Annotated in this window: 85 protein-coding genes and 2 pseudogenes (2 of these 87 running past the window's edge); 48 read left to right on the top strand and 39 right to left on the bottom strand. The window is 74.7% G+C overall.

Features of this window, described 5'->3' with window-relative positions:
• A protein-coding gene (locus ACIQOW_RS17795; RefSeq protein ID WP_401085623.1) for a SchA/CurD-like domain-containing protein crosses the window boundary here: on the bottom strand, positions 1-414 show its 5' portion. It extends 762 nt beyond the left edge of the window; 414 of the gene's 1,176 nt are visible here — the first part of the coding sequence; its start codon is at positions 412-414; its stop codon lies off the left edge, out of view.
• Between the two features lie 205 nt (positions 415-619).
• Here ACIQOW_RS17795 and ACIQOW_RS17790 point away from each other — a divergent pair, with 205 nt between their 5' ends.
• On the top strand, positions 620-2,341 hold the full coding sequence (locus tag ACIQOW_RS17790) for an FAD-dependent oxidoreductase (RefSeq protein ID WP_401085620.1): 1,722 nt from the start codon (positions 620-622) through the stop codon (positions 2,339-2,341).
• A 67-nt stretch (positions 2,342-2,408) separates the two neighbouring features.
• Here ACIQOW_RS17790 and ACIQOW_RS17785 read toward each other — a convergent pair whose 3' ends face one another.
• Both ACIQOW_RS17785 and ACIQOW_RS17780 read right to left on the bottom strand, forming a co-directional pair.
• Complete coding sequence (locus ACIQOW_RS17785; RefSeq protein WP_401085617.1) at positions 2,409-4,070, bottom strand: APC family permease; 1,662 nt, start codon at positions 4,068-4,070, stop codon at positions 2,409-2,411.
• A gap of 268 nt (positions 4,071-4,338) precedes the next feature.
• Complete coding sequence (locus ACIQOW_RS17780; protein WP_401085614.1) at positions 4,339-5,259, bottom strand: threonine/serine dehydratase; 921 nt, start codon at positions 5,257-5,259, stop codon at positions 4,339-4,341.
• Positions 5,260-5,567: 308 nt separating this feature from the next.
• Between ACIQOW_RS17780 and ACIQOW_RS17775 the strand changes: the two genes are divergently transcribed.
• Positions 5,568-6,446, top strand: coding sequence for a DMT family transporter (locus ACIQOW_RS17775; RefSeq protein WP_401085611.1), 879 nt, complete (start codon positions 5,568-5,570; stop codon positions 6,444-6,446).
• A gap of 71 nt (positions 6,447-6,517) precedes the next feature.
• Positions 6,518-6,781 carry a hypothetical protein gene (locus ACIQOW_RS17770; RefSeq protein WP_401085608.1) on the top strand — a complete coding sequence of 88 codons (264 nt, stop codon included), beginning with the start codon at positions 6,518-6,520 and terminating at the stop codon, positions 6,779-6,781.
• A gap of 78 nt (positions 6,782-6,859) precedes the next feature.
• Here the strand turns inward: ACIQOW_RS17770 and ACIQOW_RS17765 are convergent, their stop codons facing one another.
• Both ACIQOW_RS17765 and ACIQOW_RS17760 read right to left on the bottom strand, forming a co-directional pair.
• Complete coding sequence (locus ACIQOW_RS17765) at positions 6,860-7,180, bottom strand: hypothetical protein (RefSeq protein ID WP_401085605.1); 321 nt, start codon at positions 7,178-7,180, stop codon at positions 6,860-6,862.
• Complete coding sequence (locus ACIQOW_RS17760) at positions 7,177-7,518, bottom strand: SAV_915 family protein (RefSeq protein WP_401085603.1); 342 nt, start codon at positions 7,516-7,518, stop codon at positions 7,177-7,179. The genes ACIQOW_RS17765 and ACIQOW_RS17760 overlap by 4 nt, the downstream gene beginning before the upstream one ends.
• A 377-nt stretch (positions 7,519-7,895) precedes the next feature.
• Between ACIQOW_RS17760 and ACIQOW_RS17755 the strand changes: the two genes are divergently transcribed.
• Positions 7,896-10,118, top strand: coding sequence for an NADP-dependent isocitrate dehydrogenase (locus tag ACIQOW_RS17755; protein ID WP_401085600.1), 2,223 nt, complete (start codon positions 7,896-7,898; stop codon positions 10,116-10,118).
• Positions 10,119-10,204: 86 nt separating this feature from the next.
• Here ACIQOW_RS17755 and ACIQOW_RS17750 read toward each other — a convergent pair whose 3' ends face one another.
• Together ACIQOW_RS17750 and ACIQOW_RS17745 are read right to left on the bottom strand one after the other, a co-directional pair.
• Entirely contained in the window at positions 10,205-10,825 is a 621-nt protein-coding gene (locus ACIQOW_RS17750) for a YdcF family protein (protein WP_401085597.1), read from the bottom strand.
• A 146-nt stretch (positions 10,826-10,971) separates the two neighbouring features.
• Positions 10,972-11,994, bottom strand: a complete 1,023-nt coding sequence (locus ACIQOW_RS17745) for a cytochrome c oxidase assembly protein (protein WP_401085594.1) — start codon at positions 11,992-11,994, stop codon at positions 10,972-10,974.
• Between the two features lie 221 nt (positions 11,995-12,215).
• Between ACIQOW_RS17745 and ACIQOW_RS17740 the strand changes: the two genes are divergently transcribed.
• Positions 12,216-13,181 carry an NAD-dependent epimerase/dehydratase family protein gene (locus tag ACIQOW_RS17740; RefSeq protein ID WP_401085591.1) on the top strand — a complete coding sequence of 322 codons (966 nt, stop codon included), beginning with the start codon at positions 12,216-12,218 and terminating at the stop codon, positions 13,179-13,181.
• Between the two features lie 303 nt (positions 13,182-13,484).
• Positions 13,485-14,207, top strand: a complete 723-nt coding sequence (locus ACIQOW_RS17735; protein ID WP_401085588.1) for a M24 family metallopeptidase — start codon at positions 13,485-13,487, stop codon at positions 14,205-14,207.
• A 183-nt stretch (positions 14,208-14,390) separates the two neighbouring features.
• Here the strand turns inward: ACIQOW_RS17735 and ACIQOW_RS17730 are convergent, their stop codons facing one another.
• The 5 genes from ACIQOW_RS17730 to ACIQOW_RS17710 all read right to left on the bottom strand — a co-directional run bounded on the left by ACIQOW_RS17730 (position 14,391) and on the right by ACIQOW_RS17710 (position 19,903).
• Positions 14,391-15,386, bottom strand: coding sequence for a 2-hydroxyacid dehydrogenase (locus tag ACIQOW_RS17730; protein ID WP_401085585.1), 996 nt, complete (start codon positions 15,384-15,386; stop codon positions 14,391-14,393).
• Positions 15,387-15,516: 130 nt separating this feature from the next.
• Positions 15,517-16,542, bottom strand: a complete 1,026-nt coding sequence (locus tag ACIQOW_RS17725; RefSeq protein WP_401085582.1) for a 6-phosphofructokinase — start codon at positions 16,540-16,542, stop codon at positions 15,517-15,519.
• A gap of 350 nt (positions 16,543-16,892) precedes the next feature.
• Positions 16,893-17,621, bottom strand: coding sequence for a type 1 glutamine amidotransferase (locus ACIQOW_RS17720; protein WP_188301102.1), 729 nt, complete (start codon positions 17,619-17,621; stop codon positions 16,893-16,895).
• A gap of 46 nt (positions 17,622-17,667) precedes the next feature.
• Positions 17,668-18,930, bottom strand: coding sequence for a MurT ligase domain-containing protein (locus ACIQOW_RS17715; protein ID WP_401085578.1), 1,263 nt, complete (start codon positions 18,928-18,930; stop codon positions 17,668-17,670).
• A gap of 274 nt (positions 18,931-19,204) precedes the next feature.
• Complete coding sequence (locus ACIQOW_RS17710; protein ID WP_401085576.1) at positions 19,205-19,903, bottom strand: GNAT family N-acetyltransferase; 699 nt, start codon at positions 19,901-19,903, stop codon at positions 19,205-19,207.
• Positions 19,904-20,198: 295 nt separating this feature from the next.
• On the opposite strand from ACIQOW_RS17710, the gene ACIQOW_RS17705 reads away from it, so the two are divergent.
• The 3 genes from ACIQOW_RS17705 to ACIQOW_RS17695 all read left to right on the top strand — a co-directional run bounded on the left by ACIQOW_RS17705 (position 20,199) and on the right by ACIQOW_RS17695 (position 25,379).
• Positions 20,199-24,206: an amino acid adenylation domain-containing protein gene (locus ACIQOW_RS17705; protein WP_401085573.1), complete on the top strand. Its 4,008-nt coding sequence runs from the start codon at positions 20,199-20,201 to the stop codon at positions 24,204-24,206.
• Between the two features lie 116 nt (positions 24,207-24,322).
• Positions 24,323-24,547, top strand: a complete 225-nt coding sequence (locus ACIQOW_RS17700) for a hypothetical protein (protein ID WP_401085571.1) — start codon at positions 24,323-24,325, stop codon at positions 24,545-24,547.
• Between the two features lie 127 nt (positions 24,548-24,674).
• Complete coding sequence (locus tag ACIQOW_RS17695; protein WP_401085568.1) at positions 24,675-25,379, top strand: hypothetical protein; 705 nt, start codon at positions 24,675-24,677, stop codon at positions 25,377-25,379.
• Positions 25,380-25,430: 51 nt separating this feature from the next.
• Here ACIQOW_RS17695 and ACIQOW_RS17690 read toward each other — a convergent pair whose 3' ends face one another.
• The 3 genes from ACIQOW_RS17690 to asnB all read right to left on the bottom strand — a co-directional run bounded on the left by ACIQOW_RS17690 (position 25,431) and on the right by asnB (position 30,272).
• Positions 25,431-26,870, bottom strand: a complete 1,440-nt coding sequence (locus ACIQOW_RS17690; RefSeq protein WP_401085565.1) for a pyridoxal phosphate-dependent decarboxylase family protein — start codon at positions 26,868-26,870, stop codon at positions 25,431-25,433.
• Between the two features lie 199 nt (positions 26,871-27,069).
• Positions 27,070-28,194, bottom strand: a complete 1,125-nt coding sequence (locus ACIQOW_RS17685; RefSeq protein ID WP_401085562.1) for a hypothetical protein — start codon at positions 28,192-28,194, stop codon at positions 27,070-27,072.
• A gap of 227 nt (positions 28,195-28,421) precedes the next feature.
• On the bottom strand, positions 28,422-30,272 hold the full coding sequence (gene asnB, locus ACIQOW_RS17680) for an asparagine synthase (glutamine-hydrolyzing) (protein WP_401085895.1): 1,851 nt from the start codon (positions 30,270-30,272) through the stop codon (positions 28,422-28,424).
• A 216-nt stretch (positions 30,273-30,488) separates the two neighbouring features.
• On the opposite strand from asnB, the gene ACIQOW_RS17675 reads away from it, so the two are divergent.
• Together ACIQOW_RS17675 and glmS are read left to right on the top strand one after the other, a co-directional pair.
• Complete coding sequence (locus ACIQOW_RS17675; protein ID WP_401085559.1) at positions 30,489-30,764, top strand: hypothetical protein; 276 nt, start codon at positions 30,489-30,491, stop codon at positions 30,762-30,764.
• A 46-nt stretch (positions 30,765-30,810) separates the two neighbouring features.
• Positions 30,811-32,637 carry a glutamine--fructose-6-phosphate transaminase (isomerizing) gene (glmS, locus tag ACIQOW_RS17670; protein WP_401085556.1) on the top strand — a complete coding sequence of 609 codons (1,827 nt, stop codon included), beginning with the start codon at positions 30,811-30,813 and terminating at the stop codon, positions 32,635-32,637.
• A gap of 107 nt (positions 32,638-32,744) precedes the next feature.
• Here the strand turns inward: glmS and ACIQOW_RS17665 are convergent, their stop codons facing one another.
• Positions 32,745-33,656 carry a glutaminase gene (locus ACIQOW_RS17665; protein WP_401085893.1) on the bottom strand — a complete coding sequence of 304 codons (912 nt, stop codon included), beginning with the start codon at positions 33,654-33,656 and terminating at the stop codon, positions 32,745-32,747.
• Between the two features lie 219 nt (positions 33,657-33,875).
• On the bottom strand, positions 33,876-34,592 hold the full coding sequence (locus ACIQOW_RS17660) for a DUF3152 domain-containing protein (RefSeq protein ID WP_401085553.1): 717 nt from the start codon (positions 34,590-34,592) through the stop codon (positions 33,876-33,878).
• 332 nt (positions 34,593-34,924) lie between these two features.
• Here ACIQOW_RS17660 and ACIQOW_RS17655 point away from each other — a divergent pair, with 332 nt between their 5' ends.
• Positions 34,925-35,140 carry a heavy-metal-associated domain-containing protein gene (locus tag ACIQOW_RS17655; protein WP_188297407.1) on the top strand — a complete coding sequence of 72 codons (216 nt, stop codon included), beginning with the start codon at positions 34,925-34,927 and terminating at the stop codon, positions 35,138-35,140.
• Positions 35,141-35,199: 59 nt separating this feature from the next.
• Here ACIQOW_RS17655 and ACIQOW_RS17650 read toward each other — a convergent pair whose 3' ends face one another.
• Positions 35,200-35,781: a DinB family protein gene (locus ACIQOW_RS17650; RefSeq protein ID WP_401085549.1), complete on the bottom strand. Its 582-nt coding sequence runs from the start codon at positions 35,779-35,781 to the stop codon at positions 35,200-35,202.
• Between the two features lie 100 nt (positions 35,782-35,881).
• Between ACIQOW_RS17650 and ACIQOW_RS17645 the strand changes: the two genes are divergently transcribed.
• Positions 35,882-36,856 carry a helix-turn-helix transcriptional regulator gene (locus ACIQOW_RS17645; RefSeq protein WP_401085546.1) on the top strand — a complete coding sequence of 325 codons (975 nt, stop codon included), beginning with the start codon at positions 35,882-35,884 and terminating at the stop codon, positions 36,854-36,856.
• Positions 36,857-37,006: 150 nt separating this feature from the next.
• Here the strand turns inward: ACIQOW_RS17645 and ACIQOW_RS17640 are convergent, their stop codons facing one another.
• Positions 37,007-37,543, bottom strand: coding sequence for an aminotransferase class I/II-fold pyridoxal phosphate-dependent enzyme (locus ACIQOW_RS17640; protein ID WP_401085890.1), 537 nt, complete (start codon positions 37,541-37,543; stop codon positions 37,007-37,009).
• A gap of 112 nt (positions 37,544-37,655) precedes the next feature.
• Positions 37,656-38,261: pseudogene (locus ACIQOW_RS17635) on the bottom strand (aminotransferase class I/II-fold pyridoxal phosphate-dependent enzyme); the annotation flags it as partial.
• Here ACIQOW_RS17635 and ACIQOW_RS17630 point away from each other — a divergent pair.
• Both ACIQOW_RS17630 and ACIQOW_RS17625 read left to right on the top strand, forming a co-directional pair.
• Positions 38,250-39,131: an enoyl-CoA hydratase-related protein gene (locus tag ACIQOW_RS17630; RefSeq protein ID WP_401085887.1), complete on the top strand. Its 882-nt coding sequence runs from the start codon at positions 38,250-38,252 to the stop codon at positions 39,129-39,131. The pseudogene ACIQOW_RS17635 and the gene ACIQOW_RS17630 overlap by 12 nt on opposite strands.
• Positions 39,132-39,141: 10 nt before the next feature.
• Positions 39,142-39,912, top strand: a complete 771-nt coding sequence (locus ACIQOW_RS17625) for a GNAT family N-acetyltransferase (protein ID WP_401085543.1) — start codon at positions 39,142-39,144, stop codon at positions 39,910-39,912.
• A gap of 35 nt (positions 39,913-39,947) precedes the next feature.
• Here ACIQOW_RS17625 and ACIQOW_RS17620 read toward each other — a convergent pair whose 3' ends face one another.
• Entirely contained in the window at positions 39,948-40,868 is a 921-nt protein-coding gene (locus ACIQOW_RS17620) for a LysR family transcriptional regulator (protein WP_401085540.1), read from the bottom strand.
• A 217-nt stretch (positions 40,869-41,085) separates the two neighbouring features.
• Between ACIQOW_RS17620 and ACIQOW_RS17615 the strand changes: the two genes are divergently transcribed.
• Positions 41,086-41,652 carry an SRPBCC family protein gene (locus ACIQOW_RS17615; protein ID WP_401085538.1) on the top strand — a complete coding sequence of 189 codons (567 nt, stop codon included), beginning with the start codon at positions 41,086-41,088 and terminating at the stop codon, positions 41,650-41,652.
• Between the two features lie 110 nt (positions 41,653-41,762).
• A complete protein-coding gene (locus ACIQOW_RS17610; protein WP_401085535.1) occupies positions 41,763-42,110 on the top strand; it encodes a hypothetical protein in 348 nt (115 codons plus the stop codon).
• Between the two features lie 31 nt (positions 42,111-42,141).
• Here the strand turns inward: ACIQOW_RS17610 and ACIQOW_RS17605 are convergent, their stop codons facing one another.
• Together ACIQOW_RS17605 and ACIQOW_RS17600 are read right to left on the bottom strand one after the other, a co-directional pair.
• On the bottom strand, positions 42,142-44,622 hold the full coding sequence (locus ACIQOW_RS17605; RefSeq protein WP_401085532.1) for an FtsX-like permease family protein: 2,481 nt from the start codon (positions 44,620-44,622) through the stop codon (positions 42,142-42,144).
• Positions 44,616-45,362 carry an ABC transporter ATP-binding protein gene (locus tag ACIQOW_RS17600; RefSeq protein ID WP_401085529.1) on the bottom strand — a complete coding sequence of 249 codons (747 nt, stop codon included), beginning with the start codon at positions 45,360-45,362 and terminating at the stop codon, positions 44,616-44,618. Before ACIQOW_RS17600 ends, ACIQOW_RS17605 begins: the two co-directional genes overlap by 7 nt.
• A 110-nt stretch (positions 45,363-45,472) precedes the next feature.
• Here ACIQOW_RS17600 and ACIQOW_RS17595 point away from each other — a divergent pair, with 110 nt between their 5' ends.
• Both ACIQOW_RS17595 and ACIQOW_RS17590 read left to right on the top strand, forming a co-directional pair.
• Positions 45,473-46,723 carry a histidine kinase gene (locus tag ACIQOW_RS17595; protein WP_401085526.1) on the top strand — a complete coding sequence of 417 codons (1,251 nt, stop codon included), beginning with the start codon at positions 45,473-45,475 and terminating at the stop codon, positions 46,721-46,723.
• Positions 46,705-47,403: a response regulator gene (locus tag ACIQOW_RS17590; protein WP_401085523.1), complete on the top strand. Its 699-nt coding sequence runs from the start codon at positions 46,705-46,707 to the stop codon at positions 47,401-47,403. The genes ACIQOW_RS17595 and ACIQOW_RS17590 overlap by 19 nt, the downstream gene beginning before the upstream one ends.
• Positions 47,404-47,665: 262 nt before the next feature.
• Here the strand turns inward: ACIQOW_RS17590 and ACIQOW_RS17585 are convergent, their stop codons facing one another.
• Entirely contained in the window at positions 47,666-48,157 is a 492-nt protein-coding gene (locus ACIQOW_RS17585; RefSeq protein ID WP_401085520.1) for an HPP family protein, read from the bottom strand.
• Positions 48,158-48,299: 142 nt separating this feature from the next.
• On the opposite strand from ACIQOW_RS17585, the gene ACIQOW_RS17580 reads away from it, so the two are divergent.
• The 5 genes from ACIQOW_RS17580 (at position 48,300) to ACIQOW_RS17560 (ending at position 55,204) form a co-directional block, all read left to right on the top strand.
• Positions 48,300-49,541, top strand: a complete 1,242-nt coding sequence (locus tag ACIQOW_RS17580) for an amidohydrolase (protein ID WP_401085517.1) — start codon at positions 48,300-48,302, stop codon at positions 49,539-49,541.
• 570 nt (positions 49,542-50,111) lie between these two features.
• Positions 50,112-51,347, top strand: coding sequence for a glycosyltransferase (locus tag ACIQOW_RS17575; RefSeq protein ID WP_401085514.1), 1,236 nt, complete (start codon positions 50,112-50,114; stop codon positions 51,345-51,347).
• Between the two features lie 216 nt (positions 51,348-51,563).
• Positions 51,564-52,274: a DUF6461 domain-containing protein gene (locus ACIQOW_RS17570; protein ID WP_401085511.1), complete on the top strand. Its 711-nt coding sequence runs from the start codon at positions 51,564-51,566 to the stop codon at positions 52,272-52,274.
• Positions 52,275-52,807: 533 nt separating this feature from the next.
• Positions 52,808-54,406: an alpha/beta hydrolase gene (locus ACIQOW_RS17565; RefSeq protein ID WP_401085508.1), complete on the top strand. Its 1,599-nt coding sequence runs from the start codon at positions 52,808-52,810 to the stop codon at positions 54,404-54,406.
• 198 nt (positions 54,407-54,604) lie between these two features.
• Positions 54,605-55,204 (top strand): DsbA family protein, encoded by a 600-nt coding sequence (locus tag ACIQOW_RS17560; RefSeq protein ID WP_401085884.1) that lies wholly within the window; start codon positions 54,605-54,607, stop codon positions 55,202-55,204.
• 132 nt (positions 55,205-55,336) lie between these two features.
• Here the strand turns inward: ACIQOW_RS17560 and ACIQOW_RS17555 are convergent, their stop codons facing one another.
• Positions 55,337-55,930 carry a DUF1707 domain-containing protein gene (locus ACIQOW_RS17555; protein ID WP_401085505.1) on the bottom strand — a complete coding sequence of 198 codons (594 nt, stop codon included), beginning with the start codon at positions 55,928-55,930 and terminating at the stop codon, positions 55,337-55,339.
• 236 nt (positions 55,931-56,166) lie between these two features.
• Between ACIQOW_RS17555 and ftsH the strand changes: the two genes are divergently transcribed.
• The 3 genes and pseudogenes from ftsH to ACIQOW_RS17540 all read left to right on the top strand — a co-directional run.
• Positions 56,167-58,329: an ATP-dependent zinc metalloprotease FtsH gene (gene ftsH, locus ACIQOW_RS17550; protein WP_401085502.1), complete on the top strand. Its 2,163-nt coding sequence runs from the start codon at positions 56,167-56,169 to the stop codon at positions 58,327-58,329.
• A 66-nt stretch (positions 58,330-58,395) separates the two neighbouring features.
• A complete protein-coding gene (gene nadE, locus ACIQOW_RS17545) occupies positions 58,396-59,235 on the top strand; it encodes an ammonia-dependent NAD(+) synthetase (RefSeq protein ID WP_401085499.1) in 840 nt (279 codons plus the stop codon).
• Positions 59,232-59,690, top strand: a pseudogene (locus tag ACIQOW_RS17540) (ADP-ribosylglycohydrolase family protein); the annotation flags it as partial. The gene nadE and the pseudogene ACIQOW_RS17540, both read left to right, overlap by 4 nt.
• A 229-nt stretch (positions 59,691-59,919) precedes the next feature.
• On the opposite strand, the gene ACIQOW_RS17535 reads toward ACIQOW_RS17540, so the two are convergent.
• The 3 genes from ACIQOW_RS17535 to ACIQOW_RS17525 all read right to left on the bottom strand — a co-directional run bounded on the left by ACIQOW_RS17535 (position 59,920) and on the right by ACIQOW_RS17525 (position 63,352).
• Positions 59,920-61,593 carry a DUF885 domain-containing protein gene (locus ACIQOW_RS17535; protein WP_401085496.1) on the bottom strand — a complete coding sequence of 558 codons (1,674 nt, stop codon included), beginning with the start codon at positions 61,591-61,593 and terminating at the stop codon, positions 59,920-59,922.
• 247 nt (positions 61,594-61,840) lie between these two features.
• Complete coding sequence (locus tag ACIQOW_RS17530) at positions 61,841-62,755, bottom strand: SDR family oxidoreductase (protein ID WP_188301371.1); 915 nt, start codon at positions 62,753-62,755, stop codon at positions 61,841-61,843.
• A gap of 168 nt (positions 62,756-62,923) precedes the next feature.
• Entirely contained in the window at positions 62,924-63,352 is a 429-nt protein-coding gene (locus ACIQOW_RS17525) for a DUF5997 family protein (protein WP_401085493.1), read from the bottom strand.
• A gap of 58 nt (positions 63,353-63,410) precedes the next feature.
• On the opposite strand from ACIQOW_RS17525, the gene ACIQOW_RS17520 reads away from it, so the two are divergent.
• Together ACIQOW_RS17520 and ACIQOW_RS17515 are read left to right on the top strand one after the other, a co-directional pair.
• Positions 63,411-64,220 (top strand): LysR family substrate-binding domain-containing protein, encoded by an 810-nt coding sequence (locus ACIQOW_RS17520; RefSeq protein ID WP_401085491.1) that lies wholly within the window; start codon positions 63,411-63,413, stop codon positions 64,218-64,220.
• A 54-nt stretch (positions 64,221-64,274) separates the two neighbouring features.
• Entirely contained in the window at positions 64,275-64,856 is a 582-nt protein-coding gene (locus ACIQOW_RS17515; protein ID WP_401085488.1) for a DUF421 domain-containing protein, read from the top strand.
• A gap of 68 nt (positions 64,857-64,924) precedes the next feature.
• Here the strand turns inward: ACIQOW_RS17515 and ACIQOW_RS17510 are convergent, their stop codons facing one another.
• Entirely contained in the window at positions 64,925-65,653 is a 729-nt protein-coding gene (locus tag ACIQOW_RS17510) for a rhomboid-like protein (RefSeq protein WP_401085485.1), read from the bottom strand.
• A 92-nt stretch (positions 65,654-65,745) separates the two neighbouring features.
• Complete coding sequence (locus tag ACIQOW_RS17505) at positions 65,746-67,095, bottom strand: cytochrome P450 (protein WP_401085482.1); 1,350 nt, start codon at positions 67,093-67,095, stop codon at positions 65,746-65,748.
• Positions 67,096-67,409: 314 nt separating this feature from the next.
• Between ACIQOW_RS17505 and ACIQOW_RS17500 the strand changes: the two genes are divergently transcribed.
• The 6 genes from ACIQOW_RS17500 to ACIQOW_RS17475 all read left to right on the top strand — a co-directional run bounded on the left by ACIQOW_RS17500 (position 67,410) and on the right by ACIQOW_RS17475 (position 74,835).
• Positions 67,410-68,813 (top strand): amidase, encoded by a 1,404-nt coding sequence (locus ACIQOW_RS17500; RefSeq protein WP_401085478.1) that lies wholly within the window; start codon positions 67,410-67,412, stop codon positions 68,811-68,813.
• Between the two features lie 511 nt (positions 68,814-69,324).
• Complete coding sequence (locus ACIQOW_RS17495; RefSeq protein WP_401085475.1) at positions 69,325-70,434, top strand: phytanoyl-CoA dioxygenase family protein; 1,110 nt, start codon at positions 69,325-69,327, stop codon at positions 70,432-70,434.
• Positions 70,416-71,729: a DUF6271 family protein gene (locus ACIQOW_RS17490; RefSeq protein WP_401085472.1), complete on the top strand. Its 1,314-nt coding sequence runs from the start codon at positions 70,416-70,418 to the stop codon at positions 71,727-71,729. Before ACIQOW_RS17495 ends, ACIQOW_RS17490 begins: the two co-directional genes overlap by 19 nt.
• A 117-nt stretch (positions 71,730-71,846) precedes the next feature.
• A complete protein-coding gene (locus ACIQOW_RS17485; RefSeq protein ID WP_401085882.1) occupies positions 71,847-73,025 on the top strand; it encodes a type III PLP-dependent enzyme in 1,179 nt (392 codons plus the stop codon).
• Complete coding sequence (locus tag ACIQOW_RS17480) at positions 73,022-73,621, top strand: GNAT family N-acetyltransferase (RefSeq protein WP_401085469.1); 600 nt, start codon at positions 73,022-73,024, stop codon at positions 73,619-73,621. The genes ACIQOW_RS17485 and ACIQOW_RS17480 overlap by 4 nt, the downstream gene beginning before the upstream one ends.
• A 5-nt stretch (positions 73,622-73,626) precedes the next feature.
• Positions 73,627-74,835, top strand: a complete 1,209-nt coding sequence (locus tag ACIQOW_RS17475) for an MFS transporter (protein ID WP_401085466.1) — start codon at positions 73,627-73,629, stop codon at positions 74,833-74,835.
• A 76-nt stretch (positions 74,836-74,911) separates the two neighbouring features.
• Here the strand turns inward: ACIQOW_RS17475 and ACIQOW_RS17470 are convergent, their stop codons facing one another.
• On the bottom strand, positions 74,912-75,304 hold the full coding sequence (locus tag ACIQOW_RS17470) for a MerR family transcriptional regulator (protein WP_401085463.1): 393 nt from the start codon (positions 75,302-75,304) through the stop codon (positions 74,912-74,914).
• 34 nt (positions 75,305-75,338) lie between these two features.
• On the bottom strand, positions 75,339-76,358 hold the full coding sequence (locus ACIQOW_RS17465) for an MDR family NADP-dependent oxidoreductase (protein WP_401085462.1): 1,020 nt from the start codon (positions 76,356-76,358) through the stop codon (positions 75,339-75,341).
• A 226-nt stretch (positions 76,359-76,584) separates the two neighbouring features.
• Here ACIQOW_RS17465 and ACIQOW_RS17460 point away from each other — a divergent pair, with 226 nt between their 5' ends.
• Positions 76,585-77,325: a PIG-L deacetylase family protein gene (locus ACIQOW_RS17460; protein ID WP_401085459.1), complete on the top strand. Its 741-nt coding sequence runs from the start codon at positions 76,585-76,587 to the stop codon at positions 77,323-77,325.
• Here ACIQOW_RS17460 and ACIQOW_RS17455 read toward each other — a convergent pair.
• The 3 genes from ACIQOW_RS17455 to ACIQOW_RS17445 form a co-directional block, all read right to left on the bottom strand.
• A complete protein-coding gene (locus ACIQOW_RS17455) occupies positions 77,322-78,011 on the bottom strand; it encodes a DedA family protein (protein WP_401085456.1) in 690 nt (229 codons plus the stop codon). The two genes, ACIQOW_RS17460 and ACIQOW_RS17455, sit on opposite strands and share 4 nt — an antisense overlap.
• Before the next feature lie 44 nt (positions 78,012-78,055).
• Positions 78,056-78,250 carry a DUF1918 domain-containing protein gene (locus ACIQOW_RS17450; RefSeq protein ID WP_188301385.1) on the bottom strand — a complete coding sequence of 65 codons (195 nt, stop codon included), beginning with the start codon at positions 78,248-78,250 and terminating at the stop codon, positions 78,056-78,058.
• A 128-nt stretch (positions 78,251-78,378) separates the two neighbouring features.
• A complete protein-coding gene (locus ACIQOW_RS17445; RefSeq protein ID WP_401085453.1) occupies positions 78,379-79,041 on the bottom strand; it encodes a TetR family transcriptional regulator in 663 nt (220 codons plus the stop codon).
• Positions 79,042-79,305: 264 nt separating this feature from the next.
• Here ACIQOW_RS17445 and ACIQOW_RS17440 point away from each other — a divergent pair, with 264 nt between their 5' ends.
• From ACIQOW_RS17440 to ACIQOW_RS17425, 4 genes are all read left to right on the top strand, one after another.
• The gene (locus tag ACIQOW_RS17440) at positions 79,306-79,497 is read left to right on the top strand and encodes a hypothetical protein (RefSeq protein ID WP_401085450.1); all 192 of its coding nucleotides are present in this window, start codon (positions 79,306-79,308) and stop codon (positions 79,495-79,497) included.
• 11 nt (positions 79,498-79,508) lie between these two features.
• Complete coding sequence (locus ACIQOW_RS17435; protein WP_401085447.1) at positions 79,509-80,081, top strand: DUF6309 family protein; 573 nt, start codon at positions 79,509-79,511, stop codon at positions 80,079-80,081.
• Positions 80,082-80,183: 102 nt separating this feature from the next.
• Positions 80,184-81,038, top strand: coding sequence for a TauD/TfdA family dioxygenase (locus ACIQOW_RS17430; protein WP_401085444.1), 855 nt, complete (start codon positions 80,184-80,186; stop codon positions 81,036-81,038).
• Between the two features lie 274 nt (positions 81,039-81,312).
• The gene (locus ACIQOW_RS17425) at positions 81,313-82,536 is read left to right on the top strand and encodes a glycosyltransferase 87 family protein (RefSeq protein ID WP_401085441.1); all 1,224 of its coding nucleotides are present in this window, start codon (positions 81,313-81,315) and stop codon (positions 82,534-82,536) included.
• Positions 82,537-82,565: 29 nt separating this feature from the next.
• Here ACIQOW_RS17425 and ACIQOW_RS17420 read toward each other — a convergent pair whose 3' ends face one another.
• Both ACIQOW_RS17420 and ACIQOW_RS17415 read right to left on the bottom strand, forming a co-directional pair.
• A complete protein-coding gene (locus ACIQOW_RS17420; RefSeq protein WP_401085439.1) occupies positions 82,566-83,258 on the bottom strand; it encodes a Tat pathway signal sequence domain protein in 693 nt (230 codons plus the stop codon).
• Positions 83,259-83,449: 191 nt separating this feature from the next.
• Positions 83,450-84,010 carry a hypothetical protein gene (locus ACIQOW_RS17415; RefSeq protein WP_401085436.1) on the bottom strand — a complete coding sequence of 187 codons (561 nt, stop codon included), beginning with the start codon at positions 84,008-84,010 and terminating at the stop codon, positions 83,450-83,452.
• 232 nt (positions 84,011-84,242) lie between these two features.
• Between ACIQOW_RS17415 and ACIQOW_RS17410 the strand changes: the two genes are divergently transcribed.
• Both ACIQOW_RS17410 and ACIQOW_RS17405 read left to right on the top strand, forming a co-directional pair.
• The gene (locus tag ACIQOW_RS17410; RefSeq protein WP_401085433.1) at positions 84,243-84,911 is read left to right on the top strand and encodes an AAA family ATPase; all 669 of its coding nucleotides are present in this window, start codon (positions 84,243-84,245) and stop codon (positions 84,909-84,911) included.
• 10 nt (positions 84,912-84,921) lie between these two features.
• A complete protein-coding gene (locus ACIQOW_RS17405; protein ID WP_401085430.1) occupies positions 84,922-85,788 on the top strand; it encodes an NAD-dependent protein deacetylase in 867 nt (288 codons plus the stop codon).
• A 21-nt stretch (positions 85,789-85,809) separates the two neighbouring features.
• On the opposite strand, the gene ACIQOW_RS17400 is transcribed toward ACIQOW_RS17405, so the two are convergent.
• A complete protein-coding gene (locus ACIQOW_RS17400; RefSeq protein ID WP_401085427.1) occupies positions 85,810-86,466 on the bottom strand; it encodes a hypothetical protein in 657 nt (218 codons plus the stop codon).
• Between the two features lie 1,162 nt (positions 86,467-87,628).
• Between ACIQOW_RS17400 and ACIQOW_RS17395 the strand changes: the two genes are divergently transcribed.
• Both ACIQOW_RS17395 and ACIQOW_RS17390 read left to right on the top strand, forming a co-directional pair.
• Complete coding sequence (locus ACIQOW_RS17395; protein WP_401085424.1) at positions 87,629-88,903, top strand: MFS transporter; 1,275 nt, start codon at positions 87,629-87,631, stop codon at positions 88,901-88,903.
• A 98-nt stretch (positions 88,904-89,001) separates the two neighbouring features.
• On the top strand, positions 89,002-89,412 hold the full coding sequence (locus ACIQOW_RS17390; protein ID WP_401085421.1) for a PPOX class F420-dependent oxidoreductase: 411 nt from the start codon (positions 89,002-89,004) through the stop codon (positions 89,410-89,412).
• Positions 89,413-89,532: 120 nt separating this feature from the next.
• On the opposite strand, the gene ACIQOW_RS17385 is transcribed toward ACIQOW_RS17390, so the two are convergent.
• Positions 89,533-92,523, bottom strand: coding sequence for an AAA family ATPase (locus ACIQOW_RS17385; RefSeq protein WP_401085418.1), 2,991 nt, complete (start codon positions 92,521-92,523; stop codon positions 89,533-89,535).
• 300 nt (positions 92,524-92,823) lie between these two features.
• On the opposite strand from ACIQOW_RS17385, the gene ACIQOW_RS17380 reads away from it, so the two are divergent.
• The 4 genes from ACIQOW_RS17380 to ACIQOW_RS17365 form a co-directional block, all read left to right on the top strand.
• Complete coding sequence (locus ACIQOW_RS17380; RefSeq protein WP_401085415.1) at positions 92,824-93,906, top strand: IS4 family transposase; 1,083 nt, start codon at positions 92,824-92,826, stop codon at positions 93,904-93,906.
• Positions 93,907-94,648: 742 nt separating this feature from the next.
• Positions 94,649-95,389, top strand: coding sequence for a thioesterase II family protein (locus ACIQOW_RS17375; protein WP_401085412.1), 741 nt, complete (start codon positions 94,649-94,651; stop codon positions 95,387-95,389).
• A 122-nt stretch (positions 95,390-95,511) separates the two neighbouring features.
• Positions 95,512-96,765 (top strand): crotonyl-CoA carboxylase/reductase, encoded by a 1,254-nt coding sequence (gene ccrA / locus ACIQOW_RS17370; RefSeq protein WP_401085410.1) that lies wholly within the window; start codon positions 95,512-95,514, stop codon positions 96,763-96,765.
• Positions 96,766-97,050: 285 nt separating this feature from the next.
• Positions 97,051-115,343, top strand: the 5' portion of a protein-coding gene (locus ACIQOW_RS17365) for a type I polyketide synthase (protein WP_401085407.1). The gene runs 8,377 nt beyond the window's last position; only the first 18,293 of its 26,670 coding nucleotides appear in the window; its start codon is at positions 97,051-97,053; its stop codon lies off the right edge, out of view.

Raw genomic sequence — 115,343 nt, 5'->3', positions numbered from 1 at the left:
GGCGGGCGCGGTGCGCGGCAGGCCGGGCGGCACCTCCATCGGGGCCCGGGTGCCGGTCGAGCCCGCCGCCGAGGTCTCGCGCAGCACGGTGTAGCGCAGCGAGCGGAAGTTGTCGCTGACGCAGCCGTGCATCGGCTTGACCATCTCCCGGTGGGCCGGGCTGTCCACCCACTCCAGGAAGGTCTCCTGGTCCCGCCACTCGCTGGTGATCAGCCACTGGCGCGGGTCGTTGATCGACTGGCAGAGCTGGTCGCTGACGTGGCCGGGGACCGAGGCCACCTGGTGGCGCAGCTGCTCGTACACGTCGAGGAAGCGCTGCTGGGCGCCGTCCTGGATCTCCAGCATCAGCACCACCCGCAGCCGGCTGTCGGCCTCGTCCTGCTGCTTCGGCTGGGGTTCGGACAGAGTTGTCATGATCCACTTTCTGCTCTGGGCCGCACGCTGCGGGCCGTTCGGCCGTGCCCGGCGGGTGCTCCCCGGCCTGGGAGGCGGTGCGACGGCGGGTCGGCCGGGCGGTCGGCGCCAGGCCTGAGGTCGATCGTGGGCGGCGCGGCGGGCGCGGCGCGAGATTTGCGGGCCATCCGGGGGAAGGGGCGCCACGGTCCCCCTCGGGCGGGGGATGGAAGAGCGGGGCCCCCGGCTGGGCGGGCCCGTCGAGGGCGGCGCCGGGCCCAGTCGCCGGGCCGCGGAATCCCCTGACAGGGCGGAGCAATTGATGAATCCGAAGGTTGAGGACCGGGTGCCGGTCCTGATCGTGGGCGGCTCGCTGGTCGGGCTGTCGGCCTCGCTCTTCCTCGGTCGGCTCGGGGTCGGACACCTGCTGGTCGAGAAGCACGCCGACACGTCGCACCACCCGCGCGGGCGCGGCAACAACGTCCGCACCATGGAGCTGTACCGGGTGGCGGGGATCGAGCCGGCGATCCGCGAGGCGGCCTCGATCCTCGCCCCGAACCACGGCATCCTCCAGGCCCCCTCGCTGACCGGCGCCGAGCAGGAGTGGCTGTTCCGGGACATCGACCCGGGCGGCCGGCTGGCCCGCTTCAGCCCCAGCGCCTGGTGCCTGTGCAGCCAGAACGACCTGGAGCCGGTGCTGCGGCGCGCCGCCCGCGAACTCGACGCCGAGCTGCGGTTCGGCACCGAGCTGGTCTCCTTCGAGCAGGACGCGGACGGCGTCACCTCGGTGCTGCGCAGCCGGGAGACCGGCGAGCAGCGGGTGGTGCGCTCGGAGTTCCTGATCGCCGCGGACGGCCCGCGCAGCCCGGTCCGCGAGCACCTGGGCATCGGCCGGAGCGGCAGGGGCGAGCTGTTCCACAACGTCAGCATCACGTTCAGGGCGAAGCGGCTGGCCGAGGTGGTCGGCGACCGGCACTTCATCGCCTGCTACCTCACCAATCCGGAGGCGGACGGCGCGCTGCTGCCGGTGGACAACCAGGAGGAGTGGGTCTTCCACGCGCCCTGGCACCCCGAGCAGGGCGAGCCGCTGGAGGCCTTCACCGACGAGCGCTGCGAGCGGCACATCCGCACCGCCGTCGGCCTGCCGGAGCTGGACGTCGAGGTCACCGGCCGGGCCCCCTGGCACGCCGCCGAGCGGGTGGCCGAGCGGTACGGCGCCGGGCGGGTGTTCCTCGCCGGGGACTCCGCCCACGAGATGTCCCCGACCGGGGCGTTCGGTTCCAACACCGGCATCCAGGACGCCCACAACCTGGCCTGGAAGATCTCCGCGGTGCTGTGCGGCTGGGCCGGGCCCGGGCTGCTGGAGACGTACGGGCAGGAGCGCCGCCCGGTCGCCGAGGTGACCAGTGAGCGCGCCTCGGCCCGCTCCGCCGAGCACAGCCACCCGGGCTACACGGTGGTGCCCGGCGTCGGGCGGCAGACCGGGGTGCTGGCGGTGGCGCTCGGCTACCGCTACCCGGTGGGCGCGGTGATCGGGGCGGACCGGACCGCGCCGGTCGTCCCCGAGCGGTTCGAGTCGGCGGGCGAGCCGGGCAGCCGCGCCCCGCACCAGTGGCTGCTGCGTGCCGGCGTGCGGCTCTCCGCGCTGGACCTGTACGAGCAGGCGATGGTGCTGCTCACCGGTCCCGAGGGCGGTGCCTGGCAGGCGGGGGCCCGGCGCGCGGCCGACCGGCTGGCCGTCCCGCTGGACGGCTACCGGATCGGCGACGGGGCCGAGGACGACCTGGCTCCCGAGCCCGGCGCGGACTTCGCCGCGCTGCACGGCGTCGGCCCCGAGGGCGCCGTGCTGGTCCGCCCGGACGGCTTCGTCGCGTGGCGCTCGCCGGGCCCGCCGCAGGACGCGGAGGCCGAACTCACGACGGCGCTGCGGACGCTGCTGAGCCTGTAGCCCCGGGGAACGCGGAGGGGCCCGCCGGTCGCACGCCCGGCGGGCCCCTCCTGTCGGTCGTCGGTGCTCAGTGGCCGCCCTCGTCGACCACCTCGACGTCGGCGATCTCCTGCTCGATCGCCTCGGTCGGCAGCGCCACCCGGATCGCCCAGTAGTAGATGACCAGCGAGAACACCGCGACCAGAGCCATGTCGACCCACATCGGGATGTTGCCGGTGCCGTCGCCGAAGCTGCCCTGCCAGGAGATCAGGCCCAGTCCGACCAGGTAGGGCGGCAGCCACTGGGCGGACTTCCAGCTCAGCCGGGGCGCGTTCGGCAGCCCCTTCCTGATCGCGTACGCGGCGTAGCTGCCGAGCAGGAGGTAGCCGAGCACGATCGCGATGCCCAGCCGGGAGAGGGTGTGCCAGCCGGACCAGTAGATGATCAGGCTGGAGACCACGAACGCGGCCGGGGAGATCAGCTCGCCCAGCGGCAGCCGGTAGGGACGCTCGTGCCCGGGCAGCCGGCGGCGCATCGCGCCGAAGGCCAGCGGGGCACCGGCGTACATCAGCACGCTGGCGGAGGTGATGAAGCCGACCAGTTCCTGCCAGCTCGGGAAGGGCAGGAAGCAGATCACACCGGTGACGAAGGCGATGACCAGGCCGAACCACGGCACGCCGTTCTTGTCCAGCTCCTCGAACCGCTGCGGGGCGTAGCCGTTGCGGCTCAGGCCGTAGGAGATGCGCGAGGTCGAGGTGGTGTAGATCAGTCCGCTGCCGCCGGGAGAGATCACGGCGTCCATGTAGAGCACCCAGGCCAGCCAGCCGAGGCCGACCACGGTGGCGAGGCCGGCGAAGGGGCCGTCGATGCCGGGGAAGTCGAGCTTGTCCCAGCCGTTGGCGAAGGAGCTGACGGGCAGCGCGCCGATGAAGACGACCTGGAGCAGGGTGTAGATCAGGCTGCCGATGGCGACCGAACCGAGCACGGCCCGGGGGATGTCGCGCTTAGGGTTGCGGCTCTCACCGGCGAGCTGGATGGCCTGCTCGAAGCCGAGCAGGGCGAAGATGATGCCGCTGGTGCTGATCGCCGCGAGCACACCCTGGGCGCCGAACGGCGCGAAGCCGTGCGAGGTGAAGTTGGAGCCGTGGAAGTTGGTCAGGGCCAGCACGAAGATCGTGAGCAGTGGGACGAAGATCTTCAGCCAGGTGGCGATGTTGTTGGTGCGGGCCAGGACGCGCACCCCCAGGAAGTTCACCGCGACGAACACCGCCATGAGCACGGTGGAGACGGCGAAGCCGCTGGCGGTGAGGGTGTTGTTGTCGTTGAGCAGGCCGCCTGCCCAGGACCAGTGCCGGGCGTAGCCGATCATCGCCTCGACCTCGATCGGCGCGACGGTCGCCGCCTGGAGCCAGGAGAACCAGCCGAAGGACATGCCGGCCAGGCCGCCGAAGGCGTAGTGCGGGTACCGCGCGGTACCGCCCGAGACCGGGAACATGCTGCCGAGCTCGGCGTGCACGAGCGCGAGCAGCACGATCGCGACCGTGCCGATGCCCCAGGACACGACGGCGGCCGGGCCGGCCGCCATCACGCCCTCCTTCGCACCGAACAGCCAGCCGGAGCCGATGATCGAGCCGACCGAGGCCCACATGAGGCCGATGAGGCCGACGTGGCGGCGCAGTGAGCGGTGCGGGGTTCCGGATGAGGAGTCGGTGCCCTGGTCGGGCGGCGAGATCTGGTTGAGGGAAGCCATGAACGATCTCTCTGTGGGTGGGGGCTCCGGGGTGGGTGGAGCGATGAGAGTTGCCACACAGTAGGACTTTTCAGGTGCCCTTGCACAGATTTCATTACTGAATGTTTACATTCTTTTCCGGAGATCCTTGCAGGTAGGGGCCGTGATTGCCTCCGATCTCTTACGTATCCGATCGATCTGCCGCGAATTTCGACTGTGCCGCGCGGGGCGGCATGATAGACGGTCTATTCGATGATGGGAATAGTGGTCTCCGTATAGCGGCGCCGGACTAATCCACCAGATCGGACGGGTCGGTGTTCGCGCCGCAGAGCAGGACGGCGACGCGCTCGCCCGCGGCCTGGTCGAGTGCGGCGAGGGCGGTGGCGGCCGCGTACTCGACGGCGATCCGGCGGTCCTCCCACAGCTGCCGGCGGGCGCGCACGATGGCCTCGTCGTCGACCAGCACCGAGCGGACGCCCTCGTGCGCGGCCTCGGCCACGGCGAGGGCGGTGGCCCGGCGGGCACCGAGCGAGTCCTGGGCGACGGAGTCGACCGGGACGTCCACCGGGCGGCCCGCGGCCAGGGCGGCGTTCAGCGCGCGGCTGCCCGTCGGCTCCACGGCGAGCACCCGGACGCCGTGCTCGCGGGCCGCCACCGCGACCCCGGCGAACAGCCCGCCGCCGCCCACCGACAGCACCACGGTGTCCAGCCCCGGCACCCTGTCGCGGATCTCGGTCAGCACCGTCCCGGCGCCGGCCGCGATCAGCGGGTGGTCGTACGCGTGCGAGGACAGTGCTCCGCTGCCGGCCGCGAACTCCTCGCAGGCCAGCAGCGCCTCCGCGTACTGCCGGCCCGCCAGCCGCACCTCGGCCCCGTACGAGCGCAGCCGCGCCAGCTTCACCGGGGAGGCCGTCTCGGGCAGGAACACGGTGGCCCGGACGCCGAGTTCGCGGGCCGCCCAGGCGCAGGCCAGCCCGGCGTTGCCGCCCGAGGCGATGGTCACGCCGGCGTCCGGGAGGGTGCCCGCCTCGGCGTGCGCGAGCAGGAAGTTCTGCGCGCCGCGCGCCTTGAAGCTGCCGGTGTGCTGGAGGAACTCCAGGGCCAGCCAGGTCCGCCCCCCGTCGTCCCCCGGCGCCACCGTCACCGGGCGCACCCGTCCGGAGATCCGCTTCCCCGCGGCCTCGACCTCGTCGTACGTCAGCTGGTCCATCGTGTTCCGCTCCTTCGTCGAGTGGTGTGCTCCACCGGGGTCCGGCCGCCGGGGGTTCCGGCCGGTGGGAGCCCCGGTCAGGGCCGACGGTACGTCCCGTTCGTGGACGAGGGAAGATCGCGGACCCCGCGAGCGGGACGGGCGTACGCTGGCTCCGTGCGTTTCGTGATCCTCCCCCCGCCGGCCCGCTAGCGGGCGGCCCACTCCACCCACTCCGGCCCGACGGGAGCTGCCCGCGGCCGGGGCGATGACTGCCGCCCGCGCACCCAGCGGACCCGAACCGGCAACCCATCGTGGAGTACCGACGCATGACCTCGTACGCTGCCGTGCCCTTCCGGCACGGCCTCCTGTCCATTTCCGCCGCCGCCGTCGCCTGGGGCGTGGGCGGCGCCGTGTCCGCGCTGCTGATGCGCACCGGCGGGCTCGGCCCGGCGGGCGTCTCCTGCTGGCGCTTCGGCGTCGCCGCGCTCTGCCTGGCCCTGCTGCCGAACCGTGAACCCCGCGGTGGGCGGGCTGCCGCCCGGTGGCGGGCCGCCGTGCTGACCGGGCTCGGCCTGGCGGTCAGCCAGTGCGCCTACTTCGGCTCGGTGCGGTACGCGGGCCTCGGCCTCGGCACCCTGGTCACCATCGGCGCCGGGCCGGTGTTCACCAGCCTCGGCGCCCACCTGCTGCTCGGCGAGCGCCTCACCCGTCGCGCGGCCGCCGCCGTGGCACTGGCCCTGGGCGGCCTCGCCCTGCTGGTGGCCGCCCCGGCGGCGGGCCCGCGACCGGCCCTCGGCGTCGCGCTGGCCGTGCTCGCGGGCGCAGGCCAGAGCGGCCTCACCCTCTGGGCCAGGGGCGGCGGTTCGGCCAGGGCCGGTACCGGCGCCTTCACCACCGGGCTGCTCCTCCTGCTCCCGCTCGCGGCCGTCCAGGGCGTCCAGGGCCTGCTGCCGACGGCGGGGGATCCGGCGGTGACCGGGGTGGCGCTGCTCTTCCTGGGCACCGTGCCCACCCTGTTCGCCTACCGCTGGTACTTCACCGGCCTGACCGTCGTGCCGAGCACGACGGCCGCGGTGCTGGTCCTGCTGGAGCCCGCGACCGCGGCCGTGATCGGCGTGCTGTTCCTCGGCGAGCCGCTGACGGCGGGCCTGCTGGCGGGCTCGGCGCTGCTGCTCGCGGCCATCGCGGCGCTGGCGCGGGAGTAGCCGCTCCGGCGGCCACCCGGGCGGGCGTCGTACGGTCGCCCGGGGCCCGGCGGCGTGCTCTCGTGGTCCGCATGAACAGCTCACTCCCGGCCCGGGTGGCCGCCGCGACCGCCTCCGTCCTCCTGCTCACCACCGTCGCCGGGGCGGCGGTCGCCGCCGCCGGCCCGGCGACGGTGGTGAGCGGGCGCCGGGACGTCACCGCCGACCAGTGCCGGGGCGCGGGCGGGCACGTCGAGGGCAGCGGCTACTGCGTCGACGCGCTCGGGGACGACAGCTGGGGGCAGCCCGTCGACGGCCAGGCGGTCAACCCGGATCCGCGCCCCGGGGAGGAGTGAGCGGCCGGAAAGCCCGGTGCTCCGCCCCTCTCCCGGTTCGCCGAGGGGAGCGGGGTCCGCGGACCGTACCGGCGCCGGTCAGGGCACCGGCCGCAGGGTGACCGGGGCCGGGGTGAGGGCGCGCAGCACGAGGTCGATGCGCACCCTGGCGGCGCCCGCGCGGTGCAGGGCGGCGGAGACCGCCCGTAACTCCTCGGGTCCCGTGCAGGCCAGGCGCAGTTCGAGGTCGGCCTCGCCGGCCAGGGCCAGGCCGCTCTGGACGGCCGGGAACTCCGCCGCGAGGCGGTCGAAGTCGAGCGGGACCGGGCCGTGGCTGATCCGGGCGATCGCGTGCAGCGACCGGGCCGGCCGGGGCGCCGGGCCGGGACCGCCCGGGACGAGCCGGAGCGGGGCGCTCACCGGCGCTGGAGCTGGGTGGCCGGGGTCAGGGGCGGGACGGGCGGCGTCGCCTGGGCGGTGACGGACGGGGTGGTGGCGGGCGGGAGGGCGACGGACGGGGCGACCAGCCTCGGGTCCAGCACCAGGGTGTCGATCCCCAGCGGGGCGATGAGGCCGCGCAGGGCGGGCTCGCCGAGTTCGGTGTACGCCTGGTCGGGCCCGAGGAGGGCGGCGAGGCCCTCCGGGCTGGAGAATCCGACCGCGCAGCGGCGGCCGTCGCGCAGACGGAACAGGCGGAGTGCCGTGGTGCTTCCGGTGCCGGAGGTGGAGACCGGTACGTGCCAGACGTCGCGGGCCATGCGGATGCTCCCGGGTGGGGTGGTGGTGCCTGCCGGAACTACTGCCTCGACGCTAGGGCGGCCCGGCCCCGGCGTCGCCTGTCCTGACGCGGCATTGACCGAATGGGGCGGTGCGTTGACGCACTCCTGACGTCCGGCTCACCCGAGTGGACCAAACCACCGGCCGGGCGCTCCGCTTGCCCCGCCCCCCGACCCGGACGACCGTGGAGTCCGCCCCCTCGTCCGGCTCGGACGACGGTGGGAATCGCCCCCGTCCGGCCCGCCGGAGCGCCTCCGGAAGGGACCGGAGTGCGTTCGGAACCGGGGGGAGGTGGAGCTGGGGCCCCGGGACGAGATATCTTGACGTCAAGACGTTGGAGACGCGAAGCGGAGTACCGATGACTGACTCGACCATCATCTATACGCACACCGACGAGGCTCCGGCCCTGGCGACCTACTCGTTCCTGCCGGTGGTCCAGGCGTACGCCTCGACCGCGGGCGTGCGGGTGGAGACCCGTGACATCTCCCTGGCCGGGCGGATCATCGCGAGCTTCCCGGAGCGTCTCACCGAGGCGCAGCGGATCGGCGACGCCCTGGCCGAGCTGGGTGAGCTGGCCAAGACCCCGGGTGCCAACATCATCAAGCTGCCGAACGTCTCGGCCTCGGTGCCGCAGCTCAAGGCCGCGATCGCCGAGCTCCAGGCCCAGGGCTACGCCCTGCCGGACTACCCGGACGACCCGCGGACCGACGAGGACGAGGACGTCCGCGTCCGTTACGACAAGATCAAGGGCAGCGCCGTCAACCCGGTCCTGCGCGAGGGCAACTCGGACCGCCGGGCCCCGCAGTCGGTCAAGAACTACGCCAAGAACCACCCGCACCGCATGGGTGCCTGGACGGCGGACTCGAAGACCAACGTCGCCACCATGGGTGAGAACGACTTCAGGTCCACCGAGAAGTCCGCCGTGATCGCCGCCGCCGGTGCCCTGCGCATCGAGCTGCTCGGCGAGGACGGCACCACCACCGTGCTGCGCGAGAAGGTGCCGGTGCTGGCCGGCGAGGTCGTCGACGCCTCGGTGCTGCGCGTCGCCGCCCTGAACGAGTTCCTGGCCGCGCAGATCGCCCGCGCCAAGGCCGAGGGCGTGCTGTTCTCGGTGCACCTCAAGGCCACCATGATGAAGGTCTCCGACCCGATCGTCTTCGGCCACGTGGTCCGCGCCTTCTTCCCGAAGACCTTCGCGAAGTACGGCGAGGCGCTGGTCGCCGCCGGCCTGAACCCGAACAACGGCCTCGGCGGCATCCTGGCCGGCCTCGACGGCGTGCCGCACCTGGGCGCCGAGATCAAGGCCTCCTTCGAGGCCGAGCTGGCCGAGGGCCCGGCCCTGGCCATGGTCGACTCCGACAAGGGGATCACCAACCTGCACGTGCCGAGCGACGTCATCGTCGACGCCTCGATGCCGGCCATGATCCGCACCTCCGGCCACATGTGGGGCCCGGACGGCAAGGAGGCCGACACCCTGGCCGTGCTGCCGGACAGCAGCTACTCCGGCGTGTACCAGGCCGTCATCGACGACTGCCGCGCCCACGGCGCCCTGGACCCGGCGACCATCGGCTCCGTGCCGAACGTCGGCCTGATGGCCCAGAAGGCCGAGGAGTACGGCTCGCACGACAAGACCTTCGAGATCGCCGCCGCGGGCACCGTCCGCCTGGTCGACGCCGAGGGCACCGTGGTGCTGGAGCAGGCCGTCCAGCCGGGCGACATCTTCCGCGCCTGCCAGACCAAGGACCTGCCGATCCAGGACTGGGTCAAGCTGGCCGTCACCCGCGCCCGCGCCACCGGCGACCCGGCGGTGTTCTGGCTGGACGAGGACCGCGCCCACGACGCGGTGCTGATCGGGAAGGTCAAGCAGTACCTGCCGGAGCACGACACCACCGGCCTTCAGATCGAGATCAAGTCCCCGGTCGAGGCCACCAAGTTCTCGCTGGAGCGCATCCGCCGCGGCGAGAACACCATCTCGGTGACCGGCAACGTGCTGCGTGACTACCTGACCGACTTGTTCCCGATCCTGGAGCTGGGCACCAGCGCCAAGATGCTGTCGGTCGTCCCGCTGATGGCGGGCGGCGGTCTGTTCGAGACCGGCGCCGGCGGCTCCGCCCCGAAGCACGTCCAGCAGCTGGTCAAGGAGAACTACCTGCGCTGGGACAGCCTGGGCGAGTTCTTCGCGCTGGCCGCCAGCTTCGAGCACCTGGCGACCAGCGCCGGCAACGCCCGCGCCCAGGTGCTGGCCGACACCCTGGACCGTGCCACCGGCACCTTCCTCAACGAGGACAAGTCGCCGAGCCGCCGCCTCGGTGGCATCGACAACCGCGGCAGCCACTTCTACCTGGCGATGTACTGGGCCCAGGAGCTGGCCGGGCAGACCGTCGACGCGGAGCTGGCCCAGGCCTTCGCCGGCCTGGCCGCGACGCTGACCGAGCAGGAGTCGGCCATCGTGGACGAGCTGATCGCCGTCCAGGGCTCGCCGGTCGACCTCGGTGGCTACTACCAGCCGGACCCGGCCAAGGCCGCCGCGGTGATGCGTCCGTCCAAGACGTTCAACGAGGCGCTCGCCAACCTCGGCTGAAAGCCGGCCGAGTCGATCTGACACCAGGCCCCGGGTCCGCGAGTGCGGACCCGGGGCCTGGTGCTGCCCGCGCGCGGGCGGCGGGCTCAGGCCCGGCTCAGGGGCGACCCGGACGCGGCGCGGGGACGGTCGAACAGGGCGAGGGCGGTGCCGACGGCCTCGCGCAGCAGGAGGTACGGGCCGTGCGCCAGCGGGCCGTCCGCGCCGAGCACGGCGGCGGGGGCGCCGGCCCGGCGGGCGGCGAGGGCGGAGCGGACGGTGTGGAAGCCGTTGGTGACCACCGTGCAGCGGTAGCCGGGGCGCTCGGCGGCCATCAGGGCGGCGCTGAAGCGCAGGTTCTCGGCGGTGTTCACGGCCCGCTCCTCGCGCCGGATCCGTTCGGCCGGGATGCCCCGGGCGATCAGGTAGCGGGACATCGTGGCGGCCTCGGTGCACTCCTCGTGCGGCCCCTTCCCACCGGTCACCAGGACCAGGGGGGCGAATCCGGCGGCCTCCTCGACGGCGAATCGTTCCAGGGCGGCGTCCAGCCGGGCCGCCAGCGGCGGCGCCGGCTCACAGCCGTGCAACGCGGCGCCCAGGACCACCAGGAAGTCGGAGCCGGCCGGTGCGGACCGGCGGCGCTGGTGCAGCGCCAGACCGAGGAAGCCGAGCAGCCAGAGCAGGACGGACCCGCAGAGCAGGACGGCGACGAACAGCAGGACGTGCATGTCTGTTCGAACGCGTACGGCGGAGGCACCGTTCCGGCGGCCCCTGCGGAACGAGCGTTCCGGTGCGGGCCGGAAACGGCGGAACCCCCGTTCCGCAGGTGGAACGGGGGTTCCCGGGAACGGGGGTTCCGAGGCGGGCGCCGGACTCAGCCGACGTCGGCCGCCGGCGCGACGCCGGTGACCGGGGCGGCGGGGGCGGCCGTGACCGTCCCCGTGCCGCCACGCCGGTCGCGCTTGTGCAGCGAGGCCAGGTAGGCGTTGTACGCCTCCAGCTCGGCGTCGCCGGTGCGCTCCTCGGAGCGGTCGCTGCGGCGGGCCCGGCGCTGCTCGGAGCCCATCCACTGGTAGACCAGCGCGATCAGCACGATCGCGGTCGGGATCTCGCCGAACGCCCAGGTGATGCCGCCGGCCAGCTTCTGGTCCTCCAGCAGGTTCGTCCCGGGTGGCGCGCCCTCCAAGGTGAAGGTGGTGACCAGCGGGTGGCCGGCCATCATCACCGCCACGCCGAAGAAGGCGTGGAACGGCATCCCCATGAACAGCTCGATGATCCGCATCACGTGGCCTGGGCGGTGCGGACCGGGGTCCACGCCCATGATCGGCCAGAAGAAGACCAGACCGGTGAGCAGGAAGTGCACCATCATGAAGATGTGCCCGAGGCGGTACTGCATCAGGAAGTCGAACAGCGGGGTGAAGTAGACCCCGTACAGGCTCGCGATGAACATCGGGATGGTGAACGCCGGGTGCGAGATGATCCGGACGTACCGGCTGTGCAGCAGCGTCACCAGCAGCTCGCGCGGCCCGCGCGGACGGCCCTTGCCGGCCGGGCGCAGCGCCCGCAGCGCCAGCGTGATCGGGGCGCCGAGCAGCAGCAGGATCGGCGTCAGCATGGAGAGCACCATGTGCTGGATCATGTGCGCGCTGAACAGCGCCATGCCGTAGTCGTTCAGCCCGGTGCAGGTGACCAGCAGCATGCTGGCGACACCCGCCGCCCAGCCGACCATCCGGCCGACCGGCCAGCGGTCGCCGCGCCGGTACAGCCGCACCACGCCGGCCGCGTACAGCCCCAGGACGAGCAGACCGCCGAGCAGGAAGAACCAGTCCGGGGACCAGGTCCACAGGTTGGACAAGGTGAACGGGCCTAGCTGGGTCATCCCGCCGTGGTGGTGCATGCCTGACATTCCGTCGCCCATCGGCGGGTCCTGCTTTCCGTCCTCGTGGTCCCTGGTGCGGGTCCGGTTCGCCCGTTTTGCTTGACATACAGCCTAGGTGGGCCTTACCTCGGGCCGTGCCCCCACCCCCTCCATACGGGTGCCTCCCCAGCGGCGGCCCGCCTGGCTAGACTGACCGGCCGGGTGCCCCTCGGTCGTCCGGTCGGCAGGGAGAGTCGGAGATGGCAACGGAACACGGGCCCGCGGCACGGCTCGCGACAGGGCCCGCGGTCGCGCTCACCGGGGCGACCGGATTCATCGGCACCGGTGTGCTGGCGGCCCTCGCGGCGCGCGGCGTCCGGGTGCGGGCGCTGGCCCGCAGGCCGCCGGAGGACGCCTGGGCGGGCGCCGCCTGGGTGGCCGGCGACCTCGCCGACCCGGCGGCGCTCGCGGAGCTCTGCGCGGGCGCGGACGTGCTGGTGCACCTCGCCTCCCGGGTCGGCGGCGGCACCGGGGAGTGCGAGGCGGTGAACGACCGGGGCACCGCCGCGCTGATGGCGGCCGCGACCCGCGCCGGGGTACGGCGGATCGTCCACCTCTCCACCGCGGCGGTCTACGGCGAGGGCCCGCACTCCGGCATCGAGGTGGACGAGGTGCCGCCCGCCCCGGTGTCCGAGGCCAGCCGCACCCGGCTGCTCGGCGAGCGCCACGCGCTGGCGGCCGGCGGGCACGTGCTGCGCCCCGGACTGGTCCTCGGGACGGGTGACCGCTGGGTGGTGCCGGCGCTGGCCGAACTCGTCCGCCGGGTGCCGGTCCGCTGGGAGGGCGGCAACGCCCGGCTCTCGGTCGTGGACCGCACCGACCTGGCCCGGCTGATCACCGTGCTCGCCCTGGACGGGCACGCCGTCCCGCCGGGCGTGCACCACGCCTCGCACCCCGAGCCGGTCCGTGGCGGCGACCTGATCGCGGCCCTGGCCGCCCTCGGCCTGCTGCCCGCCCCGGACGGCCCGGCCGTTCCGTGGGAGGAGTGCCGCCGGCTGCTGGCCGCGGCACCCGGCCGGGTCTCCGAGCGCCAGTTCGGCCTGATCGCCCGCGACCACTGGTACCGCAGCGAGCGGATCTGGCGCCTCACCGCCTGCTCGCCCGGACCCGGCCCGCTGGCCCGCCTCCCGGAAGCCGCCGCCTGGTACCGCGAGGTGCTCGGCTAGGGCGCGGCTAGGGCCGTGGTGCCGCCGGGGAGGGCGCCGTCGGCGCCGGCGGTGTCCGGGACCTGTTTCGCGCGGTACTTCGAGAGTGGGCGCCCCGGCCGGCCGGGTACGGATGGTGCGGGCGTTGTTCGTCCGGGGGAGGGCCACCCGGCCGCAGCCGACCCCGCACCGAGGACGGGGAGACTTGCGTCTGCTCGCACATGCGATGCTGTTCGACGCATTCGCCTGGCAGGTGCGGCGGATTTGGAAGTGACGCCTCGTACGAGGTCGGGCCGAAGAATCGCACACGAGGGGATGGGGAGCATGATGGCGGAACAGGTGGAACAGGTGGACCGGGCGGGGCTGGAAGCGCGGCGCGCCGAGGGTCTGGTCCTGGCGCAGGAGAAGGCCCTGGCGCTGTTCGCCGAGGTGGAGGCGCGGGGCCTGGTGGCGCCGGGTGCGGGCGAGCGCGAGGTGAGCGACCGCATCAGGGACCTGGCGAACGAGATGTTCGGTACGACCAAGCACTGGCACAAGCGGATCATCCGCTCGGGCCCGAACACCCTCGCGCCGTACCAGGAGAATCCGCCGGATCGCGTCATCGGGCCGGACGACGTGGCCTTCGCGGACTTCGGCCCGATCTTCGAGGAGTACGAGGCGGACTTCGGCCGGACGTACGTGTTCGGCGACGATCCCCGCAAGCACCGGCTGCTGAGCGACCTGCCCCGGATCTTCGACGCGGGCCGGGCGTTCTTCGCCGGGCACCCGGAGGTCACCGGTCGTGAACTGCACGCCGAGGTCGAGCGGCTCGTCGCGGAAGCGGGCTGGGAGTTGGGCATCTGGCACGCGGGACACCTCGTCGGGGAGTTCCCGCACGAAGTCAACGACGGCGTGAAGACGGATTCGTACATCACTCCGGAGAACACCACCCCGTTGCGAGGGACCGACCGTCGAGGACAGGTGTGCCACTGGATCCTGGAACTGCACTTCGTCGACCGGGAGCGTGGGTTCGGCGGTTTCTACGAGCAGTTGCTCGACCTCGCCTGACGACGCGTGGCGGCCGGCCGGCACCGACGCCGGCCGGCCGGCCCCGCTCGCGCGCCGGTGGTGTCGGGTGCCGGCCCCTGCCGGTGTCGTTGAACTGGCGGTGCGTCACGCATGGCGCCGGGCAGGGCACGTAGCGATGGACCCCCACCGTGAACGTCGGTCGCGCGCCGACTCCTCGCGGGGTCAGCTCTTCGGGACGAGGGTGTTCTCGTTGGTGCGGCCGGCGGCGAAGTCGTCGATGTTGCGGGCGGTGGCCTCGATGATCTGGCCGACGGCGGTGTGGGTGAAGTAGGCCTGGTGGCTGGTGACGAGGACCTGGGGGAAGGTGACGAGGCGGGCGAGGGTGTCGTCGGTGATGCCCTGGATGGAGCGGTCGGTGAAGAAGACGCCGGTCTCCTCCTCGTAGACGTCGAGGCCGACGCCGGAGAGGCGCCCGGCGCGCAGGGTCTCGACGAGGGCGGCGCTGTCGACGAGGCCGCCGCGGCTGGAGTTGATGAGGATCGCGTCGTCCTTCATGCGGGCGAGGGCGACGCCGTTGATGAGGTGGTGGGTGGCGGGCAGCAGGGGTACGTGCAGGCTCACCAGGTCGGCGCGGGACAGGAGTTCGGGGAGTTCGGTGTAGTGCATGCCGAGGTCGAGGCAGGCCGGGTTGGGGGCGATGTCCCAGCCGAGGAGCTCGGTGCCGAAGCCGGCGGCGATCCGGGCGAAGCACTCGCCGATCTTGCCGGTGCCGATGACGCCGACGGTCATGCCGTGGATGTCCCGGCCGAGCAGGCCGTCGAGGCGGAAGTCGAACTCGCGCGAGCGGCTCGCGGCGCGGGTGAGGCGCCGGTTCACGGCCAAGGCCAGTGCCCACGCGTGTTCGGCGACCGAGTACGGGCTGTAGTGCGAGACCCGGGCGATGGTGAGGCCGAGCTTGGCGGCGGCGTCGAGGTCGATGTTGTTGAAGCCGGTGGAGCGCTGGGCGATGAGTTCGGTGCCGCCGGCGGCGAGGACCGCGAGGGTCTCGGCGTCGAGGACGGCGTTGACGCTGCTGCTGACGGCGGGGTAGCCGGCGGCGAGCGGGGCGGTGTCGCGGTCCAGGAACACGGCCAGGGTGCGGAGGGAGTGCCGGCCCGTGAAGGCCCGCTCCAGCAGCGGCTGTTCGTCGGCCTGCACCCCGTACGCGAGGATCTCCATGCCCGGTCCTTCCAGTCGGCTCCTGCGGCCACGCTAGCGGGCGGGGCAGCGGGGTGCCCACCGGAACCGGCGAAAGCGCAGGCCCCCGGCCGCGCGGGGCGGTCCGGGGGCCTGGGGGGGAAGGCGGCGGTCAGATGACCGTCTCGGCCTCCAGGTAGCGCTCCTGCGGGACGGTCTTCAGCTCGGCGACCGCCTCGGCCAGCGGCACCAGGTTGATGTTGGTGCCCTGGAGCGCGGTGATGTGGCCGAAGGCGCCCTTGTGGACGGCCTCGACGGCGTGCCAGCCGAAGCGGGTGGCGAGCACCCGGTCGTAGGCGGTCGGGGTGCCGCCGCGCTGGGTGTGGCCGAGGATCACCGGGCGGGCCTCCTTGCCGAGGCGGTGCTCCAGCTCGCGGGAGAGCTGGGTGGCGATGCCGGTGAACCGCTCGTGGCCGTAGATGTCCTTGGTGCCCTCCTCCCAGTGCATGGTGCCGGGCTCGGGCTTGGCGCCCTCGGCGCAGACCACGATCGCGAACTTCTTCTGGCGGTCGAAGCGCTCGCGGACGACCTGGGTGAGCTTGTCGATGTGGAACGGGCGCTCCGGGACGACGATGGCGTGCGCGCCCGCCGCCATGCCCGCGTTCAGCGCGATCCAGCCGGTGTGCCGGCCCATCACCTCGACGACCATGACCCGCTGGTGCGACTCGGCGGTGGTCTTCAGCCGGTCCAGCGCCTCGGTGGCCACCGAGACGGCGGTGTCGAAGCCGAAGGTCACGTCGGTGGCGGCGATGTCGTTGTCGATGGTCTTCGGCACGCCGACGATCGGCAGGCCCGCGTCGCTCATCAGCTTGGCGGCCTTGAGGGTGCCCTCGCCGCCGATCGGGATGACCGCGTCCAGGCCGAGGTCGGAGCAGTACTTCTTGGCCCGCTCGACGCCGTCCCGCAGGTGGCTGGGCTGGACCCGGGAGGAACCGAGGATGGTGCCGCCCTGGGCCAGGATGCCGCTCACCGAGTCCAGGGTCAGGGGGCGGTGTTGGCCCTCGAGGAACCCGCGCCACCCGTCCTCGAACCCGATGATCTCGTCGCCGTGGTCGACCACCCCCCGGTGGACCACGGAGCGGATCACCGCGTTCAGTCCGGGGCAGTCACCGCCGCTGGTCAGCACTCCGATACGCATTAGCTTTGCAACTCCCGAGCAGAACCGAGGAACGGCCGGACTACAGGCTGGGACGACGAGCCGTCACCGTAACGGGGCGCCCCCACGCCGGGATGGCGGGGAGGTGGCCGTGGGGTGAAGGACCGGCCGATCCGGACAGAGCATCCGAAAACGGCCGTGAAGTCGAGCATACGGCCCCTGGTCCGGCCGGGCAGGAGCCGACGCGGGAGCGGCGCCTTCGGCGCCCCCGCGTGGAAGTGCAGCCTGCTGCCGAGGAGGGTGTGCAGTAGGCAGCCCCATTGTGGTACGTCCGGGCCGTCCGCGGACCGGATGACCGCATGGCGGGCACCCGGCCGGGACGACCGGACGGACTACTGGGGGCGCGTCGCGGCCGCGATGCGCTCGGCGCGCAGCGCGTCGTACCAGGTGGTGTCGGCCGGCGGCAGGGCGTTCACGTCCAGCGCCAGCTTGATCAGCATGTCGGCCACGGCGGGGTTGCGCGCCAGCACCGGACCGTGCAGGTAGGTGCCGAAGACGGTGTCCCGCCAGGCGCCCTCGGTGCCGTCACCGGTGCCGTTGCCCCGGCCGACGGTGACGTTGGCGAAGGGCTGGACGCCCTGGCCGAGGTGGGTGACGCCCTGGTGGTTCTCGAAGCCCGTCAGCTGCGGCAGGCCGAGCCGGGGGTCGACGTCGGCGAGCACGTCGCCGACGCAGCGGGCGCCCTCGCCACGGGTGGTCCAGACGTCGAGCAGGCCCAGGCCGGGCTCGCGCTCGCCGAGGTCGTTGATGAACTCGTGGCCCATGATCTGGAAGCCCGCGCAGACACCGAAGATGATCGCGCCGTTCTGGGAGGCCCGCACCAGGCCGCTGTCGGCGCGCAGCCGTTCGGCGGCCAGGCGCTGCGGGCGGTCCTCGCCGCCGCCGATCAGGTAGATGTCACCGCTGGTGGGGATCGCCTGGTCGGAGCGGACGTCGATCCGGGTCACGTTGAGGTGGCGCTGGCGGGCCCGGCGCTCCACGACCAGGGCGTTGCCCCGGTCGCCGTAGGTGCTGAGCAGGTCCGGGTACACCCAGACCACGCGCAGGCTGCTCTCACTCATCCTCGAAGGCCTTCCGTCACGTAAAGACTGGTGTGCGGGCGCGGCATCAGCCGGCCACGACCTTCCGCAGCTGCTGGAAGGCGGTGTAGTTGGCGATGGCCTCGATCCGGCCGGGCGGGGCCATCCGGACGGCCTGCTCCAGGGTGTCCACCACGTGGAACTGGAGCCCGGCGACCTCCAGCCGGACGGCCAGGTCCAGCTTGCGCTGGCCCATCACGAAGACCGGGTGCCCGGCGAGGCGCTCGTAGTCGACGTCCCACAGCCAGGAGGTGTCGGTGCCGTCGGCGTCGAGGGCGTTGACGGAGAGGATCACCGGGGCGGGCGGGCCGTCGATCAGCGAGAAGGTCTCCAGCCAGCCGGCCGGGTTCTTGGCCAGCAGCAGGCGGATGTCCCGGCCCTGGTACTGGACCACGTCGTAGCGGCCGGCGACGGCGGTCACCGCGCGCATCCGGTCCAGCGCGACCTGCGGCGAGACGCCGAACACGGCGGCGACGGCTGCCGAGCTGGTGGCGTTGGCCAGGTTGGCACGGCCGGGCAGCTGGAGCTGGATCGGCCAGGCGCCGCGCTGCGGGTCGATGACGTGGGTGCCCTGGAGCGCCCAGTGCGGGTTGGGCCGGCGGAAGCCGCAGTCCTGGCAGAACCAGTCGTCGCCGGGGCGCTGCATCACGCCACCGCAGGCGGGGCAGGACCAGGCGTCCTCCTTCCAGGCCTGTCCGGCGGCCACCCAGACCACCTTCTTGCAGGAGGAGGCGGCCCAGGTCACCAGCGGGTCGTCGGCGTTCGCGATGACCACGGCCTCGGTGTTCTGGAGGCCCTCGCGCCACTTCTCGGCCATCATCCGGGTCTCGGCGGCGCGGTCGAGCTGGTCGCGGGAGAGGTTGAGCAGGGCGATGGCCTTGGGGCGGGTGTCGCGGGCGACCGTCGCCAGGTACTTCTCGTCGACCTCGATCACGCCGAAGCGGGCGTCAGAGCCGCCGGCCAGGGCGGAGGTGATGCCCGCCGGCATGTTGGCGCCCAGGGCGTTGGAGACCACCGGCCCGGCGGCGCGCAGCGCCTCGGCGATCAGGCGGGTGGTGGTGGTCTTGCCGTTGGTCGCGCTGACCAGGACGACGTCGAGGTGGTCGGCGAGGGTGGCGAGCAGGTCGGGGTCGAGCTTGAGGGCGACCTTGCCGCCGATCACCGAGCCGCTCCCGCGCCCGGCCTTGCGCGACACGGCGGCGGCGACCCGGCCGGCGGTGACCGCGATCTTGGCGCGGGCCGGCAGCGAGGCGTCGCGTGCGCCTGTGGGCTCCGATTCGGTGCCTGCCATGCTCAGTGGTTCCTCCTTGCTGCGGCACCGCCCAGGCCGGACAACGGGCCGTCGGGCGGCGGGGACGGGGATCAGCCTACCGACTCCGTAGCCCGACCGGACGATCCGGACCCCGCGCCGCCTGCTGCGACGTGCTCACCGGGGCGGCTGAGAGCCTGTCAGGGAGGGCGGTGTACGGAGCGACCCCAGGGGTCCGGCCCCTTCTCGCCTGACGACGTTCCGCAGGCACCGCCGGTTCCCCGGCAGCCCCGGTAAGGATGTGGTGAAGAAATGATCAGCGGCCCGGACGGTGGGCGCAGCCGGCCGGATCGCCGGTCGCGAGCGTGGCGGTGATCACCAGGGTGCCGTCCTCGGTGTGGAAGTCCAGCGGTGCGTCCAGCCGCCGCATCGCGGCGATCAGCCCGGTGTTGGTGCTGTGGGTCACCGCGTACACCGTCCGGACGCCGGCCGCCCCGGCCGTCGCGGACAGCCGCCGCAGCAGCGCCAGGCCCAGCCCGCGCCGCTGCCAGGCGTCCTCCACCAGGAGCGCCAGCTCGGCCTCCCCGTCGTCCCACATCAGGTGCCCGAGCGCGACGATCCGCCCGTCCGGGGCGGCCACCGCGAGGCTGTGGCCGTGCCGGGGGTCCAGCAGGTGGTCCAGGTAGCGGCCGGCGTCGCGGACCGGGCCGTGGTAGCGCAGCCGCAGCACGTCGGGGGAGCAGCGGCGGTGCATCGCCAGCGCCGCCGCCCGGTCGTCCGGCCCGGCCGGGCGCAGCAGCAGCTCGGTCCCGTCCGGCAGGGACAGCCGGGACGCGGCGTCCGGCGCCTGGCCGGCCGGACGGGCCGGGGACGGGTGCGGCCGGGCCGTCCGGTACGGACCGCCGGTGAGCGCGGGCAGTCGGCCGACCTGGCCCTCGGGCGCCGCGCACCTGCGGTCGGACCTGCGGAAGGGCCGGTGCCAGAGCCGTTCGGGGCGAGTGCGTGATGCCTTCATGCCGCCGACGCTACCGACGGTGCGCTTCCGTTCGGTTACGTGATCGTGAACGTGCGAATGCCCGCGGCGCGGCCGGGCGGCGAGGCGCGGGGCCGGGCCGCCGGGATGCCGGACCGGGACGGCGGGGGACCGGGCCCGGGACCGCGGGCCGGTCGGCCGGGACGGCCTCGGCGCAGGTCCCGACCGGTGCCTCATGCGGGTGGGACGGCGGGCGGCCGACGGTGGAGTCCGTTCCCGGTGCTCCTGGTGACGCAGGAGGCCAAGCCCGTACGTCCACGCAGCGAAGGCCGTTCCCATGCGCGACACCCCGCCCGTCCACACCGCCACCGCCACCGCCACCGCCGGCACTCCTGCCGTCCCGCACGCCCGCCGCGCCCCGGCCGGCACCGCGCTCACCGGTCTGCTCGACCGGCAGGCGCGCACCCGGCCCGGTGCCCCGGCCGTCCTCGGCGAGGCCGGCGGCCTCACCTTCCGGGAGCTGTCGGGAATCGCCCGCCGGCTGGCCGCGCGGCTGCGCGACCTGGGCGCCGGACCGGACGGCTGCGTCGGTCTCTACGCGGAGCCGTCCGTCGAGCTGGTCGTCGGGGCCTGGGGCGTCCTGTACGCCGGGGCCGGCTACCTGCCGCTGTCGCCCGAGTACCCCGAGGAGCGGCTCCGCTACATGATCGAGGACAGCGGTACCGGGATCGTGCTCGCCCAGGCGCACCTGCGCGAGCGGCTGGCCGGGCTGGTCCCGGCCGGGACCGTGATCGTCACCTTCGAGGACGTCCCGCCGGTCCGGTCCCTGCCTCGGGCCGTGTCCCGGGTCGTGCCTCGGGACGCCGCCGAGGAGCAGCCCGAGGAGGACGCGGCCGGGTCGGAGTCGCTGGCTTATGTGATCTACACCTCGGGCAGCACCGGCAGGCCCAAGGGCGTGCTGATCGAGCACCGCTCGGTGGTCTCCCAGCTGTGCTGGCTGCTCTCCGCCGGGCACCTCGACCCGGCGGTCACCGTGCTCCAGAAGACCCCGATGAGCTTCGACGCCGCGCAGTGGGAGATCCTCGCCCCGGCCGTCGGCGCCAGGGTGGTGGCCGGCACGCCGGGCCTCCACCGCGACCCGGAGGCGCTGGTCGCCGCCGTGCAGCGGCACCGGGTGACCGCGCTCCAGTGCGTGCCCACCCTGCTCCGGGCGCTGCTGGACACCGAGGGCTTCACCCGCTGCACCAGCCTGGCCCGGGTGTTCTCCGGCGGCGAGGCGCTGTCCCGGCGGCTCGCCCGTGACCTGGTCCTGGCCCTGCCGCGGGCGGAGCTGGTCAACCTGTACGGCCCGACCGAGTGCACCATCAACGCCACCTCGTACGTGGTGGACCCGGCCGATCCGGTCGACGGAGCCGGCTCGGTGCCGATCGGCCGGCCGGTGGCCGACACCCAGTGCCACGTCCTGGACGACGCACTGGTGCCGGTGGCCGCGGACGGCGTCGGCGAGCTGTACATCGGCGGTGTCCAGCTGGCCCGCGGCTACCTGAACCGGCCGGAGCTGACCGCCGAGCGGTTCGTCCGCTCCCCGTTCGTCCCCGGCGAGCGGCTCTACCGCACCGGCGACCTCGTGCAGCGGAACCCGGACGGCACGCTCCAGTTCGCCGGCCGGGTGGACAACCAGGTGAAGCTGAGCGGGTACCGGGTCGAGCTGGACGAGATCGCCCGCGCGATCGAGGAGCACACCTGGGTGCGCCGCTCGGCCGCGGTCGTCACCGGGGACGACCGCACCGGGCACCCGAACCTGGTCGCCTGCGTCGAGCTCAACCCGCGCGAGGCGGCGCTGATGGACCAGGGCGACCACGGCGGCCACCACCAGTCCAAGGCCAGCAAGCTCCAGGTCAGGGCCCAGCTGTCCGATCCCGGCCTGCGCGACCCGGCCCGGCTGGACGGCCGCGAGCGGGTCGGGCTGCCCGGCCGGAAGGAGACCGAGGCCCAGCGCCGGGAGGCCTTCGCCCGCAAGACCTACCGCTTCTACGACGGCGGCACGGTCACCGTGGAGGACCTCACCGCACTGCTCGCCCCACGCCGGGCCGGCACCTTCGGGCGCGGCCTGGAGCTGCTGAGCTTCCCCGAACTCGGCCGTGTACTACGGTGGTTCGGCCAGTTCCACAGCGAGGAGCGGCTGCTGCCGAAGTACGCCTACGCCTCGCCCGGCGCGCTCTACGCGACCCAGCTGTACCTGGAGACCGGCGGCCTGGACGGGCTCGCGGCGGGGCTGTACTACTACCACCCGGTCGAGCACGCCCTGGTCCGGATCGGGCCCGCCGAGGTCCGCGCCGAGGCCTACCTGACGCTGCACTTCTCCGGGAAGCACGGCGCCATCGAGCCCGTCTACAAGAACAACATCCGTGAGGTGCTGGAGTTCGAGACCGGCCACATGCTGGGCGTCCTGGAGGAGGTGCTGCCCGAGTACGGGCTGGACGTCCGCCCGCTCGGCCCCGGCCCGGCGGCGAAGGAACGGCTGGACGTCGCCGAGGAGGACCACTACCTGGGCGGCTTCACGGTCGTCCGGGCCGGCGGCCCGGCGCGGGCCGAGCGCGTCGAGCTGTACGTCCAGGCCCACGAGGGCCGGGTGGACGGCCTGCCGGGCGGCCTCTACCGGTACGCCGACGGCGAGTTGACGCGCGTCGCGGACGAGGTGGTGGAGTCCAGGCACGTGATCGCGATCAACCAGGCCGTCTACGCCAGGGCCGCGTTCGGCATCACGGCCGTCAGCCGCGCCGAGGAGGAGTGGCTGGAGTACATCGAGCTGGGCACGGTGCTGCACCGCCTCCAGCGCAACGGCCTGGCCCTGGGCTTCATGTCCTCCGGCTACAGCTCCAGGTCCGGCCGTCCGCTGCCGGCCGCGCGCCGCGTCGACGAGATCCTGGCCGGCCGCGGCATCGCCCCGGGCCCCTCGTACTTCTTCCTCGGCGGGAAGGTGAGCGAGGAGCAGATCCGCAGCGAGGGGATGCGCGAGGACACCGTCCACATGAAGGGCCCGGCCGAGATCATCAAGGACGAACTGGCCACCCTGCTGCCCGACTACATGCTGCCCAACCGGGTGCTGGTGCTGGACGCCCTGCCGCTCACCGCGAACGGCAAGGTGGACCTCGGGGCGCTGGCCGCCTCCGAGGCCGTCCGGACGGCCGGTGTGCGCGGCGAGTACGTCGCGCCCGGCACGGAGCGCGAGCGGTGGCTGGCCGGGGTCTGGGGGCGGGCGCTGACGTACGAGGACGTCTCGGTGACGGACGAGTTCTTCGCGGTCGGCGGGAACTCGCTGATCGCCGTCGCCCTGGTCAACCGGATCAACCGCGAGTTCGGCATCGCGCTGCCGCTCCAGGTGCTGTTCGAGTGCCCCCGGCTGGGGGACCTGGCCGCGCGCATCGAGCGGGCCCGCGGCGACGGTGCCGGACGTGATGCCGGACGTGATGCCGGGCGTGGCGGCCGGGCCCCGGTCTCGCGGCTGGTGCCGCTGCATCCGGGGGAGGCCGGCCGGGCCGTGTTCTGCTGGCCCGGGCTGGGCGGCTACCCGATGAACCTGCGGCTGCTCGGCCGGGAGGCGAGCGGGGGCCGGGCCTTCTACGGCGTCCAGGCGCACGGCATCAACGCGGGCGAGACGCCGTACCCGACCATCCGGGAGATGGCCGCCGCCGACGTCGCCGGGCTGCGCCGGGTGCAGCCGGAGGGGCCGTACACGCTGTGGGGCTTCTCCTTCGGCGCCCGGGTCGCCTTCGAGGCGGCCTGGCAGCTGGAGCGGGCCGGGCAGCGGGTGGAGCGGCTGCTGCTGATCTGCCCCGGCAACCCGAAGGTGCGCGGGGGCGACGGCGGGCGGCGGGGCCGCGAGGCCTCGTACGCCGATCCGGCGTACCTGACCATCCTGTTCGGGGTGTTCACCGGCCGGATCCGCGGGCCCGAGCTGGAGCGCTGCCTGGCCGAGACGGTGGACGAGTCCACCTTCGTCGCCGCCGTGCACCGGATGCTGCCGGAGCTGGACGAGGAGTTGATCCGCCGGATCACCGGGATCGTCGGCGAGACCTACGAGTTCGAGTACAGCTTCCGCGAACTCGCCGAGCGGCGGCTGGACGCCCGGGTGACGGTCTTCAAGGCCGCGGGCGACGACTACTCCTTCATCGAGGGAAGCAGCGGCTACTCCGCAGCCCCGCCCACCGTGGTCGACCTGTCCGGTGACCACTACGGGGTGCTGCGGGAGCACGGGGTCGCCGAACTCGCCGCCGCGATCCGGGAGGTGGAGCGGTCGGATCCGGCTCCCAGGCCGGGAGCGGGTGATCTCCCGGGCCGCTGATCGGATGATGTGGAAACGCTCACGGATGGCCCAGAATCCGTGAGCGGAGCGGCCCCTTCGGATAGGGATGGCTCGGCTTCACCGCCGATCCCGTCTCCCTCCGAAGGGGCTTTCCGATGTCCGTGAAGAACTCCGCACTGGCCACGGCCTGTTGCGCCCTGCTGCTCGCCCTGCCCTTCTCCCTCGCCCAGCCGGCCGCCGCCGCCGACGGCCCCACGACACCCGAGGAGGCCGCCACCTGCCGGCAGGTGATCGGCACCCTGTTCGGCGGCTTCGGCTCGATGCTGGCGAACTCGGCCTGCGTCGTCCGGCCCGCCGACCGGCCCGCCGGCCGGGGCTGATCGCGTCGGGTCCGGGGGCGGGGGCGGCACTCGGCCCCGCCCCCGCCGCCGGGAAAACAGGTGTGCGGTGTGTGGGTGCGGTCGTATCATCCGGTGACTTTTCCGTTCCCTTGTGTGAAGGAACCGAATGACCGACACCGTTGCCGAGCAGCCCGCCCCCGGGGAGCGCACCCCCGAGGGGCGTGCGGCCGAGGAGTCCGGCGGCCTCCGGGCGATCTGGGCGAACACCCTGGAACCGGTGGCTCCCTTGCCCTGGTATCGCAGGGCGTCCCCCAAGGCCCTGATCGCGGGGGCGGTGGTGGTCGGCCTGTTCACCGCGCTGATCGTGGCCGTGGTGACCGGCGCCGGCGACCTGCCCAGGCACCGGATCGTGCTGCCGGAGGAGATCGGCCACCAGTTCCGGCTGCCGGAGGACGAGTCCTTCAGGGCCGAGCGCCTCGACATGGAGAAGAACCTGACCCCGTTCCGCCCGTACCGGGAGCTGGCAATGGCCGCCTACGGGAGCGCCGGGTCGACCGAGCCCTCGCTGACGGTGATCGGGCTGACCGGGACCTTCGCGGACGCGCGGTACCAGCTGGACAGGTTCTTCGCCGTGGATCCGGTGACCGGCGACAAGGCCGTGGACCGCCTGGACTACCCGGCGGGTCCCCTCCAGGGCGCGCTCGACTGCGCGGTGGTGGGGTCCGGAGAGGACGCGGGGGCCGTCTGCGCGTGGGCGGACGGAACCACTCTCGGCATCGTCATCGACTGGACCGGCGAGCTCGCGCCGCAGGACCTGGCGCGGCGCACGCTGGAGATCCGCGCGGCGGTCGAGGTCGAGGCGAAGGACTGACCGCCGTCCTGACCGGCACCGGTCGACCCGGCCGGCGCGGGCCGGGGCCCGCTACCGCAGCAGCTCGGCGGCCGTCGCCTTGACCTCGGCGAGCAGGAGCCGGAGGTCGGCCTCCGTCGTGGTGGCGTTGAGGAGGCAGGCGCGGAGCATCTCGTCGGTGCCGAGCCGGGCGCCGGTCACGAACACCCGGCCGCGTTGCTGGACGGCGGCGGGGAGGTCGCGGTTGAGGGCGTCGCGGGCCCGCTCGTCCAGCCCCGGCGCGCGGTGGCGGAACGCCACGATCGAGGTCTGCACCTCGGCGAGCAGCTCCAACTCCTCGTCCGCCTCGATGAGTTCGCCGAGGCGGCGGGCCAGCGCGGTGCACCGGGCGATGTCCTGGGCGAGGCCGGCCCGGCCCTTGTGGGCGATGGTGGCCCAGACCTTGAGGGCGCGGAAGGGCCGGGTCTGCTCGGTGCCGTACTCGGAGAACCAGCCGAGCGCGCCGGCCGCCTCGTCGCGCAGGTAGGACGGGACGAGGCTGAAGGTGCCGCGCAGCTCCTCGGTGTCGCGGACCAGCGCGCAGCCGCAGTCGACCGGGACGCCGAGCCACTTGTGCGGGTCGAGGGCGAGCGAGTCGGCGCGCTCCAGGCCGGCGTAGCGGTGGGCGATGGCCGGGTCGAGCCGGCCGAAGGCGCCGTACGCGCCGTCCACGTGCAGCCAGAGCCGCTGCTCCTCGCACAGGTCGGCGATCGGGCCGAACTCGTCCACCGCGCCGGTGCCGACGGTGCCGGCCGAGGCGACGACCAGGAAGGGCAGCAGGCCGTCCGCACGGTCGCGCTCGACGGCCGAGCGCAGGTCGGCGATGTCCAGCCGGCCGTCGGGGCCGGTGTCCACGGTGCGCAGCTGCCTGCTGCCGAGGCCGAGGAGTTCGGCGGCCTTGCGGACGCAGGTGTGGGTCTCGCCGGTGACGTAGCCGACCAGCGGCGGCAGGCTCCCCAGGCCGTCCTCGCGGACGTTCCGGCCTGCCTGCCGGGCGGCCCGGTCGCGGGCGGCGGCGAGGCAGACGATGGTCGCCATCGAGGTGCCGGAGGTGAGCAGGCCGCCGCCGGCCGGGTGCGGGAAGCCGACCAGCTCGGCTATCCAGCGGACCACGGCGCGCTCCAGGTGGACGTCGGCGTGGTCGCCGCCGGCCGAGCTGGGGTTCATCGCGGAGGCGGCGAGGGTGGCGAGCACCCCGGCGGGTGCGGGGGCGGAGTTGACCCAGCCGAAGAAGCGCGGGTTGCCGTTGCCCATCGGGTACGGGAGGACGTCGCGCCCGATGGCGCCGATCAGCTCGTCGAGCGGGCGGCCCTCGGCGGGCAGCGGGGCGTCGAGCAGGGCCCGGCGGGCGGTCACGTCCATGGGCCGCCAGACCGGGCGGTCGGGCAGTTCGGCGAGGTAGTCGGCGACGAGGTCGGCGGTGGCGTGGGCGGCGCTGCGGAATTCGTCGCCGGGGAAGTCCTCGGTGGTCATGGGCGTGCTCCAGGGAGGCCGGGGGAGGGACTGGGGAGGCGCGGCTTCCTCGGCGCACCGTGGTCCGGTGATCTTACGGAGAGTCGATCGTACGAAAAAGGGCCCGCGCCGTGGCGCGGGCCCTCATGGTGAGACGGGAGTGCAGGTCAGCGGGGCCGGGGAAGGCCGGTCCGGGGGTCCTCCGGGGAGGCCGGGGGCGTCAGTCCAGCGTGCTGGACAGGCCGCTCGCCGAGCGGCAGTACCCCTGCATCTCCTTGTCGGTGATCTTGGCGCAGAGCCGTCCGGCCGCGCCGCCGTCGGTGTAGTTGACCGTGTAGTAGCTGACCAGGCCCTCGGCGCAGGCCTTGCGCTGCCAGCCGTCCGCCGCGGTGGCGCACTGCTGGGACGCCCAGTCCTCGCGGTCCAGGTTGTACTTCATGGTGCGCGAGCCGACCCCGCGGCTGCAGTCCACCGCCCCGCCGCCGGCCTTGCCGTTGAGGCACCACTTGAGGGCCTCGGCGTAGACCTCGGGGTGGTTCGGGTAGTCGTGCGAGGACAGGTAGAACGTCGGGGCGTAGAAGAAGCAGGCGGACTGGAACAGCGACGGCTGGTCCTTGCACGGGTAGAGCGGGTCCTGGGCGAGCTTGTCGGCGGGCAGGTTGGCCTTGGCCTGCTCGTCCTCCTCGTCCGGACCGAAGAGCTGCATGAACAGGCCCTCGGAGCAGCGGATCCGGTTCTGGTCGGAGGGGAACTTGTTGCACAGGTCCCGCGCCTTGGCCACGTCCTGCTTGACCACGAACATGGTGCCGTGGCCGACGCCGTGGATGCAGGGCCCGCTGTTCTTGGGTGCGCAGAGCTTGAGCAGGTCCGTCTCCGGCTGGGAGGAGGCGTTGAGCATCTCCTCGACCGCGCCGTGCAGGTAGCCGGCCGCGCAGGTCTCGTGCGGGAAGGAGATGACCTTCTGGAAGTCGGCGTTGAAGCGCTTGACCGCCGCGTGGCCGAGCTCGTGCGCGATCGGGTGGCAGAAGCGCACGGTGTACGGCTTCTCCTTGCTGATCTTGTCGAGGTCGGCCAGGGCGACACCGGGGTCGGTGGCGTCCATCTCGGCCATCAGCTTGTTGCGCAGCGTCGAGCGGGTCCACACCGCCGGGTCGCCGGTCGGGGTGGCGCTCGCGGGGCCGGCCGCGGCCGGCTGGGCGCCGGTTCCGGCGGCGGGGGCCCCGGAGGCCTTGGCGGCCTGGGTCGCGGTGGCCGCCGCGGGCGACCAGTCGGTGACGGCCACCGACCCCAGGCCCAGGACGCCCAGGAGCAGGGCGGTGAGAATCGCGAAGACTCGCGGCTGCATGACGGGATCCCCCGGCGGATCGAGGCGAACGTTTCGTTCCCATCCTGACGGCACATGAGCGGGTTATCCGCGAAATCGCCCGCCATTCGGGAGGTGTCGGCGACGCTACCGCACCGCGGGACCCCGGAGTCCGGCGGGATGGTTCCCCACAATCACCCGGACGGAGTATCCGGGCGCGGCCGGGGACCGCTGCGCCGTCCGGGTGGCGGTCCCCGGTGCCCGGGTGCTCAGAGTTCCAGCGTCACCTGGTACTCCGTCAGCCAGGCGTCGAAGTCCAGCGCGAGGTCCACGGCCAGCCGGACGGACTGCGGGTCGGTCTCCGGCGCGAGCGCGTCGGCGAGGCGCCGCCGGTCGAGCAGGTCCAGGGCCGGGGAGGTGCGCTCGGCGGCGAGCCGGGCGAGTTCGGCGCGCAGCTTCGCCGGGTAGTGCGGGTCGGTGGTGACCGGGTACGGGCTCTTCGCCCGCTCGGCGACGGCGGCCGGCAGCACGTCCCGGACGGCCGCGCGCAGCAGGCTCTTCTCCCGCCCGTCGAAGGACTTCATCGCCCACGGGGCGTTGAACACGTACTGGACCAGCCGGTGGTCGCAGAACGGCACCCGTACCTCCAGGCCGTTGGTCATGCTCATCCGGTCCTTGCGGTCGAGCAGGATGCAGACGAAGCGGGTCAGGTTGAGGTACGAGATCTCGCGCATCCGCCGCTCCGTCGGATCGGCCGCCGGCAGGTGCGGGACCTCCGCGATCGCCTCGCGGTAGCGGGCCCTGCGGTAGCCGTCCAGATCGAGCTTGCGGAGCAGTTCGGCGTCGAGGAGGTGCTCGCGCGGGGTGGCGCCGCCGCCGGCGATGTCGGTGAGCCCGAGCGCCCAGGGGAAGTCCTCGACGGCGATCGTCTTCGGGTCGTGGAACCAGCGGTAGCCGCCGAAGAGCTCGTCCGCGGACTCGCCGGACAGGGCGACGGTGGAGTGCCGGCGCACGCCCCGGAAGAGCAGCATCAGCGAGGTGTCCATGTCGCCGACGCCGTTCGGCAGGTCGCGGGCGCGCAGCACGACGGAGCGCCGGGACGGGTCGGAGAGGTCGGCGGCGTCCAGCTCGATGACGCTGTGGTCGGCGCCGACGTGGTCGGCGAGCAGCCGGGCGAACGGGCCGTCCTGGGTCTGCCGGACGTCGTCGGCGAGGAAGGTCTCGCTCTGGCCCGCGAAGCCGACGGCGAAGGAGCGCACCGGCCCTGCCCCGGCGGCGCCCAGCGTCCGGGCGGCGAGGGCGGTGACGGCGCTGGAGTCCAGGCCGCCGGAGAGCAGCGAGCAGAGCGGCACGTCCGATTCGAGCTGACGGTGCACGATGTCGTCCAGCAGGGCCCGGACGGTGGCGACGGTGGCCTCCAGGCTGTCCGCGTGCTCGCGTGCCTCCAGCGCCCAGTAGCGGCGGACCGAGAGGCCCTCGCGGCGCACCCGGACGACGTGCCCGGGCCGGACCTCGTGGATGTCCCGGTACGGGGTGAGGCCGGGCGTGCGGGTGTAGCCGAGCAGTTCGCGCAGCCCGTCCAGGTCCACCACGGGGCGTACCGCGGGGTGGGCGAGCAGGGCCTTGACCTCGGAGCCGAAGACCACGCCGTCCCGGGTGCGGTGGTAGTACAGGGGTTTGACGCCCATCCGGTCGCGGACCAGCAGCAGCTCCTCGCGCCGGATGTCCCACACCGCGAAGGCGAACATCCCGTTGAGCCGCTCGGCCAGGTGTTCGCCCCACTCCAGGTAGGCGCGCAGCACGACCTCGGTGTCGCTGCGGGTGCGGAAGCGGTGCCCGGCCGCCTCCAGTTCCGCGCGCAGCTCGCGGTGGTTGTAGACCTCGCCGCTGTAGGTGAGGACGGCCAGTGGCCGGCCGTCGTGCTCGGCCGTCATCGGCTGGACGCCGCCCGCGATGTCGATCACCGCGAGCCGGCGGTGGCCGAGCGCGGCGTGCGGCTCCAGGTGGACGCCGCCGGCGTCCGGGCCGCGGCGGAGCTGGGTGGCCGTCATCGCGTCGAGGACACCCCGCTCGGCGGTGAGGTCGCGCTCGTAGGCGACCCATCCGGTGATCCCGCACATCCGCAAGCCTCCGGTCTTCCGCTTCGTGTTCAAGGGGTCACGCTACGTGCGGAGTCGGCGCCGCTTCAAGGGGCTTTCGAGAACCGGGGCGAACGGGTGGCCGGTCGGGGTCTGAATGTGAAGAAGCGATGGAGCTAGGCTGAAAGTCGTAATGTCTGCCCGATTTCGGGCAGGAACTTTGGATCCGACGGTCCGTCCGACCTAGGCTCCTCACTCGTGCCGAGCTCACCCCACCCTCACGAAGACCTCCTCGCCCACCTCACCAGGACCAGCCCGCTCGGGCCCAGGGAGGCGGCGCGGGTCGTGGCGGAGGTGCTGGCGTACTTCTCCGAGAACACCGAGGAGTACGTGCGCCGCCGCCACACCGAGCTCCAGGCACGCGGTCTGACCAACGAGCGGATCTTCGCCAGGCTCGCCGAGGAACTGCCGCGGCGCCGGGTCGCGGCGCCGGAGCTCTCGGCCCGCCAGCTGCGGCGGATCGTCTACGGCTGAGCCGCCGCTCCCGACCTTCTGAAGACCTCCGGAGAGGAGACCACGCATGTGCGGAATCGTGGCCTACATCGGCCCCAAGGACGCGACCCCCTTCCTGCTGGAGGGGCTGGCACGGCTGGAGTACCGCGGCTACGACTCGGCCGGCGTCGCCGTCACCGGGCGCGGCGGCGGGATCAGGCTCCGCAAGGTGAAGGGCCGGGTGGCCGACCTGGCCGCCGCCGTGCCGGCCCGGTTCAAGGGCACCACCGGCATCGGCCACACCCGCTGGGCCACCCACGGCGTCCCCAGCGACGCCAACGCCCACCCCCACCTGGATGGCGCCGAGCGCATCGCCGTCGTCCACAACGGCATCGTCGAGAACGCCGACGAGCTGCGCGCCAAGCTCACCGCCGACGGCGCGGTGTTCCGCTCCGAGACCGACACCGAGGTGCTCGCCCACCTGATCGCCGCGAACGTCGCCGAGGGCGTCGAGCTGGAGGACGCCGTCCGCGCCGCGCTCGGCCGGGTGGTCGGCACCTACGGCATCGCGGTGCTCGACGCCGAGCAGCCGGACCGGATCGTGGTCGCCCGCAACGGCAGCCCGATCGTGCTGGGCATCGGCGAGAAGGAGATGTTCGTCGCCTCGGACGTCTCCGCGCTGGTCCGCTACACCCGCCAGGTCGTCCACCTGGAGGACGGCGAGCTGGCCACCGTCCGGGCCGACGGCTTCCGCACCTTCACCGAGGACGCCCGCACCACGCACCGCCAGCCGTCCACCGTGGACTGGGAGGTCGACTCCTACGACACCGGCGGCTACGAGCACTTCCTGCTCAAGGAGATCCACGAGCAGCCCGGCTCGGTCGAGCGCACCCTGAGCGGCCGGCTCGACGAGCGCTTCGCCACCGCGCACCTCGGCGGCCTCAACCTGGACGCCAGGGAGCTGCGGGAGATCCGCCGGGTGAAGATCCTCGGCTGCGGATCGGCCTACTACGCGGGCGAGATGGGCGCGCAGCTGATCGAGGAGCTGGCCCGGATCCCCGCGCACAGCGAGCCGGCCTCGGAGTTCCGCTACCGGAACCCGGTGATCGAGGCGGACACCCTGTACGTCGCGGTCAGCCAGTCCGGCGAGACCTACGACACGCTGGCCGCCGTCCAGGAGGTCAAGCGCAAGGGCGGCCGGGTGCTCGGCGTCGTCAACACCGTGGGCAGTGCTATCGCCCGAGAGTGTGACGGCGGTATCTACCTGCACGCCGGTCCCGAGGTCTCGGTCGCCTCCACCAAGGCGTTCACCTCCACCGTGGTCGCCTTCGCGCTGCTCGCCCTGCACTTCGGGCGCATCCACGACCTGTCGCCCGCCGACGGGCGCCGGATCGTCTCGGCGCTCAAGGCGCTGCCGGACCAGATCCGCGAGGTGCTGGAGCAGGGCGAGGCCATCGCCGGACTCGCCGCCGAGTACGCCGACTCGACGGGCATGATGTTCATCGGCCGGGTGCGCGGCTACCCGGTGGCCCGCGAAGGCGCGCAGAAGCTCAAGGAGATCTCCTACGTGCACGCCGAGGCCTACCCGGCGAGCGAGCTCAAGCACGGCCCGCTGGCGCTGATCAGCCCCGAACTGCCCACCGTGGCACTGGTACCGGACGACGAGCTGCTGGACAAGAACCTGACCACGCTGGGCGAGATCAAGGCCCGCTCGGGGCGGGTCATCGCGATCGCCCACCGGCGGCCGGAGGAGAAGCTCGCGGACCACTGCATCCTGGTGCCCAGGAGCGAGCCCGAGCTGGACCCGCTGCTGCTCAACATCCCGCTCCAGCTGCTCGCGTACCACGCGGCGGTCGCCCTCGGCCGGGACGTGGACAAGCCGCGCAACCTGGCGAAGAGCGTGACGGTGGAGTAGCCGTCACCCCGGACGGCCGTCCGGCCGGGCAGCCGGGCGGCCGTCGCCGCTGGAACCACCGGGCCCGGGTCGCCGTGCGGACGGCCGGGGCCCGGTCGCCCGCTTCGTCAGAAGACCGAGCACCCCGAGAGGGTGGTCAGGGTGTCCAGGGCGGTGACCGCGGCGACGGAGTTGCCGGCCTGGTCGAGGCGCGGGCCCCAGGCGCAGACCGCGGCGCGGCCGGGGAGTATGGCGAGGACGCCGCCGCCGACGCCGCTCTTGCCGGGCAGGCCCACCCGGAAGGCGAACTCGCCGGCGGCGTCGTAGGTGCCGCAGGTGAGCAGGACGGCGTTGAGCCGCTTCGCCTCGCTGCGGGACACCAGCCGGGTGCCGTCGGTGCGCACGCCGTAGCGGGCGAGGAAGGAGCCGGCCAGCACCAGGTCGCGGCAGCTCGCGGCGACGGCGCAGTGGGCGTAGTAGTGCTCCAGGACGGTCTCGACCGGGTTCTCCAGGTTGCCGTGGCTGGCGATGAAGTGGGCCAGCGCGGCGTTGCGGTGGCCGTGTTCGGCCTCCGAGGCGGTGACCACCGGGTCGGTGTCGAGCAGCGGGTTCCCGGACTCGCGGCGCAGGAACTCCCGTACCGCGCCGGAGGCGTCGCCGGTCATGGTCTGGAGGCGGTCGGTGACCACCAGGGCCCCGGCGTTGATGAACGGGTTGCGCGGGATGCCGTGCTCGGTCTCCAGCTGCACCAGGGAGTTGAACGGGTTGCCGGACGGCTCGCGGCCGACGCCCCGCCAGAGCGTGTCGCCGCCGTAGGCCACCGCGAGGGCGAGCGAGAACAGCTTCGACACGCTCTGGACGGAGAACGGCCGCTCCCAGTCCCCGACGCCGTACAGCTCTCCGTCGACGGTGGCGACGGCCATGCCGAAGGCCTCCGGGTCGGCGGTGGCGAGGGCCGGGATGTAGTCGGCGACCCGGCCCCGGCCCGTGGTCGCCCGGGCGGCCGCCTCCGCGGCCTCCAGCAGCACCGGCCAGTCCAGGCTCTCCCCGGTGGTCACACCGTTCAACGCTTCTCCTCCATGCTCTTCCCCGCTTCACCGGCACCGACGGCGGACACGACCGGGACCGGGCGCGCGGTGCGGGTGCGTCCGGTCCGACCAGGATTATCCGTGTTTCGGGCGGACGGTTCGGGAGGGGGTGGGGGTCGGTGTCGTTCAGGGCCGGGCCGTGCCGTGCGGTTCGGCGATTCGGCGGGTCGGCTACGGCGCGTTGGTGGGGGCCTGGACGGGCGGGCCGGTGAGCAGGACGCCGGCATCCCCGTACGGGCGGCCGTTGGGGACGCAGCCGTGCAGGCCCTTGATCTGCTGCATCATCACCGGCGCCGGGGCACCCGGGCCGGGGCAGTCGACGTGGCCGTTGCCGAGGATGTGGCCGACCTCGTGGTTGACGGCGAGCGCGTGGTACTGCTCGGGCTGCCCCCGGTAGAACTCGGACAGCTCGGTCCAGCGCTTGAGGTTGATGACCACCTGGTGGGTGACGCCGCAGTTCACCCAGCCGCCGGTGTCCAGCCCGTACTGGCCGCAGATCCGGTCGGTGGACTTCGGGGTGGCCAGGTAGACGGTGAAGTCCACCGGGTCGGCGGGCATCCGCTGGAACGAGGCCGCGCCGCCGGCCGCCCAGCCGTGTGTGACGTCGCCGAGGACCGCGTCCACCTCGGCGGCGAACTGTTCCGGGCTCTCCGCGATCCCGTCCTCCACCCGCACCTTGTAGCGGTACAGGTGCTCGCCGGTGCCGAAGCGGGCGGACCCGCCGGGCGCGGTGGTGAACGCCAGCCGGCCCGGGTCCTCGTCGCTCCACGGCTGCCACCAGAGCAGGCCGGAGGCCAGGGCCGCGACCAGCGCGAGGACGAGGGCGCCGTGCCAGGGCTTCCAGCGGCGGAGCCGTATGAGGGGGCGGGGCGGGGCCGGGGTGGACATGGCGGAAGCGCTCCAGGACGGATCGGCGGGCCGGGCGGCCGGTCGGCGGCCTGGCGGTCCGCGGTGGTACCCGGGTGGTGCCCGGTGCTGCGAAGGGACGTACCTGGAGGAACGCGACGGGGTGGGGCGGCGGTTCGGGAAGCCGGGCAAGTGTGGCGTGCGCCACGGTGCGGGCCCTGTCGGACGGGAGGCCCGGGTGGTTCCCGGAACCGCTCGATGGTGTCACCCGTACGGCGTGTCCCTGTGCGGCGCCGTCGGATTCGGGTGTCGTGGTGCCGGTCGGTCCGTCCGGGTCGATCCCTCCCGTCCGCAATGCCATCGGAGGCACCGCCATGTCCACCACCGCTGTTTTCACCGTCGACGGGATGAGCTGCGGCCACTGCGAGCGGACGGTCAGTGCCGGGCTCGCCATGCTGCCCGGCGTCACCGACGTCAGCGCCGACGCGCCGAGCGGGCGGGTCACCGTGGCCTCCGCGCAGCCGCTGGACGAGGCGGTGGTGCGCGGCGCGGTCGACGGGGCCGGATTCACCTTCGTCGGGCGGGCCTGAGGGCGGCTCCGGGGCCCGTCGGCCGATGCCGGCGGGCCCCGACGGCGGCCGGCCCGGGCTCAGCCCATGCTCTTCGCGCCGTCCAGGGACTCCCGGATGATGTCGGCGTGGCCGGCGTGCTGGGCGGTCTCGTTGGCGACGTGCAGCAGCACCCGGCGGGCCGACCACGCGATGTCCGCGTCGAACCACGGAGCCTTCGGCAGCGGCTGGGTGGCGTCCAGGTCGGGCAGGTCGGCGACCAGCTGGTCGGTGCGACGGGCCACCTTGGCGTAGGCGGCGAGCACGCCGGCCAGCGTCTCGCCAGGCAGCATCCGGAACTCGTCCGCGCGGCGGGCGAGGTCCTCCTCGGTCCAGTTGGTGAAGTCGGGCATCGCGGACGGGCCCCGGACGATGAACTCCGCCCAGGTCCGCTCGACGCTGGTCACGTGCTTGATCAGGCCGCCCAGGCACAGCTCGCTCGCACAGGTCCGCAGGCCGGCCTGCTCGTCGGTGAGGTCGCGGGTGGTGAAGCGGAGGAAGTGCCGCTGCTTCTCCAGGGCCTCCAGGAGGTCGGCGCGCTCGCCGGTGAGCTTGCCGGCGGCGGGGGTGGTCGCGCCGGTGGTGGTGGTCGCGTCGGTGGTGGTGGCGTCGGTGGTGGTCATGGTGTCGGCCCTTCGTTCGGTTCCTGCTCCCTCGGACAAGAACAACGTTACGGACCATTGCGGTCACTTCCTGTCCTGAATCCCGGGGAGAATCGATGGCATGGCGAACACCAGCACCCGGACGCTGCGACTGCTCTCCCTGCTCCAGACCCACCGGTACTGGCCGGGCGGGGACCTGGCCGACCGCCTCGGCGTCTCCGTCCGCACCCTGCGCCGCGACGTCGACCGGCTGCGCGAACTCGGCTACCCCGTGGAGGCGCAGCGCGGCGTCGACGGCGGCTACCAGCTGGCGGCGGGTGCGGCGCTGCCGCCGCTGGTGATCGACGACGAGGAGGCGGTGGCCCTCGCGGTGGGCCTGCAGGCGGCGGCGGAGAGCCCGGTCGAGGGGGTCGCCGAGGCCTCCGTGCGGGTGCTGGCGAAGGTGGTCCAGGTGATGCCGGCCCGCCTGCGCCGCCGGGTGGAGGCGCTGCGCGCGGTGACCGTCCCGGTGGACTGGGGCAGCCGGCCGGGCGCCGGCGTCGATCCGGACGTCCTGACGGTGGTGGCGCTCGTCTGCCGGGACGGCGAACGGGTGCGGTTCTCCTACACGGCCGCGGACGGGCGCGGCACGGAACGGCACGTCGAACCGCACCGGCTGGTCTGCCTGAACCGGCGCTGGTACCTGGTCGCGTACGACCTCGACCGGGCCGACTGGCGCAGCTTCCGCCTCGACCGCCTCACCGCGCCGTCCGGCAGCGGGGCCCGCTTCGCCCCGCGCGCCCTCCCGGCGGCCGACGCGGCCGAGTTCGTCCGGGCCGGCCTCCAGGGCATGCCCCGGCCGCACCTGGTGGAAGCCCTGGTGGAGGCACCCGCCGACCGGGTCCGGGCCCGCGTCGGCCGCTGGGCCACTGTCGAACCCGTCGCCGCCGGCCGCTGCCGGCTCCGGATGACCGCGGACTCGCTCGACTGGCCCGCCATGGCCCTGGGCTCCCTCGGCGCCGAGTTCCAGGTCGTCGGCCCGGATGCCCTCAGGACCCTCCTCGCGGACTGGAGCACCCGCTTCGCCCGCGCGGCGGAGCGGGAAGCGGCGGAGTAGGAAGTCGGGCCGGCCGACTTCTGGTGCGAGTTGCTGGTGGTCGGAGTGGGAAGTCGGGCCGGTCGACTTCTGGTGCGGGCGTGGCAGTTGAGATGTGGGGTGGGGCGGCGGAGTGGGACGTCAGGCCGGTCGGCTTCTGGTGCGGGGGCGTCAGGGGGCGATGGCTTCGAGGGTGGTGCGGAGGCGGGCGAGGACGGCGGGGAGGGCGGGGAGCGGGGGCGTGGCGAGGGCCAGGCGGAGGGCGTTGGGGTGGTGGGGAGTGGTGGCGAAGGCGTCAGCGGTGGAGATCAGGATGCCCTCGGCGGCGAGGGCGGCGGCCGCGTGGTCGGGGCGCTGGTGGGGTTCGAGGGTGAGCCAGAGGATGTACGAGGCGGGGTGGGCCGTGGTGGTCAGGCCGGCCAGGGCGGTGCGGGCGATGGTCTGACGGGCGGCGGCGTCCGTGCGGCGGTCCCGTTCCAGACGCGCGACCGTGCCGTCGGCGAGCCAGCCGGTGGCGAGGGCGGTGATCAGGCCGGGGGCGCCCCAGGCCGTCGCGCGCAGGCTGGTGGTGGCGGCCCGGAGCAGGTGGTCGGGCAGGACGGCGTAGCCGAACCGCAGGCCCGGCGCCACGCTCTTGGAGAGGCCGGCCACGTAGCAGGTGCGTTCCGGGGCGAGGGCGTGCAGCGGCGGGGGCGGCGCGGCCTCCAGGAAGGCGTAGGTGCCGTCCTCGATCAGCGTGCAGCCGTGCTCGGCGGCGAACCCGGACGAGGCGTTCGCGCTGTGCCCGGTCGAGCACCCAGCCGAGCGGGTTGTGGACGGTCGGCTGGGTGTACACCGCCCGGACCGGACGGGTGCGGCAGAGCCGGTCGAGGGCGTCGAGGTCCGGTCCGGTGGCGGTGACCGGCACGGGCGCCAGGTCCAGCCCGTGGGCGGCCGCGAGCAGTCTGACGCCCGGGTAGCCGAGTGCGTCCACGGCGAGGACGTCCCCGGGGCGGGTGAGCGTGCGCAGGACGCAGTCCAGGGCCTGCTGCGTCCCGCTGGTCAGCAGGACGTTCTCGGGCGCGGTGTCGATGCCGCGGTCGAGCAGGTGGGTGGCCACGGCGGCCCGGTCGTGCCGGTGGCCGCCGGGCGGGTGCTGGCGCAGCAGGGCCTCGGCGTCGCCGGAGGAGGCGAGTGCGCGCAGGGCCGGCCGCAGCAGGTCGCCCTGGCCGGGGGCGAGCGGCTGGTTGAAGGAGAGGTCGGCCACCCGGGGCACCGGGAGCGCGCGCGAGGGCTCGATGCCGTCGTAGCCGGCGCGCAGCCGGACGAAGGTGCCGCGGCCCTGTTCGCCCACCACCAGCCCGGCGGCGGCCAGTTCGGCGTAGACCCGGGTGGCGGTGGCCAGGGCGATCCGGCGCTCCCTGGCGAGGGCGCGGTGGGTCGGCAGCCGGGTGCCGGCGGGGAGCGCGCCGGAGCGGATGGCGGCCGCGTACTCGTCGACGCCCTCGACTACCCGACCATCGACGCGCTGCTCGCCGAACTCGACCGGATCGACACCGACGACACCGTCCGTGCCGTGATCCTCACCGGGGCCGGCGGGCGGGCGTTCAGCGCGGGCGCCGACATCCCGTCGCTGGCGGCCAGCGTCGCGGGCGGGCCCGAACGGGCGCTGCGCGAGTTCGTCCGGCGCGGGCACGCCCTCACCCGGCGGATCGAGGAGCTCCCCAAGCCGGTCATCGTGGCCGTCAACGGCCTGGCGTACGGCGGTGGTTGCGAGATCACCGAGGCCGCCCCGCTGGCCGTCGCGGCCGAGCACGCGACCTTCGCCAAGCCCGAGATCTCGCTCGGCTTCCCGCCGCCCTTCGGCGGCTCGCAGCGGTTGCCGCGGCACGTCGGCCGCAAGCGCGGCCTGGAGCTGATCCTGACCGGCGACCCGATCCCGGCCGCCCGTGCCGCCGCGATCGGCCTGGTCAACTCCGTCGTCCCGGCGGACGAACTGCTCGATGCGGCACGGGACCTGGCCGAACGGATCGTCCGGCACGCGCCGACCGCCGTGGCCGCCTGCCTGCGGGCGGTGACCCGGGGCGTCAACCTGCCGATCGACGAGGGACTCGCGGTGGAGGCGGCGGCCTTCGCGGACCGTACCGACGGACGGCGTGCGGGACGGGATCCGGCCCTTCCTGGAGCGTTCGTCCTCCTCCGGTTCGCCGTCCTCTGCTCGGCCCTCCTTCGGTTCGTCGTCCTTCGGTTCGTCCTGCTGAGGCCGTACGGGGGCGGCCGCGCGGAAGCTGTTGCCGCGCGGCGGCCGGGGCGGTGACCATGGCGGGATGTCGGATCTGCTCGCGCGTGTGACCGCCTTCCGGGCCGCCTTTGCCCGCCGTCAGGCGGCGGAGGTTCTCGAACGTCCGGAGTTCCCCGGAGTGTTCGCCGTTCGGAACGCGGAGTTCGTCCGCTCCGAGGAGCACAACCGGCTGATCGTCGAGGGCCCGGGCACCGACCCGACGGCGCTGCTCGGACTGGCCGCCCGGTGGCTGGGGCCGCGCCGCCGGTACTCCATCACCGTGCTGGACCCGGAGGCGGGCGAGCGGGCCGGCCCCGTGCTGGCGGCGGCGGGGTGCGAGCGGGAGGACGTGGTCGTCCTGGCGCGGCCGACGGAGGGCTGCGTGCGGCCGCAACCGGCCGCGCTCCCGGTGGAGTTGGACGAGATCCGGGAGGCGGTGCTGCGCCAGCAGCGGGAGTGGAGCGAGGACGAGGAGGTCGCCCGGCAGCTCACCGACCGCCGCGCCGCCCGGTTGCGCGGCGCCGAGCGGGTGCACTTCCTGGCCGCCAGGACGCCGGTCGGCGAGGTCGCGGCCTGGAGCGACCTCTACCTCGAACCAGCCCTCGGGCTGGCACAGTTGGAGGACGGAGTGACCGGACCGCGGCACCGTGGCGCGGGGTACGGCGACACCCTGCTCGCCACCGGCCCGGCGCTCGCGGCCGAGGCCGGCGTCCCTCGGCTGTTCCTGCTCGCGGACGCGGCGGACTGGCCGCGCGAGTGGTACGGCCACCGGGGCTTCACCGAGATCGGACGCAGCCACTCCTTCTACAGCCGGTGACGGCCGGCGGCGGTCGGGGCGGACGGCGGGTGGGCTCAGGACGCCTCCGGGCCGGCGGCCGGCGGAGTGTCGCGCCCGCAGTGGGCGGCGACGGTGTCGGCGAAGGCGCGGGCGAGCGGGCCGAGGTTCTCCCAGTCCCGGACGGCCCAGCCGGCGGTGAGGGCGGGCAGGTCGGGCAGCGGGAGCAGCCGCAGGCCCGGGTGGCCGGGGCCCTGCCACTGGGGGAGGGCGGGGACGACGGCGTGGCCGAGACCGAGTTCGGCGAGCAGGATCGCGGTGTCCCAGTCCGCGACGCTGGTGTCGAAGACCGGGCGGATGCCCGACTTCCCCAGCCAGGCTTCGAGTTGGGAGCGGGCGACGGAGTTCTGCGGCAGCCCGATCAGCCGGGCTTCCTGGAGGTCGGCGGGTTCGATCCGGGCCCGGGCGGCGAGCGGGTCGCCCGCCGCGACCGCGAGCACCCAGGGCAGGTCGGTCACCGGCCGCTGGTCGATGCCCCGGGCCGGGACGCCGAGGGTGATCCAGGCGAGGTCGGCCCGGCCGGCGTTGAGCGACTCCAGGCAGCTGCGGCTGGAGACCTCGGTCTGGAACTCCAGGCTGACCTGGGGGTGGCGTCGCCGGAAGTCCACCACGGCCGCGGACATGAAGTGCCGGATGCTGGTGGCTCCGGTGGTGATCCGTACGGATCCGCCCTCGCCGCGCGCGAGTTCGGCGATCCGGTGCAGCGCGTGGTCGATGCCGCCGAGGCCGGCGGCGACCGCCGTGCGCAGCAGGCTCCCCGCCGTGGTGGGCACGACCCCGCGCGGATGGCGCTCGATCAGGGCGAGGCCGACCTCCCGTTCGAGCCGCTTCACGTGCTGGCTGACGGCGGACTGGGTGCAGTGCAGGTCGCGGGCGACGGCGCTGAGCGAGCCGGCCCGGCAGACCGCGGCGAAGACGCGGAGGTCGTCAATGGTCACGATCACCCAAGGTATCGCTTGGAGGTACCCCAGCAAATCGGCGGATTGACTTGGATATCCGGGGGATCGATCATCGATCCAGGGCCCAGGGCGGCAACCCGCCCGCTGTCCCCGCGGCGTTCCGGACGCAGTGGCGGGGAGAGCGGGCGGGTGTCGACCCGCATCGATGTGCGCGAGCGACGAGCAAGAGCGGTGACGTACGACAGGGGGAGCGGGCATGCGGTACGCCGATGGTCCGGGGACGCGGTGCGAGGTGTTCGTCGCGGCGCCGGTGGCGCGGGTGTGGCAACTCGTGACGGACATCGGCCTGCCCGCCCGGCTCAGCCCGGAACTCCGGCGGGTCGCCTGGCTGGACGGCGCGGACGGCCCCGCGGTGGGCGCCCGCTTCGAGGGGCACAACAGCCGTGCGGACATGCCCGACTGGCGGACGGTCTCCGAGATCACGGAGATCACCGAGATCACCGAGGCGGCCGGCCGGTACGTCCTCGCCTGGGGCGTGATGGACGCGGACGGCCGCTACGGCGAGCCGGTGCGCGACCTGGCCGGCTCGCTGGCCCGGTGGCGCTTCGAGCTGACCCCCGAGGAAGACGGCACCCGGCTGCGCCAGTCGGTGGTGATCGGCCCCGGCCGCAGTGGCGCCAGCCTGGTCATCGACGCGAAACCGGAGCTGGAGGAGAAGATCGTCGACTTCCGGCTGAACGAGCTGCGCACCGGCATGACGGCCACCCTCGAAGGCATCAGGTCGCTGGCCGAGCGGGCCGGCTGGGCTGTGCCCGGGCACTGATCCAGGGCTCCTGGGGGCGAACGGGCCGGACGGGCCCGACGCACCGGACGGGCCCGGGCGAACACCGGCACGTCCACCGGGCGTGCCGACCGTACGGAAGGAGTGGTGGGGTGGCGCGTGTGTGCCGGGCCGGCTCCGAGGTCGTCTGGGCGGGCCGGCTCGGCCGGCTGCTCGCCGTGGTCCGGGAGGCGGACGGCGAACGGACCCTGTACCTCGACGACTGGTCCACGGTGGTCGACGAGCGGACCGGGATTCACCACGAGGAGCTGGGCCCGCTGCGCCGTCGCCTCACCGTTCGCCGGCCGGACCGGCAGCCGGTGGTGTTCCGCTACCGGCTGCCGTGGTCGGTTCTGGTGCCGCGGTTCCTGGACGTCGCCCATGACCGGTGGGCGGCCGAGGCGGACGATCCGGGACTGCTGCTGGTCGAACTGCTGGGTGGCACGGACGACTGGAAGTAGCAGCCGGCGCACGCAGGAGCGGGAGGAGCCGTCAGCCGGCCGCCCGGGCGCCTGGGCGGCGCAGCGCCGACCAGGCCGGCAGCACGCCGGCGAGCAGGGCGAGGAGCAGGCAGACGCCGGTGGTCAGCGCCATGGTCGACCAGGGCAGGGCGAGGTCGACCCGGGTGCCGAGCCGGGCGGACAGGCCCGATCGGATGCCTGCCAGGGTGACGACCGCGATCAGCAGGCCGAGCGCGGCACCGATGCCGACCACCAGCGTCGACTCGGCGGCGACCATCCGCAGCACCTGACGGCGGGTCGCGCCGGACAGCCGCAGCACCGCGAAGTCCGGGGCCCGCTGGGCGGTGGCCATCAGCAGGGTGTTGGCGACGGCCAGGCAGGTGTAGCCGAGGGACATGCCGATCAGGATGACCAGGAAGATCCGGACCAGGGCGTCGTCCTCGGAGTCGGTGCGGGAGGCGTACTCGGCGCTACTCAACGCCTGGGCGCCGAGCGGGGCGAGGGCGGCGGGCGAGGTGGTGCCGGCCGTGTAGACGGCCGAGGTGAGCGCCGAGGGGTCGTGGGCCCGGACGGTGCCGGCGGTCAGCAGCACGCTGGCCGTGGCGGAGCCCTCGGTGATCTCGGCGATGACCGTGACGTCCACGGTACTGCCGTCCTCGAAGGTGACCGGGACACGGCGGCCGGTGGTCCAGCCCAGCCAGGCGGCCGTGCCGGCCTTGACGACCATGGCGGGCTCGCCCGTCTGCGGGTTCGGCGAAGGCCCGTTCGGTGAGAGCCCGTCCGCCGTGAGCCCGTCCAGCGAGCCGGAGGTGACGGTCATCCGGGTACGGGCCTTGCGGAACGCGGCCTCGCTCATCCCCACCGCGCCGACGTGGTCGGTGCCGCCGACGTAGAGCCGGGTGGGCAGCAGGGAGGCACCGCCCGGCACGGCGGCCACGGCGGCGTCGGAGAGCCCGGGCACGCCCTGCGGGGTGACCACCGAGGCGGCCTCCTGCCGGACGGTCTCCTCCAGCGCGTAGCCGGTGGCCCGCAGCTGGAAGAGTCCGGCGATCAGCACCGCGAAGCCCACGGTGACGAGCACCGGAGCGGCGGTGGAGGCGGTCCGCCGGACGGCGGTCAGCGCGCTCTCCCCGGCCACCGCGGCGGTGGCGCCGCGCAGTCCGGACAGCGGCCGGAAGACCGTGCGGACGATCGGCGGGATGACGGCGGGGGCGAACAGGGTGAGGCCGACGATCAGGGCCATGGCCGCGTACAGGGCGTTGTTGATCATGCTGTCGGACTCGCTGTCGGCCGCGACCACCACCAGCCCGAGCCCGAGCACGGTGCACACCCCGCCGGCGATCCACCGGCCGCGGGTCATCGGGCGGTGCTCGACGGCGGCCTCGCGCAGCGCCTCCAGCGGGGCGGTCCGGGCCGCCCGGCGGGAGGCCGACCAGACCCCGAGCAGGGCGACCACCAGGCCCAGCGCGAACGAGCCGACCAGCGGCAGCGCCTGGAACCGTACGGCGAAGCCCTCCGGCTCCAGGCCGCCCTCGACCATCAGCGCGCCCAGCGCGGGCGACAACAGCGCGCCGAGCAGCACGCCCGTGCCGCCGGCCACCACGCCGACCGCGAGCGACTCGGCGTACACCGTGCGCGCGATCTGGCGCGGGGTGGCACCGATGGTCCGCAGCAGCCCGAACTCGCGCCGCCGCTGGACGATCGCGAAGGCGAAGGTGGAGGCGACCACGAAGACGGAGACGAAGGCGGTCAGCCCGGCCATCGCGACCAGGATCTGCAAGCCGATCCAGCGGGTCTTCTCGGCGCGCCCGGTCTCCAGCGCGGTGAGCGCGGCGCCGTGCAGCACCTCGCCGTCGCCGCCCACGACGGAGGCCGCGGCGGCGGCGACGGCTTGGACGTCGGCGCCCGGCGCGGTGACCAGGCCGATCACCCTGACCCCGGGGGCGAGCGCCTCGGCGGCGGGGTCGGACAGGTAGTAGGAGGGCGAGCCGACGGTGCCGGACACGGTGTAGCGGGCCGGTCCGGCGGCGGTGAGCAGGGTGACCGGGTCACCGGGGGCCAGGCCCAGCGAGGCGTCCAGGACGACCTGGTGTCCGTCGGCCGGGGCGCTGCCCGCGGTGAGCGGCTCGGGGCCGAACGCGGCGCCGGACCAGTTGTGGCCGCGCGGTTCCGGGCCCGGGTCGGCGACCGGCCTGCCCTCGATCACGGCCTGGGCGTAGAAGGCGCGGTCCGGTACGGCCCGCGCGACGCCGGGAACGGCGGCCAGGGCCCGCAGCAGTTCGTCCGTGCGCTGCCGGGACCAGGGCCGGCCCGGGGTGAAGGTGCCGTCGGACCGGTCGACGGCGGGGCTCTGCACCACGACCTGGGTGGCGGCGTAGCGCCGGGGCACCTCGGGCCCGGCGGAGGCGAGCACCAGGGCGGTCATGGCCAGGATCGTCACGCCGAGGCCGAGCGCGACGAAGGTGCCGAGGAAGGACGCCCATCGGGTGCGGACGGTGGCGAGGCTCAGCATGCCGGCGCCTCCAGCGCGGCCATCCGGCCGGCGATGACGGCGGCCTCGCTGCGGCCGTGCAACTGCTCCACGATCCGTCCGTCGGCGAGCAGCAGCACGCGGTCGGCGTAGCAGGCGGCGGCGGGGTCGTGGGTCACCATGATCACGGTCTGCCGGTGGCGGTCGACGACGCCGCGCAGCAGCGCGAGTACCTCGCGCGAGGTGCGGGTGTCCAGGGCGCCGGTCGGCTCGTCGGCGAACAGCACGGCGGGCCGGGTGATCAGGGCCCGGGCGATCGCGACGCGCTGCTGCTCGCCGCCGGACAGCTCGCTCGGCCGGTGCCCGCCGCGCCGGCCGAGTCCGACCTCGGTGAGCGCGGCGGTGAGGCCGGCCCGGTCCGGGCGGCGCCCGGCCAGCCGCAGCGGGAGCGCCACGTTCTGTTCGGCGGTCAGCGCGGAGACCAGGTTGAAGGACTGGAAGACGAAGCCGAGCCGCTCGCGGCGCAGCAGGGTCAGCCGGGTCTCGTCCAGGGCGCCGAGTTCGGTGCCGTCGATCACCACCGTGCCGTCCGTGACCCGGTCCAGTCCGGCCGCGCAGTGCAGCAGCGTCGACTTTCCGGAGCCGGAGGGGCCCATCACCGCGGTGAAGCTGCCTCGCGGGAAGGCGACGGTCACGTCGTCAAGTGCGGTCACGGCCCGGGCCCCGGTGCCGTACCGCTTGGTCACGGCCCTGAGGAGGACCGTGTCGGTCGAGTTCGTCATGGTTCCAGGCAACCCGTCAGGGGCAGGCGTGCGCAGGGGTGTTGGGTCGAGAGCGGAGGTAGTGCCAGCACCCCTGCGGCGGGCGGTCGGCGGAGGCTAGGGTCGGCAGGATGATCGCTGCTCGCAACACCCTGGAGGCGCTGGCCCAGCGGCCCTTGGCGTTCCTCGGCTCCCCGTGGCCATGGCGCTCGCTGGGCTTCCTGCTCTCCGGGGCGGCGGTGGGGGCGGCGGCCGTCGGGCTGGCGGCGCTGCCGGTGCTGCTGTGGGGGCGGCTGGGGCCGGGGGCGGTGGGGGTCGTGCTGCCGCCGGTGGCCCTGGCGGGGTGGGCGGCGGCCCGGTACGAGCGGTGGCGGCTGCGGCTGGTTCTGCCGGGGCGGGCAGCGGAGGGACGAGTGGTGGCCGGGAGGGCAGCGGCGGGACGGGCGGTGCCGGGGAGGCGCGGACGCGTCCGTGAACTGCTGGCCGGGCCTGAGGCGTGGCGCGACCTCGGCTACGGGCTGGTGTCGCTGCTGCTGCTCTGGTGGATCGACCTCGGGCTGACGGCGGTGGGCCTCGGCACCCCGCTGTTCCTGCTGGCCGCGCCGTTCCAGCCCACCGCGAACCCCGCCGCCTCCTGGCTCGGGCCGCTCGCCGGACTGGTGCTGCTCCCCGTGGCGGCCTACCCGCTGGCGGCCTGGGCGGGGGTACGGGCGGTGACGGCCCGGGCCGTGCTGGAACCCGCCGACGACGAGCTGACCCGGGCGGTGGCCTCGCGGGCCCGGCTGGTGGACGCGTACGAGGTGGAGCGGCGCCGGATCGAGCGGGACCTGCACGACGGCGCGCAGCAGCGGCTGGTCTCGCTCTCCGTCAGGCTCGGGCTGGCCGGCCTGGACCTGCCCGAGGGCGCGCCCGGCGCCCGGCAGGTGCGGGAGGCCCAGGAGGAGGTGCAGGTGGCGTTGCGGGAGCTGCGTGAGCTGATCCACGGGATCCACCCGCAGATCCTCACCGACCGGGGTCTGGAGCCGGCGGTGCGGGACGTCGCGGGCCGCTCGGCGGTGCCGGTGGACGTCGACATCGCGCTTCCGGGCAGGCCGCCGGGCCCGGTCGAGACCGCCGCCTACTTCGTGGTCTGCGAGGCGCTGGCCAACGTGGTGCGGCACAGTGGCGCCCGGCGTGCTTCGGTGCACGGCCGCGCGGCGCCGGACGGGCTGGTGCTGGAGATCAGGGACGACGGGGCCGGCGGCGCCGACCCGGCCGCCGGGACCGGCCTGCTCGGCATCTCCGACCGGCTCGCCGTCATCGACGGCACCCTGTCCCTGCGTTCCCCGGCCGGTGGGCCGACCGTCCTGCGAGTGGAGATCCCGTGCCGGTACTCCGGCTAGTCGTCGCGGAGGACTCGGTGCTCCTGCGGGAGGGCCTGGTCTCCCTGCTGGAGCGGTTCGGGCACACCGTGGCGGCTGCCGTCGGCGACGCGCCGGCACTGATCGAGGCGGTCAGGGAACACCGGCCGGACGCTGTGGTCGTCGATGTCCGGATGCCCCCGGACAACACCGACGACGGCCTGCGCGCCGCCCGGCGGCTGCGCGAGGACGATCCGGGGCTGCCGGTGCTGGTGCTCAGCCAGTACGTCTCGCAGGGGTACGCCGCGGAGCTGATCGCCGCGGGTGCCGGAGGTGTGGGCGGCTGGGGTGCGGGTGGCCGGAGCACGGACGGCCCGGGTGCGGGCACCGGCTACCTGCTCAAGGACCGGATCGGTGAGGTGCGCGAGTTCGTCTCCGCCCTGACCAGGGTGGCGGAGGGCGGGACGGTGGTCGACCCGGAGGTGGTCCGCCAGCTGCTCGCCCGCCGGCCCGACCCGCTGCGACGTCTGAGCCCCAAGGAGCACGAAGTGCTGGCGCTGATCGCGGAGGGCCGATCCAACGCTGCCATCGCCCGTCGGCTGGTGGTCACCGAGGCCACGGTGTCCAAGCGGATCGCGAGCATCTTCACCAAGCTCGACCTGCCCCAGGCGCCGGACGACCACCGCAGGGTGCTGGCGGTGCTGACGTACCTGGGGTCCTGAGGGTGGCCCGCCGCGCGGGCAGTGCCTCGGCGACGGTGTGGGAGCCACGGCGCCCGGCGTGGGCCCGGGCGGTGAAGCCGACGGCGTCGGCGGGGCGGTCGTCCTTGCCCGGTGGAACGGAGGACGGCCGGGTCATCCGATCGGATGACCCGGCCGTCGGGGTTCGGCAGGAGAGTGGTCGGTGGGGGAGTGCGCGGCGGGGGAGCGGCGAGCCGGTCACCGGGTGCGGGTGTCCGCCACCGTGCGGCAGGTCACCAGGTCGTCACCAGGTCACCGGGTAGCGGACCGGATGCCCGCCGATCCGGCAGGGCAGCAGGCCGATGAGGACCAGCAGTCCGGCGGCCAGGACGAGCAGCGGGAGGAAGGGCACCGGGTGCGGCGCTTGCAGGACCACGATCACGGCGGTGGCCACGGCCGGGGAGTGCGAGAGGTGGGTGAGCATCATGGCGCCCAGTGAGAGCCCGGCGGCGACGGCCGCGCCCCAGGCGGTGCTGCCGGTGACGGCCAGGGTGGCGAAGCCGATCAGGGCCGACAGCAGCTGCCCGCCGATCAGGTTGCGCGGCTGCGAGATCGGCAGTCCGGGAGCGCCGTGCACCAGTGCGGCGCTGGCGGCCAACGGCGGGATCAGCAGCGGTTGGTGGAGCAGTACGCCCACGCCGACCAGGAGGAGCAGGGCGCCGATGGCGAAGACGGTGGCCCGCAGGGCGTGCAGCGGGTGCGGTCCGGGCGTGGCGGCGGGCGGTGGTGTGGGCATGCGTGAGCGACTCCGGGAGGGGGACGGGAACCTAGAGATGATAAACAGATTGTTGAATGGACGGCGGGACGTGTTGTCTGTCGGACACATTCCGTCCACGGCGGCGGATCACCCGGGGAACCAGAGCGAGAGCGAGCAGCCCATGACCACGCCTTCCGGCGCCGCGCCCTACGCCGCGCCCGTCACGGTCTTCCGGGGCGTCCGCCCGTACGGCGCCGACCGGGCCGTGGACCTGGTCGCCGTGGACGGCCTGCTGGCCGAGCGGGTGCCGGACGGGGCGGTGCCCGAGGTGGTCGAGGGCGGCGGGCGGATCGCGCTGCCCACCCTGGTGGACGCGCACATCCACCCCGACAAGACCGCCTGGGGCGAGCCCTGGTACAGCCGCCGCCCGGCCGGCTCGCTGCCGGAGTACGTGCGGGGCGACGTCGACCTCCACCGGCAGCAGCGCACCCCGCTCGCCGACCGCGCCCACCGGCTGCTGAGCCACGCCGTGACGCGTGGCACCCGCGCGGTGCGGGCCCATGTGGACGTGGCACCCGCGTACGGGCTGGCCGGTGTGGCCGGGCTCGCCGAGGTGCGCGAGCGGCTGGCCGGGGTGCTGGACATCCAGCTGGTGGCCTTCCCCCAGCACGGGGTCCGGCGGATGCCCGGTGCGGGGGCGCTGCTCGCGGAGGCGGCGGCCGGCGGGCTGATCGACGCCGTCGGCGGGATCGACCCGGCGGGCTTCGACGGCGTCCCGGCCGAGGGCCCGGACGGCGAGGGGCCGGCCCAGCTGGAGCTGCTGTTCGGTCTGGCCGAGCAGCACGGACTGCGCCTCGACATCCACCTGCACGACCGGGGCGAGCGCGGCCTCGGCCCGCTGCGCGACATCGCCGCGCGGACCAGGGCGGCCGGACTGGCCGGGCGGGTGGTCGTCAGCCACGCCTTCTGCGTCCCGGAGCTGACCGGCGCCCCGCTCGCCGAACTCGCCGCCGAACTGGCCGAGTCCGGCGTCGGGCTGACCACCGTGGCGCCCTCGGCCCACCAGGTGCTGCCGTTCCGCGAACTGTGGGCGCACGGGGTGCGGGTCGGGCTCGGCTCGGACGGCGTGCGCGACTCGTGGAGCCCGTACGGCAACGCGGACATGCTGCACCGTGCCCACCTGCTCGGCTGGACCACCGACGCCCGCACCGACGAGCAGCTGGCCGACTGCTTCGCCCTGGCGGCGGACGGCGGCGCCGAACTGCTGGACCTGCCGGCCGCCACCCTGCGGCCGGGCTCGCCCGCAGACTTCATGCTGGTGACGGGCGAGTGCCTGCCGCAGGTGGTGATCGACCTGCCGAGGCCCGAACTGGTGGTCCGGGCGGGCCGGGTGGTGGCGCGGGACGGGCGCCTCACCGGCTGACGGGCGGTTCACCGGTCGACGGGCGGTCCGGCGCGAGCCGGTCAGCCCGCGTCGGTCAGGTCGTGCCGGTCAGCGTCGGTGGGAGGGAGCCGGAGGATAGGCCCAGCTTCCAGAAGGCCGCCGAACCGGCCGATGGGGGGCAAGCCCCGGGCGGCCGGGCGGCGGGACCGCCGTTCGGATGTCGGAGCCGCGCGGTTCAGGACGAGTGGACGAACTGCCGGTAGCAGGCGACGTTGTACTGGGACGGTGCGCCGGCGGCGCCGTACGCCTGGCCGCCCTTGCCGCCGTTCGGCTGGCTGCCGAAGCCGGGTTCGTCGAAGGGGGAGCCGGGGGAGGAAGCGGTGTGGCCCGGGGTGTGTCGGTCCGGGGCGGGGCCGAGCGGGGGGAGTCGGCCGGGGTGGACGGGTCGGGGGGACCCATGCGGACCGGGTGGCCAAGAGAGACGGCAAGGAGAGTGAATCTCCCTGCCACTCTCAAGCTATAGCGTGCCCCGGGGCTTGCGGCAAGGCCCCCGTCGTGCCGCACAATCACCGCCGTAAGGCCATGACCTGCGGAAACGGGAGTCGTGACATGCGTGTGTTGATGACGGCGTGGGGATCGCGGGGGGACGTCGAACCGCTGGCCGGGCTGGCGGCGGCGCTGCGGGGGCTCGGCGCCGAGGTGCGGGTGTGCGCGCCACCGGACGAGGAGTTCGTGGCGCTGCTGGAGCGGGCCGGCGTGCAGCTGGTGCCGCTCGGGCCGTCGGTGCGCTCGGTGGTGTCCGGCCCGAAGCCGCCGACGGCGGAGGACGCGTTCCGGCTCGCCCGTGAGCTGGTCGACGCGCGGTTCGAGGCGCTGACCGCCGCGGCCGAGGGCTGCGACGTGCTGCTGGCGACCGGGCTGATGCCGGCCGGGGCGCGGGACGTCGCCGAGAAGCTGGGCCTCCACTACGTGCTGGCCTGCTTCCACATCTTCGGGCTGCCCTCGCGGCACTTCCGGCCGGGGCGGCGGCCGGGCACACCGTCCCCGGAGGACGAGACCGACCACCGGAAGCTGTGGGAGCAGGACGCCCAGCGGGTGAACGCGCTGTACGGGGACGCGCTCAACAGCGGGCGGGCGGCGATCGGCCTGCCGCCCGTGGAGAACGTCCGCGACCACGTGTTCACCGACCGGCCGTGGCTGGCGGCGGACCCGCTGCTGTGCCCGTCGGAGGGCATGACGGAACTCGACGTGGTGCCGACCGGGGCCTGGATCCTGCCCGACGACCGCCCGCTCCCGCCCGACCTGGAGGCGTTCCTGGACGCCGGGGAGCCGCCGGTGTACGTCGGCTTCGGCAGCATGGCCGCGTACGCGCCGGATGGCATCGCCGGGGTGGCCGTCGAGGCCGGCCGCGCGAATGGCCGCCGTGTGCTCCTCGCCCGTGGCTGGGCCGGACTCGCCCCGGTCGACGACCGCGAGGACTGCCACGTCGTCGGCGAGGTGAACCAGCAGGCCCTGTTCCGCCGGGTGGCCGCCGTCGTCCACCACGGCGGCGCGGGCACCACCACGACCGCGACCGTGGCGGGCGCGCCCCAGGTGGTCGTCCCCCGGATCGCGGACCAGCCGTACTGGGCCGGCCGGGTGGCCGAGTTGGGCATCGGTGTGGCCCACCTCGACCCGACGCCGACCGTCGAATCGCTCTCCGCCGCGCTCGGCGCGGCCCTGGCGCCCGGGACCCGCGTGCGGGCGGAGGCCGTGGCGGGCGAAGTGCGCACCGACGGGGCGACGGTGGCCGCAAAGCTGCTGTTCGAAGCGGTGGGCCAGGCGGTGCCGGGCGTGGCCGGGTGAGCCGTGCGGTACCGGTGCCGGGTGAACGGCCGTGTGGGCCTGGCGATTTCGACTCCTGATCGGCCTCCTGTCGATCGGCGAGGGGGAGGTGGCGGGCCCCGCGCGGGGCTGGTTCCGGCATCGATCCGGTGACCGGCCTCCGGCTGTCGGCCGGGTCGGTTAGGGTGCCCACCGGCGCGCCCGGTCACCGCAGGCCCGGCGCGAGGGGAGGGCGGCATGACCGAACGGACAGGCGAGGGAGCGGGGCAGGACGGCGACGGCATCCAGTGGCTCGCGGAGATCGGCGGGCCGGGCGCCGGCCGACCGCCGACGGGCGACCCCGGCACGGACGGTGCGGTCGGAGGGGTGCTGTTCGCCCGGGGGATCACGCCCGAGGAACTCGCCCGCCGGATGGGCGCCGACCCGGCCACCGCGACCGAGCCGATCAGCGACACCGAGATCCGGGATCTGGACATCGAGGTCTACCGCCCCAGCGGCGACGGCGACGGTGTGATCCGGGTCGGCATGTGCGCCGGCTGGTCGTTCGCGATCGAGTACGGCGACTCCACCGGTGGTGAACTGCTCACCGAGATAGCGCGCGACGGCGTGGAGGTGGTGCACTTCCGCCCGATGCCCGAGCAGCAGCCGGACCTGCTCGACTACGCCAGGGACGGCGCCGTGCTGTGCGGCTTCGGCCTCGGCGAGGAGCGCTGGCGCTGGGGCCAGGAACCGGACCTGCTGGTGCCGGACCTGGTCGCCGCCGAGGTCCTGGAGGCCGACGGCGTGACGGCCCGCGAACCCGGGCGGGGACTCGACGGGGCCGCTCGCCGCCGCACCCTGGGCGCCGTCGAGCGGCGCTTCGGGCTGAGCCTGCCGCGGGCCGCCCTCGGCGGGCTGCGCCTGCCGGCGTACGCGGTGCGGGGAACCCCGGACATGGCACTGCGCTGAGGCACGGCGCCGCCCCGTGGGGGACGGGCCCGCGATGCCCGGGGTGTTGGCGCCCGGGGTGTTGACGCGGACGCAGGCACCGACGCGGACACAGCGACAGGCGCAGACACAGAGGCAGGCGCCGCAGGCAGCGCACAGGACGAGCGACAGGAACAGGACGGTCACGGCAGGGCTCCTCTCCGGGCCCCGCCCACCGGGGCCCCGATGTCCGTCATCCTGGCGCGTCGTCGAGCCGCAGCACATGTGCCGATCGGGAGGTTCCCGAGGAGTGCCTCGGCGGTTCTCCCTGCCGATCGGCAGGGAGAACCGCCGACCGGAGCGATCGGTGCCACCTGGGAGCACCGGGAGTACCGGGAGCACGGGGAGCGCCGAGAACTCCCGTCACTCGACAGGCCGATGGCAGCCGGTTCGGCGCACGCCCCCCGTCCGGAGGTTCCGGGAGGGCGTCGGCCGACCCCGGCCCCTAGGGTCTGGGGTACGTCGACCGAACCGGGCGCCGGGGTGCCCGGCCGACCCGAGAGGTGACCCACCCGATGCACACCGTGGTCCGCGGCGCCGGAGCGTTCGGCCTGACCGTCCTGCTGCTCACCACAGCCACCGGCTGCCAGGGCGACGGCTCCTCCGTCGCCGAGCCCGCGCCGGCCTCCCCGACCACCGGATCCGGCACCGGCACCGACACCGGAACCGCGAGCCCCACCGGCCTCGCCGCCCAGCAGCTGGACTGGCACTCCTGCACCGCCCCCAGCACCGCGCAGGGAGGCGGCACCGCGCCCGCCGCCGACTGGCAGTGCGCCACCCTCAACGCCCCGCTGGACCACGGCAGGCCGGACGGCACGACGATCGGCCTCGCACTGATCCGCAGCCGGGCCAAGGACGAGCAGCACCGGATCGGCTCGCTGCTGTTCAACTTCGGCGGGCCCGGAGCCTCCGGCGTGGCCACCCTGCCCGCCCTCGCCCCGACCTACGCCTCCCTCAACTCCCGCTACGACCTGGTGAGTTTCGATCCGCGCGGGGTCGGTGCCAGCTCCGGGGTGACCTGCCTGGACGACCAGGCGACGGACACCGCCGCAGCCGTCGACAGCACCCCCGAGACCCCCGCCGCGGTGAAGGCCCTGGACGACAGCAACGCCCGGTTCGTCGCCGCCTGCGAGCACAACTCCGCCGCGGTGCTGCCGTACGTGGACACCGAGAGCGCCGCGCGGGACATGGACCTGATGCGGCAGGTGCTGGGCGACGGGAAGCTGTCCTACTTCGGCATCAGCTACGGCACCCAGCTCGGCGGCGTCTACGCGCACCTGTTCCCCCAGCAGGTCGGCCGGCTGGTGCTGGACTCGGTGGTCGACCCGACCAAGGACCCGCAGCAGTCCGCGCTCGGCCAGGCCCAGGGCTTCCAACTCGCCCTCGGCGACTTCATGAAGGCCTGCGCCACCCAGGCCGGGGCCGCCTGCGCGACCGGCGCGGGCGGCGACGAGGGCACCGCGAAGATCGCCGCGCTGGTGCAGCGGCTGGAGCAGTCGCCGCTGCCCGCCAAGGGCGGGCGGCAGCTCACCGGGAGTCTGGCGGTCACCGGCATCGCGGGCGCCCTGTACAGCCAGGAGACCTGGCCCCTGCTGGCCACCGGGCTCACCGAGGCGATGGACCAGGGCACCGGCGACACGCTGCTCCTGCTCGCCGACGGGCTGAACGGGCGTGACGCGCAGGGGCACTACTCCAACCTGAACGCCGCGAACCGGGCGATCAGTTGCGTGGACGCCAGTCAGCGCTACTCCGACCAGGACGTGGAGCAGCAGCTGCCGCGGTTCCGCGCGGCCTCCCCGGTGTTCGGGACGTTCACCGCCTGGGGCCTGACCGGTTGCACCGGCTGGCCCGTGCCCGGCAAGGCGGCGCACCCGGAGGTCGCGGCGGCGGGCGCGGCCCCGATCCTGGTGGTCGGCACCACCGGCGACCCGGCCACGCCGGTGGAGGGCGCCCGCGCGATGGCGCAGCAGCTCGGCGCGGGCGTCGGCGTCACCGTCACCCTGGAGGGCGAGGGACACGGCGGCTACAACACCGGCAACGCCTGCCTGATGCGGACCGTGGACGCCTACCTGCTGGACGGCACGGCGCCGGCGGACGGGACGACGTGCAGCTGAGCGGCGCCGGCCGGAGGGAAGTGGCCCACCAGGGCGGCCACCGATTGGCCCTGGAGAGTGGGCCACTCGGCCGCTAGCCTCTCCGGTGTGACGAACTCCGCGACGAACACCGTGACGAACAGCGCCCCCGACATCCGGAACGACGGGCTCAGGAACGATGAATCCCGGAACCACGACCGCCGGCCCGACGGCGACACCGTGAAGGTCGACTTCTACTTCGACCCCGTCTGCCCGTTCGCCTGGATCACCTCCCGGTGGATCCTGGAGGTCGAGCGGCAGCGCGACCTCGACCTGACCTTCCGGGTGATGAGCCTCTCCGTCCTCAACGAGGGCCGCACCGACCTGCCCGAGCGCTACCAGCGCCTGATGACCACCGGCTGGGGGCCGGTGCGGGTCTGCATCGCCGCCGCCGAGCAGCACGGCCCGCAGGTGCTGCGCGCCCTCTACACCGAACTCGGCACCCGCCTGCACGACCAGGACCGGCCCGCCGACGACGCGGTCATCCGGGAGGCCCTGGCGGCGGCGGGCCTGCCGGAGGAGCTGGCCGGGGCGGCGAACGACGCCGCGTACGACGAGGCCCTGCGCAAGAGCCACCACGAGGGCATGGACCCGGTCGGCGAGGAGGTCGGCACGCCGACCATCCACGTGGACGGCGTCGCCTTCTTCGGCCCGGTGCTGAGCGCGATCCCGCGCGGGGAGGACGCCGTACGGGTCTTCGACGGGGTGCGGCTGCTGGCCGGGTACCCGAACTTCTTCGAGCTCAAGCGGACCCGGACGGGCGGGCTCGACTTCTCCTGACGCCTGACCCCTGACGCCCGACCCCTGACGCCACACCCCTGGCCTCTGACGCCACACCCCTGGCGCCCGGATCGGCCGGCAGCCGTCGCGCGGCCTCCGCCCCCCGCACGGCCGGCCCGGGCGCCGGGCCGGTCAGCCCCGGCGGCGCTGCTTGATCCTGATCGGCCCCGAGCGGGGGTGGGCGATCACGGTCAGGGTCGGGGAGCCGGGCTCCGCCACCTCGTCGGCCTTGTTGCTGATGTTCCCCGTGTTGGTGCTCGACGGGTCGATCCGCACGCCCCAGCCGCGCGGGACGACCAGCTTGATCTGGCCCACGCCCGTCGACGCCTCGACCGTGATCTCCATGTGGGTGCACACGGCATCGGTGAAGTCGACCGTGAGCAGCGAGATCTTGGACTCGGCGACGATCCGGCGGGGCACCGTCCACCGGCCGCGCTGCACGATGTTGCCGAGCCGGGTCCGGAGCACGAGGACGTCCTGCGCCGCGGACTTGTCCCCGCCCCGCTCCCGGCCGCCCAGGTCCGCCACCAGGGCGTCGAGTTCGCGGTGGGTCCGCGCCGCGTAGGCCCGGTCGAGCCGCTCCTCCAACTCCCCGAGGTCGATGCGGCCGTCCCCGGCGGCGATCCGCAACTGCTCGGCCACCGCCTCCCGGTCGCTGTCCCCGGCCCGCGATTCCACCGCGGCCTCGGGCGTCTTTCGTACGGCTGGCAGTTCCTCGTTGACCATGTGGCTACTCTAGGTCACGCATGCTCCGGTCCGGCAGATCGAAGGCCAACTCCCGCCGCTCCGGTGCTCCTTGAAGGCGGCCTGGAGGGCCCGGCCGGCCGCACCCCCACCCGGGTGGGGCGGGCCGTTTCGCCCGGGTGGACCGACATCCCGCCGCTCGGCCTCCCATCCTGGCCCGGAGCGTCCGACCATGGAGGGACGGAGGCTGCCAGGCCCCCGGGAGGCGGTGAGCGTGGATGATCGTACGAATCCGGTTGCGCGCTGCCCGTCAACCAGCGACCCCGCCCGGCCCGGGCCCCGGTGCCGGCCCGGGCCCCGGTGCCGGCCCGGGCCCCGGTGCCGGCCCGGGCCCCGGCCAGGGGCGCGGTCCCGGCTGGGCCCCCGGGGGCCGCCCCGGCCCGGGCGGCCCGCCCAAGCCCCCGCAGCCTCCGCCGCCCTCGTGGCGCCGCTGGCTGCTCCCCGTCGCCGTGCTGGTGACGCTGCTCCTGCTGCTGCTCTTCTCCAGATCCGGCACGCCCGGCACCCGCTACGGCTACACGGACTTCGTGCACCGGGTCGACGCCGGCCAGGTGCAGACCGTGGACGTCAGCGACACCGGCGCGGTGAGCGGCACGCTCAAGGACGGCACCCACTTCACCAGCCAGATCCCCACCGCCCTGGACACCTCCCAGCTCAGCAGCGCGCTCTCCGCGCACGACGTCACCGTCACCGGCAGCCGCTCCAGCGGCAGCGGCTCGCTCTGGTCCACCCTGCTGCTGTTCCTGCCGCTGCTGATCTTCGGCGCGCTCTTCCTCTGGTCGGGCCGGATGGCCGCCCGGTCGCTGGGCGGCGGGCTGAGCACCATCGGACGGTCCCGGGCCAAGATCATCGAGGCCGAGCGGCCGGACACCGGGTTCGCCGACGTGGCCGGGTACGAGGGGGTGAAGCAGGAGGTCAGCGAGGTGGTCGACTTCCTGCGCAGCCCGGAGCGGTACGCCGCCGCCGGGGCCAAGGGGCCGCGCGGGGTGATCATGGTCGGGCCGCCGGGCACCGGGAAGACCCTGCTCGCCCGGGCCGTCGCCGGGGAGGCCTCGGTGCCCTTCCTCTCGGTGACCGGCTCCGGCTTCGTGGAGATGTTCGTCGGCGTCGGCGCCTCCCGGGTCCGCGACCTCTTCGAGGAGGCCCGCAAGCGCGCGCCGTCGATCGTCTTCATCGACGAGATCGACGCGGTCGGCGGACGCCGCGCGGGCGGCACCCGGATCGGCGGCAACGACGAGCGCGAGCAGACCCTGAACCAGCTGCTCGCCGAGATGGACGGCTTCGACCAGAGCACCGGCATCGTCGTCATCGCCGCCACCAACCGGCCGGACGCCCTCGATCCGGCCCTGCTGCGCCCCGGCCGCTTCGACCGGCAGGTCACCGTCCCGCTGCCCAACCAGGCCGAGCGGGCCGCCATCCTCGCCGTGCACGCCAGGGGCAAGACCCTCGCCCCGGACACCGACCTCGGGCGGCTCGCCCGCGGCACCCCGGGCTTCTCCGGCGCCGACCTCGCCAACCTGGTCAACGAGGCCGCCATCAACGCCGTGCGCGCCGATCGGGCCACCATCACCGCCGCAGACCTCGACGACGCCCGTGACCGGGTGCTGCTCGGCCGCCGTGAGTCCTCCAACGCCCTGCTGCCCGACGAACGGCACGCCGTCGCCGTGCACGAGTCGGGCCACGCGCTGGTGGCCGCGCTGTGCGAGCACGCCGACCCGGTCGCCAAGGTGACGATCCTCCCGGCCGGCGTCTCCCTCGGCGCCACCGAGCAGCTGCCCGAGGCCGAACGGCACCTGTACAGCGAGGGGTACCTGACCGACCTGATCACCGTCCAGCTCGGTGGCCGGGCGGCGGAGCTGGTGGTCTTCGGCGAGGGCTCCACGGGTGCCGCCAACGACCTGGCCAACGCCACCTCGGTCGCCACCCGGATGGTCCGCGAGTTCGGGCTCTCCCCGGAGCTCGGCCCGGTCGGCTACTCCAGCGGCAGCCCGCACTACCTCGGCGACAGCCCCGAGGACCTGCTGCGCCGCCCGTACTCCGAGCAGACCCAGCGCGCCGTGGACGAGGCGGTGGCCCGCCTGCTGCGCGGGGCCGAGCGCCGGGCCCTGGACCTGCTCGCCGAGCACCGGCACCACCTGGACGAGCTGGCGGCGCTGCTGGTCGCCCAGGAGACGGTGGACGGCGCGGTGGTGCTCGCCATCCTGGCGCACCCGCGGCCGGGACCGGAACGCCCGGTCTCGCTGGAGAAGCCGGCGGGGACGGACGGGGCGGAGGGCCAGGCCGGGGCGGAGCGGACGGACAGGGCGGCCGGACCGCCGAGCACGGCGGAACCGCGCAGGCCGGAGGGCCTGGCGGACCAGGGGGAGGCCCCCCGCCCGTGACGGCGGCGTCGGCGGTGGTCGTATCCTCGTGACCGCGCCACGTACCCACCGTCCCGAGGAGTCGGAATGACCGAGCCCCTGCCTGCCGACGTCCAGCGGGAGATCGCCCGTGCCCTCGGAGTGGCACCCGTGCCGGACCCCGCGAAGGAGGCCGAGCGCAGGGTGGAGTTCCTGGCCGGCCAGGTGCGGGCCACCGGCGCGCGCAGCCTGGTGCTGGGCATCAGCGGCGGCGTCGACTCCACCACCGCGGGGCGGCTCTGCCAGCTCGCCGTCGAGCGGCTGCGGGCCGAGGGGCGCCAGGTGACCTTCACCGCGATGCGGCTGCCCTACGGCGTCCAGGCGGACGAGGCGGACGCCCAGCTCGCGCTCGGCTTCATCCGCGCGGACGAGGTGCTGACCGTCGACGTCAAGCCCGCCACCGACGGCGCGGTCGCCGCCCTGAAGGCCGCCGGCCTGACCTACACCGACCGCGCCCACGAGGACTTCGTCGGCGGCAACGTCAAGGCCCGCCAGCGGATGGTGGTCCAGTACGCGGCGGCCGGCGCCAAGGGCGGACTGGTCGTCGGCACCGACCACGCCGCCGAGGCCGCGGTCGGCTTCTTCACCAAGTTCGGCGACGGCGCGGCCGACGTGATGCCGCTGTCCGGTCTGACCAAGCGCCAGGTGCGGGCGATCGCCGAGGCGCTCGGCGCTCCGGCCGAGCTGGTCAAGAAGGTCCCGACCGCCGACCTGGAGGACCTCGACCCCGGCCGTCCCGACGAGGACGCCCTCGGCGTCAGCTACGACGCCCTGGACGACTTCCTGGAGGGCCTGCCGGTCAGCGAGGAGGTCCACCGGACCGTCCTCGGCCACTACCGCCGCACCGAGCACAAGCGCAACCTGCCGGTCGTCCCGCACCAGGCATGACCGGCCCGGTCGAGCGCGCCGCCGGCGCCGTCCTCGGCGCCGCCGTGGGCGACGCCCTCGGCGCCCCGTACGAGTTCGGCCCGGCCGGCGCCTTCTCCGCCCGCTTCCCGGACGCCCCCGGTGACCTGGTCGCCGGGGGCGGCTGGGCCCGGGGTGAAGCCACCGACGACACCCAGATGGCCGTCCTGGTCGCCGAGTCCCTGATCGAGCGAGGCGGCCTGGACCTCCCGGACCTGTTCGACCGGTTCCGCCGCTGGGCCGACGCCAGGCCCAGCGACATCGGCATCCAGACCGAAGCCGTCCTCGGCAGCGGCCTGCCCTGGGACCGCGCCGCCGCCGCCCACTTCGAGACCACCCTGCACGCGGCCGGCAACGGAGCTCTGATGCGGGCCTCGACCTCCGCCGTGGCCTTCGCCAGCGCCGGGCGGCAGGCCGGAGTCGGGACGGGCTACCGGAGGGTGTGGACGCCCGACAGCATGACCAGGAGGTGGACGACCAGGACCGCCGGCACCAGCAGCCGGCCGACGAGCGAGGTGACCATCGCGAAGCGCCACCGGCGCTGCGGGGTCGGGCCGTGGGCGAACGGCGCGCGGTCGGTGGATCGTCCGAGGGGGAGCGAAGTGACGGTGGACCGGCTCGCGGTGGTGTCCGGAGCCGGCGCCGGGCAGGATCCGGGGACGGGCGCTACCGCTCCGCGATCCAGTCCGTCACCAGCTCGTCCAGCACGCCCAGCGGCAGGCTGCCGTGCCCGATCAGCTGGTGGTGGAACTCCCGCACGTCGAACCGGGCGCCGAGCGCCGCCTCGGCCCGCTCGCGGTGCCGGACGATCTCCCGGCGGCCGATCAGGTAGGCGGTGGCCTGGCCGGGCCAGGCGATGTAGCGGTCGATCTCGTTGCGGACGTTGGCGTCGGGGGTGGCGGTGTTGGACCGCATGAAGGCCGTCGCCCGCCCCCGGGACCAGCCGTAGTGGTGCATCCCGGTGTCCACCACCAGCCGGACCGCCCGCATCGCGTCCAACGAGAGCATGCCGAGCCGGGACAGCTCCGAGCCGTACAGCCCCATCTCGTCCGCGAGCCGCTCGGTGTACAGGCCCCAGCCCTCGACGTGGGCGGTCAGCTGGCCGCTCGGGTTCCGCCGGAACCGGGGCAGGTGGTGCAGGGTCTGCGCGACGGCGAGCTGGAGGTGGTGGCCTGGCACGCTCTCGTGGAAGGCGAGCGCCTCGTACTCGTAGCTGAACCGGGTCTCCGGGCGCAGCGTGTTGACCCAGTGGGTGCCGGGCAGCCCGCCAGGGCCCGGCGGCTGGTAGTAGGCCAGCGGCGCGGTCTCCGCCTCGATCGGGTCGATCTCCCTGGTCACGCAGTCGGCGATCGGGTACGGGCGGAACCAGTCCGCCGAGGCGCGGCGGGCCCGGTCCAGCGCGCCGTCCACCGTCGCGACGATCTCGGCCGCGCTGCCGAAGCGCAGTGCGGGGTCCTCGCGCAGCGCGGTCAGCACGGCCGCGGGGTCGGTGATGCCCAGGACCTTGCCGCCCAGCTCGGCGAACTCCTCGCGCAGCGCCGCGACGGCCTCCAGCCCGACCCGGTGGACCTCCTCCGGGGCGAGCCCCGGCCGGGTGAAGCGGGCGACGGCGTCCGCGTAGCCCTCGGTGCCGCCCGGCACGTGGCAGACCCCGGCCTTGTCGTCCGGCCGGGCGCCCGGCGCCAGCCGGTGGGCCAGCCCGTCCCGGTAGCGGGCCACCGCGGGGCGGACGGCGTCGCGCACGATGGTCAGGGCGCGCTCGAACTCCGGGCGGCCGGCCAGCGGGCGGAGCAGCTTGTCCTCGGCCGGGGCGGTGGCCAGGTGGGAGTCCAGCTGGGCGACGGCGGCGTCCACCCCGCTGCGTAGCGGGTGGCGGCCTTCGGCGGCGGCTTCCAGGGCCGTGCCCAGGGCGGCGTCGAAGTACCCGGGCAAGGAGGCCAGACGTGCCAGGTAGGAGTCCGCGCCCTCCTGGTCGACCGGGGTCATGGCGAGCCCGGAGAAGGCCTCGTTCTGCGCGGCGACGATGGTCGCCGAGACGCTGAACTCGGCCAGCCCGTGGGTGAGCCGGCCGATGCCGTTGTCGAGCAGCCGGGCGAGCACCCGGTGGGTGGTCCGGTCCTCGCCGGCCAGCCCGTCGACCGGGATCGCGGCCAGCCGGGCGGCGAAGCCGCGCAGCGCGTCGCGGTGCCGGTGCCCGGCCGCGCGGGACGGGTCGGGCACCAGGTGGGCGTAGCCCTCGACTCCGCTGAGGGTCGCCTCGAACGGGTTGTGGGTGTTCTCGGCGGCGAAGAACTCGTCCGCGAGCGCGGCGAGTCCGGCGTGCTGTGGCTGCTCGATCACTGGTCGCTTCCCCCGATGCGGTGAACTGCGGTGTACTTCGGCGAACTTCGGTGCGGTACCGCGGCGCGGTGCTGTGACGCGGTGCTCCGGCGCGGTGCGGTCACGACGGCACGGCCCCGGGGCGCCCCGGTCCCGCCGATTATTCGGAGCGACCGGCGGCCCGGTCAACACGAGGTGGCGGCGGGGGAGTTCCGCTCCCTGCCGCCACCTCCACCGCCACCCCCGCCGTCACCGGCCGGCCCCGAGGTCAGCGGTAGGCCTCCGGCGCGGCCGGCTTGCCCGGCTCCTGCACCTCGACCAGGTAGCGCCAGCAGTCCGGACGGCTGCCGTCCCGGTCGGTGAAGCCGTACTCCAGGGCCAGCTGCCCGCTGGAGGCCGAGCGGCCGTTCCACCGGGCGACCCCGGCGTCGGCGGCCAGCGCGACCACCGCCCGGCCGACGTAGTACGGGGACTCGGAGATGCCGAAGTGCGGCTCCTGGACCAGGGCTTCGCGCCAGTTCTGCTCGGTGACGCCGAAGTGCTCCAGCATGATCTCGGAGCGCATCCAGCCGGGGGTGAGGGCGAGGGCGGTGGCGCCGCGCGAGCCCAGCTCGTGGCCGAGCGAGAAGGCCATCCGCAGCACCGAGGCCTTGGCGAGGTCGTAGAAGAAGGAGTTGCGGTAGGTGTCGCGGTTGTACTCCGCGGTGCCGTCCGTCATCTCCACCACCAGGCCGCCGGGGTGCTTCAGCAGCAGCGGCAGGGCGTGGTGGCTGGTGACGGCGTGCGTCTCCACCGCCAGGCGCAGCAGCCGCAGGCCGTCGTCCAGGTCGTGCTCCCAGACGGGGACGTCCCAGCCGAACAGCTTCTCGCCGCCCCAGATGTCGTTGACCAGGACGTCCAGCCGGCCCTGCTCGGCGTCGATCCGCTCCACCAGGGCGGCCACCTCGGACGGCACCAGGTGGTCGGTGGGCACCGCGATGCCCAGGCCGCCGGCGGCGGTGACCAGGTCGGCGGTGTCCTCGATCGTCTCCGGGCGGTCGTACTCCGAGCGCCGCTGCCGGGTGCTGCGCCCGGTCACGTACACCGTCGCGCCGGCCGCGCCGAGCTCCACGGCGATGCCCCGCCCGGCGCCCCGCGTCGCGCCCGCGACCAGGGCGATCCTGCCGTCCAGTGCTCCTGCCATCCTTCGGCCTCCTCGCTGTCGGACCCGCGCACGAGCCGCTGCGCGCATCCGCACACGACTGTGCCGACGCCCGTGGGGACGGACGTCGGCACCATCGTTGCGCAGGGGTCCGACAACCGGTGCCGGAGCGCCGCCGTGCCGGGCGGTGGGGCTGGTCAGCGGGCCGGGTCAGCGGGCCTTGGCGGCCTTCGCCTCCTCGGCGGCCTTGGCGGCGGCCTCCTTCTCGTGCTTCTCCTTGATCCGGGCGGTCTCCTTGCGGAGGTCCACCTGGTTGGCGCGCTCGTGCTGGAGCCAGAGCGGGTTCTCGGCCTTGACCGCCTCGATCTGCTCGGTGGTGAGCGCCTCGGTCACGCCGCCGCGGGCCAGGCCGGAGATCGAGATGCCGAGCCTGGCGGCGATCACCGGGCGCGGGTGCGGGCCGTTCTTGCGCAGGTCCTGGAGCCACTGCGGCGGCTCGGCCTGCAGCGCGTACAGCTCCTCGCGGGAGACCACGCCCTCCTGGAAGTCGGCCGGCGCGGCTGCGAGGTAGATCTCCAGCTTCTTGGCCGCCGTGGCCGGCTTCATGGTCTGGCTGGTCTTCTGCTTGAGCGATGTCATGGAGACAAGGGTAAGGGAGTGCGCGGGCGCTCCCGGTCACGGTCGGTAGCCTTGACCTGTGACAGACATGCAGGTGAACCCGTCCTTCCGGCTCGTGTACGTCCCGGGCGTGATCCCCGGCAAATGGGTCCGGGTCTGGAGCGAGCGACTCCCGGACGTTCCGCTGGAGCTCCTCGCGGTCGAGTCCGGCGACGGCGAACGGACCCTGCGCGAGGGCGGCGCGGACGCCGGGCTGGTCCGGCTGCCGGTCGACAAGGACGTGCTGAGCGCGATCCCGCTCTACACCGAGACCACCGTCGTGGTCTTCCCCAAGGACCACTGGCTCGCCGCCGCCGAGGAGGTCGCGCCGGCCGACCTCGCCGAGGAGGTGGTCTTCCACCCGCTCGACGACACCCTCGGCCTCACCGCCGACACCCTGCCGGGGCGCCCCGCCCTCGCGCGCCCGGACAGCACGGCGGACGCGATCGAGCTGGTCGCGGCGAACGTCGGCGTGCTCCTGGTACCGCAGTCCCTGGCCCGGCTGCACCACCGCAAGGACCTCACCTACCGGCCGGTGGCGGAGGCGCCGCAGTCCCAGGTGGCGCTGTCCTGGCCGCAGGAGCGGACGACGGACCTGGTGGAGGAGTTCATCGGCATCGTGCGGGGCCGTACGGTCAACAGCTCGCGCGGGCGCGGGGCCGGGCAGGCGACGCCCGAGGCGCAGCCGAAGAAGGCGGCGGCCGGGCGGGGCAAGCCGCAGCAGAAGGCCGGCGGGCAGCGGAGCGGTGCGCAGAAGGCCGGCGGGCAGAAGCCGGGCGGGGCGAAGGCAGGGGGAGCCAAGGCCGGCGGGCGGGGCGCGTCGGCCCGGCGCGGCAGGCCGAAGCGGTGACCGTGGCGTAGCGTCTGCCCCGTTCCCAGCAGTCGAGGCGGGAGGAGCGGGGCAGTGTGGCACGACCTGATGGCCGTCCAGATTCCGATCGTGGAGAAGGTCCTCCGGACGGTCGCCGTCTACGCGCTGATCGTGGTCCTGTTCCGGATCGCCGGGAAGCGCGGGCTGGCGGGGCTGAACACCTTCGACATGGTGGTCGTCTTCCTGCTCTCCAACGTGGTGCAGAACGCCGTCATCGGCAACGACGACAGCCTGCTCGGCGGCGTGATCGGAGCGGTCACCCTGATCGCGGTGAACGCCGCCGTGACCCGCTGGCTCGCCCGCGACCCGAGGGCCGCCCGCCTCCTGGAGGGCACCGCCACCACCGTGGTGGAGGACGGCAGGCTGGTGCCGGGCGCGCTGCGCGGCCTGGCGCTGCGCCCGTCCGAGCTGGAGCACGCGATCCGGATCCAGAACGGCGACAGCGTCCGCGGGGTGGCCCGGGCCCGGCTGGAGCCGGACGGGCAGCTGCTGGTGAAGCTCAAGGCGCACGAGCAGAGCGCCACCCGCGGGGACGTCGAGGACCTGCGGCACCGGCTGGCGGAGATCGAGCGGCTGCTCACCGTCATCGCCGCCGACCGCCGCCCGCCCCGCTGAGGCGCGCTCGGTCGTCCGGCAGACGGGCACCGGGGCTCACGCCGGCAGGGGCAGGGGCAGGGGCAGGGTCACCGGTCCGCCGGGACCGGGGCGGACGCCTCGGCCCGGCGGCGACGGGCGGTGGAGACCGCCACGGCGGCGGCCAGGGCGAAGCCGAGGGCGGCGGCCGCCAGGTGCCCGACGGTGGTGAAGTCCGGGAGGGGGCCCGGCCATTCGCCGTCGCCGGAGAGCGGCCAGCCGACCACGAGCGCGGCCCAGGGCAGCCGGGCCCGGCGGGGTACGGCGAGGGTGGCGAGGGCGAGGACGGTCTGGGCGCCGTAGCTGATGCCGTAGTCCGAGGCCGCGCGCACGCTCTCCGGGTACCAGCCGTACCGCAGGGCGAGCAGGATCACCAGGGCGGTGAGCAGGGTGGCGAGGACGTGCCCGCCGAGGAAGACGGCGGCGGCGCGCAGGCTGCCGAAGCGGCGCTCGGTCCAGGCGAGGCAGCAGCAGACGCCGAGGCCCAGGGTGATCAGGGTGCCGCCGAAGCCGGGGGTGAGGATCTCGGTGAGGGTGCCGTCGTAGAGCAGCGCGCTGCCGACCAGGGCGGTGACCGGATGGTCGGCGAGGTTGTCGAGGTTGGTGCTGAGGTGCTCCCTGAGGGCGTCCGCCCGGTCTGCGGCGAGCAGGTTCCCGACCCAGACGTGCCCGGTCAGGAGCAGGACGACGTAGCCCAGGGTCAGTGGCGAGCGGCGCGGATACGTCCGGACGGCGCGGAGCAGCCCGGTCAGGAGCCCCCGTGGGGTTCGAGCGTTCATGTCTGGTGGTGTCCCGGTCGAGCGGCCTGGTCCCGGCCGGCGTCCGTACGGCCGGCCACGCCGGGACAGTACCGAAGCCGGCCGGAGTCCGGTCAGCGGGCCCGGCGGGTCAGCGTCGCGGTGAACGGCCGGGGCGCGAGGGAGGCGCTGCGGGCGGGGCGGACGGGCCGGCCGGGGGCGGGGGTGACGGTCCAGCGGGCGGCGATGGTGGCGATGGCGAGGACGGCCTCGGTGGTGCCGAAGGCGTCGCCGATGCAGCGGCGGGCGCCGAGGCCGAACGGCGTGTAGGTGCCGGGGGCGGGGCTGGCGGTGGTGAGCCAGCGGTCGGGGTCGAAGCGGTCGGGGCGGGGGAACAGGTCGGCCCTGCGGTGCAGCAGGTACGGGCTGAACAGCAGGGTCGAGCCGGCCGGCAGGTGGTGGCCGCCGAGTTCGGTGTCGGCGGTGGCGGTGCGGCTGAGGATCCACGGCGGCGGGTAGAGCCGCAGGGTCTCGCTGACGATCCGGGCGGTGAGCGGCAGGGCGGGCAGGTCCTCGTGGCGGGCGGGGCGTCCGTCCAGGACGGTGTCGAGTTCGGCGTGCAGGCGCTCGCGGACGGCCGGGTTGGCGGCGAGCAGGGTCCAGGCCCAGGAGAGGGTGGCGGCGGTGGCCTCGGTGCCGGCCAGCAGGAAGGTGACCACCTGTTCGTGGATCTCGGCCGCGGACAGGCCCCGCCCGTCCTCGTCCGTCGCGGCGAGCAGCACGGAGAGCAGGTCGTGGTGGTCGGTGCCGGTGGCGCGGTGGTCGGCGACCAGCCGCCGGGTGATCTCCCGGAGGTCCCGCCGGGCGCGCCGGAAGCGGCGGTTGCCGGGGGTGGGGAGGCGGTCGGCGCCGGGCAGCGGCAGCAGCACCCGGCGGCCGACGGCGCGGGTGACGGCGTCCGTGCTCGCGTGCACGGGCAGCCGGCCGGCCCGCTCGTGCGCGGCGAACAGGCAGCGGGCGGCGACGGCGGTGGTGAGCCGGTGCATCGTGGCGGGCACGTCGATCACGTCGCCGTCCCGCCAGGGGGCGGTGGTGCCGGCGATCTCCTCGGCCATCCCGGCGGCGTAGCCGGGCAGCCGGTCGCGGTGGAACGCGGGCTGCAGCAGGCGGCGCTGGCGCCGGTGGTCGGCGGCGGGGCAGGTGGCGAGGCCGTTGCCGAAGACCTCGCGGGCCTTGTCGAGGAGGGGCCCGCCCTTGTCGAAGACGCGGTCCTCGGTGAGCAGCCGGCGGACCAGCTCGGGGTGGCAGACCACGTACGCGTGGAGCGGGCCGAGCCGCAGCCGGACGAGGTCGCCGTGGGCGGGCAGGCCGGCGACGAAGTCGTGCGGGCGGCGCAGGAGGGCGAGGGCGTGGCCGAGCAGCGGCAGGCCGCCGGGGGCGGTGGCCGCGGTGAACCGGGTGGTCGGGAAGAACGGGGCGGGCACGGGCGTCACCTTGGTTCGGGTGGGAGGACCGGGACGGTTCGCGAACGTGATCTTTCCCGGCGGCGTACCGCGAAACGATCACCGACCGGCGGGTGGGGTGAACGCGGGGGCGCGGGCCGAACGGTCGGGCGCCCTCGGATATTTGACGGTTCGTTCACCGGTCGATCCCTCCCGGACCGCCGGACGCGCCTGGATTCGGAATCCTTGCGAGATTACCGGTCAGTAGAACCGGGCAGGAACGATCCGGCCGGTGCGATCGCCGGGCCGCGGAACGTCCGGCAGGGGAGTGGCCGGCAGGGGAACGGGGAGTCCGGATGACCGACGAGCGGGTCCACGCGTTCGGCGACGACGCCCTGGGCGCCTACGACGCGGTGGCGCTGGCCGCGCTGGTGCGGGCCGGCGCGGTCAACCCCCGGGAACTGGTCGGCGCCGCCGTCGACCGGGCCGCGCGGGTGGACGGCACGCTGCTGCCCGTCGCCCACGCCTCGTACGACAAGCCGCAGATCAGCCGGGAGGGCATCGGTGGTCCGCTGTGGGGCGTGCCGACGTACCTCAAGGACAACGTGGACCTGCGCGGCCTGCCGACCGCGATGGGCAGCGAGGCCTACCGCGCCCGCCCGGCCCGCCGCAACGCGCCCTTCACCGACCAGTTCCTCGCCACCGGCCTCGCCGTGCTCGGCAAGACCAGACTGCCCGAGTTCGGCCTCAACGCCTCCACCGAGTTCGCCGCCGCCCAGCCGGTGCGCAACCCGTGGAAGCCCTCGCACTCGGCCGGCGCCTCCTCGGGTGGCGCGGCGGCGCTGGTGGCCTCCGGCGTGGTGCCGATCGCGCACGCCAACGACGGCGGCGGCTCGATCCGCATCCCGGCGGCCTGCTGCGGCCTGGTCGGGCTCAAGCCCACCCGGGGCCGGCTGGTCACCAACGCCCAGAGCGGCAAACTGCCGGTCGACCTGGTCACCGACGGCGTGCTGACCCGATCGGTGCGCGACACCGCCGCCTTCTTCGCCGCCGCCGAGCGGCACCACCGCAACCCCGCACTGCCCCCGCTCGGCCTGGTCGAGGGCCCGGGTGCACAGCGGCTGCGGATCGGCCTGGTGGTGGACTCGCCGATCGCCAGGACCGACGGGCCGACCCGGCGGGCCGTCGAGGAGACCGCCGCCCGGCTGGAGGCGATGGGCCACCGGGTCGAGCCCACCGCGCTGCCCTTCGGCGAGGAGTTCTCCCGCGACTTCGTCACCTACTGGGGCTACATCGCCTGGGCCATCGCGGCCACCGGCCGGCTGCTGCTCGACCCGAGCTTCCGGGCCGGGAAGCTGGACGGCCTGACCACCGGGCTGCGCCGCCGGTTCCGGACGGAGTTCCCACAGACCCCCGGCGTGCTGCGGCGGCTGCGCCGGGCGGAGGGCGTGTACGCGCGGATCTTCCGCGGCCACGACGTGATCCTCTCCCCGGTGCTCGCCCACACCGCCCCGCCGATCGGGCACCTGAGCCCCAACGTGGACTTCGACGAGCTGATGGACCGGCTGATGCGCTACGTCGCCTTCACCCCGGTCAACAACGTGACCGGCGGCCCCGGCCTCGCGCTGCCGGCGGGCTCGGCGCCCGGCGGACTGCCGGTCGGGGTGCACCTGTCGGCGGCGCACGGGCAGGAGCGGCTGCTGCTGGAGCTGGCGTTCGCGCTGGAGGCCGAGCGGCCCTGGCGGCGGATCCAGGACTGAGCCCGGCGGCGTTCCCCGCCGACCCGGGGCCGCCCGTCGGCCGGCGTGCGGACGCCGGGCCGGCCGGTGGCGGCATTCGCCGCCATAACGGGCTCTCGCACAGTGACCGTTCAGTATCCGGCGATTATGTCAATTGCGGAAACATACCCCCGCTTATGTCAGTCTCCGAAACATAAAGCGAACCCCGAGAGGCGCCTTGAACTGCGCTGATTTCCCAATCGGTAACCCGCTGGAAAGGGTTGACACCATTAGTTGGTCTAGTCCAACGTAGGGGAGCGCGGTTCGGCAGAGGCTGATGAGGGGTGAGAGGCCTTGCCGAGCGGGTGAGTTGGCCCCCTGACGTGGTGCTGCTCCGCGCCCGTTGGCAGGGCGAGAAGGAGCGCATACGGACGGCCCCCCGGTCCGCGCGCCGTATTCCCGTCGCGGCCGGAGCCCGGCCGCCCACCCGCCGTGCCCGCGCCTGGCGCATGAGGAAGCGCTGCACCGACCACGAACCACGGAGTGACCGCCCATGCCGAGCCCAGCCGAACACGCCGACGGACCAGCCGGGGAATACCTGTACCGGGCCGCCTCGGAGCGCCCCTACTTCAGTGCCGACACCGAGAGTTACCTCGCCCCCACCGCCCTGCGCGAGATCCGCAAGAAGCACCCGCTGCGCGTGCTCTCCGAGGAGGACCTCGCGTTCTGGCAGACCTACGGCTACGTGGTGGTGAAGGAGGCGATCCCGGCCGGTGCCGCGCGCCGACTCCTCGACTTCGCCTGGGAGTTCCAGGGCCTGTCGCCGGACCGCCCCGAGGACTGGTACCGGGAGCGCGAGTACCGCGACGAACTCGACCGGCACCTGCACATCTACGGCTTCGTCGAGGCCTACCACCACCAGCTGATCTGGGACAGCCGCCAGGCGCGGCGCGTCTACGACGCCTTCGTGGACGTGTGGGACTGCGAGGAGCTCTGGGTCACCCTCGACCGGCTCAACCTCAACCCGCCGAACGTGCGCAACCGCGACCGCGCGCTGATCGAGCCCACCGACCGCGGCTTCGACATCGAGCTGCACTGGGACGTCGACACCACCCGGGGCATCCTGCCGCAGCGCGTCCAGGGCATCGTCGCGCTCGACGACACCGCCCCCGACCACGGCGGCTTCCAGTGCGACCCGGAGCTGTTCCGCCGCTTCAACGAGTGGCAGGCCGCCCAGCCGGCCGGCCGCGACCCGATCCGCCCGGACGTCGACCGGGACGAGTTCCCCGTCGTGCGGCCCGAGTTGAAGGCCGGCGACCTGCTGATCTGGAACGGCCTGCTCGCCCACGGCGTCGAGCGCAACACCTCCGAGAACGGCGTGCGCGCGGTGCAGTACCTGTCGATGATGCCCGCACTGGAGGAGTCCGAGAAGCTGCGCCGCTCCCGGGTGGAGTCCTGGCGCACGCTCGCCACGCCGGACTGGAACCGCACCCTGGTCGGCGACGCCGACCGGCCGGAGGCGCAGCGCTACCCGACCGCCGAACTCACCGAGCTGGGGGAGAAGCTGCTCGGCCTGCGGTCCTGGAGCGGCAAGCCCTTCGAGGAACACGCGACGGACCGGCGGAGTGTCACGGGGGAGCGGGAATGCGCGACGTCTGTCTGACCCTGCCCACCAACCGCGAGTGCGCGGACGCCATCACCGCGATCGGCGCCGAAGCCGCCTTCGCCGTACGGCGGTTCGGCGTCCGGGTGCACCTGCTGGTGCTGGACTCCGCCGGCCCCGCGGCCAGAGCCGGACACGCCGCGGCCCTCGCCGCCCTGCCCGCCGCCGAGGGCGTGCTGACCCACCACCTGGACGAGGACGCCCAGCGCACCTTCCTGCGCGAGGTGATCGAGCGCTCCGGCGCGGCCGGCCAGGACCGGCTGCTGGAGCTGATGCTGCCCGAAGCCGTCTCCTACGGTGCCTGCACCAACCGGGCGTTCCTGCTGGCCGCCGCACTCGGCTGCGCGTCGGTGCACCGACGCGACTCCGACAGCCGCTACCAACTGCTCGACGGCGAACCGGTGTTCCCGATCGAGCACGAGCTGGCCACGCTCGGGCTGAAGGCCGCCGACGCGGCCGCCGCCGTCACCGAGAACAACCTCGACCCGGTGCACGCGGACAAGGAGGTCGCCCTGGTCGGCGCCTCCTTCGTCGGCGAACTCTCCGTCGACGTCGGTGAGATCCGCGAGCTCGACCCCGAGGCCTACCACGACGTGGTCGCGCTCTGGGCGCCCACCGGCGCGAGCGAGCGGGAGAAGCGCGACCTCGTCGCCGACTCCTTCACCGGCGGCGGCACCGAGCCGTTCACCGCCGACCGCGCCGTGCTCGACCTGCCCGACATCTGGCGCATCGACATGTGCAACATCGGCCTGGACCGCGAGGTGTACGAGAGGGTGCCGCTGCCGCCCGCCACCGACACCATCGGCAGCGACTACTTCCTGCACCACCTGGTGCGCGACGCGACCCTGCCGGGCGTCACCCACAACCGCCACATCGTCAACTACCACACCCCGGAACGGCGTACCGGCCCCGGCTTCACCGCCTACCAGCTGCGCTACGCCAAGTTCCTCCTCTCCATGCTCTACCTCTACCCGGTCTACTCCGAGATGGAGGCCGCAGGCGAGGCCCTGCTGGACGAACAGCACCGCGTCCGCCCCGGGCTGATCGCCGACTCCGCCCGTCGCAGCGCCGCGACGGACCGCGCGGAGAACCACCGCAGGCTCGCCGAACTCGACCGCTGCTACCGGCGGCTCGGCGGGAAGTACGCCGAGTTCGCCGACCACCTGGCGCCCCGAAGGGCGGGCCTGCTCGACGAAGCGCAGGCGGACATCGAGGACTTCGCAGTGCTGATCGACGCGTGGGGCCCGCTGGTGCGGGCGAGCAGGGCCACCCCCGCCGACCGGCTGCCGCGCTAGCCGGACCGGGAGCTCACCGTGACACACCAGACCGCCATCAAGACCACGCACCGTGCCCCGTCCGTCTCCGTGGTGCGCATCGAAGCGCCCCGCCGTGACGAGCACGACCGGACCGCGCTGCGCGCCGCGCTCGCCGCGGCCACCGACGACCGGATCATCTACGACCTCGACGGCATCGGCCGGCAGTACGCTGCGCTCCGCGCCGAACTGCCAGGCGTGGCCGTCCGGTTCGCGATGAAGGCCTGCCCGGTGGACGAGGTGCTCGACCACCTCGCCGGGCTCGGCTCCGGCTTCGACGCGGCCGGCCCGCAGGAGATCGTCCAGGCCCTGCGCACCGGGGTCGCGCCCGAACTGATCCACTACGGCAACACCATCAAGTCCGACCGCAACATCGCCGAGGCCCACCGGCTGGGCGTGCGGGACTTCGCCACCGACAGCCCGGAGGACGTCGCGGCGATCGCAGAACACGCCCCGGGATCACGGGTGTTCTGCCGGATCGCGACCACCGGCGAAGGCGCGCTGTGGGGCCTGAGCCACAAGTTCGGCTGCTCGCCCGAGGACGCGCTGCGGGTGCTGGGCGAGGCCCGTGCGGCCGGGCTCGTCCCGTCCGGGCTGTCCGTGCACGTCGGATCCCAGCAGATGACCGCCGAGGCCTGGGGCGCCGCGATGGACTCGCTGGCCGCCGTGCTGGAGGCGCTCAACTGGCGCGGCATCACCCCGACCACGATCAACCTCGGCGGCGGCCTGCCCGCCCTCGGCGTCCTCGACCGGCACGGGAGCCCGCTCGAACCGCCGCTGGAGAAGATGTTCACGGCGATCCGCGAGGGCATGGAGCGGCTGCGCGCCGTCAGCGCCGCGCCGCTGGAGTTCCTGGTGGAGCCGGGGCGCCACCTGGTGGCAGACCACGGCGCGATCCGCGCCCACGTCGCCCGGCTCACCTCCCGCCACGGGCTCGACGACGCCAGGCAGGACTGGCTCTACCTCAGCTGCGGCAAGTTCAACGGCCTGTACGAGATGGACCAGCTCCAGTACCGGCTGGAGTTCCCCACCCACCCCGGCGGCCGGTTCGTCAACGCCGTGGTGGCGGGACCGACCTGCGACAGCGACGACGCGTACGCGCAGGAGGGCGGCCTGGTGCGGGTCCCGCACGCGATCGGTTCCGGCGACCCGGTCTGGATCCACTCCTGCGGCGCGTACGCCACGGCCTACGCCACCCGCGGGTTCAACGGCTTCGCGCCGCTTCCGTACAGCTGCATCGGCGGCGACGGCGCGGGCCGACAGGGAGGCACCGCATGACCGGCACGCTCGTCGACGCTCCGACCGGACCGCGCATCCGGCTGCTCCGGGAGGAGGACTGGGACGGCGTGGTCGCGCTGGAGGAGCGCGCCTACGCCGCCAGCGGCCTCTCCGAGGGGTACGAGGCGCTGCGGTCCCGGCACCGCGCCTCGCCCGACACCTGCTTCGTGCTGGAACACGCGGGCGGCCTGGGCGGCTACCTGCTCGCCCTGCCGTACCCGCTGTTCCGCTGCCCCGACCTCAGCCGCAGCGAGGACGGGGACGGGGGAGCGGGCGAGCGGCCGGCCAACATGCACGCGCACGACCTGGTGATCTCCGAGGACCTGCGCGGCCGGGGCCTGTCCCTGCGGATGCTCCGGCACCTGGAGGACACCGCCAGGGCGGCCGGCTACCGGACCGTCTCGCTGGTCGCCGTCCGCGGCTCGCACGTGCTGTGGACCCCGCTGGGCTACCGCGCCCGGCCCGAGATCGACCTCCCCGAGAGCTACGGCCCCCGGGCGGTCTACATGGCGATGCCGCTGGACCCCGTCCCGGCCGCGCCGCCGCACTCCACCGGCCCGCTCCCCGGGCCGCACTCCAGAGCCGAAGTGGGCTGATACCGATGTCCCCCGTTCGCGACGACTTCCGCCGGTCCCAAGTGGCCATCGGCGCACTGTTCTTCGTCCTCGGATTCCAGTACGCGACCTGGGTCTCCCGGGTGCCTGCGCTCAAGGCCAGGCTCGACCTGGGCGAGGCCCAGATCGGTCTGCTGCTGATGACCTGCGGAATCGGCGCGGCGGTGTCCTTCCCCCTGGTCGCGGTGCTGATGCGGCGGATCGGCTCCCGGCTGCTCTCGGTGCTGTCCGCCCTCGCCCTCGGCGTGATCCTGCTCGCGCTGTCGGTGGTGCCGAACTACCCGGTGACGCTGCTGGTGCTGTTCTTCGACGGCGTCGCGGTCGGCTGCCTGAACGTCGCGATGAACGCCCAGGGCGCCGCGCTGGAGGCCCGCTTCGAGCGGACCACGATGTCCCGGCTGCACGCCACCTTCAGCGCCGGCTCGCTGCTCGCCGCCCTGCTGGCCTCGGGCGTCAACGCCTTCACCGGCACCCTCGCCGTGCACTTCGGGCTGGCCGCGGCGCTGCTCGCCGTCCTGGTGGTGGCCGCCAGGTCCGGACTGCTGGCGGACGGCCCGGACGCGGCCGCCGCACCGGAGGAGAAGAAGCAGCGCCGCGGATTCGTACTGCCGACCGTCGCGACCCTCTGGATGGGCCTGGCGATGGTGTTCGGCACCGTCACCGAGGGCGCCATGAACGACTGGTCGGCGCTCTACCTCAAGGACTACGTGCACGCCGGCGCCGGGCTCGCCCCGCTGGGCATCGCGGTGGTCTCGGTGATGATGGTCTGCGCCCGGATCTTCGCCGACGGCTGGCGCACCCGCTTCGGCGACGCCCGGATCGTGCGCACCGGCAGCCTGCTGGCCGGCCTCGGACTCGCCCTGGCACTGGCGGTCGGCGGCGTGGCGCCGACCCTGATCGGCTTCGCCTGCGTCGGCCTCGGCGTCGCCGCGGTGACCCCGTGCGTCTACGTCGCCGCCGCCCGGCAGGGCGCCGACGCCCTCTCGCTGGTCGCCGCCATGGGCACCACGGGACTGCTGGCCGGCCCCGCCGTGATCGGCTTCATCGCCGGCGCCACCAGCCTGCTCTGGGGCATGGCCGCCGTCGCCGCCTCGGCCGCGATCGTCTCCCTGTGCGCCACCCGGATCAGCTGGCCCGGGCAGGAGGCCCCCGCCGCCCCCGCCGCGGACCCCCTGCTCGCCGCCGACCCGACCTGACCGCACCCCACGCCCTCGCCCGGTACCTCGCGCACCCCCGTAGCGGAGGTCCCGGGCGAATGCGTTCCCCGCGGCCTCAGCCCCCGGCCGGGACCTCCGTGCCGCCCGTCGTGAGGTGGCGGACGAGCCTGGCACGCAGCGCGGTGAGGCGGGCGATCTCGGCGTCCAGCGCGGCCAGCCGGGCATGGACCACGGGGGCGAAGGTGTCGGGGCCGGGGGACTCCGAGCAGCGGAACGGCGGCTCCTGGCCGAGCAGGTCGAGGCGGTGGGCGCGGCTGGCCAGGTCGTCCACCGTCAGCCCCACGGCCAGCAGCCGGCGGATCACCCGGACCCGGGCGACCTCGGCCGGGCCGTACTCGCGCTGGCCCGAGGCGGAGCGGGCCGGCGGGTGCAGCAGGCCGCGTTGCTCGTAGAAGCGCAGCGCCCTGGGAGTGGTGCCCGCCGCCGCTGCCGCGTCCCCGATCCGCATGCCCGCTCCCTGGTCGTCAGAGTCGTCAGAGCCTTCAGAGTTCCACGATGGTCGTTCCGAAGGTGTCCCCGGTGAACAGCTTCGTCAACGCTCCGGGGGCCCGGTCGATGCCCGGAACCGACGTCCAGGGGAAGGTGATCTCCCCGGCGCGCAGCCAGCCGGCGAAGCGCTCGCGCCACTCGGCCTCCAGGTCCGGGTGGTCGGGCCCGATGAAACCGCGCAGGGTCAGGCCGTGGGTGACGATCCGGAAGCTGTCGACCACGGTCGGGGCGTCGCCGCCCAGGCGCTCCGGAGCGAGCTGGCCGTCCAGCGCGCCGACCAGGGCGAACCGGGCGCCGTGCCGGGCCGCGTCCACGGCGGCGGTCAGCTGCTCGCCGCCGACCAGGTCCAGCACGACGTCGAGCCCGTCGGGGGCGGCCTCGGCCAGCTGCTCGGCGAACGGCCGCTCACCGGGCACCAGCACCGCGTCGTAGCCGAGTTCGTCGGTCAGCCGCTTCGCCTTGGCGGGCGAGCGGGTGGTGCCGATCACCCGGGAGGCGCCGAGCAGCCGGGCGATCTGCCCGGCCATCGTGCCGACCGAGCCCGCCGCGCCCGTCACCAGCGCCACGTCGCCCGGGCGCACCTCGACGGTGCGGGTCAGGGCGCCGTAGGCGGACGAGGAGGTGGAGACCAGCGCCAGCGGATCCGGGAAGTCCGCCGGGACGGTGGTGAACCGCGCGGCCTCGGCGACCGCGTGGTCCCGCCAGCCGGCGAGGTGGGTGACCAGGTCACCGGGGCGCAGCGGCCCGTCCTCGGGGGCGGCCAGCACCTCGCCGAGGGCCGGCCCGAACAGCGCGTCCCCAGGCCGGATGTGCGGCACCTGGAGACCGGTACCCCCGCCGCCGACCAGGGTGCGCAGCGCCGGAAAGGCCAGGAAGGCCCGGTTGCGGACGAGCACCTCCCCGGGGCCGGGCGCCGGCAGCGGCTCCTCGGCCACGGTGAAGTCCCCGGGGGTGGGCAGCCCGGACGGTGCGGTGGTCAGCCGGACGACGCGGGCGGTGGTGGGCAGGGCCATGGCGGCGCTCCTCGGAGAGGACGGGTGGACGGCGGCCGGTGCCGCCGCGCGGTGCACGGACGCTAACCCCTGACGCCTGCGTCAGAGGCAAGCCGCCCGGGTGCTGCGGTGTCTGACGGGGCGTGGGGGAAACGGGTCTCCTAAAGTCGCGGGTGATACGGATGGATAAGTTCCGTATATCCGAATGCCCGTACGGCCGTGAGCCGTAGCGAGAGGAACGAGCCGCATGACCGAGCAGGCCCCCGAGCCCTTCGAGCCCGTCGACGAGGACTGGCAGACCGCGCTGGCGATCGCCGCCCACCCCGACGACATGGAGTACGGCGGGGCCGCGGCCGTCGCGCGATGGACCTCGCAGGGCAAGAAGGTCGTCTACGTCATGGTCACCAGCGGCGAGGCGGGCATCGACTCGCTGGACCCCGCGGAGTGCGGGCCGCTGCGCGAGGCCGAGCAGCTCGCCTCGGCACGCGTGGTCGGCGTCGACACCGTCGAGTTCCTCGGCTACCCGGACGGCGTGGTGGAGTACGGGCTGCCGCTGCGCCGGGACATCGCGCGGGCGGTGCGCAGGCACCGGCCGGACATCGTGTTCACCGGCAACTTCCGGGACACCTACGGCGGGGTGTTCCTCAACCAGGCCGACCACATCGCGGTCGGCCGGGCCACCCTGGACGGGGTCAGGGACGCCGGGAACCGCTGGGTGTTCCGCGAGCTGCTGGCCGAGGGCCACGAGCCCTGGGAGGGCGTGCGGCAGATCTGGGCGGCGGCCTCGCCGGAGGCCAGGCACGCGGTGGACACCACCGGGCACTTCGACCGGGGCGTCGCCTCGCTGGAGGAGCACAGGGCGTACCTGGCCGGGCTCGGCGGGGCGATGGCCGAGCCGCGGGAATTCCTGGAGGGCTTCGGCCGGGGCGCGGGCAGCCGGCTGGGGACGCGCTTCGCGGTGCCGTTCGAGGTGTTCCCGCTGCACTAGCCGGGCCGGCCGCCGCGCCCGCCGGGGCCCTCCCCGGTGGCACCCTCGTCCCCGCCGGTGCGCCGGCGCCGGTAGCACGGCACCCGGCGCAGCAGGAAGGCCGCGACCAGCACGCCGAGCCCGACCGCGAACCAGACCTGGTAGCGCAGCGCCGTGTGGTAGACCGTGCCGATGTGGGCCCCCGCGAGGTAGCCGAAGGTGCCCCAGACGGCCGTCCACAGCACCGCGCCGAGCAGGTTGTACGGGAGGAACCGGCGCCAGGGCATCTCGCTGGTCCCGGCGATGACGCCGTTGTACTGGCGCAGCCCGTCCACGAAGCGGGCGACCGTGACCACCTTGCCGCCGTGCCGGGCGAAGAAGTCGTCCGCGCGCTCCATCCGGGCCGGGGTGAGCAGCACGTAGCGGCCCCAGCGGTGGACGAAGGCGCGTCCGCCGGTGCGGCCGACCAGGTAGCCGAGGCCGTTGCCGAGCGCCGCGGCGCCGGCCGCGATCAGCAGCACCGCGGCGAAGTCCAGGTGCCCGGTGCCGGCGTACACCGAGGCCAGCACCAGGACGGTCTGCCCGGGCACCGGGACGCCGCAGTTGTCCAGCAGGACGAGCAGCGCCACCGCGAGGTACCCGTAGTGGTCCAGCAGTGGCGCGAGCCCGGCGAGTGCCCCGGGCAGCGGGGTCGTGGGGGCGGACACCGCTCCTCACCGCCTCGCACGGGGCGAGGCGGCCGAGGAGTCGGTCAGCGTCCCGCCTGGCGCTCTTCGATGTTGCAGTCCGGGCCGGGGTAGACCAGACCCTCGTGGCCGTCCTCGAAGCGGACCACGTACGGCGGCTGGCCGTCGGCGCCGCGCACCTCGACGATCTCGCCCTTCTGGTCCACCATGCCCACCGCCCTGCTGTGGATGTGGAGCTGGTCACCTACCGCTGCGTGCATGGTCTGCTCCTCCGGTCGAGCGTGCCCGGCCGCCTCCGCGGCCGTTCCGCTATCCACTGTGCTGCGGGCGCGGCGGGCTCGCAACGCCTCGGGCGGGCGGGTCCTCCGGGGGCCCGCGCGGCCGGGGGTCAGCGGGCGGACGGCTGTTGCGCGAGGTAGCCGCGGACCAACCGCTTGCACTCGGCGATCAGCGCCGGATCGCCGTCCGGGGCCTCCCGGAAGGCCAGTTTGAGCACCGCGTCGGCCGCCTCCAGGGCCACCCGCAGGGTCACCGTGGTGGCCGCCGGGTCGCCCGCCAGGAACAGTTCGCCGCCGAGCGCCTGGAGCCGCAGCGCGACGGCGGTGTTGTTGTCCACGCCAGGATCCAGCAGGTGGCGGTCGTCCCGGACGTCGGTGGGGACGGCCGGTCCGGCCAGGCCGAAGTCCAGCAGGCCGAAGCCCGGCACCGTGCGCTTCATCGCCACGAACTCCTCCACCGCGAGGTCGGTGAAGACGTCGGGGCCGACCGGCGCGGCGGCGGCCAGCCGGGCGTCCAGGCGCCGGAGGTAGTGGTCGAGGTTGCGGGTGGCGAGCGCGGCCAGCAGGTCCTCCTTGCCGGCGAAGAACTGGTACAGGGTGCCGATCGGCACCTGGGCGCGCTGGGCGACCTCCTTGGTGGTGAGCGCCGTCGCCCCGACCTCGTCCAGCAGGCCGGCGCAGGCGTCCAGGACGCGGCCGTACCGCTCCTGGCTGCGCTGCTGGACCGGGCGCCGCCTGACCGGTCCCGGGGCGGGGTGGCTCCTGTCGCTCATGACCTCACTGTGCCGCATCCGCTGTTCCAGCGGCGAATCACCGGGGCGGAACCGGCCCGGAGTTGCCTCCGGGGCGGGAATCGACGCGTGGCCGGAGCTGAACGGTCCGGTGGCGGGAAGGTGTCCATGGGGCGGCAGCGGTCTTGTCGTGGACGCGAGGGCCGGTTCATACTCCTGGCGGACTACCTTGGGTGATCGGCGTATGCCTCTTCGTGGCGATCGCGCCGCGGTCGTGGCCGCGAACGGAACGAGAGGACCGGTTCGGTGACGCTGTACTCCGGAGGGGGCGAGGACCTCGGCGGCGGGCCGTCCGCGGCGCGGAACCTCGCCGGGCGCGCCGGCCCCTGGCGCGCCGACACCGGGCGCGCCGATACGGGGCAGGCCGGCACCGAGCGCGTCGGCCTTGGGAACGTCGGCCTTGAGCGCGTTGGCCTTGAGCACGCCGGAACCGTCTGAGGAGCACTGCCGTGGAGATCGTCACCGCCGTCGCCTACTCCGAGGTCCACGACGCCTACCTGCGGGACCACCCGGTGGAGCGCGCCCACGAGGCGAACAGCAACGGCTACGCCGAGGAGAACCTCGACCGCGTCGACCGCGACCTCGGAAGCTGGTGGCGGATCCGGCTCTCCCGGGCGGACGTCCTGGGCGTCGTGCTGCCCTGGCACCTCAGCGAGGGCGGGGAGCTCGAACTGGTCCCGCGCTCAGGGCTGACGGTGGGCGAGGCGGCCGAGCGGATCCGTGCGGCCGGGACCGGCTGGGCCGCCGCCAACCCGGTCTGCGCGGCGAAGGTCCGGCTGCTGCGCGGGGAGCCGTTCACGCCGCTGCTCCTCAGCACCAGCCCGGTCGACCACCCCCACTACGCGGGCCTGGCCGGCCGGGGCGGCCTGATCCACCTCGACGGCCTGCACCGCATGCTGGCCTGGGAGCTGGCCGGTCGGCTGCCCGTACGGGCGCTGCTGGACGGCTACCTGGTGGGCGACCCCGGGGTGGTGGCGTCCCGGCCGGCCGGAGCGGGCCGGAGGGGGGACGGGCCGGGGTGACCTCCGGCACGGAGCGGCCGGTGGAGAACGCGGCCGGACGGATCGACGAGGGCCCGGGGCCGCCGGCGGCGGCCGGCAGCGAGTGGAGAGGACATCGAAGCGGTGGCCGAAATCGGCTGGAGCAGCCTGGAGTTGGAGGCCCGCAGGGAGCTGTGGTCGCTCTCGCTGGAGGAGCGCGAACGGCGGCTGCTCCGGGCCGACCTGCGGGCCGGGGCCTGGGGTGCCGCCGGGGAGGTGCGGGCCCGGCTGCGCGCGTTCGTCCGGGACGCCGCCGAATCGGTCGGAGTCACCCACGTGGGTGGCCTGGTGGACCCGGCCCGCCCGGAGGAGGAGATCACCGGGGCACTGTCCTTCCTGCTGCGGGACTTCGGCCGGATCGTCCCGCAGAACGGGCGCGGCGACCTCACCGCCGTGCTGCGCGACCAGGACGGCGACGGCACCACCGAACTCGGCTTCCACAGCGACACCTGCGACCTGGTGGTCCTGCTCTGCCTGCGCCCCGCCTTCGACGGCGGCGGGCTGACCAGACTGGCGAGCGCCCGGCACGTCCACGACCTGATCGAGCGGGAACGGCCGGACGCGCTGGCCACGCTGCGCGAGGACTGGACCTTCGACCGCACCGGCCGGCCGGGCCCGCAGCTGGTGGTCACCCCGATCCTGTACGACCGCGAGGACGGCACGATCGGCTGCTACTACCAGACGCGTACGGTCCGCTCGTCCCCCGACCGCGGCGGCCCCGAGCTGACGGACCGGCAGTGGGAGGCGCTGGGGGTGCTGGACGAGGTGCTCTACCGGCCGGAGATCGCCTTCGGGCTGCCGATGGGCCCGGGGGACCTGCTGGTCATCCGCAACAGCAGGGTGCTGCACGGGCGCTCGCCGTTCGTCGACGAACCGGGGCGGTACGCCCGGCGGATGCTGCGGGTCTGGGTGAACGAAGGGGCGGAGTGGGCGCGCTGAGCGCGGTGGGGGCGGGCGGCGGCGGTGCGGACCCGGTCCGCCCGCGGGGGCGGTGGCGGCCCGCGGACATCGGGGCCGGACCGTTGTCATCCGTTTCGGGCGGGTGCGACGTCCTGGGGGTATGACCCACTGCCCAGCCCGGCCCGACACCGGTGCCCGAGACCACGGCGACGCCCGACCCGACAGCGATGCCGGAGGCCACGGCGATGCCCGAGGCGACCGCCGGGGGACCGGGCCGGGCCGGGGCGCCGCACCTCCGCACCCGGTCGATCCGGTGGTCCTGGCCCTGGTCGCGGTGTCCGCGGTGGCGGTCGCGCTGCTGGTCCGGGTCCTGCTGCTGAAGTACGAGTCGTCGGACTGGCACTACTTCCTCGACCCCTGGTACCGGTACATCAAGGCGCAGGGCGGATTCCACGCCCTCGGCGACATCGGGTTCGCGGACTACAACGTCCCCTACCTGTACCTGATGGCCGCGCTCGGCTACCTGCCGGTCCCGGCGCTGGCGGCCGTCAAGTGCCTGTCCGTCCTTTTCGACCTGGCGCTGGCGTACTACACCCACCGCATCGTCTCGCCGCGGTGGCCGCACCGGCCCTGGCGGCCGCTCGCGGCGGCGGTGACCGTGCTGTTCCTGCCCACGGTCGTGACCAACAGCGGGTGGTGGGCCCAGGCCGACGCGATCTTCACCGTCTTCCTGCTCGGAGGCGTCCACCACCTCCTGCGCGACCGGCCCTGGTGGTCCTGCGCGTTCTTCGGGACAGCCCTGGCCTTCAAGCTCCAGGCGGTCTTCCTGTTCCCGCTGCTGCTCGTCGTCGTCCTGTGCGGGCGGGTGCCGTGGCGGAGCCTGCTGGCCGTCCCGGCCGCGTACCTGGCGCTCGACGTCCCCGCCCTGCTGCTCGGCGCCGACCCCTGGCCGCTGCTGACGGTGTACGCCCGGCAGACCGGGACCTACCAGGACCTCACGCTCAACGCGCCGTCGGTCTACCAGTTCGTCTCGGTGCCGGCCGGGGAGGAGGGGCCGGTGCGCAGGGCGGGCGTCCTGGCCGCGGGCGTGCTGGTGCTGGTGCTGACCGGCCTGGTGGTCCGGGCCGTACGGCGCACCGAGGGCGCGGCGGAAGCGGAAGCGGAAGGGGGCGGCGGCGGGCGGGCCGGGCTCACCGGGACCGGGATCCTGCTGGCGGCCACCGTCTTCGCGATCGCGGTGCCGTTCCTGCTGCCGTCCATGCACGAGCGCTACTTCTACGCCGCGGACGTCCTCAGCGTGCTCGTCGCGTTCCGGCTCCCGCGGCAGCTCTGGTACCTGCCGGTCCTGGTCCAGCTCTCGTCCTTCGGCAGCTACCTCAAGTTCATCGCGCCCGGCGTGGCGCCGTACCTGTCGATGCCGGCGCACGGGGTGCTGATGCTGCTGGCGCTGATCACCGTGCTCCGGGCCGCCGCCCGGGAGTTCGGTGCGGCGCGGGGCCCGGGCGGCGGAACCGGCGCGCCGGCGGACGCCCGCTGACGGGCGCTCGCCGGCGGCACCGGGGACGGTCAGTTGACGAAGACCGCCGGGCTGCCCGGCCGGCTGGTGTCCGCGACCGGGCCGTACGTCGCGGAGAAGTAGCCGTCGGCCGGGCAGAGCGTCGAGCCGCCGCTCTTGGCGAAGTGCTCGTTGCGGAAGGCCAGGCTGTGCGCGGCGTTGTCGGCGCTGCCGGTGAACGCGCCGCTCAGCTCGTAGGTGCAGGTGAGGGTGCCGAACCAGGAGTCCAGCACGGCGGTGGCCTGGATCGCCCCGGCGGAGCCGCCGCTGAGGGTGACCGGCAGGCCGGGCGCGTCGGAGACGGTGACGCCGTACGGCAGGTGGCCGACCGTCAGGCTGCGCACCGAGGTGACGCCGGTGACGTTGGCGGTGCACGAGCCGAAGGTCAGCCCGGTCAGCGACTCGGTCGCGGTGCCCGGCGCGGCCGGGTTGTCCAGCACCGTGGCCGAGAGCTTCGACGTGGCGCAGGTGACGCCGGTGGTGCTGGTCGCGGTCGAGTAGAAGGTGGCGGAGGTGCCCGCGGTGAGCGGCGCGGCGAGTGCGTCGCCCGCCGCGACGGCGGCGCCGCCCGCGCTCCCGGTGGTGAGCACCGGGCCGGCGGCGAGGGACTCCGGCGACGCGGAGGCGGGGACGGCGGCCAGCGCGAGCGCGGCGGTGGCGCAGGCGGCGGCGGGGATGACGGCGAACTGACGGCTGAAGCGCATGGGGGAAAGGCCTCTTCCTCGGTGAGGGGGCGAGAGGGCGTCCTCTCGCGGCTCCGGGGCGGTGGGGGCCGGGGAGCACACGGCGTTTCTGGGCTCCATACGTTCCAGGGCGTGACGGTGTGCCGTCAAGACAGTGGACGGAGATTGCTGACTTTTCGTCAGCAAGAGGCCGGGGCCGGGAGCCGGGCGGCTCAGTCGTGGAGAGTGACGCCGGGCAGCGGCTGCCCGGAGGCGTCGAACAACGCGGCTCCGCAGTCGCAGTGCTCGTCGGCCAGGGTCTCGGCCGGCGGCAGTTGCCAGACCAGCATCTGCGCGCAGCCCGGGCAGTTCAGGCTGACCAGGGTCTCCTCGGGTTCCGGGCCCCAGGCCCGTACCGGGAGGCCCTGGTACGTCAGCCCGCTCAGCTCGCGTTCACCGGTCGGCGCGACCAGCACCTCGTAGGAGTCGGTGCCGCTGTCCCACACCGCGAGCGTGCAGCCGAGATCCGCCAGCACACCGGCGAGGTGATCGAGCAGACGGACCGGGAGATCGCCGCGGACCAGCGCCGGGTCGGTCTCGGCAGCGTGGCGGACGGCATCGGTGTCGACGCCCGCCGGCTCCACTCCGAAGGCCCGTACCCGACCGGCCACGAACGCCGCCAGCAGGCCCGGGCGGTCCTCACCGGTCCAGTCCATCGTGAACACCACCCGGTCGACCGGGACCCCCTGGGCCCGCTCGCCGGGCGTCAGGACCAGCTCTTCCAGCTCCGTCATGACGATCACGCTACCAATCCCCGTGCCGCCCCCGCGCGCGGACGCCGCCCGTCTGTCACCGCGAGGCAACACCTGCTCCTGTAGCGGCAGTTCGTCTCCGTTCACCTTCGCGTCGGGTGGGTTTCCCGGGGGCAAGGTCCACTGGAACGGCGGCTTCGCCGGTGCGGTCCCGCCGCCCGCCACCCGCAGGGGAGGTGGCGGTCGGCGGCCGTCCGGCGCAGACTCGGCAGGCATGACACGACACCCGATCGTCGCGCGAGGCCCGGCCACGACCGGCCGCCCCCGCCTCCTCGCCGTGAGTGGCCCGCCCGGCGCCGGCAAGACCACGCTGGCGCACGCCCTGGCCGAGGCGCTCGGCCGGCCGGCGGTCTGCCGGGACGAGATCAAGGAGCGGATGGTCGCCGGAGCACTCGCCGACGCCGTCGGCCTCCGGACCGGCGACCCGGACCGGCGGACGCCGGCGGAGTTCTTCGACACCATCGGCGCGCATCTGCGCGCGGGGACCGACCTGGTGGCGGAGGCCGCCTACCAGGACCGGCTGTGGCGGCCGGGCCTGGAGCCGCTCGCGGACCTGGCGGAGCTGCGCATCGTGCGCTGCGCCGTCGACCCCGGCACCGCCCGCGACCGGATCGCCCGCAGGGCCGCGCGGACGCCCGCCCGAGCCGTCCACGCGGACGGCGAGCTGCTGCGGCGGATCGCCCGGGGGGAGCGGCCGATCGAGTCCTGGGTGCCGATCGCGCTGGACGTCCCCTGCCTGGTCGTGGAGACCACGCGGGGCTGGAACCCGCCCCTGGAGCGGATCGCGGCGTTCGCCGGCGGTGCCGACGTCCCCGGTGCCGACGTTCACGGTGCCGGGGAGGAGCCGTCCCGCCGGGGCGGGAACCCCGGGCCCGCGGTCTAACCTCGACGGTATGGACCCGTTCGAACACCCCGGTGGACCGGCCGTCCCGGCGGGGCAGGAGCTGGAAGCCCTGGTGCGGCTGCTGGACCGGCGCGGCGCGGTGGTGCTCAGCGGGGCGGGCCTGTCCACCGAGTCCGGCATCCCCGACTACCGCGGCGCCACCGGCCGCCGCCGCAGCGGCACCCCGATGACCTACCAGGAGTTCACCGGCAGCGCGGACGCCCGGCGCCGCTACTGGGCCCGCAGCCACACCGGCTGGCCCGCGATCGCCGGGGCCAGGCCCAACGCCGGGCACCACGCGGTCGAGCGGCTGCGCCGGACCGGGCACGTGGCCGCGGTCATCACCCAGAACGTGGACGGCCTCCACCACGCGGCCGGCACCCGGGAGGCCGTCGAACTGCACGGCGGACTGCACCGGGTGGTCTGCCTCGGCTGCCGGCGCACCAGCCCCAGGGCGGAACTCGACCGGCGGCTGGAGGAACTCAACCGGGGCTTCCGCCGTCCCGGGGCCGAGCTGCGGCCCGACGGCGACGCCCAGCTACCGCGGCCGCTGGTGGACGGCTTCCGGGTCGCCGGCTGTCCGGACTGCGGCGGCGTGCTCAAGCCCGACGTCGTCTTCTTCGGCGAGAACGTCCCGGCGCCCAGGGTCCGGCACTGCTTCGAACTGGTCGACGCGGCGAGCTCGTTGGTGGTCCTCGGCTCCTCCCTCGCGGTGCTGTCCGGACTGCGCTTCGCCCGCCGGGCGGCCAAGGCCCGGCTGCCGGTCGCGATCGTCAACCAGGGGCCGACCCGCGGCGACGAACTCGCCGGGCTCCGGCTCGACCTGCCGCTGGGGCCGGCCCTGGCCGAGGTCGCCCGGCTGCTCGACGCGGCCTGACCGCCCGGCCGCGGGGCCCGTTCAGCCGGCCGGCTGCCAGGGGCGCCCCGGTACCCACAGCGGCACCCGGCCGTCCCGGGGCATGGCGGGCGAGGCGTCCCGCTCCAGCCATCCGGCGATCCGCTCCGGATCGCCCTCGCACAGTTCCACCAGCGCGGCCGCGGCGATCCGGGTGCAACACAGCACCAGCGCCATGGTGTCCTGGCGGCGGTGCCGTTCCCGCACGTACGCCTCGCCGCGTTCCTCGCAGCGCCGGGCGTGGCCGGGACCGTCGTCGGCGGCCAGCGCCTGGACTCCGTGCCACACCATGGTCAGCGCGCAGGGCTCGGCCGGGTGCGCGACGTCCTCCCGCCGGGCCTGCTCGCGGGCCTCGGCCGAGCGCTGCCCCAGCCACTCCAGCGCCGCGGGACCGTCCTCCCCGCAGGACCGCAGCACCAGCTCCGCGGCCCGGTCCACGACGGCCCGCAGTACCGCGGGCGCGGGCACCCGCAGCCCGGCGGCCGACGTGTCGCCGAACGCCAGCCAGCCGTCGGCGAACCTGGCCGCCCGCAGTCCTCCCACCCAGGCCGGCGCCCCGCCTTCGGGCCCCAGCCACTCCTGCGCCCCCAGTCGCACCAGCCCTACGGCGACCAGGCGCGCCGCGTCCCCGTCCAGCTCCCGCAGCCGTCCACTCCGCACCACGAAACACCCCCGTCAGCGGTTCACCACCCCGTTGAGCCCATCCCACCACACCGGGACGGGAACGAACTAGACAGGGGCACGTCACAATCTGGAAGGGGATGTTCCGGGCACCTCGCCGGTCGGGGTGCCGGTCGGGGTGCCGGTCGGGCTCCGCGCGGACGGTCGGGCCGGACGGGAGACGGCCGCGGCGCGGGCGGCGGCAAGGCGCTCGTGGGCGTCGGGCCACGGGACGGGGAGGTCCTCGGCCGGGGTCTGCCGGAAGGTGACGGTGGACCCCTCCGAGAGGGCGCGCCGGGCCTTCGTCGCGGAGCGGTGGGGCTCGGAGGCCGCGAAGGCGTTCCCCGGCGAGACCCTGGTGACCCCTGGAGGCCCTCCGCCCGCCGCGGCCTCCGGGGCCGCCCCGGCCCGCGCGGCCGCGCCCGCCCGGCAGCCCTCGCCGGGTGATGGATCAAGCCAATCGCGCCCGTCACCGATCCCGCCGGGCCGATCACCGGGTAGAGGACTCCACGAACGGTTCGTGTGAGGTCCAGGACGAGGGTGAGCCGCTTGTGCCGGCTGACGTCCGATGCTCGGCAGGCGGGCGGAGGAGCAGCACGGTGACCGGCGGGAGGCCGGTGCCGGAGAGCGGCGGGAAGGGGATGCGGGCGTACTCGGCGAACGCGGCCGACCGGTCCGGGTGTCGGGTGCCGACGCCGTGGACGCGAGGGTCGCGGGCGGTGGATTCGGCCATTTGTTCGTGGTGGGTGCCGGGCTCCGGGGTGCGTTCGCCCGGGCCGGTGACCCCTCCCCACCCGAGCGAGTGGTCCAGACCACGGGGGCGTGGGCACCGGGGTGGCGGTAGCTCGCCGCCGGGGCCGCGTCAGGGCCGGTCAAGTCGGTGTCGGCGGCTGGGAGTCGAGGCTCCAGCAGTCGGCGTCCGGTCAGGCCCGGGGCGCGGCGGCCGGTGTTCGGTCCGGCGCCCGGAGCGTCGGGGCGGTGGGTGCCGCCGGCCACGGCCGGCACCCGGGAGGTCGCACGTAGCCGGGGTTCATCGCTTGGAAGTGCGGTCCGGGCGCCGATTCCGGTGAGTTCCGCATGGAAGCCCACTCGTCGCGGCGGGGCGGCCGCGCCGTGCCGGCGGACGGGTGGGGCGATGACGACAGAAGGGGTCGAATCGGATATGGACGTGACGACGCGGACGACGGCCGTCGTGGTGGGCCGCACGGTCGAGCGGGAGGCGCAACACCGGCCGGGCACAGGGGTGTTCTGGCGCTTCTGGACCGGATCGATGGTCAGCCGGCTGGGGGACCAGGTGACCAACGTCGCCCTGCCCCTGATCGCCGTGGTCACCCTGCACGCGGCCGCCTGGCAGGTCGGCCTGATCACCGCCGCCGGCTACCTGGCCTGGCTGCTGGTCGGGCTGCCGGCCGGAGTCCTGGTCCACCGGCTGCCGCTGCGCGGCACCCAGGTGGTGATGGACCTGGTGCGCGCGCTGGCCGTCGCCTCGGTGCCGGTGGCGGCCGTCCTGGGGGTGCTCGGCCTGCCGCAGCTGGTGGCGGTCGCGCTGCTGACGGGGCTGGCGGGCGTGGTCTTCGACGTCGGCAACGCGACACTCCTGCCCTCGATCGTCGCCAGGGACCAGCTGACCGCCCGCAACAGCCTGCTCTCCGGCACCAGTGCCGCGACCGAGCTGGCCGGCCCCTCGCTCGGCGGGGTGCTGGTCCAACTCGTGGGCGGCGCGGTCGCGATGGTGCTGGACGCGATCAGCTACCTGGTCTCGGCCGCGCTGCTGCGCAGCCTGCCGCGGCCGGCGCGACAGGCCGCCCGCGAGGGCGGTGCCGGGGTGCGGGAGCAGATCCGCGAGGGCTGGCACTTCGTCGTCCGGCACCCGGTGATCGGGCCGTGCGCCGCCGACGCCACCGCGGTCAACTTCGTGGCCGGCGCGCTGATGACGCTCACCCCGGTGTTCCTGGTCCGCGACCTCGGCACACCGGCCGCCGCCGTCGGCGCACTGATGGCCACGGGTGGCCTGGGCAGCCTCGTCGGCGCGGCCCTCACGCCCCGGGTGATCTCCAGGGTCGGCAGCGGCGGCGCCCTGCGCTGGTCGGCGCTGTTCGCCGCGCTCTTCACCTTCCTGCTCCCGGCGGCCGGCTCCGGCTGGGCGGTACTGGTCTTCGCCGTCGGCAACGCGGGCTTCTCGGCGGGCGTGGTGGTCGCCACCATCGTCACCCGCACCCACCGGCAGACCCACACCCCGCCCGAGCTGCTCCCCAGGGTGATGGCCACCGTGCGGTTCGTCTCCTGGGGGGCGATACCGGTCGGCGCACTGCTGGCCGGTGCCGCCTCCTCGGCCTGGGGGGCGCGGACGGCCCTGCTCCTGGTGGCGGTGTGCAGCCTGGCCGGCCCGGCGATCCTGGCGTCCGGTTCGGTCCGCCGCCTGCGCGACCTGGCCTGAACGGCGGCCGGGTCCGAGGCGGCGGTGCGAGGCGGCGGTGCGGGGGAGAATGGCGGGAACGGGCGCGGGAAGGGAGGGAGAGCGCTAGCCTCGCCCGAATGACAGCCACCCTGAACGACTCCGCGCGCGCACTGCTCGACGCGCCCGTTCCCGCCGTGCTCGCCACCCTCAACCCGGACGGGAGTCCCCAGACCTCGGTGGTCTGGGTCGGCCGGGACGGTGACGACCTGCTGCTCTCCACCGCCGCCGGGCGGCGCAAGGAGCTCAACCTGCGCCGCGACCCGCGCGCCAGCCTCACCGTGTACGACCCGGCCGACCCGCTGCGCTACGTCGAGGTCCGGGGCCTGGCCACGGTGGCCGAGGACACCGGGCGGGCGCTCGCGGTGGCCCTGGCGGAGCAGTACGAGGGGCCCGGCGCCGGGCAGGAGTACCTCGACCTCCCGCCGGAGGTGCTGCGGGTGGTCGTCCGGATCAGCCCGACCAGGGTCGTCGGGACCGCGACCGCCTGAGGCCGGCCCGGCCGGGACCGGCCCGCCGCCGGACACGGCACCGGACACGGCGACGGGCACCCCCGCGGAACCTCCGCGGGGGTGCCCGTCGCTCGCGGGCCGGCGGCCGGCCGGTGCCGGTCAGCCCACGGCGACGCCGTCGGCCGTCCGTCCGGCCGCCTCGCCGACGGCGGCCGGCACCTCGACCTGGGCGGCGGCGCGGCACGCCAACTCCACCGGGTGGAAGCCGACTCCGGGACCGGCCGGGGCGGAGCCGGCCGGGCCGCGGAAGACGGCGGTGTCCGCCGGGAGCAGTTCCGGGCGGAACACCATCGCCAGACCCGCCCGGCCGCTCAGGTTCAGCTTCCGGTAGATGCGTGTCAGGTGCTGTTCCACCGTGCTGACGGTGATCCAGAGTTTGTCGCTGATCTCCCGGTTGCTGTCGCCCTGCGCGGCCAGTTTGGCGACCCGGAGCTCGGCCCGGCTCAGGCCGGTGACCACCGGGGGCGCGACCTTGCCGGGGCCGGGCGCCGGGGACGGTCCCAGCGGGAGCGCGGACTCGGCTCCCCTGCCGAGGAGGCCGTCACCGGTGCGGGTCTGCGCGCCGGGGCGTGCTGCCCCGCTCTCGCACGGTTCCTCGTCGAGCACGAACCCGGCGCCGCCGTCGGCCACGCCGGTCGCGGTCGCGGTCGCGGTCGCGGTCGCCGTTGCCGTCGCCGCCACGGGCCGGGCCCGGGCCCGGTGCGGTCCGGCCATCGGACGGGCGGATTCCAGCCGATCGCCGGACGCGCGTAGACGGTGGGCAGACGTATGCGGCAGGACGGTTTCCGCACCGCCCTCCTCGTGGTCGGCCAGGATCCGGAGCAGGACGCCCCGGGTGCGGTCGTCCAGCGACGGTTCCTCCAGCCGGCTCGCCGCCAGGTGCCGGGCGCCCTCCGGGTCGCCGGCCCGGAAGGTGGCCTCGACCAGGCTGGCGGTGAGCGGGATCAGGGCGGGGACGTCCAGTCGCCAGACCCTGAGTCTTCGTGTGCAGGTCCTGAGGTGGTCGAGCGCCTCCGCGGTCCGGCCGGTGGCCAGGGCGAGCCGGGCCCGGGCGTGCAGGTAGCGGATGCCGAGCACGGTCTCGAACATGGCGCTCGGGACCTCCCGGCCGGCCTCCTTGGCGGCGTCGTCCGTCCGTCCCCGCGCGAGGTGGGCCTGGATGAGCACCGACAGCGGGTAGCCGATCGACACCCCCCAGTTCTCCTCGCCCGCCAACGAGAGGGCGTCCGAGGCCAGTTCGGCGGCGGCCTCGGCATCGCCGTCGCGCAGGCACACGTCGGCCCTGGCCGCCTTGAGCTGGGCCAGCCAGGTGGTGGCGCCCCGGCGGGTGGCGTGGCCGATCAGCTCGTCGCACCAGAGCAGCGCGCGGCCGGGCTGGCCGCCGTCGGCGAGGGCGAGGATCGCCGTGGTGACCGTCTCCAGCGGCATCGCGTCCACCCGGCAGGAGGACAGGACGCGCTCGGCCATCGAGGCGCTCTCCGCGTCGCCGCCCCGGGCCCAGACCCGGGAGAAGGCCTCGATCGCCTCCGTCGCCGCCGGCCGCCGGGCACCGCCGGACGCGGAGCCGCGGCAGAGCTCGTCGAGGTTCCAGGACCGGGTGAAGGACGGGCCGAAGAACCAGTGGAAGGCGTGCAGGACGTCGACGCCGTCCTCGTGTCCGAGGGTGACGCCCGAGCGCCGCGCCTCCGTGAGGACGGTGGAGACGGTGGTGAGGTCGCCCCGCCAGAGCAGGGCCCGGATCAGGGCGACGACGTCCTGGCCGGTGAGCTTGCCCTCGACCAGGGCCTCGCGCAGCGCGGTGGTGTGCGGAGCGACCGCGCTGGGGTTGGCGGGCCAGGTGGAACGGACGTAGCGGCGCAGGGTGGACAGGTGCTGGTCGTCGTTGGCGGCGGCCAGCGCCAGGTTGAGGTACAGGTGCGCGGTCGAGGTCTTGCCCTCGGCCAGCTCCTGTTCGGCCGCGTCGGTGAGGATCGGTACGGTCCAGTCGCCGTCGGCCTCGCCGGCGGCGACGATCTGGGCGGCGATGTCCGTGGTGGCCATGCCCAGGTCGCGCCGGAGCCTCGTCGCCCGGGTGTAGAGGGCGGTCTGTTCCTCACGCGAGAGCGAGGCCAGGACGGCGGCCGCGACGTTCGGGTGGCGGAACTCGTGGCCGGTGGCGAGACCGGCGTTGGTGAGGATCTCCAGTGCCTGCCCGACCCTGCGCTGGTCGAGGTCGAGCAGCCGCCCGAGCAGCGCGGGGGTGGTGTGCTCGCGCAGGACGGCCATGCCGCTGGCGACCGAGAGGATCTGCGGTTCCCAGCGGTACAGGCAGGCCAGGACGGCCATCTCGAAGGACTTGCCGACCGCGGGCGTGTCGTCGGGGCGGGCCCCGCCGTGGCCGGCTTCGAGGTGGTTGTCCTCGATCAGGGCGTGGACCAGGATCGGGTTCCCCCCGCTCAACCGGTGGACAGCCGGGGCGAGTCGGGGCGCGATGGCGTGGTCCGCGGTGCGTTCCAGGATGGTGCGGATGGTGGCTTCGGACATCAGCTTCAGCTGGATCCGGCTGTGCGGCGCCCGGGTGACCTCGGCGCGGAACAGCGGCAGCGTGGGCTGCGGCCGGTCCCACTCGTTGAGCACCATGAGCACGCGCTGCGGGCGCATCCGGCGCTGGAGGTAGAGCAGCGCCTGGAGCGAGGCGGTGTCGGCGAAGTGCACGTCGTCGATGCCGACGACGACGGAGCGCCCCTCGCAGGCCAGCAGCAGGGCGTTGCAGAGCCGACGGATCGTCTCGTTGTCGACGGCCTGCGGTCGTTCGGACCGGTGACCGGTGCCCTGACGGCTGCCGCACGCCTCCGAGAGCAGGCCGGGGATCTCCTCGGCGAGCTGCTTCGGTAGTTCGGCACAGCGGAGCAGTTGCTCGACGACTCCCATCGGGAGGTCGCGCTCGGCCCGCGAACCGGTGGCCTGGAGGACCAGTGCGCCCTCTTTCGCCGCCAGTGCCTCGAATTCGTGCAGTAGTTGGGTTTTACCACTTCCCAGTGTTCCGCTGACGAGGACCACCCGGCCGTTTCCGCCGGCCAGCCCCTCGAATTGATTCAGTAAATACTCCAACGCTTCATGCTGCTCGGCGCGAATCAGCAAGAATGCCTCCGAGTTGTTGTGTAAAGCCCTGCATCCACCGCACCGGAAAGGCTGAGATCCCCCGTGCCGCCTGAACCTCCATGACGTTGGGTGAGCAACTGGATACATGGCGTGTTCAGTGCGAAGGGGGAACGCCGACGGGTCTGACTACCCGGGTTTGCACCTACTTTCACCCTAGGCGAACTTCATCGGGTCCCGCTAGAACTTCCGTACAGCTTCAGGTCGTTGACTTAAGCGGTGGCCGATAGCCTGATCCGCCGGAGGTGTCTGATGCCGCGACCAGGACAGTTCAAGCCGGAGGCGGGCGGGTGGCTGCCGGACCGCATCGCGGTCGGGCTGCTGACCGGGGCCTACCCGCCGGAGCTGGTGGACCGGGTGGTGGCCCGGTGCGGCCGGGAGGGCCGACGGAAGCGGCTGCTGACGCCGGAGGTGACGGTCTACTTCGTGCTGGCGATGTGTCTGTTCCCCGGCGACGGCTACGAGGAGGTGGCCAGGAAGCTCGCCCGGGGCCTGGCCTGGGGCAGGCGCTGTTCCGCGCCCGGGCAGGTGCCCAGTGCGGCGGCGATCTCCAGGGCGCGGCTGCGGCTGGGGTCCGAGCCGCTGGAGGAGCTGTTCGCCGAGGCGGCCCGGTCCTCCGCGGTCGGGGCGGACGGGTGCACCCGGTACCGGGGGCGGCGCCTGGTGGCGGTCGAGGGCACCGTCCTCGACGCGCCGGACACGGCGGAGAACGTCGCGCACTTCGGGTCTCCGGTGCTCGGCGGGCGCGGGTATCCGCAGGTCCGGGTGGTGGTGCTGGCCGGGTGCGGCGGCAACGTCGTCACCGCGGCAGCCCTGGGTCCGCCCAGCCGCTCCGAACCCGGCCTGGCCCGCGGCCTGTTCGACCGCCTCGGCCGCGGGGACCTGCTGCTGGCCGACCACCGGGGGTTCGACGGCCCGCCGCTGTGGCGGGCGGCCTCGGCGGGCGGAGCCGACCTGCTCTGGCGGGTCCGCCCGAGCACGTTGCTGACGTTTCGTCAACAACTGTGCGATGGTTCGTACTTGGCGGAGTTCTCGATGGCCTCGGACGGCCGGTCGGAGCCGGTTCGGGTGGTCGAGGAGCGGGCGCCGGGGGAGTCGGGCCGGCTGCTCACCACGCTGCTCGACCCCGGACAGGCCCCCGCCGCCGAGCTGACCGCCCTGCACCGCGAGTGGGGGATGACGGCGACCGCCCTCCAGCAGCTGACGGCCGACCAGCTGGGGCCGATCCGGGTGCTGCGGTCCCGCTGCCCGGAGGGGGTCGAACAGGAGGTCTGGGGCCACCTGTTGGTGCACCATGCGATCCGCCGTCTGATGGCCTTCGGGTCGGTGCGTTAAGTCAACGGTGAGGTGGCGCCGAACCGGCTGTTCCGGTTGGCCATGGCGGCCGAATCGCGACGGCGCGTTCCGGATATCCGCGAAGGTCCAACGGGGCGGAAGCAGCCCGTGTCATCCGGGTGATGCGCAGCGGAATCGGAGGTGGGCGTTCCGCACACGTTCTGCCTGCGGAGCCAGCGGGTTCGCGCCGCGGGCCGGTGGAACCAGTCGCTCCGGTCCGCGGATCCGGTCCGTGATCCGGCCCGCGGCCGCACCCGGCGAAACCCCTAAAGTTCGCCGCGGGCCGCCCCCTAACCTCGCCGCGCCCGGGAACGGCCCCCTTGCCCGGCCGGCATGGTCAATGTAGGGCCTGTCGAGGACGGGCCCTGGCGTGGACCGAATCGCCCGCGGGCTCGCGGGGGAGCGGCGACCCGTAATCCGGGTGGGGAATCGACGGGGCGTCGACGGGGCGTCGGTGGGGCACCGGTGGGCATCCCCTACCGGGGGTGCGGGGGAGGTACCGCGCGCACGCGTCCGCGCGGCGCGGCTAGGGGTTGTCCGGCCGGGGCCGGGCCCGTCACGGTAGGAGCCGTTCAGGTCCCGACAGGGCAGCGGGCGACCGGAGGGCGGCCACGAACGCTCGTGGGTCCTTCGTCCGCAGACCAAGGTGAGACGGGTCTCCACGCGGTCCCGCGCGTTCGCGGCGGCGGCTCACCGGTGTCGCGGTCCGACCACGCCGACCGCCGGAGGGATTCCAGTCGCCATGGCAGCAAACGACGATCTGTGGGTGCGCCGCTACCACCCCGCGCCAGACGCCGGGCACCGGCTGCTGTGCCTGCCGTACGCCGGCGGGTCCGCGAGCTACTTCTTCCCCGTGTCGCGCGCACTGTCGCCCCAGGTCGACGTCCTCGCGGTGCAGTACCCCGGCCGCCAGGACCGGCGGCACGAGCCCTGCGTCGAATCCGTGCAGGAGCTCGCCGACCTGCTGGTCGACGTGGTCAAGCCCTGGACCGACCGCCCGCTCTCGCTGTTCGGCCACAGCATGGGCGCCTCCGTCGCGTTCGAGCTGGCGCTGCGCCTGGAGGACCTCGGCATCGTCCCGCACGCCCTGTTCGCCTCCGGGCGGCGCGCGCCCTGCGCCCCGCGCGACGAGTGGATCCACCGGCGCGACGACCAGAGCCTGCTCGCGGAGATCAAGCGTCTCGACGGCACCGACTCCAACCTCCTCGACGACGAGGAGATGGTCCGGATGGTCCTCCCGGTGATCCGCAGCGACTACAAGGCCGCCGAGACCTACCGCCCCGCCCCCGACGCCCCGAAGCTCACCGTGCCGGTCCTCGCCCTGGTCGGCGACGACGACCCGAAGGTCACGGTGGACGAGGCCCGCAGGTGGCGCGAGCACACCTCGGGCCCCTTCGAGATCGAGGTGTTCCGCGGGGGCCACTTCTACCTCAACGCGCACGCGAACACCGTGGTCGACCGGATCCGCACCCGGCTCGGCTGACCGTCCCGCCACCGTCCACGCGAACCGACCGTGTCGAAGGGCAGCCGGTTTCCCACCGGTCCTCATCGCTGCTCTGCGCGCCGGTCCTCGGAAATTCCCGAAACTGCCCGGAGGAGTCGTTCGTGTCCAAGTCGCTCTACGAACTCGGAGAGGTTCCGCCGCTCGGCGTCGTGCCGGAACAGATGTACGCGACCGTCATCCGCCAGGACCGCTTCGGCGAACCCGTCAAGGCGATGCAGACCGAGGTCGTCGACGTGCCGAAGCCCGGTCGCGGCGAGGTGCTGGTGTACGTCATGGCCGCGGGAATCAACTACAACAACGTCTGGGCGTCGCTGGGCGAACCCATCGACGTCATCGCGATGCGGCAGCGGATGCTCGGCGCGAAGGAGGACTTCCACATCGGCGGCAGCGACGGCTCGGGAGTCGTCTGGGCCGTCGGCGAGGACGTGCGGCAGTTCAAGGTCGGCGACGAGGTCATCCTCTCCGGGGGGACCTGGGACGAGACGGGCGAGGACATCCGGATGGGCGTCGAGCCGCTCGCCTCGAAGTCCCTGCGGGCGTGGGGCTACGAGACCAACTACGGCTCCTTCGCCCAGTACACCGTCGTCCGCGAGCACCAGTGCCACCCCAAGCCCGCCAACCTGTCCTGGGAGGCGGGCGGCGGCTACCTGATCACCGGCGCCACCGCCTACCGGCAGCTGACCCACTGGACGCCGCACCACGTGCGCCCCGGCGACCCGGTGCTGATCTGGGGCGGCTCCGGCGGCGTCGGCTCGGCGGCGATCCAGATCGTCAAGCTGCTCGGCGGCATCCCGATCGCGGTGGTCTCCAACCCGGACCGGGTCCGGTTCTGCCTGGACCTCGGCGCCGCGGGCGTGATCGACCGCCGCGAGTTCACCCACTGGGGCCGGCTGCCCGACCTCGACGACGAGGCGGCGACCAGGGCCTGGACGGCCGAGGCACGCCGCTTCGGGGCCAAGGTCTGGGAGATCCTCGGGGAGCGCCGCAACCCGCGCGTCGTCGTCGAGCACCCCGGCGAGGACACCCTGCCGACCTCGCTGTTCGTCTGCGACAACGGCGGCATGGTCGTCCTGTGCGGCGGGACCAGCGGCTACAACGGCGACCTGGACCTGCGCTACCTGTGGATGCGCAGCAAGCGGCTCCAGGGCTCGCACGGCTCGGACACCCAGGAGAACCGCGCGGTCATCGGGCTGATGTCCGACGGCCGGCTCGACCCGTGCATCACCTGGTGCGGCACCTTCGACCGGATCGGCGAGGGCCACCAGATGCTGTACGCGAACCAGCAGGGCGTGGGCAACCTGGCCGCGCTGGTGAACGCCGAGGCACCGGGCCAGACCACGCTGGGGCTGGGCTGATCCGCGGGGACGGGACCGCGCCGTCGGACGACGGCGCGGAATTCCGCATGGAATTTCCCGGACGGAATTCCGGAGCCGGGTCGAGGGCGCCCGCGATTCCCGGTCCGACGGCGTCGGCCGGGGGCGTCCCGGGCCGATTTCCACCCCTTTCCCCTGGGGTCGATTAGGGGTGCCGCACGCGGTTTCGTCTCCCTAGGATTCGGAACGCTGCGGTCTTGCGGGTATCTCACGGTTAATCGGTTCCGGCTGCGATCCACCGCCGGCCGGGAGTAGGGGTTGATCAGCGTGGGGGAAGAGCAGAAGTATCTCGAATACCTGAAGCGGGTGACGGCCGACCTCCGGCGCACCCGCCGTCAGCTCCAGGTGGCGGAGATGCGCGAGCGGGAGCCCGTCGCGATCGTCGCGATGGCCTGCCGCTACCCGGGCGGCGTGAGCTCGCCGGCCGAGCTGTGGCAGCTGGTGACCAGCGGCGGCGACGGCATCACCGGGTTCCCCGAGGACCGCGGCTGGCCGACCGGCTCCGGCTACGCGAACGAGGGCGGATTCGTCGACGGGGCCGCCGACTTCGACGCCGCGCTGTTCGGCATCTCCCCGCGCGAGGCCGTGGCCATGGACCCGCAGCAGCGGCTGCTGCTGGAGTCCGCCTGGGAGGTCGTCGAGCGGGCCGGGCTCGACCCGCGCTCGCTCACCGGCAACCGGGTCGGCGTGTTCGTCGGCGCCTCCGCCTCCGGCTACGCCGAAGGCGCCCACGCCCTGCCCGAGGGCGCCGACACCCACCTGGCCATCGGCAACGCCGCCAGCGTGGTGTCCGGCCGGATCGCGTACGCGCTGGGCCTGGAGGGCCCCGCCGTCACCATCGACACCGCTTGCTCCTCCTCCCTGGTCGCCCTGCACCTGGCCGTCCACGCGCTGCGCGCGGGCGACTGCGAACTGGCGCTGGCCGGCGGTGTCACCGTGATGTCCTCGCCGAGCGTCTTCGCGGAGTTCAGCCGCCTCGACGGCCTGGCCGGCGACGGGCGCTGCAAGGCGTTCGCCGCGGCGGCCGACGGCACCGGCTGGGGCGAGGGCGTCGGCCTGCTGATGGTGGAACGGCTCTCCGACGCCCAGCGGCTCGGGCACCCGGTGCTCGCCGTGGTGCGCGGCAGCGCGGTCAACCAGGACGGCGCCTCCAACGGCCTCACCGCGCCGAACGGCCCCGCCCAGCAGCGGGTGATCCGCCAGGCGCTGGCCGGCGCCGGGCTGTCCCCGGCCGACGTGGACGCGGTCGAGGCGCACGGCACCGGCACCCGGCTCGGCGACCCGATCGAGGCCCAGGCCCTGCTCGCCACGTACGGGCGGGAGCGCGCCGAGGGCGGCCCGCTGTGGCTCGGCTCGGTCAAGTCCAACATCGGCCACACCCAGGCCGCGGCCGGCGTGGCCGGGGTGATCAAGATGGTGCAGGCGATGCGGCACGGCGTGCTGCCGGCCACCCTGCACGTGGACGAGCCCACCCCGCACGTGGACTGGAGCGAGGGCGGCGTCGAGCTGCTCACCGAGGCCAGGCCGTGGCCGGAGACCGACCGTCCCCGCCGGGCCGGCGTCTCCTCGTTCGGCATCAGCGGTACCAACGCGCACGTGATCCTGGAGGCGGCGCCCGCCCACGCGCCCGCCGAGCCGGGCGCCGGCACCGATGCGGACCCGGACGCCGACGCCGGCACCGGCGCCGAGCCCGCCGTCCACGCCCTTGTGGCGCCCGTCGACCCCGACCGGCCGCTGCTGTGGCCGCTCTCCGGCAAGAGCGCGGCCGGGCTGCGCGCCCAGGCCGGCCGGCTGCGTGCCCACCTCGCCGAAGCGGACGCTCCGGATCCCGCCGGCCTCGCCTGGTCGCTCGCCACCGCCCGCGCGGGCCTGGACCACCGCGCCGTGGTGCTCGGCGAGCTGCTCCCCGGCCTGGACGCGCTCGCCGCCGGCGAGGCCGCCGCGACGGGCGCGAGCGCGACGGTCAGCGCGACGGTGACCGGCGTGGCGGCCGAGGGCCGGACGGCCTTCCTGTTCACCGGCCAGGGCTCGCAGCGCGCGGCGATGGGCCGTGGGCTGTACGAGGCGTTCCCGGTCTTCGCCGGGGCCTTCGACGCCGCCTGCGCCGAACTGGACCGCCACCTCGGCTCGCCGGTCGCGGACGCGGTCTTCGAGGGCCGCGACCTCGACCGGACGATGTGGACCCAGGCCGGCCTGTTCGCGGTCGAGGTCGCCACCTTCCGGCTGCTCGAATCCTGGGGCGTCGCACCGGACTTCCTGCTCGGGCACTCCGTCGGCGAGCTCGCGGCCGCGCACTGCGCGGGCGTCCTCCCGCTCGCGGACGCGTGCGCCGTGGTGGCCGCGCGCGGCCGGCTGATGCAGGCGCTGCCGGCCGGCGGCGCGATGCTCGCGGTGCAGGCGACCGAGGCCGAGGCGGCCGAGGCGATCGCCGGGCGCGCCGACATCGCGGCGGTCAACGGCCCGTCCTCGGTGGTGGTCTCCGGCACCGAGGAGGTGATCGGCGAGCTGGCGGCCCGCTGGTCCGCCGAGGGCCGCAAGACCAGCCGGCTGACGGTCTCGCACGCCTTCCACTCGGCCCTGATGGAGCCGATGCTGGCCGAGTTCCGCGCCGTCCTGGAGACGGTCGCCTTCGCCCGTCCGCGGATCGCGATCGTCTCCAACCTGACCGGCGCCGTCGCCGATCCCGACCTGCTCACCACCCCGGACTACTGGGTGCGGCACGTGCGCGAGGCCGTCCGGTTCGCCGACGGCGCCGCCTGCCTGGCGGCCCGGGGCGTGACCCGCTTCGTCGAACTCGGCCCGGACGGCGTGCTCTGCGGGATGGCCCAACAGGCCGGAGCCGACGGCGTGTTCGCCCCGGTGCTGCGTCGCGGCCGGGACGACGCCGAGTCGGCGCTGACCGCACTGGCCCGGATCTGGACGGCCGGCGTCGAGGTCGACTGGCGCGCCGTGCTGCCCGAGCGCCCGCGGGTGGAGCTGCCCACGTACGCGTTCCAGCGGGAGCGCTACTGGCCGGACGTCATGGCGGCCCCGGTGGGCCCGCCGCCCGCCGCCGCCCCGGACGAGGACCGGCGGTTCTGGGACGCGGTGGAGCGCGCGGACCTCGCCGAGCTGGCCGCGACCCTGAAGCTGGAGGAGGCCCCCGGCCTGCTCGACACGGTGGTCCCCGCGCTGTCCGCCTGGCGGCGCGGCCGGCGGCAGGAGTCGGTCGTCGACTCCTGGCGCTACCGGGTGACCTGGAAGCCGCTGAGCGGCCTCGGTGACACCGCCCCGCTCACCGGCACCTGGGTGCTGGCCGCCGCCCCGGACGACGAGCGGGCGGAGGCCGTCGAGCGGGCCCTGCGGGCCGCCGGGGCCGCCGTGCTGCGCTGCGAGCCCGGGCAGTGGCCGACGTCCGGCCAGGCCGACCCGGCCGGCGTGGTCGCGCTGCCGGCCGGCGCCGACCCGGTCGCCGAGGCCCTGGCGACCGTCCAGGGCCTCGGCGCGGCGGGCATCGACGCGCCGCTGTGGCTGCTCACCTCCGGCGCCGTCTCGGTCGGCCGCTTCGACCCGCCGTGCGACCCGACGGCCGCCGGGGTGTGGGGGCTGGGACGCGTCGCCGCACTGGAACTCCCGGACCGCTGGGGCGGGTTGATCGATCTGCCGGCCACCCTGGACACCCGGGCCGGCGCCCGGCTGGCCGCGGTGCTGGCCGGCGGCACGGGCGAGGACCAGGTCGCGGTCCGCGGCTCCGCCGGGTACGGCCGCCGGCTGGCCCGGCCCGAGCCCGGCCGGACCGCCGAGCGCCCGTGGACCCCCTCGGGCACGGTGCTGATCACCGGCGGCACCGGCGCGCTGGGCGCGGCCACCGCCCGCTGGCTGGCCGGCCGCGGCGTGCCGCACCTGCTGCTGCTCGGCCGGCGCGGCGCCGCCGCACCCGGCACCGAGGAACTGGTCGCCGAACTGACCGCCACCGGCACCCGGGTGACCGTCGAGGCCTGCGACGTCGCGGACCGGGACGCGCTGGCCGCCGTGCTCACCGGGATCCCGGCCGACCTCCCGCTGACCGGCGTGGTGCACGCCGCCGGGGTCGCGGCCCACGACCCGATCGAGGACCTCGGACCCGCCGGGCTGGCCGCCGTCCTCGGCGGCAAGGCGGCCGGCGCCGCCCACCTCGACGAACTGACCGACGGCCTGGACCTGTTCGTCACCTTCTCGTCGATCGCGGCGACCTGGGGCAGCGGCGGCCAGGCCGCCTACGCGGCCGGCAACGCCCACCTGGACGCGCTGGTCGACAACCGCCGCAGCCGCGGCCTGGCCGGCACCTCGATCGCCTGGGGCCCCTGGGCCGAGGCCGGCATGGCCGTCCGGGGCGAGGCCGCGGACTACCTGCGCCGGCGCGGGCTGAACGCGCTCGACCCGGCGCTCGCCGTCCTCGCCCTGGAGCGCTCCGTGGACCACGGCGAGGGCTGCGTGACCGTCGCCGACGTCGACTGGACGCTCTTCGCCCCGGCCTTCACCCTGGGCCGCCCCAGCCCGCTGCTGGCCGACCTGCCCGAGGCGGCGGAGTCCGTCACCGGCGACGCCGCCGACTTCGAGCTGGGCGCCGTCCTGCGGCAGCGGCTCGCCGCCGGGCCCGCGAACCACCGCCACCAGGTGCTGGTGGACCTGGTCAGGGAGCGCGCGGCCTCCGTGCTGGGCCACCGTACGGCCGAGGCGGTCGACCCCGACCAGGTCTTCCGCGACCTCGGCTTCGACTCGCTGACCGCCGTCGAGCTGCGCAACCTGCTGAACGCGGAGACCGGCCTCCAGCTGTCGGCCACCCTGGTCTTCGACCACCCGACGCCGACGGCCCTGGCCACCCACCTGCTCGGCGAACTGTTCGACCGGCCGGAGGAGTCGCCGGCGCACACCCGCGCCACCGCCATCGCCGCGGCCGACGACGACCCGGTCGTGATCGTCGGCATGAGCTGCCGCTACCCCGGCGGGGTGGAGTCCCCGGACGACCTGTGGCGGCTGGTGCTCGACGGTACGGACGGCGTCACCGGCTTCCCGGCCGACCGCGGCTGGGACCTCGCCGACGACGAGGGCTCGTACTCCCGCCAGGGCGGCTTCGTCGCCGGGGCGACCGGCTTCGACGCGGCCCTGTTCGGCATCTCGCCGCGCGAGGCGCTGGCCATGGACCCCCAGCAGCGGCTGCTGCTGGAGGCCGCCTGGGAGGCCTTCGAATCGGCCGGGGTGAACCCGCGCTCGGTCCAGGGCGCGCAGATCGGCGTGTTCGCCGGAGCCTCCAACTCCGGCTACGGCAGCGGCGGCCTCGGGCTCGCGGGGGCGGAGGGGCACCTGCTCTCCGGCACCGCCAACAGCGTGATCTCCGGCCGGATCGCGTACACCTTCGGCCTCGAAGGCCCGGCCGTCACGGTCGACACCGCGTGCTCCTCCTCGCTGGTCGCCCTGCACCTGGCGGTGCAGGCGGTGCAGCGCGGCGAGTGCGAGCAGGCGCTGGCCGGCGGCGTCACCGTGATGGTCTCCCCGGCCGCCTTCGGCGAGTTCGACCGCCAGGGCGGGCTGTCCTCGAACGGGCGCTGCCGCTCCTACGCGGGCGCCGCGGACGGCACCGGCTGGGGCGAGGGCGTCGGCCTGCTGCTGGTCGAGCGGCTCTCCACCGCCCGGCGTGACGGCCACCGGGTGCACGCGGTGATCCGCGGCAGCGCCGTCAACCAGGACGGCGCCTCCAACGGGCTCACCGCCCCCAACGGCCCCGCCCAGCAGCGGGTGATCCGCCAGGCGCTGGCCAACGCCGGACTGGCCACCCCGGACGTCGACCTGGTCGAGGGCCACGGCACCGGCACCGTGCTCGGCGACCCGATCGAGGCGCAGGCGCTGCTGGCCACCTACGGTCAGGACCGCGCCGACGGCGGCCCGCTGTGGCTCGGCTCGATCAAGTCCAACATCGGCCACACCCAGGCCGCGGCGGGCGCGGCCGGCGTGATCAAGATGGTGCAGGCGCTGCGCCACGGGATCATGCCCGCCACCCTGCACGTGGACGAGCCCAGCCCCCAGGTGGACTGGTCGCGCGGCGCGGTGGAACTGCTCACCGAGGCCCGTCCGTGGCCCGAGGCCGGCCGGCCGCGCCGCGCGGCCGTCTCCTCCTTCGGCATCAGCGGCACCAACGCCCACGTCATCATCGAGCAGCCGCCGGCCGCCGGGCCGGAGCCGGCCCCGACGCCCGCGCTCGCGCTGTGGCCGCTCTCCGCGCACACCAGGGACGGCCTGCGGGCCCAGGCGGAGCGGCTGCGCACCTTCCTCGCCGACGCGGACGCCGACCCGCGCGACATCGGCCACGCGCTCGCCACCACCCGGGCCGCGCTGGAGCACCGCACGGTGCTGCTCGGCGAGGACCGGGCCGAACTCCTCGGTCGGCTGGCCGACTTCGACGCCGACGCGGCCGCCACTGCGGTCCCCGGCGGCACCGCCTTCCTGTTCACCGGCCAGGGCGCGCAGCGGGCCGGCATGGCCGAGGAGCTGTACGAGCGCTTCCCGGTCTTCGCGGACGCCTTCGACGCGGTCTGCGCCGAGCTGGACCCTGCCCTGGACCGGCCGATCCGCGAGGTGGCGGCCGACGGCGTCGACCTGAACCGGACCGGCTACGCCCAGACGAGCCTGTTCGCGGTCGAGGTCGCGACCTTCCGGCTGCTCGAATCCTGGGGCGTGGTGCCGAACCTGCTGCTCGGCCACTCGATCGGCGAGATCGCGGCGGCGCACTGCGCGGGCGTGTTCTCCCTGCCGGACGCCTGCCGGCTGGTGGCGGCCCGCGCCCGGCTGATGCAGGCGCTCCCGGCCGGCGGGGCGATGCTCGCGGTGCAGGCCCCCGAGGAGGAGGTCAGGGCGGAGCTGGACGGCCTGGCCGACATCGCCGCGGTCAACGGGCCCGCCGACGTGGTGGTCTCCGGCGACGCGGCCGTGATCGACGAACTCGCCGCCCGCTGGCGAGCCGAGGGGCGCAGGACCGCCCGGCTGGCGGTCTCGCACGCGTTCCACTCGGCGCTGATGGAGCCGATGCTCGCGGACTTCCGCGCGGTGCTGGAGACCGTCGCCTTCGAGGCGCCGCGGATCGCGATGGTCTCGAACCTGACCGGCACCCTCGCCGGTGCCGGGACCCTGGGCACGCCGGACTACTGGGTCCGGCACGTCAGGGAGACCGTCCGGTTCGCCGACGGCGTGGCCTGCCTGCGCGACCACGGCGTACGGAAGTTCGTCGAGCTGGGGCCGGACGGCGTGCTCTGCGGCATGGCCCAGCTCACCGTCACCGACGGTGTGTTCGTGCCGGTGCAGCGCCGGGACCGGAGCGGCGCGCCGGCCGCCGCGCCGGCCGGGCTGTGGACGGCCGGCGTCCCGCTGGACTGGCGGGCGGTGCTGGGCGGCGGCCGGCGGGTCGACCTGCCGACGTACCCCTTCCAGCGCGAGCGGTACTGGCCCGAGGCCGTCCCCGCCGCGGCGCCGGCGAGTGGCGGCGACCCGCTGGACGCCCGGTTCTGGGACGCGGTGGAACGCGAGGACCTGGGCGAGCTGGCGAGCACCCTGGCCGTCGAGGCGGCGGGGGAGCTGGAGCCGCTGCTGCCCGTGCTGTCCTCCTGGCGCAGGCGCCGCCGGGCCGACGCCGTGGTCGACTCCTGGCGCTACCGGGTCACCTGGAAGCCGGTCACGGACGGGCTCGGCGCGGGCGTGCCGGCCGGCCGCTGGCTGGTCGTGCGGCCGGCCGACGGCGCCGGGACCGCCGGGGTGGCGGCCGAACTGCCCGCCGCCCTGCGGGCCGCCGGGGCCGACCTGGTCGAGTTCGGCTGCGACCCGGTCGCCGACGGCCGGGCGGCGCTGGCCGGACGGCTGGCGGAGCTGCCGGACGCCTTCGCGGGTGTGCTGTCGCTGACCGTGCTCGGCCGGGACGGGCTGACCGCCTCGCTGGTCCTGTTGCAGGCGCTCGGCGACGCCGGGATCGGCGCGCCGCTGTGGACCGTCACCAGCGGCGCGGTGTCGGTCGGCGGCTCGGACCCGCTGCGCGACCCGTTCCAGGCCCAGGTGTGGGGCGCCGGCCGGGTCGCCGCCCTGGAGCACCCGGACCGCTGGGGCGGCCTGGTGGACGTCCCCGCCACCGTGGACGCCAGGGCCGCCGCCCGGCTGGCCTCGGTGCTGACCGGCGACCAGGGCCTGGACCAGGTCGCCGTGCGCGCGGCCGGGGTCTACTCCCGCCGGCTGGTGCGGGCGGCCGCCGACGGCGCCCCGGCGGAGCCGTGGACCCCCTCGGGCACCGTGCTGATCACCGGCGGCACCGGCGCGCTGGGCGCCGCCGTCGCCCGCTGGCTGGCCGGGCGCGGCGCACCGCACCTGGTGCTCACCGGCCGGCGCGGGCAGGACACCCCCGGCGTGGCCGGTCTGGCCGCCGAACTCACCGGGCTCGGCGCCCGGGTGACGGTCGCCGCCTGCGACGCGGGGGACCGGGAGGCGCTGGCCGAGGTGCTGGCGGCCGTCCCGGCCGAGCTCCCGCTGACCGGTGTGGTGCACGCGGCCGGCGTCGCGGAGACCGCCCCGTTGGACTGGGCCGGCCCCGCCGACGTGCGCTCCTCCACCGGCGGCAAGGTGACCGGCGCGGCGCACCTGGACGAGCTGACCGCCGGGCTGGACCTGGACCTGTTCGTCACCTTCTCCTCCATCGCGGGCGTCTGGGGCAGCGGCGGGCAGGGGCTCTACGCCGCCGCCAACGCCTACCTGGACGCCCTGGTGCAGCAGCGGCGCTCGCGCGGCCTGGCCGGCCTCTCGGTGGCCTGGGGCCCGTGGGCCGGGGCCGGCATGGCGGTGCGCGGCGAGGCCGAGGACTTCCTGCGCAAGCGCGGACTGCCCGCGCTGGACCCGGCGCTGGCCGTCGCCGCGCTCGCCCGGGCGGTGGACCTGCGGGAGACCTGCCTGGTGGTCGCGGACGTGGACTGGGAGCGGTTCGCCCCGGCGTTCACCTCCAGCCGCCCCAGCCCGCTGCTGGCCGACCTGCCCGAGGCGGTGCGGCGGCCGGCCGCGGAGGAGTCCGCCGCCGAGGCCGGATCCGCCCTGGTGCGGCGGCTCGCCGCGGCGCCCGCCCCACAGCGCGCCCGGATCGTGCTGGACCTGGTCAGGGCGCGGGTCGCCACGGTGCTCGGGCACAGCACGGCCGAGGCGGTCGAGCCGGACCGGGCCTTCCGCGACCTGGGTTTCACCTCGCTGAGCGCGGTGGAGCTGCGCAACGCGCTCGGCACCGAGACCGGCCTGGCGCTGCCGGCCACCCTGGTCTTCGACTACCCGACCCCCGGTGAGCTGGCCGGGCACCTGGCCGGGCAGCTGCTGGCCGGCCTGGAACGGGCCCCGGCGGCGGACCGGGCGCCCGGCACCGTGGCCGGGCCCGGAACCGGCGGTGACGACCCGATCGTGATCGTCGGCATGAGCTGCCGCTACCCCGGCGGCATCACCTCGCCGGACGAGCTGTGGGAGCTGGTCGCCACCGGCGCCGACGGCATCTCGGGATTCCCCGCCGACCGCGGCTGGGAGTTCGCCGACGCCGAGGGCGGGTACTCCCGGCAGGGCGGCTTCGTCCACGAGGCGACCCGCTTCGACGCGGGGCTGTTCGGCATCTCGCCGCGCGAGGCGCTGGCGATGGACCCTCAGCAGCGGCTGCTGCTGGAGGCCGTCTGGGAGACCTTCGAGTCCGCCGCCCTGGACCCCAGGTCGCTCAAGGGCGAACAGGTCGGCGTCTTCGTCGGCGCGTCCTCCTCCGGCTACGGCGGGGGCGGCGCGCGCGGCTTCGACGGGGCGGAGGGGCACCTGCTCTCCGGCACCGCGAACAGCGTGATCTCCGGCCGGGTGGCGTACTCCTTCGGCCTGGAGGGGCCGGCGGTGACGGTGGACACCGCCTGCTCCTCCTCGCTGGTGGCGCTGCACCTGGCGGCGCAGGCGGTGCAGCGCGGCGAGTGCGCGATGGCGCTCGCGGGCGGTGTCACGGTGATGGTCTCGTCGGCCACCTTCGGCGAGTTCGACCGGCAGGGCGGCCTCGCCTCGGACGGCCGCTGCAAGGCCTTCGCCGCCGCGGCCGACGGCACCGGCTGGGGCGAGGGCGTCGGTGTGCTGCTGGTCGAGCGGCTGTCGGACGCCCAGCGCCTCGGCCACCGGGTGCTGGCCCGGGTGCGTGGCAGCGCCGTCAACCAGGACGGCGCCTCCAACGGGCTGACGGCGCCCAACGGGCCCTCGCAGGAGCGGGTGATCCGCCAGGCGCTGGCGACCGCGGGCCTGACCACCGCCGAGGTGGACGTGGTCGAGGCGCACGGCACCGGCACCCGGCTCGGCGACCCGATCGAGGCCGGGGCGCTGCTCGCGACGTACGGTCAGGACCGGCCCGAGGGCAGCCCGCTGCTGCTCGGCTCGATCAAGTCCAACATCGGGCACACCCAGGCGGCCGCCGGCGTCGCCGGGATCATCAAGATGGTCATGGCGATGCGGCACGGGGTGCTGCCGGCCACCCTGCACGTGGACGCGCCGTCCCCGCACGTGGACTGGTCGGCCGGCGCGGTGGAACTGCTCACCGAGGCCCGTCCGTGGCCCGAGGCCGGCCGGCCGCGCCGCGCGGGCGTCTCCTCCTTCGGCATCAGCGGCACCAACGCCCACGTCATCATCGAGGCCGTGCCGGTCCTGGCCCAGGACGAGCCGGCCGGGACGGCGCCGCCGGTGATCCCCTGGCTGCTGTCGGCCAGGACCGAACCCGCGCTGCGGGCCCAGGCCGAACGGCTCGCCGCCTTCGCCGGCTCGACCGGCTCCGACGGCTCTCCGGCCGACCTCGGGCACGCCCTGCTCGGCCGGGCGGCCCTCGCGCACCGCGCCGTGGTGCTCGGCGCCGACGTGGCCGGCCTCGCGGAGGGGCTCGGCACCGTGGCCGCGGGCACCCCGGCCGCGCACGTGGTCACCGGAGTGACCGCCGAGGGCCGTACGGCCTTCCTGTTCACCGGTCAGGGCGCGCAGCGGGTGGGGATGGGCGCCGGGTTGTACGGGGCGTTCCCGGTGTTCGCGGACGCCTTCGACGCGGTCTGCGCCGAGCTGGACCTGTTGCTGGACCGTCCGGTGAAGGACGTGGTGTTCGAGGGCGCCGAGGATCTCGACCGTACGGTGTGGGCGCAGGCCGGGCTGTTCGCGGTCGAGGTCGCTTCCTTCCGTCTGCTCGAATTCTGGGGCGTGGTACCGGACTTCCTGCTCGGGCACTCGATCGGCGAGGTGGCGGCGGCCCATGTGGCGGGGGTGTTCTCGCTGGCCGACGCGTGCGCGCTGGTGGCGGCGCGCGGGCGGCTGATGCAGGCGCTGCCGACGGGCGGCGCGATGCTCGCCGTCCAGGCCACCGAGGCCGAAGCGGCCGGGGCGATCGGCGACCGGGCCGACATCGCCGCCGTCAACGGGCCTTCCTCGGTGGTGGTTTCGGGCCCGGCGGAGGCCGTCGACGAGCTGGCCGCCCACTGGAAGGCCGAGGGCCGCCGGACCAGCCGGCTGAGCGTCTCGCACGCCTTCCACTCGGCCCTGATGGAGCCGATGCTCGCCGAATTCGCCGCCGTCCTGGCCGGGTTGACGTTCGCCGAGCCGCGGATCCCGCTGGTCTCGAACCTGACCGGGTCGGTGGCCGGCCCCGGCCTGCTCACCACCCCGGACTACTGGGTCCGCCAGGTCCGCGAGGCGGTCCGCTTCGCCGACGGGATCGGCCACCTCACCGGACAGGGCGTCACCCGGTTCGTCGAACTGGGGCCGGACGGCGTGCTCTGCGGAATGGCCCAGCAGTCCGCCCCCGAGGGCGTGTTCGCGCCCCTCGCCCGGCGCGACCGGGAGCCCGCGGACACCGCGCTGCGCGCGCTGGCCAGGGTCTGGACGGCGGGCGCGGACGTCGACTGGCGGGCGGTGCTGCCGACCGGCCGGCGGCTCGACCTGCCGACGTACGCCTTCCAGCGCGAGCGGTACTGGCCGGAGGTCGTCCCGGTGGCCGGGGACCCGGGCACGGCAGGCCTGGAGCCGGTCGGCCACCCGCTGCTGAGCGCCGCCGTCACGGTGGCCGACGGCGGCGGCCTGCTGCTCACCGGGCGGCTCTCGGCGGCCACCCACCCGTGGCTGGCCGACCACGTCATCCTGGACCGAGTGGTGCTGCCCGGCGCGGCCCTGGTCGAGCTGGTCTGGACGGCCGGTCGCCGGGCCGGCTGCGCGGCGATCAGGGAGCTCGTCCTGCGGACCCCGCTGGTGCTGCCCGAGCACACCGGGACGCAGCTCCAGGTGAGCGTGAGCGCCGCCGGTGAGAGCGGCGAGCGCACGGTCGAGGTCTACTCGCGGCCCGAGGGCACCGTCGACGCGGTCTGGACCAGCCATGCGGCCGGTCTGCTGGCCACCGCCGACGCCGGAACCGGCGAGGGCCTCACCGCCTGGCCGCCGGCGGGCGCCGAGCCGGTGGTCCTGGACGGCTTCTACGAGGCGCTGGCCGGGAGCGGCTACGGTTACGGCCCGGTGTTCCGGGGCCTGCGCGCGGCCTGGCGGGCGGGCGGCACCGTCTACGCCGAGGTCGCGCTGCCCGAGGAGGCGGCGGGCGAGGCTGGCGGGTTCGGGCTGCACCCGGCGCTGCTGGACGCGGCGCTGCACGCCGTGGGCCTGTCCCCGGTCGTCCAGGCCGGTGGCACCCGGCTGCCGTTCGCCTGGACCGGCACCCGGCTGGACGCGGTCGGCGCGTCGGTGCTCCGGGTGCGGGTCGACGGCACCGCGGAGGGCGTGTCGCTGCTGCTCGCCGACGGCGTGGGCGAGCCCGTCGCCACCGTGGAGTCGCTGGCGATGCGGGAGATCTCCGCGGAGGCGCTGCGCCCCGCCGAGGAGAGCGGCCCCGAGGCGCTGTTCGCCGTCGACTGGGCGCCGGTGACGGTCGCCGAGGAGGCCGTGGACGTCTCCGGCTGGGCGGCGATCGGCGAAGTCGACGGCCTGCCGGCCTACGCCGCCGTCGCGGACCTGGTGGCGGAGCTGGACGGCGAGGGCGCGGTGCCGCCGGTGGTGGTGCTGCCGGTCCCGGCCTCGGACGATGTGCACGAGCTGACCGCGGGCGTGCTGGGCGTGGTCCGGGAGTGGCTGGCGGAGGAGCGGTTCGAGGCCGCGCGGCTGGCGGTGCTGACGCGTGGTGCGATGCCCGTCGTCGCGGGAGCCGGGGTGGATCCGGTCCAGGCGGCGGTGTGGGGCCTGCTGCGGTCGGCGCAGACGGAGAACCCGGATCGTATCGTCCTGGTGGACCTCGATCCGCGGGACGACTCGGCGCGGCTGTGGCCGGCCGTGGTGGCCGGTGACGAGCCGCAGGCGGCGATCCGCGGCACCCTGGTACGGGTGCCGCGCCTGGTGCGGGCGTCCGCGGTCGACCGGCTGGCGGTGCCGGAGGGGGAGGGTGCCTGGCGGTTGGGTGTCGCGGGGGAGGGTGCGGTCCTGGCGGACATGGCGCTGGTGCCCGCGCCGGAGGCGGACGCCCCGCTGGGTGCGGGTGAGGTGCGGGTCGCGGTGCGTTCGGCGGGGGTGAACTTCAAGGACGTGCTGATCGGGCTGGGCATGTACCCGGACCCGTCGGCGGTGATCGGTGCCGAGGCCGCGGGCGTGGTCCTGGAGGTCGGCGCGGAGGTGACCGACCTCGCCCCGGGGGACCGGGTGTTCGGCTTCTTCACCGGCGGCGCCGCCCTGCGGGCGGTGACCGACCGGCGGCTGTTGGCCAGGGTGCCGGAGGGCTGGTCGTTCGCCCAGGCCTCGTCGGTGCCCCTGGTGTTCGCGACCGCCTACTTCGGGTTGCGTGACCTGGGCGACGCCCGGCCGGGTGAGTCGGTGCTGGTGCACGCGGCGGCCGGCGGTGTGGGCATGGCGGCCGTCCAACTGGCCCGTCACTTCGGGCTGGAGGTGTACGGCACGGCCAGTCGTGGCAAGTGGGACGTGCTGCGTGCCGCCGGTCTGGACGACGCGCACATCTCTTCTTCGCGTGACCTGGACTTCGAGGAGCATTTCCGCGCCACCAGCGGTGGGCGCGGGGTGGACCTGGTGCTGAACTCGCTGGCCGGGGAGTTCATCGACGCCTCGCTGCGGCTCCTGGCGGACGGCGGCCGGTTCCTGGAGATGGGCAAGACCGACATCCGGCAGCCGGAGGGCGTCCGCTACCGGGCGTTCGACCTCGGGGAGGCGGGCCCGGAGCGGATGGGCGGCATCCTGCACGAGGTCATCGAGTTGTTCGAGGCCGGTGTGCTGCGGATGCTGCCGATCACGGCCTGGGACGTGCGGGACGCGGTGAACGCCTTCCGGTTCGTCAGTCAGGCGAAGCACGTGGGCAAGAACGTGCTCACCGTGCCGGCGCCGCTCGATCCCGAGGGCACCGTGCTGATCACCGGCGGCACCGGGACGCTGGGTGGGCTGCTGGCCCGTCACCTGGTCGCCGGGCACGGGGTGCGGCACCTGACGCTGCTCAGTCGTCGTGGGCCGGGGAGTCCGGAGGCGGCCGAACTGGTCGCCGCGCTGGCCGAGTCGGGTGCCGAGGCCGAGGTGGTCGCCTGTGACGCGGCGGACCGTACGGCGCTGGCGGCCGTGCTGGAGGGTCTGGCCCGTCCGCTGACCGGTGTGGTGCACGCGGCCGGTGTCCTGGACGACGGGGTGTTCGGCTTGATGACGCCGGAGCGGCTCTCCGTCGTGCTGCGTCCGAAGGCGGACGCGGCGCTCAACCTGCACGAGTTGACTGTCCGTCAGGATCTGGCGATGTTCGTGCTGTACTCCTCGGTGTCCGCGACGTTCGGCTCCGGCGGGCAGGCCAACTACGCGGCGGCGAACGCCTTCCTGGACGGCCTGGCCGTCCGGCGGACGGCCGAGGGTCTGGCCGGCCAGTCGCTGGCCTGGGGTCTGTGGGAGCAGGCCAGCGAACTCACCGGCCACCTGGCCTCGGCACGCAGCGGCTCCGCCCTGCCCACCGCCCGGGCACTCGCCCTGTTCGACCGCGCGACCGCGCTGTCCCTCCCGCACCTGGTGCCGATGGTCCTGGACCTCGCCGCGGCGCAGGCGGTCTCCACCCACCTGGTGCCCCCGCTGCTGCGCGGCCTGATCCGGCCGGCCGCGCGCCGGGCGGCCGGCCGGGGCGCGGGCGCGGACGCCGGACTGGTCGGCCGGCTGCGGTCGCTGCCGGCCGAGGAGCGGCGCGCGCAACTGCTGGACCTCGTCCGGAGCAGCGCGGCCACCATCCTCGGCCACTCCGCCGCGGACGCGGTCGGCGCCCGGCACGCGTTCCGCGACCTCGGCTTCGACTCGCTCACCGCCGTCGAACTGCGCAACGGGCTGAACGCCGTCACCGGGCTGCGGCTGCCGGTGACCCTGGTCTTCGACTACCCGACGCCGACCGTGCTCGCCGAGCACCTCGACGCGCTGCTGTTCGAGCGGGCCGCGCCGGTGTCGACGGTCACCGCCGAGGCGGCTGTGGACACCGGCGAGCCGATCGCGATCATCGGCATGAGCTGCCGCTACCCCGGCGGCGCGGACACCCCCGAGCGGCTCTGGCGCCTGCTGGCCGAGGGCTTCGACGGCGTCACCGCCTTCCCGTCCGACCGCGGCTGGGAGGTCGAGGTCGCCGAGGCCACCTACACGCCCCGCGGCGGCTTCCTGCACGACGCCCCCGACTTCGACGCCGGGCTGTTCGGGATCTCGCCGCGCGAGGCGCTGGCGATGGACCCCCAGCAGCGGCTGCTGCTGGAGGCCTCCTGGGAGGCCTTCGAGTCGGCCGGGCTGGATCCGCTGTCGATGCACCACTCGTCCACCGGAGTCCTGGTCGGCGCCTCGGCGTTCGGCTACGGCGCCGGGATGGACCTGCCCGAGTCGGAGGGGCACCTGATGACGGGTGCCGCCACCAGCGTCCTGTCCGGCCGCGTCTCGTACGTGTTCGGCCTGGAGGGCCCCGCGGTCACCGTGGACACCGCCTGCTCCTCCTCACTGGTCGCCCTGCACTGGGCGATCCAGGCGCTCCAGCGCGGCGAGTGCGCGATGGCGCTGACCGGCGGCGTGACCGTGATGTCCACCCCCGGCGTGTTCGCCGAGTTCGACCGGCAGGACGGCCTCGCCTCGGACGGGCGCTGCAAGGCGTTCTCCGCCGGGGCCGACGGCACCGTCTGGTCCGAGGGCGTGGGCGTGCTGGTGCTCCAGCGGCTGTCCGACGCCCGCCGCGACGGCCACCGGGTGCTCGCGGTGGTCCGCGGCAGCGCCGTCAACCAGGACGGCGCCTCCAACGGGCTGACGGCGCCCAACGGGCCCTCGCAGGAGCGGGTGATCCGCCAGGCGTTGGCCACCGCGCGGCTCGCCCCGTCCGAGGTGGACGCGGTGGAGGCGCACGGCACCGGCACGCCGCTCGGCGACCCGATCGAGGCCCAGGCCCTGCTGGCGACGTACGGCCAGGGCCGCGCCGGGGACCAGCCGCTGTGGCTCGGCTCGGTCAAGTCCAACATCGGCCACACCCAGTCGGCGGCGGGCGTCGCCGGGATCATCAAGATGGTGCAGGCGATGCGCCACGGCCTGCTGCCCGCCACCCTGCACGTCGAGCAGCGGACTCCGCACGTCGACTGGTCGACCGGTGCGGTGGAACTGCTCACCGAGGCCAGGCCGTGGCCGGACCTCGGCCGGCCGCGCCGCGCGGGCGTCTCCTCCTTCGGTATCAGCGGCACCAACGCCCACGTGATCCTGGAGCAGGGCGACCCGGTGCCCGCCCCGGAGCCGGTGCCCGCCGCGGAACCGGCACCGGGCGACGGCACCGTGCTCTGGCCGGTCTCGGCGAGGACCCCGGCCGGGCTGGGCGGGCAGGCGGACCGGCTGCGCGGGTTCCTGGCGACCGCACCCGACCTGGCGGCCGCCGGGCACGCCCTGGCCGTCCGCCGGTCCGCGCTGGAGCACCGGGCGGTCGCCGTCGGGGACTCGGCCGCCGCGATCGAGGCGGCGCTGACCGCGCTGGTCGAGGGCCGGCCGGCCGAGGGCGTGGTCACGGGCACGGCGGGCGAGGGGCGCACGGCGTTCCTGTTCACCGGTCAGGGCGCGCAGCGGGTCGGGATGGGGCGTGGTCTGTACGAGGCGTTCCCGGTGTTCGCGGCGGCCTTCGACGAGGTCTGTGCGCGGTTCGACCTGGGCAGGCCGCTCAAGGACGTGGTGTTCGAGGGCGCCGAGGACCTGGACCGGACGATGTGGGCCCAGGCCGGGCTGTTCGCCGTCGAGGTCGCTTCGTACCGTTTGCTCGAATCCTGGGGCGTGGTACCGGAGTTCCTGCTCGGGCACTCGATCGGGGAGATCGCGGCGGCGCACGTCGCCGGGGTGTTCTCGCTGGCCGACGCGTGCGCGCTGGTCGCGGCGCGGGGCCGGCTGATGCAGGCGCTGCCCGAGGGCGGCGCGATGCTCGCCGTGCAGGCCGCCGAGGCCGAGGTGCGCGAGGCGATCGGTGAGCGGCTCGACGTCGCGGCCGTCAACGGGCCTGCCTCGCTGGTGGTTTCGGGCCCCGCCGAGGTGGTGGACGAGTTCGCCGCGCAGTGGAAGGCCGAGGGCCGCCGGACCAGCCGGCTGAGCGTCTCGCACGCCTTCCACTCGGCCCTGATGGAGCCGATGCTCGCCGAATTCGCCGCCGTCCTGGAGCAGTTGACCTTCGCCGAGCCGCGCATCCCGATCGTCTCCGACCTGACCGGCGAACTCGCCGAGCCGGGCCTGCTCACCACCCCCGACTACTGGGTCCGCCAGGTCCGCGAAGCCGTCCGCTTCGCCGACGGCGTGGAGACCCTGCGGCGGCAGGGCGTCACCCGGTTCGTCGAACTCGGCCCCGACGCGGTGCTGTGCGGGATGGCCAGGCAGGCCGACGTCGAGGGCGTCTTCGCGCCGGTGCTGCGCCGCGACCGGGACGAGGCCGGGACGGCGCGACAGGCGCTGGCCCGGCTGTGGACGGCCGGCGCCGAGGTGGACTGGCCGGCCCTGCTGCCGGCCGGCCCCCGGGTCGAGCTGCCGACGTACGCCTTCCAGCGGGAGCGGTACTGGCCGCGCCCGTCCGCCCGGACGGGCGACGCCGGTTCGGTCGGACAGCTGCCCACCGGCCACCCGCTGCTCGGCGCCGCGGTGCAACTGGCCGGTGACGAAGGCCTGGTGCTGACCGGCCTGCTGTCCCGGGCCACCCGCCCCTGGCTGGCCGACCACGCGATCCAGGGCCGGGTGCTGGTGCCCGGCACCGCGTTCGTGGACATGGCGCTGCGGGCGGGCGCGCAGATCGACCTCCCGGTGCTGGAGGAGCTGATCGTCCAGGCCCCGCTGCCGCTGCCCGAACGCGGAGGCGTCCGGATCCAGGTGCGCGCGACGGCCCCCGGCGAGGACGGCGACAGCCGGGTGGAGATCCACGCCCGCCCGGACAGCGACGACGACGCCCCGTGGGTCTGCCACGCGGCCGGCACGCTGACCGGGGAGGAGCGGGCGCCGGGCTTCGACCTCACCGCCTGGCCGCCGGCGGGCGCCGAACCGGTGGTCCTGGACGGCTTCTACGA

The sequence above is a fragment of the Kitasatospora sp. NPDC091335 genome, assembly GCF_044757205.1.
GTDB lineage: Bacteria > Actinomycetota > Actinomycetes > Streptomycetales > Streptomycetaceae > Kitasatospora.
This window is presented reverse-complemented; position numbering and strand designations above follow the sequence as displayed.

Bases quoted from the DNA above. Each gene is read 5' to 3' on its own strand.
- ACIQOW_RS17785 (WP_401085617.1), bottom strand. From the start codon at position 4,070: ATGGCTTCCCTCAACCAGATCTCGCCGCCCGACCAGGGCACCGACTCC.
- ACIQOW_RS17415 (WP_401085436.1), bottom strand. From the start codon at position 84,010: ATGACGGAGCTGGAAGAGCTGGTCCTGACGCCCGGCGAGCGGGCCCAG.
- ACIQOW_RS17760 (WP_401085603.1), bottom strand. From the start codon at position 7,518: ATGGCCCGCGACGTCTGGCACGTACCGGTCTCCACCTCCGGCACCGGA.
- ACIQOW_RS17460 (WP_401085459.1), top strand. From the start codon at position 76,585: ATGACCGAGCAGGCCCCCGAGCCCTTCGAGCCCGTCGACGAGGACTGG.
- ACIQOW_RS17445 (WP_401085453.1), bottom strand. From the start codon at position 79,041: ATGAGCGACAGGAGCCACCCCGCCCCGGGACCGGTCAGGCGGCGCCCG.
- ACIQOW_RS17605 (WP_401085532.1), bottom strand. From the start codon at position 44,622: ATGCTGAGCCTCGCCACCGTCCGCACCCGATGGGCGTCCTTCCTCGGC.
- ACIQOW_RS17685 (WP_401085562.1), bottom strand. From the start codon at position 28,194: ATGCAGCCGCGAGTCTTCGCGATTCTCACCGCCCTGCTCCTGGGCGTC.
- ACIQOW_RS17690 (WP_401085565.1), bottom strand. From the start codon at position 26,870: ATGACCACCGAGGACTTCCCCGGCGACGAATTCCGCAGCGCCGCCCAC.
- ACIQOW_RS17695 (WP_401085568.1), top strand. From the start codon at position 24,675: ATGACCGACACCGTTGCCGAGCAGCCCGCCCCCGGGGAGCGCACCCCC.
- ACIQOW_RS17715 (WP_401085578.1), bottom strand. From the start codon at position 18,930: ATGGCAGGCACCGAATCGGAGCCCACAGGCGCACGCGACGCCTCGCTG.
- ACIQOW_RS17395 (WP_401085424.1), top strand. From the start codon at position 87,629: ATGGACGTGACGACGCGGACGACGGCCGTCGTGGTGGGCCGCACGGTC.
- glmS (WP_401085556.1), top strand. From the start codon at position 30,811: ATGTGCGGAATCGTGGCCTACATCGGCCCCAAGGACGCGACCCCCTTC.
- ACIQOW_RS17615 (WP_401085538.1), top strand. From the start codon at position 41,086: ATGCGGTACGCCGATGGTCCGGGGACGCGGTGCGAGGTGTTCGTCGCG.
- ACIQOW_RS17725 (WP_401085582.1), bottom strand. From the start codon at position 16,542: ATGCGTATCGGAGTGCTGACCAGCGGCGGTGACTGCCCCGGACTGAAC.
- ACIQOW_RS17705 (WP_401085573.1), top strand. From the start codon at position 20,199: ATGCGCGACACCCCGCCCGTCCACACCGCCACCGCCACCGCCACCGCC.
- ACIQOW_RS17770 (WP_401085608.1), top strand. From the start codon at position 6,518: ATGAACAGCTCACTCCCGGCCCGGGTGGCCGCCGCGACCGCCTCCGTC.
- ACIQOW_RS17655 (WP_188297407.1), top strand. From the start codon at position 34,925: ATGTCCACCACCGCTGTTTTCACCGTCGACGGGATGAGCTGCGGCCAC.
- ACIQOW_RS17470 (WP_401085463.1), bottom strand. From the start codon at position 75,304: ATGCGGATCGGGGACGCGGCAGCGGCGGCGGGCACCACTCCCAGGGCG.
- ACIQOW_RS17720 (WP_188301102.1), bottom strand. From the start codon at position 17,621: ATGAGTGAGAGCAGCCTGCGCGTGGTCTGGGTGTACCCGGACCTGCTC.
- ACIQOW_RS17730 (WP_401085585.1), bottom strand. From the start codon at position 15,386: ATGGAGATCCTCGCGTACGGGGTGCAGGCCGACGAACAGCCGCTGCTG.
- ACIQOW_RS17480 (WP_401085469.1), top strand. From the start codon at position 73,022: ATGACCGGCACGCTCGTCGACGCTCCGACCGGACCGCGCATCCGGCTG.
- ACIQOW_RS17490 (WP_401085472.1), top strand. From the start codon at position 70,416: ATGCGCGACGTCTGTCTGACCCTGCCCACCAACCGCGAGTGCGCGGAC.
- ACIQOW_RS17585 (WP_401085520.1), bottom strand. From the start codon at position 48,157: ATGCCCACACCACCGCCCGCCGCCACGCCCGGACCGCACCCGCTGCAC.
- ACIQOW_RS17380 (WP_401085415.1), top strand. From the start codon at position 92,824: ATGCCGCGACCAGGACAGTTCAAGCCGGAGGCGGGCGGGTGGCTGCCG.
- ACIQOW_RS17410 (WP_401085433.1), top strand. From the start codon at position 84,243: ATGACACGACACCCGATCGTCGCGCGAGGCCCGGCCACGACCGGCCGC.
- ACIQOW_RS17390 (WP_401085421.1), top strand. From the start codon at position 89,002: ATGACAGCCACCCTGAACGACTCCGCGCGCGCACTGCTCGACGCGCCC.
- ACIQOW_RS17660 (WP_401085553.1), bottom strand. From the start codon at position 34,592: ATGTCCACCCCGGCCCCGCCCCGCCCCCTCATACGGCTCCGCCGCTGG.
- ACIQOW_RS17510 (WP_401085485.1), bottom strand. From the start codon at position 65,653: ATGAACGCTCGAACCCCACGGGGGCTCCTGACCGGGCTGCTCCGCGCC.
- ACIQOW_RS17580 (WP_401085517.1), top strand. From the start codon at position 48,300: ATGACCACGCCTTCCGGCGCCGCGCCCTACGCCGCGCCCGTCACGGTC.
- ACIQOW_RS17405 (WP_401085430.1), top strand. From the start codon at position 84,922: ATGGACCCGTTCGAACACCCCGGTGGACCGGCCGTCCCGGCGGGGCAG.
- ACIQOW_RS17600 (WP_401085529.1), bottom strand. From the start codon at position 45,362: ATGACGAACTCGACCGACACGGTCCTCCTCAGGGCCGTGACCAAGCGG.
- ACIQOW_RS17735 (WP_401085588.1), top strand. From the start codon at position 13,485: ATGATGGCGGAACAGGTGGAACAGGTGGACCGGGCGGGGCTGGAAGCG.
- ACIQOW_RS17565 (WP_401085508.1), top strand. From the start codon at position 52,808: ATGCACACCGTGGTCCGCGGCGCCGGAGCGTTCGGCCTGACCGTCCTG.
- nadE (WP_401085499.1), top strand. From the start codon at position 58,396: ATGACCGAGCCCCTGCCTGCCGACGTCCAGCGGGAGATCGCCCGTGCC.
- ACIQOW_RS17500 (WP_401085478.1), top strand. From the start codon at position 67,410: ATGACCGACGAGCGGGTCCACGCGTTCGGCGACGACGCCCTGGGCGCC.
- ACIQOW_RS17790 (WP_401085620.1), top strand. From the start codon at position 620: ATGGAAGAGCGGGGCCCCCGGCTGGGCGGGCCCGTCGAGGGCGGCGCC.
- ACIQOW_RS17495 (WP_401085475.1), top strand. From the start codon at position 69,325: ATGCCGAGCCCAGCCGAACACGCCGACGGACCAGCCGGGGAATACCTG.
- ACIQOW_RS17755 (WP_401085600.1), top strand. From the start codon at position 7,896: ATGACTGACTCGACCATCATCTATACGCACACCGACGAGGCTCCGGCC.
- ftsH (WP_401085502.1), top strand. From the start codon at position 56,167: ATGATCGTACGAATCCGGTTGCGCGCTGCCCGTCAACCAGCGACCCCG.
- ACIQOW_RS17570 (WP_401085511.1), top strand. From the start codon at position 51,564: ATGACCGAACGGACAGGCGAGGGAGCGGGGCAGGACGGCGACGGCATC.
- asnB (WP_401085895.1), bottom strand. From the start codon at position 30,272: ATGTGCGGGATCACCGGATGGGTCGCCTACGAGCGCGACCTCACCGCC.
- ACIQOW_RS17555 (WP_401085505.1), bottom strand. From the start codon at position 55,930: ATGGTCAACGAGGAACTGCCAGCCGTACGAAAGACGCCCGAGGCCGCG.
- ACIQOW_RS17525 (WP_401085493.1), bottom strand. From the start codon at position 63,352: ATGACATCGCTCAAGCAGAAGACCAGCCAGACCATGAAGCCGGCCACG.
- ACIQOW_RS17750 (WP_401085597.1), bottom strand. From the start codon at position 10,825: ATGCACGTCCTGCTGTTCGTCGCCGTCCTGCTCTGCGGGTCCGTCCTG.
- ACIQOW_RS17575 (WP_401085514.1), top strand. From the start codon at position 50,112: ATGCGTGTGTTGATGACGGCGTGGGGATCGCGGGGGGACGTCGAACCG.
- ACIQOW_RS17420 (WP_401085439.1), bottom strand. From the start codon at position 83,258: ATGCGCTTCAGCCGTCAGTTCGCCGTCATCCCCGCCGCCGCCTGCGCC.
- ACIQOW_RS17710 (WP_401085576.1), bottom strand. From the start codon at position 19,903: ATGAAGGCATCACGCACTCGCCCCGAACGGCTCTGGCACCGGCCCTTC.
- ACIQOW_RS17475 (WP_401085466.1), top strand. From the start codon at position 73,627: ATGTCCCCCGTTCGCGACGACTTCCGCCGGTCCCAAGTGGCCATCGGC.
- ACIQOW_RS17650 (WP_401085549.1), bottom strand. From the start codon at position 35,781: ATGACCACCACCGACGCCACCACCACCGACGCGACCACCACCACCGGC.
- ACIQOW_RS17375 (WP_401085412.1), top strand. From the start codon at position 94,649: ATGGCAGCAAACGACGATCTGTGGGTGCGCCGCTACCACCCCGCGCCA.
- ACIQOW_RS17775 (WP_401085611.1), top strand. From the start codon at position 5,568: ATGACCTCGTACGCTGCCGTGCCCTTCCGGCACGGCCTCCTGTCCATT.
- ACIQOW_RS17625 (WP_401085543.1), top strand. From the start codon at position 39,142: ATGTCGGATCTGCTCGCGCGTGTGACCGCCTTCCGGGCCGCCTTTGCC.
- ACIQOW_RS17700 (WP_401085571.1), top strand. From the start codon at position 24,323: ATGTCCGTGAAGAACTCCGCACTGGCCACGGCCTGTTGCGCCCTGCTG.
- ACIQOW_RS17450 (WP_188301385.1), bottom strand. From the start codon at position 78,250: ATGCACGCAGCGGTAGGTGACCAGCTCCACATCCACAGCAGGGCGGTG.
- ACIQOW_RS17745 (WP_401085594.1), bottom strand. From the start codon at position 11,994: ATGCACCACCACGGCGGGATGACCCAGCTAGGCCCGTTCACCTTGTCC.
- ACIQOW_RS17465 (WP_401085462.1), bottom strand. From the start codon at position 76,358: ATGGCCCTGCCCACCACCGCCCGCGTCGTCCGGCTGACCACCGCACCG.
- ACIQOW_RS17595 (WP_401085526.1), top strand. From the start codon at position 45,473: ATGATCGCTGCTCGCAACACCCTGGAGGCGCTGGCCCAGCGGCCCTTG.
- ACIQOW_RS17645 (WP_401085546.1), top strand. From the start codon at position 35,882: ATGGCGAACACCAGCACCCGGACGCTGCGACTGCTCTCCCTGCTCCAG.
- ACIQOW_RS17780 (WP_401085614.1), bottom strand. From the start codon at position 5,259: ATGGACCAGCTGACGTACGACGAGGTCGAGGCCGCGGGGAAGCGGATC.
- ACIQOW_RS17530 (WP_188301371.1), bottom strand. From the start codon at position 62,755: ATGGCAGGAGCACTGGACGGCAGGATCGCCCTGGTCGCGGGCGCGACG.
- ACIQOW_RS17740 (WP_401085591.1), top strand. From the start codon at position 12,216: ATGGCAACGGAACACGGGCCCGCGGCACGGCTCGCGACAGGGCCCGCG.